The sequence below is a fragment of the Streptomyces rishiriensis genome (assembly GCF_003112535.1).
Taxonomy (GTDB): Bacteria; Actinomycetota; Actinomycetes; order Streptomycetales; family Streptomycetaceae; genus Streptomyces; species Streptomyces rishiriensis.
Genome location: NZ_BEWA01000007.1, coordinates 112,207 through 222,826 on the forward strand (window position 1 = coordinate 112,207; position 110,620 = coordinate 222,826).

105 protein-coding genes, 1 tRNA gene, 1 other RNA gene, 3 pseudogenes and 1 riboswitch (2 of these 111 running past the window's edge) are annotated in these 110,620 nt (G+C 72.2%); of the genes and pseudogenes, 58 read left to right on the top strand and 52 right to left on the bottom strand.

All coding sequences use genetic code 11. The features are described from left to right. The 4 genes and pseudogenes from Sri02f_RS13155 to Sri02f_RS13170 form a co-directional block, all read right to left on the bottom strand. Positions 1–7 carry the 5' portion of a DUF2075 domain-containing protein gene (locus Sri02f_RS13155; RefSeq protein ID WP_109001342.1) on the bottom strand. Its footprint begins 1,904 nt before the window's first position, so the window shows 7 of its 1,911 coding nt (coding positions 1–7); its start codon is at positions 5–7; its stop codon lies beyond the left edge, outside the window. Between the two features lie 447 nt (positions 8–454). After that, positions 455–857, bottom strand: an RNA gene (gene rnpB, locus Sri02f_RS13160) — RNase P RNA component class A. Positions 858–972: 115 nt separating this feature from the next. Next, positions 973–1,761, bottom strand: a pseudogene (locus Sri02f_RS44065) (DMT family transporter); the annotation flags it as partial. Between the two features lie 24 nt (positions 1,762–1,785). Continuing rightward, positions 1,786–2,607: a helix-turn-helix transcriptional regulator gene (locus Sri02f_RS13170; protein WP_109001343.1), complete on the bottom strand. Its 822-nt coding sequence runs from the start codon at positions 2,605–2,607 to the stop codon at positions 1,786–1,788. Positions 2,608–2,842: 235 nt separating this feature from the next. On the opposite strand from Sri02f_RS13170, the gene yaaA reads away from it, so the two are divergent. Together yaaA and eda are read left to right on the top strand one after the other, a co-directional pair. Continuing rightward, entirely contained in the window at positions 2,843–3,625 is a 783-nt protein-coding gene (yaaA, locus tag Sri02f_RS13175) for a peroxide stress protein YaaA (RefSeq protein ID WP_109001344.1), read from the top strand. 189 nt (positions 3,626–3,814) lie between these two features. After that, positions 3,815–4,480, top strand: a complete 666-nt coding sequence (gene eda, locus Sri02f_RS13180) for a bifunctional 4-hydroxy-2-oxoglutarate aldolase/2-dehydro-3-deoxy-phosphogluconate aldolase (RefSeq protein ID WP_109001345.1) — start codon at positions 3,815–3,817, stop codon at positions 4,478–4,480. Here the strand turns inward: eda and Sri02f_RS13185 are convergent. The 3 genes and pseudogenes from Sri02f_RS13185 to Sri02f_RS13195 form a co-directional block, all read right to left on the bottom strand. Next, positions 4,455–5,822, bottom strand: a complete 1,368-nt coding sequence (locus Sri02f_RS13185) for a bifunctional RNase H/acid phosphatase (protein WP_109001346.1) — start codon at positions 5,820–5,822, stop codon at positions 4,455–4,457. The genes eda and Sri02f_RS13185 overlap by 26 nt on opposite strands. A 24-nt stretch (positions 5,823–5,846) precedes the next feature. After that, a pseudogene (locus tag Sri02f_RS13190) lies at positions 5,847–6,499 on the bottom strand (zinc ribbon domain-containing protein). Positions 6,500–6,585: 86 nt separating this feature from the next. Continuing rightward, positions 6,586–7,452 carry a Nif3-like dinuclear metal center hexameric protein gene (locus Sri02f_RS13195; protein ID WP_109001530.1) on the bottom strand — a complete coding sequence of 289 codons (867 nt, stop codon included), beginning with the start codon at positions 7,450–7,452 and terminating at the stop codon, positions 6,586–6,588. A gap of 355 nt (positions 7,453–7,807) precedes the next feature. On the opposite strand from Sri02f_RS13195, the gene Sri02f_RS13205 reads away from it, so the two are divergent. Together Sri02f_RS13205 and Sri02f_RS41700 are read left to right on the top strand one after the other, a co-directional pair. Beyond that, complete coding sequence (locus Sri02f_RS13205) at positions 7,808–8,974, top strand: hypothetical protein (protein ID WP_109001531.1); 1,167 nt, start codon at positions 7,808–7,810, stop codon at positions 8,972–8,974. Between the two features lie 97 nt (positions 8,975–9,071). Beyond that, the gene (locus tag Sri02f_RS41700; RefSeq protein WP_167467541.1) at positions 9,072–9,242 is read left to right on the top strand and encodes a hypothetical protein; all 171 of its coding nucleotides are present in this window, start codon (positions 9,072–9,074) and stop codon (positions 9,240–9,242) included. Between the two features lie 187 nt (positions 9,243–9,429). Here Sri02f_RS41700 and Sri02f_RS13210 read toward each other — a convergent pair whose 3' ends face one another. Both Sri02f_RS13210 and Sri02f_RS13215 read right to left on the bottom strand, forming a co-directional pair. After that, a complete protein-coding gene (locus Sri02f_RS13210; protein ID WP_109001532.1) occupies positions 9,430–10,377 on the bottom strand; it encodes a 3-oxoacyl-ACP reductase in 948 nt (315 codons plus the stop codon). 45 nt (positions 10,378–10,422) lie between these two features. Beyond that, positions 10,423–11,499 carry a Zn-dependent alcohol dehydrogenase gene (locus Sri02f_RS13215; protein ID WP_109001347.1) on the bottom strand — a complete coding sequence of 359 codons (1,077 nt, stop codon included), beginning with the start codon at positions 11,497–11,499 and terminating at the stop codon, positions 10,423–10,425. Positions 11,500–11,533: 34 nt separating this feature from the next. Here Sri02f_RS13215 and Sri02f_RS41200 point away from each other — a divergent pair, with 34 nt between their 5' ends. After that, a complete protein-coding gene (locus Sri02f_RS41200; protein ID WP_159106704.1) occupies positions 11,534–11,671 on the top strand; it encodes a hypothetical protein in 138 nt (45 codons plus the stop codon). Between the two features lie 69 nt (positions 11,672–11,740). Here Sri02f_RS41200 and chsH3 read toward each other — a convergent pair whose 3' ends face one another. Next, on the bottom strand, positions 11,741–12,598 hold the full coding sequence (chsH3, locus tag Sri02f_RS13225; protein ID WP_109001349.1) for an enoyl-CoA hydratase ChsH3: 858 nt from the start codon (positions 12,596–12,598) through the stop codon (positions 11,741–11,743). Positions 12,599–12,979: 381 nt separating this feature from the next. Here chsH3 and Sri02f_RS13230 point away from each other — a divergent pair, with 381 nt between their 5' ends. Beyond that, on the top strand, positions 12,980–14,569 hold the full coding sequence (locus Sri02f_RS13230) for a sensor histidine kinase (protein WP_109001350.1): 1,590 nt from the start codon (positions 12,980–12,982) through the stop codon (positions 14,567–14,569). Positions 14,570–14,598: 29 nt separating this feature from the next. Beyond that, a complete protein-coding gene (locus tag Sri02f_RS13235) occupies positions 14,599–15,231 on the top strand; it encodes a response regulator transcription factor (RefSeq protein ID WP_109001533.1) in 633 nt (210 codons plus the stop codon). Between the two features lie 80 nt (positions 15,232–15,311). Here the strand turns inward: Sri02f_RS13235 and Sri02f_RS13240 are convergent, their stop codons facing one another. After that, the gene (locus tag Sri02f_RS13240) at positions 15,312–15,986 is read right to left on the bottom strand and encodes a class I SAM-dependent methyltransferase (RefSeq protein ID WP_109001351.1); all 675 of its coding nucleotides are present in this window, start codon (positions 15,984–15,986) and stop codon (positions 15,312–15,314) included. Between the two features lie 230 nt (positions 15,987–16,216). Continuing rightward, entirely contained in the window at positions 16,217–17,959 is a 1,743-nt protein-coding gene (locus Sri02f_RS13245; protein ID WP_109001352.1) for an MFS transporter, read from the bottom strand. Positions 17,960–18,066: 107 nt separating this feature from the next. Between Sri02f_RS13245 and Sri02f_RS13250 the strand changes: the two genes are divergently transcribed. From Sri02f_RS13250 to Sri02f_RS13270, 5 genes are all read left to right on the top strand, one after another. Next, on the top strand, positions 18,067–18,915 hold the full coding sequence (locus tag Sri02f_RS13250) for an SDR family oxidoreductase (protein WP_109001353.1): 849 nt from the start codon (positions 18,067–18,069) through the stop codon (positions 18,913–18,915). A gap of 308 nt (positions 18,916–19,223) precedes the next feature. Continuing rightward, on the top strand, positions 19,224–20,120 hold the full coding sequence (locus Sri02f_RS13255) for an N-acetylmuramoyl-L-alanine amidase (RefSeq protein ID WP_245970632.1): 897 nt from the start codon (positions 19,224–19,226) through the stop codon (positions 20,118–20,120). Positions 20,121–20,294: 174 nt separating this feature from the next. Then, complete coding sequence (locus Sri02f_RS13260; RefSeq protein WP_109001355.1) at positions 20,295–21,122, top strand: DUF5336 domain-containing protein; 828 nt, start codon at positions 20,295–20,297, stop codon at positions 21,120–21,122. Between the two features lie 148 nt (positions 21,123–21,270). Beyond that, complete coding sequence (locus tag Sri02f_RS13265; protein ID WP_109001356.1) at positions 21,271–22,281, top strand: LLM class F420-dependent oxidoreductase; 1,011 nt, start codon at positions 21,271–21,273, stop codon at positions 22,279–22,281. Between the two features lie 85 nt (positions 22,282–22,366). After that, positions 22,367–22,657, top strand: coding sequence for a hypothetical protein (locus Sri02f_RS13270; protein ID WP_109001357.1), 291 nt, complete (start codon positions 22,367–22,369; stop codon positions 22,655–22,657). 114 nt (positions 22,658–22,771) lie between these two features. Here the strand turns inward: Sri02f_RS13270 and Sri02f_RS13275 are convergent, their stop codons facing one another. The 3 genes from Sri02f_RS13275 to Sri02f_RS13285 are packed head-to-tail and all read right to left on the bottom strand — an operon-like array spanning position 22,772 to position 26,111. After that, positions 22,772–23,842, bottom strand: a complete 1,071-nt coding sequence (locus Sri02f_RS13275) for a prenyltransferase/squalene oxidase repeat-containing protein (RefSeq protein ID WP_109001358.1) — start codon at positions 23,840–23,842, stop codon at positions 22,772–22,774. Then, positions 23,839–24,582 (bottom strand): class I SAM-dependent methyltransferase, encoded by a 744-nt coding sequence (locus Sri02f_RS13280; protein ID WP_109001359.1) that lies wholly within the window; start codon positions 24,580–24,582, stop codon positions 23,839–23,841. Before Sri02f_RS13280 ends, Sri02f_RS13275 begins: the two co-directional genes overlap by 4 nt. Next, positions 24,576–26,111, bottom strand: a complete 1,536-nt coding sequence (locus Sri02f_RS13285) for a glycosyltransferase family 4 protein (protein WP_109001360.1) — start codon at positions 26,109–26,111, stop codon at positions 24,576–24,578. Before Sri02f_RS13285 ends, Sri02f_RS13280 begins: the two co-directional genes overlap by 7 nt. A 230-nt stretch (positions 26,112–26,341) precedes the next feature. Between Sri02f_RS13285 and Sri02f_RS13290 the strand changes: the two genes are divergently transcribed. Further along, entirely contained in the window at positions 26,342–26,980 is a 639-nt protein-coding gene (locus Sri02f_RS13290) for a TetR family transcriptional regulator (protein WP_109001361.1), read from the top strand. Positions 26,981–27,114: 134 nt separating this feature from the next. On the opposite strand, the gene Sri02f_RS13295 is transcribed toward Sri02f_RS13290, so the two are convergent. Both Sri02f_RS13295 and Sri02f_RS13300 read right to left on the bottom strand, forming a co-directional pair. Further along, a complete protein-coding gene (locus Sri02f_RS13295) occupies positions 27,115–27,387 on the bottom strand; it encodes a ferredoxin (protein WP_109001534.1) in 273 nt (90 codons plus the stop codon). A 5-nt stretch (positions 27,388–27,392) separates the two neighbouring features. Further along, positions 27,393–28,850: an aldehyde dehydrogenase gene (locus Sri02f_RS13300; RefSeq protein ID WP_109001362.1), complete on the bottom strand. Its 1,458-nt coding sequence runs from the start codon at positions 28,848–28,850 to the stop codon at positions 27,393–27,395. A gap of 86 nt (positions 28,851–28,936) precedes the next feature. Here Sri02f_RS13300 and Sri02f_RS13305 point away from each other — a divergent pair, with 86 nt between their 5' ends. From Sri02f_RS13305 to Sri02f_RS13345, 9 genes are all read left to right on the top strand, one after another. After that, entirely contained in the window at positions 28,937–29,962 is a 1,026-nt protein-coding gene (locus tag Sri02f_RS13305) for a Strvi_7410 family MBL fold metallo-hydrolase (RefSeq protein WP_109001363.1), read from the top strand. A gap of 217 nt (positions 29,963–30,179) precedes the next feature. Continuing rightward, complete coding sequence (locus Sri02f_RS13310; protein ID WP_109001535.1) at positions 30,180–30,623, top strand: nuclear transport factor 2 family protein; 444 nt, start codon at positions 30,180–30,182, stop codon at positions 30,621–30,623. 201 nt (positions 30,624–30,824) lie between these two features. Beyond that, a riboswitch (cobalamin riboswitch) is annotated at positions 30,825–30,944 on the top strand. A 114-nt stretch (positions 30,945–31,058) separates the two neighbouring features. Beyond that, on the top strand, positions 31,059–32,330 hold the full coding sequence (locus Sri02f_RS13315; RefSeq protein ID WP_109001364.1) for an SCO2321 family membrane protein: 1,272 nt from the start codon (positions 31,059–31,061) through the stop codon (positions 32,328–32,330). Beyond that, positions 32,327–33,127, top strand: coding sequence for an SCO2322 family protein (locus Sri02f_RS13320; protein ID WP_109001365.1), 801 nt, complete (start codon positions 32,327–32,329; stop codon positions 33,125–33,127). Before Sri02f_RS13315 ends, Sri02f_RS13320 begins: the two co-directional genes overlap by 4 nt. After that, positions 33,120–34,193 (top strand): CbiQ family ECF transporter T component, encoded by a 1,074-nt coding sequence (locus Sri02f_RS13325; RefSeq protein WP_109001366.1) that lies wholly within the window; start codon positions 33,120–33,122, stop codon positions 34,191–34,193. The genes Sri02f_RS13320 and Sri02f_RS13325 overlap by 8 nt, the downstream gene beginning before the upstream one ends. Next, positions 34,190–36,010, top strand: coding sequence for an ABC transporter ATP-binding protein (locus tag Sri02f_RS13330; protein ID WP_109001367.1), 1,821 nt, complete (start codon positions 34,190–34,192; stop codon positions 36,008–36,010). Before Sri02f_RS13325 ends, Sri02f_RS13330 begins: the two co-directional genes overlap by 4 nt. Continuing rightward, positions 36,007–36,867, top strand: a complete 861-nt coding sequence (locus tag Sri02f_RS13335) for an ECF transporter S component (RefSeq protein WP_109001368.1) — start codon at positions 36,007–36,009, stop codon at positions 36,865–36,867. Before Sri02f_RS13330 ends, Sri02f_RS13335 begins: the two co-directional genes overlap by 4 nt. Positions 36,868–37,196: 329 nt before the next feature. Then, complete coding sequence (locus Sri02f_RS13340) at positions 37,197–37,613, top strand: aggregation-promoting factor C-terminal-like domain-containing protein (RefSeq protein WP_109001369.1); 417 nt, start codon at positions 37,197–37,199, stop codon at positions 37,611–37,613. A 191-nt stretch (positions 37,614–37,804) separates the two neighbouring features. Beyond that, positions 37,805–38,533, top strand: coding sequence for a YoaK family protein (locus tag Sri02f_RS13345; protein ID WP_109001370.1), 729 nt, complete (start codon positions 37,805–37,807; stop codon positions 38,531–38,533). Positions 38,534–38,569: 36 nt separating this feature from the next. Here the strand turns inward: Sri02f_RS13345 and Sri02f_RS13350 are convergent, their stop codons facing one another. Continuing rightward, positions 38,570–39,808, bottom strand: a complete 1,239-nt coding sequence (locus Sri02f_RS13350) for a cytochrome P450 (protein ID WP_109001371.1) — start codon at positions 39,806–39,808, stop codon at positions 38,570–38,572. A 172-nt stretch (positions 39,809–39,980) separates the two neighbouring features. Between Sri02f_RS13350 and Sri02f_RS13355 the strand changes: the two genes are divergently transcribed. Together Sri02f_RS13355 and Sri02f_RS13360 are read left to right on the top strand one after the other, a co-directional pair. Next, a complete protein-coding gene (locus Sri02f_RS13355; RefSeq protein WP_109001372.1) occupies positions 39,981–41,150 on the top strand; it encodes a steroid 3-ketoacyl-CoA thiolase in 1,170 nt (389 codons plus the stop codon). A gap of 185 nt (positions 41,151–41,335) precedes the next feature. Then, a complete protein-coding gene (locus Sri02f_RS13360) occupies positions 41,336–42,463 on the top strand; it encodes an acyltransferase family protein (protein ID WP_109001373.1) in 1,128 nt (375 codons plus the stop codon). A 106-nt stretch (positions 42,464–42,569) separates the two neighbouring features. Here Sri02f_RS13360 and Sri02f_RS13365 read toward each other — a convergent pair whose 3' ends face one another. Then, positions 42,570–44,627, bottom strand: a complete 2,058-nt coding sequence (locus Sri02f_RS13365) for a bifunctional glycosyltransferase 87/phosphatase PAP2 family protein (protein WP_109001374.1) — start codon at positions 44,625–44,627, stop codon at positions 42,570–42,572. A gap of 396 nt (positions 44,628–45,023) precedes the next feature. Here Sri02f_RS13365 and Sri02f_RS13370 point away from each other — a divergent pair, with 396 nt between their 5' ends. Together Sri02f_RS13370 and Sri02f_RS13375 are read left to right on the top strand one after the other, a co-directional pair. Next, the gene (locus Sri02f_RS13370; RefSeq protein WP_245970633.1) at positions 45,024–46,202 is read left to right on the top strand and encodes a DUF2330 domain-containing protein; all 1,179 of its coding nucleotides are present in this window, start codon (positions 45,024–45,026) and stop codon (positions 46,200–46,202) included. 171 nt (positions 46,203–46,373) lie between these two features. Continuing rightward, positions 46,374–47,045, top strand: coding sequence for an O-methyltransferase (locus Sri02f_RS13375; RefSeq protein ID WP_109001376.1), 672 nt, complete (start codon positions 46,374–46,376; stop codon positions 47,043–47,045). Positions 47,046–47,234: 189 nt separating this feature from the next. Here Sri02f_RS13375 and Sri02f_RS13380 read toward each other — a convergent pair whose 3' ends face one another. Continuing rightward, positions 47,235–47,621 carry a hypothetical protein gene (locus tag Sri02f_RS13380; RefSeq protein WP_109001377.1) on the bottom strand — a complete coding sequence of 129 codons (387 nt, stop codon included), beginning with the start codon at positions 47,619–47,621 and terminating at the stop codon, positions 47,235–47,237. A 117-nt stretch (positions 47,622–47,738) separates the two neighbouring features. Here Sri02f_RS13380 and Sri02f_RS13385 point away from each other — a divergent pair, with 117 nt between their 5' ends. Beyond that, the gene (locus Sri02f_RS13385; RefSeq protein WP_109001378.1) at positions 47,739–48,188 is read left to right on the top strand and encodes a DnaJ family domain-containing protein; all 450 of its coding nucleotides are present in this window, start codon (positions 47,739–47,741) and stop codon (positions 48,186–48,188) included. Positions 48,189–48,239: 51 nt separating this feature from the next. Here the strand turns inward: Sri02f_RS13385 and Sri02f_RS43850 are convergent, their stop codons facing one another. After that, positions 48,240–49,100 (bottom strand): hypothetical protein, encoded by an 861-nt coding sequence (locus Sri02f_RS43850; RefSeq protein ID WP_307721035.1) that lies wholly within the window; start codon positions 49,098–49,100, stop codon positions 48,240–48,242. A gap of 5 nt (positions 49,101–49,105) precedes the next feature. Then, a complete protein-coding gene (locus tag Sri02f_RS13395; protein ID WP_109001379.1) occupies positions 49,106–49,831 on the bottom strand; it encodes a hypothetical protein in 726 nt (241 codons plus the stop codon). Positions 49,832–50,093: 262 nt separating this feature from the next. Here Sri02f_RS13395 and Sri02f_RS13400 point away from each other — a divergent pair, with 262 nt between their 5' ends. After that, the gene (locus Sri02f_RS13400; protein WP_109001380.1) at positions 50,094–50,585 is read left to right on the top strand and encodes a GNAT family N-acetyltransferase; all 492 of its coding nucleotides are present in this window, start codon (positions 50,094–50,096) and stop codon (positions 50,583–50,585) included. Positions 50,586–50,593: 8 nt separating this feature from the next. On the opposite strand, the gene Sri02f_RS13405 is transcribed toward Sri02f_RS13400, so the two are convergent. After that, complete coding sequence (locus Sri02f_RS13405; RefSeq protein ID WP_109001381.1) at positions 50,594–52,639, bottom strand: MDR family MFS transporter; 2,046 nt, start codon at positions 52,637–52,639, stop codon at positions 50,594–50,596. 172 nt (positions 52,640–52,811) lie between these two features. Between Sri02f_RS13405 and Sri02f_RS13410 the strand changes: the two genes are divergently transcribed. Continuing rightward, positions 52,812–54,029, top strand: coding sequence for a peptidoglycan-binding domain-containing protein (locus Sri02f_RS13410; RefSeq protein WP_245970620.1), 1,218 nt, complete (start codon positions 52,812–52,814; stop codon positions 54,027–54,029). 185 nt (positions 54,030–54,214) lie between these two features. On the opposite strand, the gene Sri02f_RS13415 is transcribed toward Sri02f_RS13410, so the two are convergent. After that, entirely contained in the window at positions 54,215–54,868 is a 654-nt protein-coding gene (locus tag Sri02f_RS13415) for an HAD-IA family hydrolase (protein ID WP_109001383.1), read from the bottom strand. 163 nt (positions 54,869–55,031) lie between these two features. Continuing rightward, entirely contained in the window at positions 55,032–55,613 is a 582-nt protein-coding gene (locus Sri02f_RS13420) for a TMEM165/GDT1 family protein (RefSeq protein WP_109001384.1), read from the bottom strand. A 400-nt stretch (positions 55,614–56,013) separates the two neighbouring features. Between Sri02f_RS13420 and Sri02f_RS13425 the strand changes: the two genes are divergently transcribed. The 4 genes from Sri02f_RS13425 to Sri02f_RS13440 all read left to right on the top strand — a co-directional run bounded on the left by Sri02f_RS13425 (position 56,014) and on the right by Sri02f_RS13440 (position 60,149). Then, positions 56,014–56,658 (top strand): HNH endonuclease family protein, encoded by a 645-nt coding sequence (locus Sri02f_RS13425; RefSeq protein WP_109001385.1) that lies wholly within the window; start codon positions 56,014–56,016, stop codon positions 56,656–56,658. A gap of 140 nt (positions 56,659–56,798) precedes the next feature. Further along, positions 56,799–58,430, top strand: a complete 1,632-nt coding sequence (locus tag Sri02f_RS13430) for an alkaline phosphatase D family protein (RefSeq protein WP_109001386.1) — start codon at positions 56,799–56,801, stop codon at positions 58,428–58,430. Positions 58,431–58,788: 358 nt separating this feature from the next. Beyond that, entirely contained in the window at positions 58,789–59,241 is a 453-nt protein-coding gene (locus Sri02f_RS13435; protein ID WP_109001387.1) for a DoxX family protein, read from the top strand. Positions 59,242–59,537: 296 nt separating this feature from the next. Next, on the top strand, positions 59,538–60,149 hold the full coding sequence (locus Sri02f_RS13440; RefSeq protein ID WP_109001388.1) for a DedA family protein: 612 nt from the start codon (positions 59,538–59,540) through the stop codon (positions 60,147–60,149). 188 nt (positions 60,150–60,337) lie between these two features. On the opposite strand, the gene Sri02f_RS13445 is transcribed toward Sri02f_RS13440, so the two are convergent. Then, positions 60,338–60,568, bottom strand: a complete 231-nt coding sequence (locus Sri02f_RS13445) for a DUF2277 domain-containing protein (RefSeq protein WP_069769011.1) — start codon at positions 60,566–60,568, stop codon at positions 60,338–60,340. A gap of 124 nt (positions 60,569–60,692) precedes the next feature. Then, the gene (locus Sri02f_RS13450) at positions 60,693–61,238 is read right to left on the bottom strand and encodes a GNAT family N-acetyltransferase (RefSeq protein WP_109001389.1); all 546 of its coding nucleotides are present in this window, start codon (positions 61,236–61,238) and stop codon (positions 60,693–60,695) included. 140 nt (positions 61,239–61,378) lie between these two features. Between Sri02f_RS13450 and Sri02f_RS13455 the strand changes: the two genes are divergently transcribed. The 3 genes from Sri02f_RS13455 to Sri02f_RS13465 all read left to right on the top strand — a co-directional run bounded on the left by Sri02f_RS13455 (position 61,379) and on the right by Sri02f_RS13465 (position 62,844). Beyond that, positions 61,379–61,798 (top strand): thiol-disulfide oxidoreductase DCC family protein, encoded by a 420-nt coding sequence (locus tag Sri02f_RS13455; protein ID WP_109001390.1) that lies wholly within the window; start codon positions 61,379–61,381, stop codon positions 61,796–61,798. 70 nt (positions 61,799–61,868) lie between these two features. Continuing rightward, on the top strand, positions 61,869–62,213 hold the full coding sequence (locus Sri02f_RS13460) for a DUF8825 domain-containing protein (RefSeq protein ID WP_109001391.1): 345 nt from the start codon (positions 61,869–61,871) through the stop codon (positions 62,211–62,213). Between the two features lie 100 nt (positions 62,214–62,313). Continuing rightward, positions 62,314–62,844, top strand: a complete 531-nt coding sequence (locus Sri02f_RS13465; RefSeq protein ID WP_109001392.1) for a hypothetical protein — start codon at positions 62,314–62,316, stop codon at positions 62,842–62,844. An 86-nt stretch (positions 62,845–62,930) separates the two neighbouring features. Here the strand turns inward: Sri02f_RS13465 and Sri02f_RS13470 are convergent. Further along, positions 62,931–63,002, bottom strand: a tRNA-Val gene (locus Sri02f_RS13470). Positions 63,003–63,160: 158 nt separating this feature from the next. On the opposite strand from Sri02f_RS13470, the gene Sri02f_RS13475 reads away from it, so the two are divergent. From Sri02f_RS13475 to Sri02f_RS13485, 3 genes are all read left to right on the top strand, one after another. After that, positions 63,161–63,934 (top strand): DUF4097 family beta strand repeat-containing protein, encoded by a 774-nt coding sequence (locus Sri02f_RS13475; RefSeq protein WP_109001393.1) that lies wholly within the window; start codon positions 63,161–63,163, stop codon positions 63,932–63,934. A 71-nt stretch (positions 63,935–64,005) separates the two neighbouring features. Next, complete coding sequence (locus tag Sri02f_RS13480) at positions 64,006–65,379, top strand: hypothetical protein (protein WP_109001394.1); 1,374 nt, start codon at positions 64,006–64,008, stop codon at positions 65,377–65,379. Positions 65,380–65,491: 112 nt separating this feature from the next. After that, on the top strand, positions 65,492–66,073 hold the full coding sequence (locus Sri02f_RS13485) for a DUF4383 domain-containing protein (protein ID WP_109001395.1): 582 nt from the start codon (positions 65,492–65,494) through the stop codon (positions 66,071–66,073). Here the strand turns inward: Sri02f_RS13485 and Sri02f_RS13490 are convergent. From Sri02f_RS13490 to Sri02f_RS13500, 3 genes are all read right to left on the bottom strand, one after another. Continuing rightward, complete coding sequence (locus Sri02f_RS13490; RefSeq protein ID WP_167467543.1) at positions 66,061–67,230, bottom strand: amidase domain-containing protein; 1,170 nt, start codon at positions 67,228–67,230, stop codon at positions 66,061–66,063. The genes Sri02f_RS13485 and Sri02f_RS13490 overlap by 13 nt on opposite strands. 122 nt (positions 67,231–67,352) lie before the next feature. Then, positions 67,353–68,636 carry a polysaccharide deacetylase family protein gene (locus Sri02f_RS13495; RefSeq protein WP_109001397.1) on the bottom strand — a complete coding sequence of 428 codons (1,284 nt, stop codon included), beginning with the start codon at positions 68,634–68,636 and terminating at the stop codon, positions 67,353–67,355. A 49-nt stretch (positions 68,637–68,685) separates the two neighbouring features. Then, on the bottom strand, positions 68,686–70,890 hold the full coding sequence (locus tag Sri02f_RS13500; protein WP_174855646.1) for a transglycosylase domain-containing protein: 2,205 nt from the start codon (positions 70,888–70,890) through the stop codon (positions 68,686–68,688). 285 nt (positions 70,891–71,175) lie between these two features. Between Sri02f_RS13500 and Sri02f_RS13505 the strand changes: the two genes are divergently transcribed. After that, positions 71,176–71,403, top strand: coding sequence for an FmdB family zinc ribbon protein (locus Sri02f_RS13505; protein WP_109001398.1), 228 nt, complete (start codon positions 71,176–71,178; stop codon positions 71,401–71,403). A gap of 67 nt (positions 71,404–71,470) precedes the next feature. Here the strand turns inward: Sri02f_RS13505 and Sri02f_RS13510 are convergent, their stop codons facing one another. Genes Sri02f_RS13510 through Sri02f_RS13520 form a run of 3 tightly spaced genes read right to left on the bottom strand, consistent with a single transcriptional unit; the run spans position 71,471 to position 76,088 of the window. Continuing rightward, positions 71,471–72,280: an HAD family hydrolase gene (locus tag Sri02f_RS13510; protein WP_109001399.1), complete on the bottom strand. Its 810-nt coding sequence runs from the start codon at positions 72,278–72,280 to the stop codon at positions 71,471–71,473. Continuing rightward, entirely contained in the window at positions 72,280–74,898 is a 2,619-nt protein-coding gene (locus tag Sri02f_RS13515; RefSeq protein WP_109001400.1) for a phosphoribosyltransferase, read from the bottom strand. The genes Sri02f_RS13510 and Sri02f_RS13515 overlap by 1 nt, the downstream gene beginning before the upstream one ends. 26 nt (positions 74,899–74,924) lie before the next feature. Beyond that, complete coding sequence (locus Sri02f_RS13520) at positions 74,925–76,088, bottom strand: HpcH/HpaI aldolase/citrate lyase family protein (RefSeq protein ID WP_109001401.1); 1,164 nt, start codon at positions 76,086–76,088, stop codon at positions 74,925–74,927. 209 nt (positions 76,089–76,297) lie between these two features. Here Sri02f_RS13520 and Sri02f_RS13525 point away from each other — a divergent pair, with 209 nt between their 5' ends. After that, positions 76,298–77,053 carry a TerD family protein gene (locus Sri02f_RS13525; RefSeq protein WP_109001402.1) on the top strand — a complete coding sequence of 252 codons (756 nt, stop codon included), beginning with the start codon at positions 76,298–76,300 and terminating at the stop codon, positions 77,051–77,053. A 46-nt stretch (positions 77,054–77,099) separates the two neighbouring features. On the opposite strand, the gene Sri02f_RS13530 is transcribed toward Sri02f_RS13525, so the two are convergent. The 6 genes from Sri02f_RS13530 to Sri02f_RS13555 all read right to left on the bottom strand — a co-directional run bounded on the left by Sri02f_RS13530 (position 77,100) and on the right by Sri02f_RS13555 (position 81,767). Then, positions 77,100–77,837: a TerD family protein gene (locus Sri02f_RS13530; protein ID WP_109001403.1), complete on the bottom strand. Its 738-nt coding sequence runs from the start codon at positions 77,835–77,837 to the stop codon at positions 77,100–77,102. A 117-nt stretch (positions 77,838–77,954) separates the two neighbouring features. Further along, positions 77,955–79,103, bottom strand: coding sequence for a DUF475 domain-containing protein (locus tag Sri02f_RS13535; protein WP_109001404.1), 1,149 nt, complete (start codon positions 79,101–79,103; stop codon positions 77,955–77,957). Between the two features lie 183 nt (positions 79,104–79,286). Further along, positions 79,287–79,862 (bottom strand): TerD family protein, encoded by a 576-nt coding sequence (locus Sri02f_RS13540; protein WP_109001405.1) that lies wholly within the window; start codon positions 79,860–79,862, stop codon positions 79,287–79,289. A gap of 123 nt (positions 79,863–79,985) precedes the next feature. Further along, the gene (locus tag Sri02f_RS13545; protein WP_109001406.1) at positions 79,986–80,561 is read right to left on the bottom strand and encodes a TerD family protein; all 576 of its coding nucleotides are present in this window, start codon (positions 80,559–80,561) and stop codon (positions 79,986–79,988) included. A gap of 174 nt (positions 80,562–80,735) precedes the next feature. Further along, positions 80,736–81,194 carry a peroxiredoxin gene (locus Sri02f_RS13550; RefSeq protein WP_069769030.1) on the bottom strand — a complete coding sequence of 153 codons (459 nt, stop codon included), beginning with the start codon at positions 81,192–81,194 and terminating at the stop codon, positions 80,736–80,738. Between the two features lie 135 nt (positions 81,195–81,329). Next, on the bottom strand, positions 81,330–81,767 hold the full coding sequence (locus Sri02f_RS13555; RefSeq protein ID WP_167467544.1) for a DUF3052 domain-containing protein: 438 nt from the start codon (positions 81,765–81,767) through the stop codon (positions 81,330–81,332). Positions 81,768–82,160: 393 nt separating this feature from the next. On the opposite strand from Sri02f_RS13555, the gene aceE reads away from it, so the two are divergent. Both aceE and Sri02f_RS13565 read left to right on the top strand, forming a co-directional pair. After that, positions 82,161–84,908, top strand: a complete 2,748-nt coding sequence (aceE, locus tag Sri02f_RS13560) for a pyruvate dehydrogenase (acetyl-transferring), homodimeric type (protein WP_109001408.1) — start codon at positions 82,161–82,163, stop codon at positions 84,906–84,908. Positions 84,909–84,981: 73 nt separating this feature from the next. Next, positions 84,982–85,758: a potassium channel family protein gene (locus Sri02f_RS13565; protein ID WP_109001409.1), complete on the top strand. Its 777-nt coding sequence runs from the start codon at positions 84,982–84,984 to the stop codon at positions 85,756–85,758. 16 nt (positions 85,759–85,774) lie between these two features. Here the strand turns inward: Sri02f_RS13565 and Sri02f_RS13570 are convergent, their stop codons facing one another. Together Sri02f_RS13570 and Sri02f_RS13575 are read right to left on the bottom strand one after the other, a co-directional pair. Next, complete coding sequence (locus Sri02f_RS13570; RefSeq protein WP_109001410.1) at positions 85,775–86,080, bottom strand: small hydrophobic protein; 306 nt, start codon at positions 86,078–86,080, stop codon at positions 85,775–85,777. 257 nt (positions 86,081–86,337) lie between these two features. Next, positions 86,338–87,957 carry an MFS transporter gene (locus Sri02f_RS13575; protein ID WP_109001411.1) on the bottom strand — a complete coding sequence of 540 codons (1,620 nt, stop codon included), beginning with the start codon at positions 87,955–87,957 and terminating at the stop codon, positions 86,338–86,340. 65 nt (positions 87,958–88,022) lie between these two features. On the opposite strand from Sri02f_RS13575, the gene Sri02f_RS13580 reads away from it, so the two are divergent. The 3 genes from Sri02f_RS13580 (at position 88,023) to Sri02f_RS13590 (ending at position 90,909) form a co-directional block, all read left to right on the top strand. Beyond that, complete coding sequence (locus Sri02f_RS13580; RefSeq protein ID WP_109001412.1) at positions 88,023–88,667, top strand: TetR family transcriptional regulator; 645 nt, start codon at positions 88,023–88,025, stop codon at positions 88,665–88,667. Between the two features lie 110 nt (positions 88,668–88,777). Further along, positions 88,778–89,995, top strand: coding sequence for an alpha/beta hydrolase (locus Sri02f_RS13585; RefSeq protein ID WP_109001413.1), 1,218 nt, complete (start codon positions 88,778–88,780; stop codon positions 89,993–89,995). Between the two features lie 59 nt (positions 89,996–90,054). Next, the gene (locus tag Sri02f_RS13590) at positions 90,055–90,909 is read left to right on the top strand and encodes a DUF4429 domain-containing protein (RefSeq protein WP_109001414.1); all 855 of its coding nucleotides are present in this window, start codon (positions 90,055–90,057) and stop codon (positions 90,907–90,909) included. Between the two features lie 73 nt (positions 90,910–90,982). Here the strand turns inward: Sri02f_RS13590 and Sri02f_RS13595 are convergent, their stop codons facing one another. Then, positions 90,983–91,999, bottom strand: a complete 1,017-nt coding sequence (locus Sri02f_RS13595; protein ID WP_109001415.1) for an aldo/keto reductase — start codon at positions 91,997–91,999, stop codon at positions 90,983–90,985. Continuing rightward, on the bottom strand, positions 91,996–92,535 hold the full coding sequence (locus Sri02f_RS13600; protein WP_245970621.1) for a MerR family transcriptional regulator: 540 nt from the start codon (positions 92,533–92,535) through the stop codon (positions 91,996–91,998). The genes Sri02f_RS13595 and Sri02f_RS13600 overlap by 4 nt, the downstream gene beginning before the upstream one ends. A 96-nt stretch (positions 92,536–92,631) precedes the next feature. Here Sri02f_RS13600 and Sri02f_RS13605 point away from each other — a divergent pair, with 96 nt between their 5' ends. Next, the gene (locus Sri02f_RS13605; protein ID WP_109001416.1) at positions 92,632–93,114 is read left to right on the top strand and encodes a GNAT family N-acetyltransferase; all 483 of its coding nucleotides are present in this window, start codon (positions 92,632–92,634) and stop codon (positions 93,112–93,114) included. A gap of 19 nt (positions 93,115–93,133) precedes the next feature. Next, positions 93,134–93,952 carry a serine hydrolase domain-containing protein gene (locus Sri02f_RS13610; RefSeq protein ID WP_109001417.1) on the top strand — a complete coding sequence of 273 codons (819 nt, stop codon included), beginning with the start codon at positions 93,134–93,136 and terminating at the stop codon, positions 93,950–93,952. On the opposite strand, the gene Sri02f_RS13615 is transcribed toward Sri02f_RS13610, so the two are convergent. Continuing rightward, positions 93,949–94,617, bottom strand: coding sequence for a pirin family protein (locus Sri02f_RS13615; RefSeq protein WP_109001418.1), 669 nt, complete (start codon positions 94,615–94,617; stop codon positions 93,949–93,951). The two genes, Sri02f_RS13610 and Sri02f_RS13615, sit on opposite strands and share 4 nt — an antisense overlap. An 83-nt stretch (positions 94,618–94,700) precedes the next feature. Between Sri02f_RS13615 and fasR the strand changes: the two genes are divergently transcribed. The 5 genes from fasR to Sri02f_RS13640 all read left to right on the top strand — a co-directional run bounded on the left by fasR (position 94,701) and on the right by Sri02f_RS13640 (position 99,609). After that, positions 94,701–95,903 carry a fatty acid biosynthesis transcriptional regulator FasR gene (gene fasR, locus Sri02f_RS13620; protein WP_109001419.1) on the top strand — a complete coding sequence of 401 codons (1,203 nt, stop codon included), beginning with the start codon at positions 94,701–94,703 and terminating at the stop codon, positions 95,901–95,903. Between the two features lie 89 nt (positions 95,904–95,992). Further along, positions 95,993–96,910, top strand: a complete 918-nt coding sequence (locus Sri02f_RS13625; RefSeq protein ID WP_109001420.1) for an ACP S-malonyltransferase — start codon at positions 95,993–95,995, stop codon at positions 96,908–96,910. Between the two features lie 9 nt (positions 96,911–96,919). Beyond that, positions 96,920–97,915: a ketoacyl-ACP synthase III gene (locus tag Sri02f_RS13630; RefSeq protein ID WP_109001421.1), complete on the top strand. Its 996-nt coding sequence runs from the start codon at positions 96,920–96,922 to the stop codon at positions 97,913–97,915. Between the two features lie 82 nt (positions 97,916–97,997). After that, the gene (locus tag Sri02f_RS13635) at positions 97,998–98,246 is read left to right on the top strand and encodes an acyl carrier protein (RefSeq protein WP_109001422.1); all 249 of its coding nucleotides are present in this window, start codon (positions 97,998–98,000) and stop codon (positions 98,244–98,246) included. A gap of 82 nt (positions 98,247–98,328) precedes the next feature. Further along, positions 98,329–99,609, top strand: a complete 1,281-nt coding sequence (locus Sri02f_RS13640; protein WP_109001423.1) for a beta-ketoacyl-[acyl-carrier-protein] synthase family protein — start codon at positions 98,329–98,331, stop codon at positions 99,607–99,609. A gap of 122 nt (positions 99,610–99,731) precedes the next feature. On the opposite strand, the gene Sri02f_RS13645 is transcribed toward Sri02f_RS13640, so the two are convergent. Next, on the bottom strand, positions 99,732–100,226 hold the full coding sequence (locus Sri02f_RS13645; RefSeq protein ID WP_109001424.1) for a DUF3145 domain-containing protein: 495 nt from the start codon (positions 100,224–100,226) through the stop codon (positions 99,732–99,734). A 265-nt stretch (positions 100,227–100,491) separates the two neighbouring features. Between Sri02f_RS13645 and Sri02f_RS13650 the strand changes: the two genes are divergently transcribed. Both Sri02f_RS13650 and Sri02f_RS13655 read left to right on the top strand, forming a co-directional pair. Beyond that, on the top strand, positions 100,492–101,394 hold the full coding sequence (locus Sri02f_RS13650; RefSeq protein WP_109001425.1) for an SGNH/GDSL hydrolase family protein: 903 nt from the start codon (positions 100,492–100,494) through the stop codon (positions 101,392–101,394). Positions 101,395–101,409: 15 nt separating this feature from the next. Further along, positions 101,410–102,387 (top strand): aldose epimerase family protein, encoded by a 978-nt coding sequence (locus tag Sri02f_RS13655; protein ID WP_109001426.1) that lies wholly within the window; start codon positions 101,410–101,412, stop codon positions 102,385–102,387. Between the two features lie 117 nt (positions 102,388–102,504). On the opposite strand, the gene Sri02f_RS13660 is transcribed toward Sri02f_RS13655, so the two are convergent. Continuing rightward, entirely contained in the window at positions 102,505–104,949 is a 2,445-nt protein-coding gene (locus Sri02f_RS13660) for a beta-glucosidase H (protein WP_109001427.1), read from the bottom strand. 107 nt (positions 104,950–105,056) lie between these two features. Between Sri02f_RS13660 and Sri02f_RS13665 the strand changes: the two genes are divergently transcribed. After that, complete coding sequence (locus Sri02f_RS13665; RefSeq protein ID WP_109001428.1) at positions 105,057–105,638, top strand: TetR/AcrR family transcriptional regulator; 582 nt, start codon at positions 105,057–105,059, stop codon at positions 105,636–105,638. A 157-nt stretch (positions 105,639–105,795) separates the two neighbouring features. On the opposite strand, the pseudogene Sri02f_RS42745 reads toward Sri02f_RS13665, so the two are convergent. After that, a pseudogene (locus tag Sri02f_RS42745) lies at positions 105,796–105,972 on the bottom strand (hypothetical protein); the annotation flags it as partial. Further along, entirely contained in the window at positions 105,899–106,696 is a 798-nt protein-coding gene (locus Sri02f_RS13675) for an EI24 domain-containing protein (RefSeq protein WP_109001429.1), read from the bottom strand. The pseudogene Sri02f_RS42745 and the gene Sri02f_RS13675, both read right to left, overlap by 74 nt. Before the next feature lie 406 nt (positions 106,697–107,102). Here Sri02f_RS13675 and Sri02f_RS13680 point away from each other — a divergent pair, with 406 nt between their 5' ends. Then, positions 107,103–108,278, top strand: a complete 1,176-nt coding sequence (locus Sri02f_RS13680; RefSeq protein WP_109001430.1) for a serine hydrolase domain-containing protein — start codon at positions 107,103–107,105, stop codon at positions 108,276–108,278. A 97-nt stretch (positions 108,279–108,375) separates the two neighbouring features. Here the strand turns inward: Sri02f_RS13680 and Sri02f_RS13685 are convergent, their stop codons facing one another. Continuing rightward, entirely contained in the window at positions 108,376–109,395 is a 1,020-nt protein-coding gene (locus Sri02f_RS13685; protein WP_109001431.1) for an NADP-dependent oxidoreductase, read from the bottom strand. 117 nt (positions 109,396–109,512) lie between these two features. Between Sri02f_RS13685 and Sri02f_RS13690 the strand changes: the two genes are divergently transcribed. Next, a complete protein-coding gene (locus tag Sri02f_RS13690; RefSeq protein WP_245970622.1) occupies positions 109,513–110,007 on the top strand; it encodes a MarR family winged helix-turn-helix transcriptional regulator in 495 nt (164 codons plus the stop codon). Positions 110,008–110,032: 25 nt separating this feature from the next. On the opposite strand, the gene Sri02f_RS13695 is transcribed toward Sri02f_RS13690, so the two are convergent. Together Sri02f_RS13695 and Sri02f_RS13700 are read right to left on the bottom strand one after the other, a co-directional pair. Next, the gene (locus tag Sri02f_RS13695) at positions 110,033–110,218 is read right to left on the bottom strand and encodes a hypothetical protein (RefSeq protein ID WP_109001432.1); all 186 of its coding nucleotides are present in this window, start codon (positions 110,216–110,218) and stop codon (positions 110,033–110,035) included. Beyond that, on the bottom strand, positions 110,215–110,620 hold the 3' portion of the coding sequence (locus Sri02f_RS13700; RefSeq protein WP_109001433.1) for a GntR family transcriptional regulator. 389 nt of this gene lie beyond the right edge of the window; only the last 406 of its 795 coding nucleotides appear in the window; its start codon lies off the right edge, out of view; its stop codon occupies positions 110,215–110,217. The genes Sri02f_RS13695 and Sri02f_RS13700 overlap by 4 nt, the downstream gene beginning before the upstream one ends.

Here is a 110,620-nt window from a genome sequence, read left to right on the forward strand (position 1 = left end):
ACAGCAAGGACTTCCCCCAGGCAGCACGAAAAGACTCGTGCGGGTGGGGGCGTGTCCTTCGAGACTCCACCGGAGTGGAGCGGAAGCCCGTCGGGCCGCATTGACGATATGCCTGAGAGTACCTGGCGGTGCTCGCCGAAGCAGGGCTGGTGGGAGCGGTGGCGGCGAGCTCTGCCCGGTCTCCCCTGTGCGGCTAGGAGAGCCCACCCCGACGGATCAAGAATCTGCCGTGACAGTTGCGGTGCGCGCGGCTCCTCCACGAGAGCCTGGCCCGGCTCGTGGCCACTGCGTTGCGGCTGGTGTCGCCGCTGTGGAGCGCCATGGCATACGAGTCGAGTCCGACCGACTTCAGCCGGTCGAGGACGACGTCGAGCGCCGCTGCCTTCTCACTGACGAAAGAAAGGGCCTCCGACGCAGGTCGGAGGCCCTTTACAGGAAAAGCCGCAGGTGGCGGCAGACGAGTCGGGCTGTACGCCGGGTTCTGTGCCGAGGTCTCTCGCGAGGGCCTCGGTGACGGCCATCCATCTAGGGCCGGCGTTGCCGCCGGCCTCGTGCGGTCTACCCGCGGACTCGGGCGGGCAGCCCTCGAACGTCCGCGCAGAGCACGTTTTACCGTGCTCCTTTTGACCTTGCTCCGGGTGGGGTTTACCTAGCTGCCCAGGTCGCCCTGGGCACTGGTGGTCTCTTACACCACCGTTTCACCCTTACCGGGGGCCGAAGCCCCCGGCGGTCTGTTTTCTGTGGCACTGTCCCGCGGGTCACCCCGGGTGGCCGTTAGCCATCACCCTGCCCTGTGGAGCCCGGACGTTCCTCGGGAAGTCCCGTGAGGGACTCCACGCGGCCGCCCGCCCGGCTCGTCTGCCGTGTCGACCATGTTACCGGGCGGGAGTCGCGCTTCGGTCCCGCAGCCGTCGCCAGGACCGAGCCCGCGAGGATCAGGGTGAAGGCGGCCACGATCGTCGCCGTCAGGGGCTCGTCCAGGAACAGGGCGCCCGCCGCGACCGCCACGGCCGGGTTGACGTACGTGATGACCGTGGCGCGGGTCGGGCCCGCCTCCTTGATCAGCTCCATGAAGGCGACGAAGGCAACGCCGGTGCAGACGACGCCCAGGGCCGCGAGGGCCAGCACGACGGTGGTGGAGGGGATCTCCGCGGGGCGGGTGGCGACGGCGGCCGGGGCGTAGACCAGGGCCGCCAGAGCCAGGCACGGGGCCGTGAGGTGGAGGGAGGAGACGTCCTTGAGGTGGCGGGCGGCTATCAGGGGCGCCGTCGCGTAGCCGACGACGGTCAGCAGGACCTCGGCCAGGGAGCGGGCGTCGCCGCCGGTCAGATGCGGGACGGTGAGGACGCCGACCCCGGTCAGGCCCAGGGCGAGGCCGGCGACGCGGCGTGCGCCCAGCTGCTCCGTGTCACCGAAGAAGCGGGCCAGGGCCACCCCCACGATGGGGACGCCCGCGATCAGCAGTCCGGCGGTGGAGCTCGACAGGTGCCGTTCCGCGTCGGTGAGGGTGAACCAGGGGCCGATGATCTCGATGACCGCGAAGGCCAGCATGGGCTTCCAGTGTGTCCGCACGGTGCCGGTCAGACCGCGTTGGCGCAGGGCGAAGGGGAGCAGGAGGGCCGCGCCGACGGCGCAGCGGGTGAACACGACCACGGACGGGGAGAGGCCGTCCTGGCCGTCCACCGCCACTTTGATCAGGAGGTAGGGGATCCCCCACACCACTCCCATCAGGGAGAACAGGAACCAGCCGCGAGCAGTCATGGGAGGAGTCTGGGCCGGTTCCGGTCAGGTGTCTTGAACGCTGTTGCGGTAGGCCGCCGGGGTCACGCCCAGGACGCGGCGGAACCAGCGGGTGAGGTGGGCCTGGTCCGCGAAGCCGACCAGGGCGGCGACCTCGGCCGGGCGCAGGCCTGATTCCAGCAGGGCTCTCGCCCGGGTCACCCGGTACTGGGCGAGCCAGGCGTACGGCGGGATCCCGGTCGTCGTGCGGAAGGCGCGCAGGAGCTGGTAGCGGGACAGGCCCAGCTCGGCGGCGAGGTCGGCCAGCGAGGGCGGGGCGAGCAGCTCGTCGGCCAGGCGGGTGCGGACGGCATGGGTGATGTGCTCGGCGCCGGGGATCGTGTCGCACACCGGGCGGGCCGTGGAGTGGCGTCGGGCCAGCGCCGTCAGCAGCCACGGGAGCCGCGACTCGGCCTCCAGCGGGTCGGGGCGGACGGTCAGCTCCGTGTGGGCGAGGCGCAGCGCGGCGGCGAGTTCGGGATCGTCCAGGAGGGGCTCACGGAAGTGCGGTGTGCCGCCGAGGACGCCCTCGGTGAGGAGGCCGGGGACCGCGTAGAGGGCGCGGTAGGCGTAGCCGCCGGTGGTGTCGCCCGGGCCGCCGGTGTGGGTCTCGCCGGGGTCGAGGACGACGATGGAGCCGGGGCCGGTGCGGATGTGGCCGCCGCGGTAGGCGATGATCTCCGTCCCCTCCACGCACACCCCGACGGTGAACTCCTCGTGTGCGTGCGGTGCGTAGACGTGCCGCTGGAAGCGGGCGGTGAGCAGGTCGAGGGGCGGCCCGCAGCGGCCCAGCCTGGCTCTGGTCCACCACGCCTGTTCACGGTTCATGCGCCACCCCCGGTCGTCCCCACGTGCGCTCAGGGGGTGCAACGCGTTCGGGGGCGGTTCCATGCCGGGCCGGGGGCGGGGCGGCGGCACGAGGACTGCACGAGCCCCGGCGGCGGAGGTGCGACGGCAGGCGGCAGGCGGCAGGCGGCAGGCGGCAGGCGGCAGGCGGCGGAACCGGGGCCTCCGGTGGCACGCCGTACGCTGTGCTGCTGAGTTCGATGTGAGGAGATGTCCCGTGCTGGTCCTGCTGCCGCCCTCCGAAGGCAAGGCGTCCTCCGGACGCGGCGCCCCGCTCAAGCCCGAGGCGCTGTCCCTGCCCGGGCTCGGCGCCGCCCGCGAGGCGGTTCTCGAAGAGCTGGTCGAGCTGTGCGCGGCCGACGAGGACAAGGCCCGCGAGGTGCTGGGGCTGAGCGAGGGACTGCGCGGCGAGATCGCGAAGAACACACAGTTGCGCACGGCGGGCGCGCGGCCGGCCGGGGAGATCTACACGGGCGTGCTGTACGACGCCCTCGGCCTGGCCTCCCTGGAACCCGCGGCGAAGCGGCGCGCGGCCCGGTCGCTGCTCGTGTTCTCGGGACTGTGGGGCGCCGTCCGGGTGACGGACCGGATCCCGTCGTACCGGTGCTCCATGGGCGTGAAGCTGCCGGGCCTCGGCGCGCTGGGCGCGCACTGGCGTGCGCCGATGGCGTCCGTGCTGCCCGAGGCCGCCGGGGAGGGGCTGGTGCTGGATCTGCGGTCGGCGGCGTATGCGGCGGCGTGGAAGCCGAAGGGCGAGGTCGCGGCGCGGACGGCCGGGGTGCGGGTGCTGCACGCGCCGACCCGCAAGGTCGTCAGCCACTTCAACAAGGCGACGAAGGGGCGGATCGTGCGCAGCCTGCTGACGGCGGGAATCGCGCCCAGGAGCCCCGCGGAACTGGTGGAGGCGTTGCGGGATCTCGGCTACACGGTGGAGGAGCACGCGCCGACGCGGAACGGCACCGCGTGGGCGCTGGACGTCCTGGTGGACGAGGTCCACTGAAGGAGGCCAACTGAGGGATGTCCGCCGAGGGAGGTCCTCCAGTCCTCCAGGTCTGGAGGGCCTCCAGTTCCTCCAGGTCTGGAGGGCCTCCAGTTCCTCCAGGTCTGGAGGGCCTCCAGTTCCTCCAGGTCATTGCAGCATGTGCAACGACCTTTGCACGGAGTGCGCGCCGATTGCAGGATGAGGCGCATGACCTCACCCCCGTCCTCGCCGTCGGCTGCCTCGCTCTTGGATCTCGCCTCGACGCCCGTGGTGCCCGTGGTGGTCGTCGAGGACGCCGCCGACGCCGTGCCGCTGGCGCGGGCGCTGGTGGCGGGCGGGCTGCCCGCGATCGAGGTGACGCTGCGGACGCCGGCCGCGCTCGACGCGATCCGGGAGATCTCCGGGGCGGTGCCGGAGGCCGTCGTGGGGGCCGGGACGGTGATCTCGCCGGAGCAGGTGACGGCGTGCGCGGCGGCGGGGGCGCGGTTCCTGGTCAGCCCCGGCTGGACGGACGTCCTGCTGACCGCGATGCGCGCCTGCGGGCTCCCCTTCCTGCCCGGGGTGTCGACGACGTCGGAGGTCGTCGCCCTGCTGGAGCGGGGTGTGCGGGACATGAAGTTCTTCCCCGCGCAGGCGGCGGGCGGTACCGCCTATCTGCGCTCGCTCGCCGGACCGCTCCCGCAGGCCCGGTTCTGCCCGACGGGCGGGATCGGTCCCGACAACGCACCGGAGTATCTCGCCCTGCCCAACGTCCGCTGTGTGGGCGGGAGTTGGATGGTCCCGCCGGAAGCGGTCGCGGCGCGGGACTGGTCCCGGATCGAGGAGCTCGCCCGCACCGCCTCCCGCCTCACCGCAGGTGGGACGTGTCGTTGAACAGGCGGACGCTGGCGTTGCCGTCCGCGAAGTAGGCCACGGCCGACAGCGACGCCGCCGACAGCTCCATGCGGAACAGGGACTCGGGCGGGGCGCCGAGGGCGAGCTGCACGAACGTCTTGATCGGGGTCACGTGGGTGACCAGCAGGACCGTACGGCCCGCGTAGGCCGCGGCCAGTCTGTCGCGGGCGGCCGCGATGCGGACGGCGGTCGCCGCGAAGCTCTCGCCGCCGCCGGTCGGCTCGGCCTCCGGATCGGCCAGCCAGGCGTTCAGGTCGTCGGGGTAGCGTTCGCGGACCTCGCCGAAGGTCAGCCCCTCCCACGCGCCGAAGTCCGTCTCGATCAGCCCGTCGTCGACGGTGACGTCCAGCCCGAGACGGGCCGCGACCGCGCCGGCGGTCTCCCGCGTACGGGCCAGCGGGGAGGCGAGGATGTGCTGCACGGTGCCGCGCCGGGCGAGCGCGGCGGCGACCCGCTCGGCCTGTTCCCTGCCGACGTCCGAGAGGGACGGATCCGTGCCGCCGCTGCCGGAGAACCGCTTCTGCGGAGTGAGCGGCGTCTCGCCGTGCCGCAGGAGGACGAAGGTCGCGGGCGCCCCGAGGTCGGGGGCCGCACCCCAGCCGACGGTGGGGGCGGCGACGGCGGGAACGCGGGGCGCGGCGACGGTACGGGCGGCGCGCACGTCAGCGGCGCCGGACCGCGTCGCGGCCTGCGGCTGTTCCTGTGCCTGCGGCTGTTCCTGTGCCTGCGGCTGTTGCCGTGGCTGTGGCTGCGGGGCTGACGACGGGCGGGTCCGGGTCAGCGCCTCGCGGGCCTTCGCCGCGCCCGCGACGGCGTCGCCGGGCGGTCCGGACGGCTCGGGAGCGCGCGAGGCAGCGGCGGCGGCCCTGGCGTCGAGCTCCGCCCTCGACGCCCCGGCGTCCCACTGCTCGCCCCGCTTGCCCGCGTCCATCGCCTCGTTGGCCAGCCGGTCGGCGTGCTTGTTCTGCTCGCGCGGGATCCACTCGTAGGCGACCTGCCCGCCCGGCAGCACCCGGGCGGCCTCCGCGGCGAGCGGCTTCATGTCGGGGTGCTTGATCTTCCAGCGGCCCGACATCTGCTCGACGACCAGCTTGGAGTCCATGCGCACGCGCACCTTCGCCGAGGGATCGAGCTCACGGGCGGCCCGCAGCCCTGCCAGCAGCCCCCGGTACTCGGCCACGTTGTTGGTGGCGACGCCGATGTACTCGGCGCGCTCGACGAGCGTCTCCCCCGTCACCGCGTCGATCACCACGCTGCCGTAGCCCGCGGGCCCCGGGTTGCCCCGTGACCCGCCGTCCGCCTCGACGATGAACTCCCGCACGGATCAAGCCTCTCGGTGGCGCGGCTACAGACCGGACTCGGACGTGCGCACCAGGATGCGGCGGCAGTTCTCGCACCGGACGACCGTGGTGGGCGCGGCCGAGCGGATCTCGTTGATGTCGGTGATCGCCAGCTCCTGGCGGCAGCCCTGGCAGGTGCGCTGGTAGAGCCTGGCCGCGCCGATGCCGCCCTGCTGCCCGCGCAGCTTGTCGTAGAGCTTGAGCAGCTCGGCGGGGACGGACCCTGCGATGACCTCGCGCTCCTTCGTCACCGTGGCCGCCTCGCCGTCGAGTTCCTCGAGGGCCGCGTCCGGCGCGCGGTGGCGTCGTCGATCTTCCCCTGCACGGAGCCGACCCGCTCGGTCAGCTCGGCGACCCGCTCCTGAGCGCTCTCGCGGCGCTCCATGACCTCCAGGACGACGTCTTCCAGGTCTCCCTGCCGCTTGGCGAGCGAGACGATCTCCTTCTGGAGGTTCTCCAGGTCCTTGGGGGAGGTGACGGCCCCGGAGTCGAGCCGCTGCTGGTCGCGGACGGCGCGCTGACGCACCTGGTCGACGTCCTGCTCGGCCTTGGTCTGCTCGCGGGCGGTGTCGCCCTCCTCGGTCTGCGCGGCGACGAGGAGGTCGCGCAGCTGTGTGAGGTCCTTGCTCAGCGACTCGATCTCGGCGTGCTCGGGCAGGGACCTGCGCTTGTGCGCGAGCTGCTGCAGACGGACGTCGAGGGCCTGGACGTCGAGGAGTCGGATCTGGTCGGCGGGCTCGGCGTTCAGTTGGGGGCTCCTGTTGAGCTAGAGGTGGTGTCGGACGCCGCGTGGGCGGTCCAGGGGTCGGTGACCGTGCGGGAGACATGGACCCTGAGGTCCCATCCCCGACGGTCGGAGATCTCGTCGAGCTGGGATGCCGCCAGCTCGCACCAGGGCCACTCGGTGGCCCAGTGCGCCGCGTCGAGCAGCGCGAGAGGACGGGGGGCGCCGGCCGCGATGAACTCCGACGCCGGGTGGTGGCGCAGGTCCGCGGTGAGGAAGGCGTCGACGCCTGCTGCGCGGACCTGCTCGAAGAGGCTGTCCCCGGAGCCGCCGCTGACGGCCACCCTCCGTACGAGCGCCTCCGGGTCCCCGGCCACCCGGATTCCCTGCGCGGTGGCGGGCAGCCGCTCGGCGGCGCGGGCGGCGAGTTCGCGGACGGTGACCGGGTGGTCGAGTTCGCAGACGCGCCCGAGGCCGCGCCGCCCCCCGCCGTCGCTCGGGTCCGGCACCAGGGGGCCGACGACCCGCAGGTCGAGGGCGCCGGCGAGGGCGTCGCTCACTCCGGGGTCGGCGGTGTCGGCGTTGGTGTGGGCGACGTGCAGGGCGACGTCGTTCTTGATGAGGGTGTGCACGACACGGCCCTTGAAGGTGGAGGCCGCGACGGTCGTCGTCCCGCGCAGATACAGCGGGTGGTGGGTGACGAGCAGGTCGGCGCCGAGCTTCACGGCCTCGTCGACGATCTCCTGGACGGGGTCGACCGCGAACAGGACCCGGGAGACCTGCTGCCCGGGATCGCCCACGACCGTACCGACCGCGTCCCAGGACTCGGCCCGTTCGGCGGGCCACAGGTTCTCCAGCGCGGCGATGACTTCAGACAGACGGGGCACGAACAAAAGGCTACCTGCCCCCTCTGCGCGCCCGCACCGCCCGTACCGCCCCTCTCAGGAGAACGGGCCCGTCACGCGCGGTCGGCGCGCCGAACCCGGCCGCGGCGGGGGCCGCGGGCGGCCCTTCGGACGGCCGGGCGAAGCACACGCGTTCCTCCGACCTCAGGCGAATCGCTTCTGCGCCACTCCTTCGAGGGAAGAAGGCAGCTCGTGGGACCCACGCCCGCGCGTGCGAAAACTAGCGTTCGTCGCCGGAGGTGACACAACGATGCCGACGCCGATTCCGATGCCGACGACGACACCGCCGACGCCGATTCCGACGCCGACGCCGACGCCGACGCATATGCCGATGCCGATGCCGGCCTGTGCGATCGAGCCCACCGCGGCGGACGGCGAGATCCTCGAGCCCGCACCGCACGGGGACTGCGTGATCACGGCGAACGGCGCCTACGCCGCACGCCTCGCCCGCGACGGCGACTCCTGGTTCCCGGAGCGCTGGACCCTGGACGGCCCCGAGCCCTACGCCGTGCCGCTGCCCGGCAACCAGCCGGAGGAGCCCGGCACCGAGGTGCACCCGATGGCCGACGGCCGGGTCCTCATCCGGCGGTTCGCCGACGGACGGCACGCCTTCTCCCTGCTGTACCCCACCGGCCCCGGCACGGGCGAACTGCCGCTGGGCGCCGTCGAGTGCCCCGACGAGGGCGCCCGGCTGCGCCTGCTCCCGCCGGCCCCCTGCGGCGAACGCGCCTACGCCCTGGCCGTCGGCCGCTTCACGACGACCGTGTGGCTGGTCGCGGGCGGGTCCTTCGGCCCCGAGCACCTCGCGGAGATCGCGGGGCGCTGCTCCGGCGGCGTCTGGCTGGACCGCACGGGCCGCATGCTCGCGCTGGACCAGGAGGTCGCCGGCCGGACCAAGACCGTCGTGGTGGACCTGGAGCGCGGGGGCGAAGTATCCCCCCTGCTGCAGCTCGCCGCCGACAGCGACGACCGTCTGCTGCTCTCCGACCCCGACAGCGGCCTGCTGCTCATCGCCTCGGACGCCCCCTCGCCGGGAGAGACCCGCCTGGGCTGGGGAGTCCTCGGCAGCACGCTGCCGGTCCGCTTCCCGGAGTGCCTGCGACTGCCCGACCTCGTGCTCACCCCCTTCGCGATCCAGCCGGGCCAGATGCTCGTGCCGGAGGCCTGCGCGGTGGCGCTCCGGATCGACGGCCCCTTCGGCGCCTGGGTCGGCGTCTGGCGCCCCGCCGAACGCAGGCTGCACCAACTCGTCCCCCCGCAGGGGTGGTTGGCGGGCAGCGGGCTGTGGACGCCGGACGGTGTGCTGCGTCTGCCGTACGCCACCGAGGCCGAACCGTGTGGCGTGGCGCCGCTGACCGCGCCGGCCGCGCCCCCGCCCGAAGCCGCCTTCGACGGCGAGCCCGCCCCCTCGGGGGAAGCGTCGGAACCGGCGGCTCCGGCGCCCTGCGCACCCCGTCCGATCCCCCTCCAACAGGCCCCTCTGGGCGGCCTTGTAACGAAGTAGCTGCGGTTGGCGTGGCCGCCTGGATTCGCCCCTCGGTGTGCTGGATAAAATCGCCCGGCTGTAAAGAAAGATCATGTTGACGGGGTGAACTTTTCCGATGAGCGACACAAGCACGATGCGGCCGCTGACCACCGACTCCCAGGACACGGCCGGTCACGGCCGGCACCGGGGCCCGGTCTCGTCTCACGACGGCGACTCGGCACCGCACGGCCGGCACCGCAAGCCGGCTGAGAACCGGGCCGACGACAGGGCCGAGGCGACTGTCTGACAGCGCCGGGAACACAGCGAAGGGGCTCCGGCCGTCCATGGACGGCCGGAGCCCCTTCCGCATACCCCACCCGTCCCCGCGCCGCATGTCTCGCCTTCCGCCGCGCCACATGCGTCACACGTCGCCGCGCCGCATGCCCTCACCCGTCGCCGCGCCGCGCGCCCTGCCCGTCGCCGCGCCGCGTCCCTTACCCCTCGCCGCGCTTCAGTCCCAGCACCTCCGCCGCCGCGAACGTCTCCCCGGCCGGCCGCTGGGCGAAGTGCGCGCCGAGGACGGCGTCCAGTTCCTCATAGCCGAACGTGTCCTCCTTGCTGTCGAACTTCGCGCGCACACGCGGCCGTTCGACGACGGCGACCATGCCTCCGTGCACCACCAGCAGCTGTCCGTTGATCCGCGCGGCGGCCGGCGAGGCCAGATAGCCGACCAACGGGGCGACATGCTCGGGAGCGAGCGGGTCGAGCCCGCCGCCCTCCGGCCCGGACAGCCCGGCGAAGACGTCCTCCGTCATCCGGGTGCGGGCGCGGGGGCAGATGACGTTGGCCGTCACCCCGTACTTGGCGAGCGCGAGCGCCGTGGACGTCGTCAGCCCGACGATCCCGCCCTTCGCCGCCGCGTAGTTGGGCTGCCCGGCCGATCCCGCGAGGAACGCCTCCGACGAGGTGTTCACGATCCGCCCGTACACCGGCGACCCCGACCGCTTGGAGCGCTCACGCCAGTGCGCGGCGGCGAACCGGGTCGTGTTGAAGTGGCCCTTGAGGTGGACCCGGACGACCGCGTCCCACTCCTCCTCGGCCATCGAGAAGACCATGCGGTCGCGCAGGATGCCCGCGTTGTTGACCAGTACGTCCAGCTTGCCGAACTCGGCGATCGCCGACTCGACGAGCAGCCGGGCCTGTTCGAAGTCGGCGACGTCCCCGGTGTGGGCGAACGCCGTGCCGCCCGCCGACCGGATCTCGCGGGCCACCTCCTCGGCGGGAGCGGCCGACGCCTCGCCCGAACCGTCGCGGCCTGGCTGGCCGAAGTCGTTGACGACGACGGCCGCGCCCAGCCGGGCCAGTTCCAGCGCCTCGGCCCGGCCGAGCCCGCGCCCGGCGCCGGTGACGATCGCCGAGAGTCCCTCCAGCGGCCGGGACACATGGCGGGAGACACGGTCGGGAGTGTGCTGAGACATGCGGCGGCCTCAGATCTCGATGCACGTGCGGAGCGCGGCCCCGGTACGCATCTGGTCGAGGGCCTCGTTGATCTCGGCGAGTGCCACACGGTGCGTGATCAGGCCCGACAGGTCGATCCGGCCGGCCCGCCACAGGGCGATCGTCCGCTCGTAGGAGCGCAGGACGTCGCCGCCGCCGTACATCGACGGCAGGATCCGCTTCTCGTCGAAGAACAGCTCGAACATGTTGAGCTGGAGGTAGTCGTCCAGGGCGCCCGCCCCGACGACGACGAGGGTGCCGCCGCGCCGGGTGTTCTCGTACGCGGTGCGCGCGGTCGAGGAACGGCCGACGACCTCGAAGACGTAGTCGAACCCCTCGCCCCCGGTGACGAGTTGCTTCGCGCCGGGCAGCTCCTCCGGCGAGACGGCCTTCGTGGCCCCGAAGTCCAGTGCGGCGTCCCGGCGCGAGGCGACCGGGTCGACGGCGACGATCTCGGCGGCGCCCTTGAGCCGCGCGCCCTGGATCGCGGAGATGCCGACGCCCCCGCAGCCGATGACGGCGACCGACGAACCGGCCTCCACGTCCGCCGTGTTGAGCGCGGCGCCCAGTCCGGTGGTCACGCCGCATCCGATGAGCGCGGCGATGTCGAAGGGGACGTCGTCGGGGATCGGGACCGCACAGCCCGCGTCGACGACGACCTCCTCGGCGAACGTCCCGGTGCCCGCGAAGCCGAAGACGTCCCCGCCGGGGCGGCGGAAGTTGGGCGTGCCCGCGTTCATGAACCCGGCCAGGCACAGTTCGGTCTGACCGCGCTTGCAGGCGGGACACGCCCCACAGGCCGGCAGCCAGCAGACGACCACCCGGTCGCCGGGCTTCACCCGGGTGACGCCCTCCCCCACCTCCAGGATCTCGCCCGCGCCCTCGTGTCCGGGCACGAACGGCGCGGGCTGCGGCAGCACCCCGCCCATCGCGGAGAGGTCCGAGTGGCACAGCCCCGTGGCCCGCACCCGGATCCTGACCCGGCCCGGGCCGAAGCCCACCGCCTCGACGTCGTCGAGGACCTCCAGCTTGTCCTGACCGATCTCGTGCAGTACGGCTGCGCGCATGGTGCGGCTCCCCTCGGGTCCCCTCGGATGCTGGGTGGTTCTGGAGGTGGTGCAGAAGATGGTTCTGGAGGTGGTGCAGAACGTGCTTCAGGCGGTGGTGCAGAACGTGCTTCAGGCGGTGGTGCAGAAAGCGCTTCAGGCGGTGGCGCGGTATTTCGTGCGGGGGTGGTGACGGCGGTGCACGGGATGAAGGCGATGGCGCACGGGGTGGTGACGGCGGTGCACGCGGTGATGACGGCGGTCAGGCGTGTTCGACGATCGTGTCGGCGAGGACCGGTGCGTCGTCCCGCTGGACGGCGCTGACGGCCACCCGGACCGTCCCCTCGCCGCGCCACATGCGGATGCGCAGGGTCTCCCCCGGGAACACCACTCCGGCGAACCGCGTCGCGTAGCCGCGCACCCGCGTGACGTCACCGTCGAGCAGCGTGTCGACGACCGCCTTGAGCGTGATGCCGTAGGTGCACAGGCCGTGCAGGATGGGCCGGTCGAACCCGGCGGACTTCGCGAACTCCGGGTCGGCGTGCAGCGGGTTGTAGTCGCCGGAGAGGCGGTAGAGGAGGGCCTGGTCCTCGCGGACGGCCCGCTCGACCTCCTTGTCGGGATCGCCGGAGGGCGGGTCCAGCCGGGCGGAGGGGCCCCGGTCGCCGCCCCAGCCGCCCTCTCCGCGCACGAAGATCTGGGCGTCGTTGGTCCACAGGGGCCCCTCCGCGTCGGCGACCTCGGTGCGCATGACGAGGACGGCCGCCTTGCCCTTGTCGTACACGCCCGCGATGCGCCCGGTCGCCGTGGCCCGGCCCGCGACCGGGAGGGGGCGGTGGATCTCCAGGCGCTGGCCGCCGTGCAGGACGCGGGCCAGGTCGACCTCGACGCCGGGCATGGACAGTCCGCTGATCACGCCGGGTGAGCCGGAGCCCGCGACGGTGGCGAAACTCGGCAGGACGTGCAGCCGGGACTCCAGTGTGTACCGCAGTTCGTCGGGGTCGGTGGCCGGTACGCCCGCGCCGATGCCGAGGTGGTACAGCTGGACGTCCCGGCGGTCCCAGGCGATCTCGCCGGTCCGGGGTTCGGCGGCGAGCGCCTTGGCTGCGTCGATGGGCATGGGGCTCCTGATCGCTCGGATCGCTCGGATCGTGTCGAGACCTCGGCACGGCCGTCCGCACCGATCGGCCGCACCGAGGTCGCCACGGGGCCGCGGAACGCGTCCTCCACGGAACAGAAACAGGAACAGAAAACAGAAAACAACAACAGATCTAGAACGCGTTCCCATGCGGCGACCCCCTGTATAGCCCAGGCCCCGGTACTTGTGAAGAGACCTGACGGCCGACACCTGACGGTATGTCAGAAACCGTCGACGGTGACATTTGTACCGGCCGGGTCCGTACATCTCGGCACTGCCGCGGACGGGCCCGAGACCGTAGCGTCGGAGTCGGCCGCACCGCCTGGAGCGGTGGGCACGGGAGACGGAAACGGGGACGGGACCATGGCAAGGTCGTTCGAGGACCTGCGGCGCGCACAGGCGTACCGCCGGGCCGCCTGGCGCGCGGCGTTCCGGGAGGCACGGGAGCAGCAGCGGCACTGGAAGGCGGACAAGGAGCGCCTCAAGGCCCAGTACCGGGCCGTCCACGAAGCGGGGCGCCGGAGCGGGGACCCGTCGCAGCGGGTCCCGGACGACGCGGGCCCGCCCGCCAGCGGCTTCACACTGATGCCCTGGCTGCTGATGGGGATGGGCGCCATCTCCAACCTCTTCCACGGCGAGACCCCGAACCCCTGGATCGGCGGCCTCGGGTTGCTGACGTTCAACTCCCTCTACATCTACGTCTCCTTCCGCTCCTTCGTGAAGGAGACCCGCCAGGCGACCTCCACGCGGGTGGCGCTGGCCCTGCTCGGGCTGGTGACCTGCGGGCTCGCCCTCGCCTACGGCGACAGCTGGCTGCTGTTCTTCCCCTTGCTGGGCCTCGCGACGGGCGCGGTCCTGCGCGGTCCCCACCTGCGCGCCGTCGGCACCGCGCTGGCCGCGCTGGCGGGGACGGTCTCCGCCGTCCACGAGGGCTGGGACGGCCTCACGATCGCCTACGCGACCTGGCTCTCCACGATGGTGACCGCCGCGATCCTGTCCCTCTCCGAGGCCGTGCGGGAACTGCGCGCCGCCCGCGAGGAGCTGGCCCGCCGAGCCGTGGAGGAGGAGCGGCTGCGCTTCTCGCGCGACCTGCACGACCTGCTCGGCCACACCCTTTCGGTGATCGTGGTGAAGTCGGAGGCGGCCAGGCGCCTGGCCCTGCGTGACATGGACGCGGCCTTGGCCCAGGTCACGGACATCGAGGCGGTCGGCCGGCAGGCGCTGACCGAGATCCGGGAGGCGGTCACCGGTTACCGCGAGGGAAGTCTGGCCGGCGAGCTGGAACGGGCCCGCTCCGCGCTCACGGCGGCGGGCGTCGAGTCGTCGGTGACCCGGTCCGGGCCGCCGCCGGACCCGCAGAGCGCGGCCCTGCTGGGCTGGGTGGTGCGCGAGGCGGTCACCAACGTCGTCCGGCACAGCGGCGCGACGCAGTGCCTGATCACGGTGACGGCGGCCCCGGAGCGGATCCGGCTGACGGTGACGGACGACGGCCAAGGCCCCCAGGGCGCCGACGGCGACGACAGCGGCGCGCCGGGCGGCGGCACCGGCCTGAAGGGCCTGCGCGAACGCCTCGCGATCGCGGGCGGCTCCCTGACGGCGGGTCCGGGCCCGCGCGGCGGCTTCACGGTCACCGCGGAACTGCCGACCGACTCGCAGGCCGAGTCACCGGCCGACTCTCAGGCCGAGTCACCGGCCGGGCCGCGAGTCGAGCCGCCGGTCCGGCCGACGCCGGACCTCCGGGCGCGCACGGGCGCGATGGCGAAGGGGGATGCTGCCGGCAACTGCGGCAGGGGCGCGGGACGGGCCGGCGACGAGGGCCGGGGTCGAGGCCGGGGCCGGGGTCAGGACGGCGACGGGAACGGGAACGGGAAGGCGACGACCACCTCGTCCGCGGCCGCGGAATCCGTCGGCACGGTGCCGTCCGTCGTCGTCGGGCCTAATCTTGGGCCGTGACCGAGACCCCGGGCGGACCCGTGAACGAGATGCCCCGCTCCCAGCGCCCCACCAAGTCGATCAGGGTGCTCCTCGCGGAGGACCAGGGGATGATGCGCGGCGCGCTGGCCCTGCTGCTGGGTCTCGAACCCGACATCGAGGTGGTCGCCCAGGTGGGCGCAGGGGACGCGATCGTGGACGCGGCCCTCCTCCACCGTCCGGACATCGCGCTCCTCGACATCGAACTGCCCGGCATGAGCGGCCTGGACGCCGCCGCCGAGCTGCGTGAGCAGGCCCCCGACTGCCGGGTGCTGATCCTGACCACGTTCGGCCGGCCCGGCTATCTGCGCCGGGCGATGGAGGCCGGTGCGGCGGGCTTCCTGGTCAAGGACGGTCCCGTGGAGGAGCTCGCGGCGGCGATCCGCCGGGTGCTGACCGGCGAGACGGTCGTCGACCCGGCGCTGGCCGCGGCCGCGCTGAGCGCCGGGCCGAATCCGCTGACGGCCCGCGAGCGGGACGTCCTGGAGGCCTCCGTCGACGGCGCGACGGTCGCCGACATCGCCGCCAGGCTGCATCTGTCGGAGTCCACGGTCCGCAACTACCTCTCCTCCGCGATCGGCAAGACGGCCACGCGCAACCGCATGGAGGCGATGCGCGCGGCCCGCCAGCAGGGCTGGCTGTAGGCAGCGGCCCCGGCCGGCGCAGCAGCGGGCGCCTGCACACGGTGGCGCCGCGCCCGCGGACGTCGCCGCCGTAGCGCCTCCTACCGTTCGCCGAGCGCCGCGCGCGTGCGCCGCAGCACTCGCAGCGAGCCGGTGTCCGAGACCTCCGTGAACGCGCCGGACTCCAGGGCGCGCAGGTAGACGCGGTAGGGGGCCTGCCCGGTGAACTCGTCGACCGGGTCGGGGAACACGTCGTGGATGACGAGGAGACCGCCCTCGGCGACATGCGGCGCCCAGCCCTCGTAGTCGGCGCTCGCGTGCTCGTCCGTGTGGCCGCCGTCCACGAACACGAGCCCGAGGGGCGAGTTCCAGAACGCGGCGATCTGCGGCGACCGTCCGACGAGCGCGACCACGTGCTCCTCCAGGCCCGCCCGGTGCAGGGTCCGGCGGAACGCGGGCAGCGTGTCCATCAGGCCGATCTCCGGGTCGACCGTCTCCGGGTCGTGGTACTCCCAGCCCGGCTGCTGCTCCTCGCTCCCGCGGTGATGGTCGAGCGTGAGGACGCTCACCCCGGCCCGGCGGGCGGCGTCCGCGAGCAGGATCGTGGAACGTCCGCAGTAGGTGCCGACCTCCAGCAGCGGCAGCCCGAGCGCTCCCGCCTCGACGGCGGCCGCGTACAGCGCGAGCCCCTCGTCCACGGGCATGAATCCCTTCGCCGCCTCGAACGCGGCCAGGATCTCGGGCTCGGGCGCCGCGGTCGTGGGGGTCGCGGTCATGGGGGTCCTTCCGGTGGTACGCGGGTGTGGGCGCCCATGCTGCCGCACCCCCCGGCGCGGTCGCGACGGGGGGTGCGGCAAGGCGGGACCCTCAGGGAACTCAGGGCGCTCGGGGCACACAGGGCACCCAGACGACCGGGCCGTCGGGCCAACGGCCGTCGGGCGATCAGACGGTCAGACGGTCAGACGGTCAGACGGTCAGGCGGTCAGGCCGTCGACTGGTCGGACGGTCAGGCGTTGACCGTCTCGCCCGGCAGGGCCAGGTCCAGGTCGACCGGCCGCTCGTCGCCCGCATGGGTCGCGGAGCTCGCGAGCGGGCCGTGACCGGAGGCCTTGGCGGCGAGGACGTAGGCGCCCTGGGCCGGGACGGCGAGGGCGTAGCTGCCGTCCTCCTGCGACAGGGTGGCGCCCGCCTGGCGGCCGCGGCGGTCGATGAGGGTGACCTTGGCGCGGGCGACCGGGGCGCCGCCGGCGTCCAGGACCCGGCCGCGGAAGCCCCGCAGGGCCTCTTCGGCGCGCTCCAGGTTGGCGTCCTCCTCGCTGCTGGCGCGCAGCTGCGGCACGGCCGACGGGCGCTGCTGCCTGGGCAGGAAGAGAGCGAGGATCAGGCCCACCGCGACGGCGCCCGTGGCGATCAGGAAGGAGACGCGGAAGCCGTGCATGGTCGGGACGGCGACGCCGCCGACGTCGTTCGCGGTGTTGGCCAGCACCATGCCGATGACGGCGCTGGACACCGACGTGCCGATGGACCGCATCAGGGTGTTGAGGCCGTTGGCCGCGCCGGTCTCGGAGGCCGGGACCGCGCCCACGATCAGTGCGGGCAGCGAGGAGTAGGCGAGGCCGATGCCCGCGCCCAGGACGACCGCGATGACGAGGCTCTGCCAGGCGGCGCTCATCAGGCCGAGGCCCGCGCCGTAGCCGATCGCGATGATCAGCATGCCCAGGATCAGGGTGAATTTGGGGCCGTACTTGGCGGACAGCCTGGCGTAGACGGGCGCGGTGATCATCATCGTCAGGCCGAGCGGCGCGACGAGCAGTCCGGCGACGACCATCGACTGGCCGAGGCCATAGCCGGTGGCCTTCGGGAGCTGGAGCAGCTGCGGCAGGACCAGGGAGACGACGTAGAAGGAGACGCCGACCATGATCGAGGCCAGGTTGGTGAAGAGGACGGCCGGACGGGCCGTGGTGCGCAGGTCGACCAGCGGGGCCTTCACCCGCAGCTCCATCACGCCCCACAGGACGAGGACGACGGCGGCGGCGGTGAAGAGGCCGAGGGTGGTGCCGGAGGTCCAGCCCCAGTCGCTGCCCTTGGTGATCGGCAGCAGGAAGAGGACGAGGCCGATGGAGAGGCCGATCGCGCCCAGGACGTCGAAGGTGCCCTCGGCGCGCGCCGGCGACTCGGGGACGACGAGGAGGGTGAGGACGATGGCGAGCACGCCGAGGCCGGCCGCGCCGTAGAAGAGGGCGTGCCAGTCGGCGTGCTGGGCGATCAGGGCCGCGAGGGGCAGGGCGAGACCGCCGCCGACGCCGATCGAGGAGCTCATCAGTGCCATCGCCGAGCCGAGCTTCTCGCGGGGCAGCATGTCCCGCATCAGGCCGATGCCGAGCGGGATCGCGCCCATGGCGAAACCCTGGAGGGTACGGCCGGCGATCATGGTGAGCAGGTCGCTGGTGAGCGCGCTGACCAGGGCGCCGACGACCATCACGGCGAGGCTGGCTATCAGCATGCGGCGCTTGCCGAACAGGTCGCCGAGGCGGCCCATGATCGGGGTGGCCACGGCGCCCGAGAGCAGGGTCGAGGTCAGGACCCAGGTGGCGTTGCTGGGTGCGGTGCCCAGGAGCTGCGGCAGGTCCTTGATGACCGGGACCAGCAGGGTCTGCATCACCGCGACCACGATGCCCGCGAAGGCGAGGACCGGGACCACGGCTCCGCTCGCCTCGCGGGTGGGCCGGTCGGTCGTCGTGTGCGTCATGAGGGGGTGCCTCCGGGCGGTGGTTCGGTGATTACATGGGACCTGAACCTGTATGCACGGGCAACTATTCCGGTGCTTCAGCACACTAACGATTTCTTTATCTTCTCTTGACGTTGGCGCGAGCGACGGCAGGGCGGGGCGGCGAGCGCCGACCGGAGCCCGGCCGCCCCTACGGCCTGCCCCTGCGGGTCGGATCCGCCAGACCCGCCGACCTCGCCCCGCCGCCCGGCGTCCAGACGGTCGCCCTCGACCTCACCGATCCCTCGACCTTTCCGGCCGCGCTGGCCGGCGTCACCGCCGTCTTCCTCTATGCGAGCGCCGACCGCGTCACCGACTTCGTCGAGCAGGCCCGGCGGGCCGGAGTCGACCATGTCGTGGTGCTGTCCAGCTCCGGCGTCCTGGGGCTGCTCGGCCCCGAGCCGAAGCACGACGCCCTGGCCGCCTCCCACCTGGCCGTGGAGCGCGCGCTGCTCGCCTCGCCGATCGAGACCACCCTCCTGCGGCCGGGCTCCTTCGCCGCCAACGCCAGGGCCTGGGCATGGCCGGTCAAGGCCGGAAGGCCCATCAGCCTGCCCTTCCCCGGCGCTCACACCGACCCCGTCCACGAGAAGGACGTGGCCGAGGCCGCCCACGCCGTGCTCACCGACCCCCGGCGCCGCGGCGGCCGGTTCACCCTCACCGGACCCGAGTCGCTGACGTTCGCCGAGCAGATCGACCGTCTCGCCGCCGTCACCGGTCTGACCGTCGCGTACGAGCACGTCACCCCGGAGCAGTGGAAGAAGGAGACGGCCGAGCACATCCCGGCCGCCTACGCCGACGCCCTCCTCGCGTGGTGGCGCTCCACGGACGGCAGGCCCGTCGACCTCACCCGCACCGTCGAGGAACTCACCGGCCATCCCGCCTACTCCTTCACCGTCTGGGCCGCCGACCACATCGCCGGCTTCACCACGCCCTGACCGCGCGCATCCGGGACCGGCCGCGGTTCGCGGGGTGCGGTGGCCGCGGAGAGTCTCCGCCCGGCTGGTGATCGGAAAGGTGGCGAAGGCCGCCCGGCTCCCCCGTACGACCGGTTCTTCTGCCTGGCTCCCGCCGGCAACGAGTACCGGTCGGCGGAGGTGACGCTTCAGGGGCGCCCGTTAGGGTGGCAGGCGTGTCGTACCCAGGCCCGCACTCCCACCCCTTCGGCCCCACCGACCCCAACCGCTCGTCCGACTCCTTCGGCTCGTCGGACTCCTTCGGCTCCGACCGGCCCCGGCGGTCCCGGCTGCGCCGTCCGCTGACGGTGGCGCTGGCCGCGCTCGTGCCCGGCGCGCTGCTGGGCTGGCTGGCGTACGAGGCGCTGGGCGGGACCGGGAGCGGCGGGGACGGCGGACCGGGCGGGGCGCGGGCGGGGGCGGGCGCCTCCTCGAACGCCCCGGGGACCGCCCCGGCCGGCGGCGACGACCGGCCGGGCACCCTCTCCGCGCCACCGAGCGGGGCCACCGCCCCCCTCAAGGGCAAGGTCGTCGTCATCGATCCGGGGCACAACCCCGCCAACGTCCGGCACACCGCCGAGCTCGGCCGCCAGGTGGACATCGGCACCAACCGCAAGGAGTGCGACACCACGGGGACGTCCACGAACTCCGGTTACAGCGAGGCGGAGTTCACGCTGGACGTGGCCCACCGGCTGCGCACGCTGCTGCAGCGGCAGGGCGCCACGGTGAAGCTGACGCAGGACGGGGACCGGCCGTTCGGACCGTGCGTCGACGAGCGCGCCCGCATCGGGAACACGGCGCACGCCGACGCGGTCGTCTCGATCCACGCCGACGGCTCGGCGGCCGGCAACCGCGGCTTCCATGTGATCCTGCCGGCCGCGGTGCACGCGGGCGCCGCGGACAACCGGGCCGTCGTCGGCCCGTCGAAGGATCTCGGCAAGCTGATCGCGAGCGACTTCGCCCGCTCCACGGGCACTTCGCCGTCCAACTACGTCGGAGACGGAACCGGTCTCGTCACGCGAAGGGACCTCGGCGGTCTCAATCTGTCAACGGTTCCCAAGGTGTTCATCGAGTGCGGCAACATGCGCGATAGCAAGGACGCGGCGCTGCTGACCAGTGGCGTCTGGCGGGAGAAGGCGGCGCAAGGGATGTCCGAGGGAATCGTGAGCTTCCTGCACGGGTCGTGATCAGCGCGCAGATCCCGGCGGACAGCGCGATCGTGCGGACGATAGTGTCGTTCCTACGATGAGGGGCCACCCCCGCGCTCACACCTGGGCCTGACGGTGACCTGGTGACAGCGACGCCTCCAGCGATATGTGCATGCGTGTGCCGATGACGAGACGACTGACGAAGGACCTGAAGTGAATATCCGCTCCCTCACTCGAGGCGACGGCGTGGTGATCGGAGCAGCGGTATTGCTGTTCGTCGCGTCGTTCTTCGACAACTACTCGATCAACGGGATCCCTGACAGCTACGACCTGCCGAACCTCTGGAACAGCGGGCCTGTGCTGTTCAGCGTCGTGCTCGCGGGGATCATCGGCGCCGCTCTCGTGGTCGTCAGCCGGGGGCTGCCGCAGGCGCCCAAGGTCGCCGGACTCGAGCTCCGCCAGTTCGGCGTGGCCTTCACGGTCTTCGCCGCGTGGAGCGCGCTCGGCAACATCTTCGACCCGTCCGGCGGCTACGACAACGTCGGCGACAGCTCGAACGCCCCCGACGCCGGCGCGGGTCTGATCCTGGCCCTCATCGCCACGCTGGTGCTGGCCGGCGCCGCCGTCGCCACTCCTCTCGTCCCCGCTCTCCAGGCCGGTCTCGTCCCGGCGCCGAAGCCGCAGGCTCCGCAGCCCTACGGCGCGCAGCCGCCCGCCGGTTACGGCTACCCGGGCGCACCGCAGCCGTCGTCGTTCGGCGGTCAGCCGCAGCCGGGCCAGCCCGGTCAGCCGGGCGGGCAGCCGTTCGGCGGTCAGCCGGGTCCGGCGCAGCCGGCGTCCGCGGACTTCTCCCCGTTCTGGTTCGCCGTGCCCGTGCCGCGTCCGCTGTACGCGGAGGACGGCGCACCGACGCCGATCGCCGAACTGGCTCCGGGCACCTGGTACCTGGCGGTCGAGCAGGGCGCCCAGGGCCTGGTCGCGCAGACCCAGGACGGCCGACGCGGCGTCCTGCGGGACGCCTCCGGCATCCAGCGCGGCTGAGCGTTCGCCCGTACCGGCATCCAGGGCGGCTGAGCGTCCGCCCGTACCGCGCCGCACCACGGCAAGCAGGCCCCTCGCCCTTCCGGGCGGGGGGCCGTTGTCGTACAGTCGCAGCCCCCTGCAACTGACGGACCGTCAGGAGGCTGTCATGCGGCTCGGTCTCGCGCTCGGCTACTGGGGCCGTGACCCCTCCCCGGACCAGGTGGAGCTGGCCCGGGAGGCGGAGCGGCTCGGATACGACTCGGTGTGGACGGCGGAGTCCTGGGGATCGGACGCCTTCACCCCGCTCACCTGGATCGCCGCGCGGACGTCGAGGATCGGGCTGGGCACGGCGGTCGCGCAGATGGCGGCCCGCTCCCCCACCACGACCGCGATGCACGCCCTCACCCTGGACCATCTGTCCGGGGGACGGATGATGCTCGGCCTCGGCCTGTCCGGCCCGCAGGTCGTCGAGGGCTGGTACGGCCGTCCCTTCCCCAAGTCGCCGCTGACCGCGACCCGGGAGTACGTGGACGTCGTCCGGCAGGTGCTGCGGCGGGAGGGTCCGGTCGCGACGGACGGCCGGTTCCACGCGCTCCCCTACCGGGGCCCCGACGCGACCGGTCTGGGCAGGGCGCTGAAGTCCATCACCCATCCGCTGCGGCCGGATCTGCCGGTGCTGCTCGGAGCCGAGGGTCCGCGGAACGTGGCGCAGACCGTGCGGATCGCCGACGGCTGGCTGCCGTTGTACTGGTCGCCGAGCAGGCCCGACGCGTACGGCCCGGGGATCGAGGAGCTGCCGGAGGGCTTCCGGGTGGCCCCGATGGCGCGGGTCAAGGTGTGCGACGACGTCCGCGAGGGACTGCTGGCGGTGAAGGCCATGCTCGGCTTCTACATCGGCGGCATGGGCCACGCCACCCGCAACTTCCACGCAGACCTGATGGCGCGCATGGGCTACGAGGAGGAGGCCCGGCACATCCAGGACCTGTTCCTGGCGGGCCGTCGTGAGGAGGCCGTGCTCGCCGTGCCGGACGCCTTCGCCGACGAGATCTCCCTCGTCGGATCCCGCGAACGCATCGCGGAGCGGCTGGAGTCGTGGCGCAAGGGCCCGGTGACGGACCTGCTGGCGGTGGCCCCGGACCTGACCTCGCTACGGGTGCTGGCGGAACTCAACTCCTGACGGGGACCGGGGCCCGGGGCCCGCGTGCCCAACAAGCCCGACACGCCCGAGGTTTCATCCGGAATCGAACGGCAATCCGGATGGCATGTCTCGATATCGCAGTGGTTCCAACTCGGCAGGAACGGTCATCGCGGTCGTCGCTGACGTCATGGCCGTCATCCTCGGGCTCTGGATCCTCATGTATCTGCTGGACGCCAACCGGGGCAACGACCTCGTCCAGTTCGTCCAACACGCGGCCAACTGGCTGGCGGGCTGGTCCCGTGACCTCTTCACGTTCGACGAGGCATGGGCCCGGGTCGTGGCCGGCTACGGCCTGGCAGCGGTGGTGTACCTGTTCGTCGGCCACGCCATCGCGAACCGCGTCCACCGCCACTGAGTCCCGCTCAGTCCCCCGAGGCCGCTCGGTCCCCGCAGTCCCGGAGGCCGCTCTGTCCCCCGAGTCCCGGAGGCCGTTCAGTCCCCGGAGTCGACCGAGCGCCCTGAGGTGTTCTCAGGCGCAGCAGTCGGCCTCCAGCCCGGAGGGCAGTTGCTCCCCGCCGAAGACGGCACAGGTGGCCTCGTGGCCGCCGAGGGCCGCGACGGCGAGCAGCAGCGAGCCCGCCGTCCAGGTGGTCAGCTCCCGGGGCCAGATCGCCTCGTCCTCGAACACGAACCCGGTCCAGTACAGCCCCGACTCCGCGTCCCGGAGGTGCTGGATCGCCTGCAGGATCTCCAGCGCCCGGTCGGACTCGCCCATCGCCCACAGAGCGAGGGCCAGTTCGGCCGACTCGCCGCCCGTCACCCACGGGTTGGGCGCCACGCAGCGGACGCCCAGCCCCGGGACGACGAACCGGTCCCAGTCGGACTCGATGCGGGACTTGGCCTCCGCGCCGGTCAGCGCGCCGCCCAGGACGGGGTAGTACCAGTCCATGGAGTAGCGGTCCTTGTCGAGGAACCGTTCCGGGTGCCGTCGTATGGCGTGTCCCAGAGCGCCCGCCGCCAACTCCCAGTCGGGCTGCGGCTCTTCGCGCTGTTCGGCGACAGCCAGCGCGCAGCGCAGCGCCTGGTGGATCGAGGAGGAGCCGGTGAGCAGCGCGTCGGCGGTCGGCGTGCCGTCGTCGTCGCGCCGCCAGCCGATCTGCCCGCCGGGCTGCTGCAGCCGCAGCACGTACTCGATCGCCGCGTGGACGGTCGGCCACAGGCGGTCGAGGAAGGTGTCGTCGCCGGTGGACAGGTAGTGGTGCCAGACGCCGACGGCTATGTACGCGACGAAGTTCGTCTCGCGGCCCCGGTCGGTGACGGCGTCGAAGTCGCCGTCCTGGTAGGCCGCGAACCACGAGCCGTCGTCGTTCTGGTGCCGGGCCAGCCAGTCGTAGGCGCGCTCGGCGGCCTCGTGCTCGCCGGCCGCGTCCAGCGCCATGGCGGCCTCGGTGTGGTCCCACGGGTCGAGGTGGTGGCCGCGGAACCACGGGATCGCGCCGTCCTCCCGCTGCACGGCGAGGATGCCTGCGACGGTCGCGGCGGCCTGCTCGGCGGTCAGGACCCCGGTCAGGACGAGGTGTTCGGTCCTGGGGGTCGTCACTTGGCGGCCGCCTCGGACAGCGGGGGCAGATGGGGCTTGGTCGCGTAGGCCACGAAGCTCTTGCCGATGAGCGGGTTCAGCGCCTGCTCGGCGACCCGGGTGGCCAGCGGCTTCTTCATGATGTCCCAGACCAGCAGCTTGTGGTAGGCGCGCACCGGCAGGGCCTTGTCGTTGTCGACGCCGAACGCGCACTTCAGCCACCAGTACGGCGAGTGCAGCGCATGGGCGTGGTGGGTGCCGTACGGCTTGAGGCCCGCCTCACGGATCTTCCCGAGCAGTTCGTCCGCCCGGTAGATGCGGATGTGCCCGCCCTCGACCTCGTGGTAGGCGTCGGAGAGGGTCCAGCAGACCTTCTCGGGGCCGTAGCGCGGGACGGTGATCGCGATGCGGCCGCCCGGCTTCAGCACGCGCACCATCTCCGCGAGGACGCCCTTGTCGTCCGGTATGTGCTCCATGACCTCGGAGATGATGACGACGTCGAAGGACTCGTCGGGGAAGGGCAGGGCCAGGGCGTCGCCCTCCATGGCGGTGGCGGTCGCGCCCTCGGGGGCCTCCCCGGCCTCCTTCATCGCCGCGAACCACTTGGCGACCTCGCGGATCTCCTCGGCGTTCTGGTCGAGGGCCACGACCTGCGCGCCGCGCCGGTAGCACTCGAAGGCGTGCCGGCCGGCCCCGCAGCCGAGGTCGAGGACCCGGTCGCCCGGGGCGAGCGGGAACCGGGAGAAGTCGACGGTCAGCACGTGGCCCTGCTTTCGCGATCGGATGCTTCGGATACGTCGGCGGCGGGAGCGTCGCCGGTGGCCCGGGCGTCGACGGCCTCGGGAGCGGAGGGAGCGGCGACAGCCGCGGGGACTGCGGAGGCCACCGGGGCCGCGGGGACCGCCGTCGTCTCGGCGGCAGCGGCAGCGGCAGCGGCGACGGCGACGGAACGGGCCGACGAGGCCCCGGGAGTCCGGGTGCTGCGGCCGTCGTCGGCCATCGCCTCGCGGTAGCGGGCCACGGTCCCCTCGGCGGCCCGCGCCCAGGTGAACCGCTCCAGCACCCGCTGCCGTCCGGCCGCGCCGAGCCGGGCCCGCAGATCGGGGTCGCCGAGCAGCCGGCCCAGGCCCGCGGCGAGCGCGCCCGCGTCGCCGGGCGGCACGGCCAGACAGGTCTCCCCGTCGCGCCCGGCGACCTCGGGGATCGCCCCGCCGGTCGTGGCGAGCAGCGGGGTGCCCGTGGCCATGGCCTCGGCGGCCGGCAGGGAGAAGCCCTCGTACAGCGACGGCACGCAGGCCACCTCCGCCGAGCGCACCAGGTCGACCAGTTCGGCGTCGGAGATGCCCTTGACGAACTCGACGGCCCCTTCGAGGCCGTACCGCTCGATCGACTGGGCGACCGGCCCCTCCTGCGGGCGCTTGCCGACGACGACCAGGTGGGCGTGCGGATGCTCGGTGCGCACCTTCGCCAGGGCGTCGACGAGGTGGACCAGGCCCTTGAGCGGAACGTCCGCGCTGGACGTCGTCACGATCCGGCCGGGTATCTGCGCCACGGCGGGATTCGGCGAGAACAGGTCGGTGTCGGCCCCGATGTGGACGACGTGGATGCGGTCGTCGCGGACGCCGAGGTGGTCGGCTATCTCCTGGCGGGAGGTGCCGGAGACGGTGAGCACGGACGGCAGCCGGCGGGCGACGCGCCTCTGCATGGCGGTGAAGCCGTACCAGCGCCGCACCGAATACCGCCGCCGCCATCCCTCGGCCGCGTCCAGCTCCAACTGCCGGTCGACGGTGATGGGGTGATGGATGGTCGTGACCAGGGGCGCGCCGACGTCCCCCAACAGGCCGTATCCCAGCGTCTGGTTGTCGTGCACGACGTCGAACTCACCGCGGCGGGCGCGCAGATGGCGGCGGGCGCGCAGCGAGAAGGTCAGCGGCTCGGGGAACCCGCCGGTCCACATCGTCGCCACTTCGAGGACGTCGATCCAGTCGCGGTACTCGCCCCGCCCGGGGGTGCGGAAAGGATCCGGCTGACGGTAGAGGTCGAGGCTGGGCAGCTCGGTGAGGGAGAGCCTGTCCTCGTGCCCCGGGTCGAGGACCGGGTAGGGCTGCGAGCCGATGACCTCGACGCGGTGGCCGAGACGGGCGAGTTCGCGTGAGAGATGCCGTACGTAGACGCCCTGGCCCCCGCAGAACGGGTTTCCCTTATAGGTGAGGAGCGCGATCTTGAGCGGTCGCCCGCCGTCAGCGGCAACGTCATGCCGAGACCCTGCCTGACTGGCCTCAGCGGTCACTCCGGGCCCCCTTCTGCCTGCATTGTCCCGCGACACTACGTCGGGACGCTAACCTAGAACAAGTTTCAGACTTGATCGTTCGGGAGGCTCTGAATCTACCGGCAGGTACGAGCGCTGTGAGCAGTGGATCAGGTGATTCACGCCACCACCGATCACCCGTCGAGCCGTATGATCACCGCCCCTCACCGACTGTCACCACGACTGTCACGGAACGGACCGGAACGGGACCCATGTCTGCGGAAGCCAGCCCTCAGCGCCCCGCGCACTCCTCCCTCACCGAGCGGCAGGAGGCGCGCCGCCGCCGCATCCTGCACGCGAGCGCGCAGTTGGCCAGCCGGGGCGGTTTCGACGCGGTGCAGATGCGGGAGGTCGCGGAGTCCTCGCAGGTCGCCCTCGGCACGCTGTACCGCTACTTCCCCTCCAAGGTGCATCTGCTGGTGGCCACCATGCAGGACCAGTTGGAGCACATGCACGGCACGCTGCGGAAGAAGCCGCCGACGGGCGAACGGGCGGCGGAGCGCGTCGCCGAGACCCTGATGCGCGCGTTCCGCGCGCTGCAGCGCGAGCCGCACCTGGCGGACGCGATGGTCCGCGCGCTGACCTTCGCCGACCGCAGCGTCTCGCCGGAGGTCGACCAGGTGTCCCGTCAGACGACGGCGATCATCCTGGACTCGATGGGCCTGACCGACCCCACCCCCGAGCAGCTCTCCGCGGTCCGCGTCATCGAGCACACCTGGCACTCGGCGCTCATCACCTGGCTGTCGGGCCGCGCGTCCATCGCACAGGTGCGGATCGACATCGAGACGGTATGCAGGCTGATCGACGTGACCGACCCCGAGGCCCCCAACGAGCCCCCGGCCCACGCCTAGCCCTGGGCGACGGCACGGATCGACCGCCGTCCCCTGCTGTGGAGGTGGATGCGGATGTCAACGGCCACGTCCACGTGCACATCCACACCCACTTGCCCATCCATGTCGCCCCCGGACCCGACGGTGTCCCTACCTCACTCCTCGGGAGGGAACACCGGCTCGCCGTTCCCCGCCAGCGTGATCATGATCGCCTCCACCGGGCAGCTCTCCGCCGCCGCCAGCACCCGCTCGTTGGCGTCCGTGTCCGGGTCGGCCGGATGGGACTGGCGTGCGGTGTCGAGCCGGAAGCCGTCCGGCGCGTGATGGACGCACTGGGCGGAACCGATGCACAGGGACCGGTCCACCTCGACGTGCCACCGGTCCCCCGCCCCCGCACCCGAACGCTCCGGCGCGGGAGGGGCCCCCACCTCACTCACCCCTCCCAGCCCGCCGGGAGATGGATCATCTTGTGCTCCAGGTACTCGCCGAAGCCCTCCGGCCCGAACTCCCGCCCCAGCCCGGAGTTCTTGTAGCCGCCGAACGGTCCGAGCATGTCCAGGCTGAAGGTGTTCACGGAGTAGGTCCCGGTGCGGACCTGGCGCGCGATCTCGACGCCGTGCCCGACGTCGGCCGTCCACACGCTGCCGCTGAGCCCGTAGTCCGAGTCGTTCGCGATCTTCACCGCCTCGGCCTCGTCGCCGTAGGGCAGCAGGCAGATCACCGGGCCGAATATCTCCTCGCGGGCGATCCGCATGGAGTTGTCGACGTCGCCGAAGAGGGTCGGCTCCACGTACCAGCCGCGGTCCAGGCCCGCCGGACGCCCTCCGCCCGTGAGGATCTTCGCGCCCTCCTCCTGCCCGATGCGGATGTAGTCGAGGTTGCGGCGCTGCTGCCGCTCGGCCACGAGCGGGCCGAGCTGGGTCGCCGGGTCCAGCGGGTCGCCGACCACCAGCGCGTCCGCCGCCGCGGCGAAGGCGTCCGCGAACTCGTCGTAGCGCGAGCGCGGGAGCAGGATCCGGGTCTGGGCGACACAGGCCTGACCGTTGTTCATCCAGGCGGCCGAGGCGATCCCGGGGACGGCGGTGGCGAGGTCCGCGTCCGGCAGGACGACCGCCGCCGACTTCCCGCCCAACTCCAGGGTCACCCGGGTGAGGTTGCGCGACGCCACCTCCATGACCCGCTTGCCGGCGGCGACCGAGCCCGTGAACGAGACCTTGTCCACGCCCGGGTGGCCGACCAGGTACTCACTCACCTCCCGGTCCGCCGGGAGGATCGACAGCACGCCCTCCGGCAGGCCGGCCTCCCGCACGATGTCCGCGAGGACGTAGGCGTCCAGCGGCGACTCCGGGGACGGCTTGAGGATCACCGTGCAGCCGGTGAGCAGCGCGGGGGCGAGCTTGGCGGCGGCGACGAACTGCGGGACGTTCCAGGGGACGACCGCCGCGACCACCCCGACCGGCTCGCGGCGCACGAGTATTCTGCCGAGCGCGCCGTCGCGCCGCTCCTCGTAGGTGAAGCCCCGGGCGACGGTGATCGCCGCGTCCCACACCATCATCGCGCCGAGGGCCTGCGCGAGGACGCTCCAGGAGTACGGGGAGCCGTTCTCGGAGGAGATCACCCGGGCGAGCTCCTCGTGACGCGCCAGGATCCCGTCCTTGATCCGGCCGACGACCTCGATCCGCTCGTCGAGCGAAAGACGCGGCCAGGGCCCCTCGTCGAAGGCCTGCCGGGCGACGGCGACAGCCCGGTCCACATCGGCCGGCGAGGCGTGGGGCACCCGTCCGATGACCTCCTCGGTGTGCGGCGAGATCACCTCGATGACGGCATCGCCCAGCGGGTCGGTCAACTCCCCGCCGATGAAAAGCTTTCCGTGCTCCACGAGCTCAGCCATGGCCACTGCCTTCATTTTCTGACGGTGTTTCAGAAACTGATACCAGTTCTAGTTATAGTGGGCAATGGCCGTGGGACGGAGGGCAGATGGCGAAGGTGTTCGATCATGGCGGGGGGGTGCGGTCGCTGCGGGTGCCGATCCCGGACAACCCGCTCGGCCACACGCTCGTCTATGTCGTCGACACCGACCGGGGGCCGGTCCTCGTCGACACCGGCTGGGACGATCCCGCCTCCTGGGACGCCCTCGTGGCGGGGCTCACGGCCTGCGGCACGTCCGTGGCCGCCCTCCACGGCGTCGTCATCACCCACCACCACCCCGACCACCACGGTCTGTCCGCCCGGGTGCGGGAGGCGTCCGGGGCGTGGGTGGCGATGCACGCGGCGGACGCGTCGATCGTGCGGCGGACCCGGGAGACCCGGCCCGAGCGCTGGTACACCTACATGGCCGAGAAACTGGCCGCCGCGGGCGCCCCCGACGCGCACCTCGCCCCGCTGCGCACGGCGCGCCGCCGAACGCTGCCCGGCCTCTCCCCGGCCCTCCCCGACCGTGAGATCGTCCCCGGCGAGCTTCTCGGCCTGCCCGGCCGCCGACTGCGCGCGATCTGGACCCCGGGACACACACCCGGCCATGTCTGCCTGCATCTGGAGGAGGACCACCCGGCCGGGCTCCCGGGCCGCGGCCGGCTGTTCTCCGGCGACCATGTGCTTCCCGGCATCACCCCGCACATCGGCCTCTACGAGGACCCCGACGACGCGACGGTGACCGACCCGCTGGGCGACTACCTCGACTCCCTGGAACGCGTCGGCCGGCTCGCGCCCGCCGAGATCCTCCCCGCGCACCAGCACGCCTTCACCGACGCGCCGTCCCGGGTGAGGGAGTTGCTCGCCCACCACGAGGACCGCCTCACGGGACTCCTCGCGCTCCTCGCCTCCCCCCTCACCCCCTGGCAGCTCGCCGAACGCATGGATTGGAACCGGCCCTGGGACCAGATCCCCTACGGGTCGAGGAACATCGCGGTCTCCGAGGCCGAGGCGCATCTGCGGCGGCTGGTGAAGCTGGGCCGGGCGGAAGCCGTGACGGGCAGCGATCCGGTGACGTACGCGGCCGTGTGATCGCGATCCCTGACCCCGGAGCCCTGATGCCTGTGGGCCTCGCGTGATCCGGTCAAATTCGATCGCGCCGCGGCAGGCGCACCTGTTAGACAGCCGTATGGACCCTCTGGACCCTCTGGACCCTCTGGACCCTCTGGACCCTCTGGACCCCCGGCAACCCCCGGACCCGCTGGACGCCCTGGCCCCCACGGACCAGGCCATGGGCCTCGCGGCTGCCATGGGCCCCGTCGAGCGGCTGCTCGCCGAACGCGCCTGTGAGCGGCTCGTCGTCGACTTCGTCCACCGTCTCGACCTCGGCGAACCGCCGACCGTGGCCGAGCTGTTCACCGAGGACGGCAGCTGGGCGTGGCCGGCCGGCGAACGACTCGTCCAGGGGCGGCCCGCGCTGCGGGAGTACTTCGGCGCGCGCCCCGCAGACCGGCTCTCCCGCCGTCTGATGACGAACATCCTGGTCACGGTGACCGCGCCGGACGCGGCCTCGGCCACGTCGTACTTCTCGACGCACCGGGTCGACGGGTACGGGGGCGGCACCGTCCCCGCGGGCCCCCCGGTCCAGGTCGGCCACTACGAGGACGCGTTCCGCCGGGTCGGCGGCGCGTGGCTGCTGGAGCGGCGGGTGCTGTTCCTGCCCTTCGGCGGCCCGACGCCGCGCGCGGCCTAGCCGGCAGCGACCTGATCGACTCCGGCGCGGGGGCGGGGAGTTGCTTTCTCCGGCGGGCTCGCCGTCGCGTCGGAGACCCGTCGGAGACCCGTCGGAGGCCCCTCGGAGGCCCCTCGGCACAGCGCCTCCGTCCGGTCACCGGCATGGGGACGGACACGGGCAGGGGCCTGCCGTCGTCCGCGGGCTCCCCTCGGGCGCCTGCTTACCTGCCGGTAGAGTGGCCGGGTCGTATCACGCCCGTACAGGGGGAAGCCGGTGCAATTCCGGCGCTGACCCGCAACCGTTGACAGCCGGATCACCTGGCACGGGGCCGTGACCGGCTCATGTGCGTCGGCAGCTCGGCCGTCGCACGGCACCGTCGAGGCATACGGAGCCGAGCCGCCGGGGTCGCCCCGCGCTGCCCGGCTCCCTCACAGGGAGAGGCACCCGCCGATCATGAACGTCCGCCGTAGCGCCGCGGCTCTGGCCGCCGCCACCGTCGTGCTGGGCGCCGCCGTCCCCGCCGTGGCCGCCACCGCGCCCCCCACCGCGTCCCCCACCCCGTCGACGGCGATACCCGCCGGGCTGTACGGGACCGCCGACCCGACCTACGACGGCGTCTGGCGCCAGTCGCTGGCCCTGCTCGCGCAGCACACCACGGGCGTCGCCCCGGCCGACGCGGCCGTGACCTGGCTGGCCGGACAGCAGTGCGCGAACGGCTCCTTCGCCGCTTTCCGCGCCGACACCGCCAAGCCGTGCGACGCGAAGCTGACGGTGGACACCAACAGCACGGCGGCGGCCGTCCAGACGCTCGCCGCGCTCGGCGGACACGGCGGCGCGACGCAGAAGGCGGTCGGCTGGCTGAAGTCCGTCCAGAACGCCGACGGCGGCTGGGGCTACTTCCCCGGCGGGGCCAGCGACGCGAACTCGACGTCCGTCGTGGCCGGGGCGCTCGCGGCGGCCGGGCAGCGGCCGGCCGGAGTGAAGAAGGCCGGAAAGTCGCCGTACGACGCCCTCCTGAAGCTCTCTCTCCCCTGCGACCGGGCCGGCGGCGGCGCGTTCGCTTACCAGCCGGACAAGAAGGGCGGCCTCGCGGCCAACGCGGACGCGACGGCGGCGGGCGTCCTCGGCGTTCTCGGCAAGGGATTCGTGACGACGGCCGGCAACGCGTCGCAGGGTGAACGCGCCTGCGGCGGCTCCTCCGCCCCGCTCACCCCGGACGAGGTCGCCCACAACGGCGCGGCCTATCTCGCCGGGGCGGTCGCCCACGACGGCTACCTGAAGTCGGTCCTGCCCGGCGCCGCGAACCAGCCCGACTACGGCAACACCGCCGACGCGGTGGTCGCCCTCGCCGCCCTCGGGTGGACCGAGCAGGCCAGGAAGCCGCTGGCCTGGCTGGAGCAGAACGCCGCGGGCTGGGCGAAGCAGAGCGGGCCGGCCGCCTATGCCCAGTTGGTCTTCGCGGCTCATGCCATGGGCGCCGATCCGCACGCCTTCGGCGGCACGGACCTGGTCGCACAGCTCAACGCGACGGGTCCGGCCCCTCAGAGCGGCGCGGAGGCGGCCGGCGCGACCGCCTCGGCGGACCCGAAGAAGGCGGACGACTCCGACGACTCCGACGGCTCCGGCCCGGCGTACAGCCTCTGGCTGATCGTCGGCGTCTTCCTCGTGGTGGGCATCGGCATCGGCTTCCTGATGAGCGGCCGTGGCAGGAAGCGTCAGCCGTGACGCCCCGGCCCGCCGTACGCACCCCCGCGCCCGCCCGCGCCCAGGCCGCCCCTGCCAAGGCCACCCGTACGCACGGGCACGTCCGCGCCCGCGTCCAGGTACTGGCCGCCGTACTGGCCGCGTCGGCGCTGGTGTCGTTCGGCGCGGCGGGCTCGGCCCACGCCGCCGGCTACCGCTACTGGTCCTTCTGGGACCGTGCCGGCGATCACTGGACCTACGCCACCCAGGGCCCGTCCACCGCCCGCCCCGCCGACGGCGACGTGGAGGGCTTCCGGTTCGCGGTGAGCGAGGACTCGCAGGACGCGACGCAGCCGCGCGGCGCCGCCTCCTTCGCGGCGATCTGCGCGAAGACGCCCGAGCAGGACGGCACGAAACGGGTGGCCCTGGTCATCGACTTCGGCACGGCGGCGGACGCCCCGGGCGGCGAGGCGCCGCCGTCGCCCTCGCCCCGCACGGCGTGCGCCCGGGTCTCCTCCGGGGCGACGACGGCCGAGGCGCTCGCCGCGGTCGCCAAGCCGCTGCGCTACGACGCCAACGCCCTGCTGTGCGCGATCGCCGGGTATCCGGGGACGGGGTGCGGCGAGCAGGTGTCGACGGACGGGAGGCGCACCCGGCAGCCGACGACGGCCGAGGGGGCCGGGAAGGGGACCGGCAGCCGGAACGCCGACGGGAACGACGGCGGTAACGGCGGCGGGAAGGACGGGGGACCGTCGTTGGGCCTGTTCGGGGGCGTGGCGGCGGTGGCGGTGCTGGGCGCGGCCGCTGTGTGGCAGGCGCGGCGGCGCCGCGATGGCTGACCGCCGCTCCCGGCCCCCACTGCACCCCGGCGCCTGGTGGTTGTGGGCCCTCGGCCTCGGCTCCGCCGCCACCCGCACCACCAACCCGCTCCTGCTCGGCCTGCTGCTCACCGCCTCCGCGTACGTCGTCACCGTGTGCCGCCCGGACACCCCCTGGTCCCGTTCCTACTCCGCCTTCCTCAAGCTGGCGCTCGCCGTCCTCGTCGTCCGTCTCGTCTTCGTGGTCGTGCTCGGCTCGCCCATCCCCGGCACGCATGTGCTGCTCACGCTGCCCGAAGTCCCGCTGCCGCACTGGGCGCAGGGCATCCGGCTGGGCGGCGCGGTGACGGCCGAGGGCCTGCTCTTCGCCTGGTACGACGGCCTGAGGCTGGCCACCCTCCTCGTGTGCGTCGGCGCCGCGAACGCCCTGGCCTCCCCGTCGCGCCTGCTGAAGACGCTCCCGGGCGCCCTGTACGAGACGGGGGTGGCGGTGGTCGTGGCGCTCACCTTCGCCCCGAACCTCATCGCGGACGTCCACCGGCTGCGCGCCGCCCGCCGCCTGCGGGGCCGTCCGGACCGGGGGCTGCGCGGGCTGCTCCAGGTGGGTCTGCCGGTGCTGGAGGGCGCTCTGGAGCGCTCGGTCGCGCTGGCCGCCGCGATGGACGCGCGCGGCTACGGCCGTACCGCCGACGTCCCCGCTCCCGTCCGCCGCACCACCGCCGCCCTCACGCTGGGCGGCCTGCTCGGCGTCTGCGCGGGAACGTACGGCCTGCTCACCGCCGCCGGCGGCACGTACGGCGTTCCGGTGCTGCTCGCCGGAGTGGTCGCGGCCGTCGCCGGGCTGCGGCTGGGCGGCCGCCGCTCCGCGCGCACCCGTTACCGGCCGGACCGCTGGACCCCGCGGGCCTGTCTGACCGCCGCCTCCGGCGTCGCCGTCGCGGCCCTGCTCGTCCTGGCCGCGTCCGCCGACCCGGCGGACCTGAACCCGGGGGTGGTCCCGCTGACCGCGCCCGCCCTCCCGCTGTGGCCCGCGGCGGCCGTACTCCTCGCCCTGCTGCCCGCGTTCGTGCACAAGGAGCCGTCGTGATCCGCTTCGAGAACGTCTCCGTGACGTACGACGGCGTCGCCGAACCCACCGTCAGGGACGTCGACTTCATGGTCCCCGAAGGTGAACTCGTGCTGCTGGCGGGCCCGTCGGGGGTGGGCAAGTCGACGCTGCTCGGCGCGGTGAGCGGTCTCGTCCCGCACTTCACCGGCGGCGTCCTGCGCGGCCGCGTCACGGTCGCCGGCCGCGACACCCGCACCCACAAGCCGCGTGAACTCGCCGACGTCGTGGGGACGGTGGGCCAGGACCCGCTGTCGCACTTCGTGACGGACACGGTGGAGGACGAACTCGCCTACGGCATGGAGTCGTTGGGTCTGCCGTCGGCGGTGATGCGCCGTCGCGTCGAGGAGACCCTCGACCTGCTCGGACTGGCCGGCCTGCGCGACCGCCCGCTCGCCACCCTCTCGGGCGGCCAGCAGCAGCGGGTGGCGATCGGCTCGGTCCTCACCCCGCACCCCCGGGTGCTCGTCCTGGACGAGCCGACATCGGCGCTCGACCCTGCGGCCGCGGAGGAGGTCCTCGCCGTTCTCCTGCGGCTGGTCCACGACCTCGGCACGACGGTGCTGCTGGCCGAGCACCGCCTGGAACGCGTCCTGCAGTACGCCGACCAGGTCGCCTTGCTGCCCGCCGCCGGGGCGGCCCCGCTCCTCGGCGCGCCGGCGGACGTCATGGCCGTGTCCCCGGTGTTCCCGCCGGTGGTGGACCTGGGCCGGCTGGCAGGCTGGTCCCCGCTGCCGCTGACGGTCCGCGACGCCCGGCGAAGGGCGGCCGACCTGCGGGAACGCCTCGCCGCCCTGGAGACCCGGGACGTACCCGCGGCCCGGGAGACACCGGTACCGGTGGCCGAGTCACCCGCGACCCCGGAGACACCGGTACCGGTGGCCGAGTCACCCGCCCCGGCCGCCGTCCCTCGGGCCCGCCGCCCCTTCCGCCGCCTTCGCCCGGCCCCGGCCCCGGCCCCGGCCGCACTGTCCGCCCCGGCCGGCCCCTCCCCTGCGTCCCCCTCCCCCATCCGCCCCGCCTCCCCCTCCATCCCCTTCCTCTCCGGGCCGCCCGCCGAGGCCCGGTCGCTCGGCGTTCGCCGGGGCGGCGTCCAGGCCCTGCGGGACGTCGACCTCACCGTCGGGCCCGGCGAGACCGTCGCCCTCATGGGCCGCAACGGCGCCGGGAAGTCGACACTGCTCAACGCGTTCGTCGGCCTGGTCGCGCCGTCCGCCGGCACGGTGCGCGTCGGCGGCTCGGTCCCGCACCGCACCTCCCCGCGAGACCTGGTGCGCCGCGTCGGTCTGGTCCCGCAGGAGCCGCGCGACCTGCTCTACGCCGACACCGTCGCCGCCGAGTGCGCGGCCGCCGACCGGGACGCGCGGGCCGCGCCCGGCGCCTGCCGCGCCCTGGTCTCGGAACTCCTCCCCGGCATCGCGGACGACATCCACCCCCGGGACCTGTCCGAGGGCCAGCGGCTCACCCTCGCGCTGGCGGTCGTCCTCGCCGCCCGGCCGCCGCTCCTGCTGCTCGACGAGCCCACCCGCGGCCTGGACTACGCGGCGAAGGCCCGCCTGGTCGCCGTCCTGCGCGGGCTGGCCGCGGCCGGTCACGCGATCGTGCTGGCCACGCACGACGTGGAACTGGCCGCGGAGCTGGCCCACCGGGTGGTGCTGCTCGCCGAGGGCGAGGTGATCGCAGACGGTCCCACGGCGGAGGTGGTGGTCTCGTCGCCGTCCTTCGCCCCGCAGGTGACGAAGATCCTCGCGCCGCAGGAGTGGCTCACGGTCGCGCAGGTGAGGCGGGCGCTGGGATGACGGCGCCCCGCAGACGCCCCCGTCCCGTGCGGCTGGGCCCTCGCTCCCTGGCGGCGTTGACGCTGGTCGGCGCGGTGGGCGTGATCGCGTTCGGCTGGCCCTTCCTGGCCCCGCCGGGCTCCGCCCTGAACGCGCACGCGCAGGACGCGCCCTGGCTGTTCGCGGGCCTGCTCGTGCTGCTGGTCGCGGTCGTGACGGCGACGATCTCGGAGTCCGGGCTGGGCGCGAAGGCGGTGGCGATGCTCGGCGTGCTGGCGGCGACGGGCGCCGCGCTGCGCCCGATCGGTGCGGGGACGGCGGGCATCGAGCCCATGTTCTTCCTGATGGTGCTGAGCGGCCGGGTGCTGGGGCCGGGTTTCGGCTTCGTCCTCGGTTCGGTCACGATGTTCGCGTCCGCCCTGCTCACCGGCGGGGTGGGCCCGTGGATGCCGTTCCAGATGCTGGCGATGGGCTGGTTCACGATGGGGGCGGGGCTGCTGCCGGGCCCGGAGCGGCTGCGCGGCCGGGCCGAGCTGGCACTGCTCGGGGGGTACGGCTTCCTCGCCGCCTTCGCCTACGGCACGGCGATGAACATGGCCGGCTGGCCGTTCATGGGCGCGCTGGCCTCGGGAGTGGCCTTCGACCCGGACGGGACGGTCCCGGCGAACCTGGCCCGTTTCGTCGCGTACTGCGTGGCGACGTCGCTGGGCTGGGACCTGGGGCGGGCCCTGGTGACGGTGCTGCTGACGCTCACTCTCGGCCCGGCGGTGCTCAGGGCGCTACGCAGAGCCACCCGCAGGGCGGCCTTCGAGACCGCGGTCACATTCGAGGGCCCCGAAGAGCCTCCGAGAGCCGCCCGGAAGTCCGTTGACCGGTGAACCACCCCACATGACTCACATCACCTACTATCTGGCTCAGTAGGGCAAATAGGGCGCCATGGCCATGCCATTAGGGCCTCTGACCTGCGCATTGAGAGCCAGATCACACAGCCGACCTGCCCCCCAAGTACGGCCACAACTAGCAAAAGGGGTCTTTGCGGACAGCGCCGGATCCTGTTTCTCTGGATGACGTCGCAGGGCGCCGACGAGCCTCACGGCCTCGACGCCACGGCATGCAGCCACCCACCGCACCTCACGCGGAGCGGCCCACGCACCGCGTGACTCCGGCATGCAGGCGACCACAACGTCCCCGAAGGAAAAGGTTCTCCGTGTCCGTCTCCGTCATCCGTCGCATCGCTTCCCCGAAGAAGGCCCTCACCGGCATCGCCGTGGCCGCCGCCGCCGCGGGCATGGCGCTGTCCGCAGCCCCCGCCCACGCCGCGACGACCTCCTCCGCCTCCCAGGCCCAGGCGATCGCGCACAAGATGATCCCGAACGCGGCTCAGTACAAGGCCTTCTCCAACATCGTGAAGCACGAGAGCGGCTGGAACGTCAGCGCCACCAACGCCTCCTCCGGCGCCTACGGCCTCGTCCAGGCGCTGCCCGGCTCCAAGATGGCCTCGGCCGGTTCCGACTGGAAGAGCAACGCCAAGACCCAGATCAAGTGGGGTCTGGACTACATGAACTCCCGCTACGGCAGCCCGGTCGCCGCCTGGAACTTCTGGCAGGCGAACGGCTGGTACTGAGCCGGCCCGGAGCCCAGCGAGTTCCTCCCCCAAGGACGCGCGTTCAGCGCGCCGAAGGCGGCGGCCCCCGATCCCCGGGGCCGCCGCCTTCGGGGTTTTCCCCGCCCCGCCCTGCCGCACGGTCGGCGTTTTCCCGCGCCGCCCTGCCACACTGTCGGCGCTTCCCCGGCTCTTCGTGCTGCACTGAGCGGATGACCGGCACCGAGCACCCGACCGAGCCGACCGAGCCGCCGCGGGAGCCGCGGGCAGGGGGCCCGCACGACGCACGGGGCCTGCGTCTGGTCCCCGCCCTCCTCGCCCTGACCGCCCTCAGCGGCCTGATCGACGCGGTGACCTATCTCGGCCTGGGTCATGTGTTCACCGCCAACATGACCGGCAACGTCGTCGTCCTCGGCTTCGCCGCCGCCGGCGCCCCGGGCTTCTCGGTCCCGCACACGGTGGCCTCGATCGCCTGCTTCCTGGCGGGCGCCACGGCCGGCGGCCGGGTGACGCGGCACAGGGGCGCGCGCTCACGCCGCAGCCTGGCCCGGATGACACTGGGCGTCGAGGCTCTCCTGCTGGCCGGTGCCGCGGCCATGGCGGCCGCCACCGCGGACGACGCGCCGGCCACCGTCTACACGATCATCGCCCTGACCGCCTTCGCGATGGGACTGCGCAACGCGACGGTCCGCAAGCTGGCGGTCCGCGGCCTCACCACGACCACCGTCGTGACGATGACCCTGACCGGCCTGGCCGCCGACTCCTGGGCGGGCGACGGCACCCGCCCGCGATCCCCGCGCCGCACGGCGGCCGTGACCGCGATGTTCGCGGGCGCGGTCCTGGGCGCGTTCCTGGTGCTCCACCACGACCTGGCGCTTCCGCTGCTGCTGGCCGCCGCGACGTCGGCGGTCCTGGCGTTCACCGTGTCCGGCAGGGACTGACGCCGGACACCGGCTTCCTCTTCAACGTCACGCCCGTCACCCCGCGTCGACCCGCAGCTCCTTCACCCCGTTGATCCAGGCGGACCGCAGCCGGCGCGGATCCTCGACCAGGCGCAGGTCGGGCATGGCGTCGGCGAGGGCGTTGAAGATGAGGTTGATCTCCAGCACCGCCAGGGACTTGCCGAGACAGAAGTGCGGCCCGCCCCCGCCGAACCCGAGATGCGGATTGGGATCCCGGGTGACGTCGAACGCGTCGGGCCGGTCGAACACCTCGGGATCGCGGTTGGCGGAGGCGTAGAAGATCCCGACCCGGTCCCCCTTCCTGATCCGTTTGCCGCCGAGCTCGGTGTCCTGGGTGGCGGTCCGCTGGAAGGCGACGACGGGCGTGGCCCACCGCACGATCTCCTCGGCGGTCGTGGCGGGCCGCTCGCGCTTGTACAGCTCCCACTGCTCGGGGTGGGTGAGGAAGGCGTGCATGCCGTGCGTGGTGGCGTTGCGGGTCGTCTCGTTCCCGGCGACGGCGAGCATCAGCACGAAGAACCCGAACTCGTCGGAGTTGAGGTTGCCCTCGTTCTCGGCGGCCACGAGCGTGGAGACGATGTCCTGAGCGGGGCACTTCTTCCGCTCGGCGGCCATGTCCATGGCGTACGCGAGGATCTCGGCGGCGGACTGCTGGCCGACCTCGGCGGTGATGGCGTACTCGGGGTCGTCGTACGCGATCATCTTGTTGGACCAGTCGAAGATCTTGGCGCGGTCGTCCTGCGGCACGCCGATCAGCTCCGCGATGGCCTGCAGGGGCAGTTCCGAGGCGACGGACGTCACGAAGTCGAAGGAGCCGCCGCCCTGCTCGCGCGCCCGCGCGACGATCGCGGTGGCCCGCGCCCGCAACCGCTCCTCGAGCCCCCGGATCGCCCTCGGCGTGAACCCCCGCTGCACGATCTGCCGCACACGGGTGTGCTCGGGCGGATCCATGTTCAGCAGGATGAAGCGCTGGGCGTCGATCGAAGCGCGCTCGATGTGCTCGTTGAACCGGATGATCGCGGTGTTGAGGTAGGAGGAGAAGATCTCGGGGTGCGTGGACACGTATCTCACGTCCGCGTGCCGGGTCACGGCCCAGTAGCCCTCGTCCTGGAAGCCGGCGACATTGCCCGACTGGGGGATCCAGCGGACCGGTTCGGCCTGTCGCAACGCGGCGAACTCCGGCAGGGGCACATGGTGTTGCAGCAGGTCGGGGTCGGTGAAGTCGAACCCGTCGGGAAGCGCTGGACAGGGCATCGGCGGCTCCAGCCATCTGGCTACGCGATCTGACGGTTCATCAGAAACAGATTGCCGTGAAGGTAGTTCAGGACCCTCGAGGCTGCAAGACCCTTGCGGTGACGCACATCACGTCCGCAGACTGCATGCAGCAGAACTAGAACACGTACTAGTTCCGAAGGGATCCGCACCCATGGCCGCCGAACCCGTGATCGTGGAAGCAGTCCGCACCCCCGTCGGCAAGCGCGGCGGCGCGCTCGCCAACCTGCACCCCGCCTACCTCCTGGGCGAGACCTACCGCGAGCTCCTCGGCCGCACCGGCATCCCCGCCGACGCGGTCGAACAGATCGTCGGCGGCACGGTGACCCATGCCGGCGAACAGTCCATGAACCCCGCGAGGACGGCCTGGCTGACCGTGGGCCTCCCCTACGAGACGGCGGCGACGACGGTCGACTGCCAGTGCGGCTCGTCGCAGCAGGCCTCGCACATGACGGCCAACATGATCGCGGCGGGCGTGATCGACGTCGGCATCAGCTGCGGCGTCGAGGCGATGAGCCGTGTCCCGCTCGGCTCGGGCTCCAAGCACGGCCCGGGCAAGCCGTTCCCGGACGAGTGGAACGTGGACCTCCCCAACCAGTTCGAGGCGGCGGAACGGATCGCCCGCAAAAGGGAGTTGAGCCGGCAGGACGTCGACGCCCTCGGCCTCCTCTCCCAGACCCGGGCGGCGACGGCCTGGTCGGAGGAGCGCTTCAAGCGCGAGACGTTCGCGGTCCAGGTCCCCACGACGGAGGACGAGCAGGCGGCGGGCCAGGGCATGTGGCGGCTGGTCGACCGCGACGAGGGCCTGCGCGACACGTCCCCGGAAGCCCTGGCGGGCCTCAAGCCCGTGATGCCGACGGCGATCCACACGGCCGGCAACTCCTCGCAGATCAGCGACGGCGCGGCCGCGATCATGTGGGCGTCGAAGCGGATGGCCAAGGCCCTGAAGCTGAAGCCGAGGGCGAGGATCGTGGCCCAGGCCCTGGTGGGAGCCGACCCGCACTTCCACCTGGACGGTCCGGTCGACGCGACGAAGGCCGTCCTGGGCAAGGCGGGCATGACCCTCAAGGACATCGACCTCGTCGAGATCAACGAGGCGTTCGCGTCGGTGGTGCTGAGCTGGGCGAAGGTCTTCGAGACGGACCTCTCCAAGGTCAACGTCAACGGCGGCGCGATCGCCCTCGGCCACCCGGTCGGCGCGACGGGAGCCCGCCTGATCACGACGGCCCTGCACGAACTGGAGCGCACCGACAGGGAGTTCGCCCTGATCACCATGTGCGCGGGCGGCGCACTGGCGACGGGGACGATCATCCAACGGCTGTAGCCCAGCAAAGGAAGGCCGAGGAACGCGGCGGGCCCGACGGTGAGGGCCGGGCCCGCCGGGGGCTTGGGGTCGCGGACGGCGGTGGACGCGGTGAAAGCGATCGCTGAGGGCGCCGGTCGCGGGCGGGATCCGGGGCCGTCGCCCGCGGTGCTAGTCTCGCGCCTTTCGACCATGAAGGATCGGCCTTGCCCTCCGTACCCGCCTCCGGCCGTGACCGGTTGCCCTCGCTCACCGGCCTTCGGTTCTGGGCGGCCCTGCTCGTCGTGCTGTATCACCTCTCGCGGCAGGTGGGGACCGTGCCGGGGGTCAGTGACGCCGTGTGGTACGGGCGCAGTGGCGTCACGTTCTTCTTCGTGTTGTCGGGGGTCGTGCTGGCCTGGACCTATGACGGCGCGGGCGTCGCCGTCCGGGTGTTCCTCTGGCGGCGCTTCGCGCGGATCTGGCCCCTGCTCGCCGTCAGCGTCGGGGCGTCCGTCGCGGTGTGGTGGGTCCTCATGGACCAGGCTGTCTCCCTGAGGGCCGTCGCCGCGACTCTGCTGCTGGTGCACGCGTGGTTCCCGCAGCCCGTCATCTTCAAGGGAGGGAACCCGGCCGCCTGGTCGCTCAGCGACGAAGGCTGGTTCTATCTGGTCTTTCCCGTGCTGCTGGCGATGCTCGCGGGGCGGCGGCCCAGGACGTGGGCGTGGACGGCGGTCGGAGTCGGCTGCGGCGCGCTGCTGCTGTGGGTCGGGCTGTCCGGGCTGCCGTCCGCCACCCGCACCTGGGCGCTCGACTACCTGCCGCTGACCCGTTCGCTCCAGTTCGTGCTGGGCGTGGTGACCGGGCTGGGGCTCAAACGCGGTTGGCGGCCTCCCATGTCGCTGCCGCTGTCCGTCGGACTCGTCGTCGCCTGGCATCTGGCGCTGATTCCGTGGTCGAACGCGGTGCCGGACTCTGTCTGGTACAGCCCCTATTCCGCCTCGCAGTTGCTCTCCGCGCCGCTCTTCGCGGCTCTGATCGCCGCCGCCGCCCGCGCCGACCTCGACGGCCGGCGGACCGCACTGGGCGGAACCTGGATGATCAGGCTGGGGCACTGGTCGTTCGCCTGGTACCTGCTGCACGAGATCGTGATCCGGGTGGCGGTGTTCGAGTGGGGCAAGCCCGCGCCCGGGGGTGAGACGCTCGTGTTCTGGGCGGGGGTGCTGGTCGTCAGCCAGGCCTTCGCCGGCCTCGCGTACCACTGCGTCGAGCATCCGGCCGAGCGGCGGCTGCGAGGCCTGGTGGTCGCCCCCTCGAAGGACGCCTCAGCGCGGCGAAGCCGGACGCCCGCCTGAGCGGGCGCGGTGACGGGCGACCGTTCACAGGAGAGCGACGTCCAGCTTCATTCGCTTCGTTCACTTCGTTCGCTTCGTTCAGTGCCGAACTGCACGCCGGGAAAGGTCAGTTCGCTGCCAAGTTCTTCTCCCGTGCCTCGGACGGTTCCGTCGTCTTCAGCGTCACCGTCCGGGTGGCGGCCCGTGCCCTCGGGCCCATCAGGACGTACGACAGCCCGAAGCCCGCGCACACCACCGCCGCGCCGCCGGCCGCGTCCAGGACCCAGTGGTTGCCGGTGGCCACGATGGCCGAGACCGTGAAGAGGGGGTGCAGCAGGCCCAGGCACTTCGTCCACCGGCTGCGCGCGACGATCGCGATGACCAGGCCGCACCACAGTGCCCAGCCGAAGTGCAGGGACGGCATCGCCGCGTACTGGTTGGTCAGCGAGGTGAGGGTGCCGTAGTCCGGCTTGGAGAAGTCCTGGACTCCGTGGACGGTGTCGATGACGCCCAGGTCCGGCATCAGTCGCGGCGGGGCCAGCGGGTAGAGCCAGAAGCCGACCAGGGCGAGCAGGGTGGCGAAGCCCAGGGACGAGCGGGCCCAGCGGTAGTCGACCGGGCGGCGCCAGTACAGGACGCCGAGGATGGTCAGCGGGACCACGAAGTGGAGGGAGCCGTAGTAGAAGTCGAAGAAGTTCCGCAGCCAGGTGACCCCGACCACCCAGTGGTTGACGGTGCGTTCGACGTCGATGTGCAGGAGGCGTTCGAGGCCGAGGACGTCACGGCCGTGGGCCTCCGCCCGGAGCCGTCCACCGGAGTTGGTGCCGCCCGTCGCCGCCAGCCGCACCTGCTGGTACGCCGCGTACGTCACGCGCAGCAGCAGCAGCTCCAGCAGCAGGTTCGGGCGGGTCAGGACGCGCTTGAGGAACGGCAGGAGCGGCACGTGCTTCCAGCGCGCCGGGACCGGTGCGGCGCACTCGGCCGGGATCGGCGTCCGGTAGTGGGGGGAGGTCCGCGGGAGGAACGGGACGACGGTCGCCGCGGCGATCGCGAGGAACAGCACCGCGTTGTCGCGCAGCGGGTAGAGGAACTCCATGTGCGGCAGCATCATCGTGGCCGGGAGGGCCGTCACCAGGATGACGGCCACCGGCCACACGTAGCGGTCGGACGCGCGCCTGCCGACCCGGCCGACGACGGTCGGCAGGACCCACAGCAGCTGGTGCTGCCAGGTCGTGGGCGAGACGACGATCGCCGCGCAGCCGGTCAGGGCGACCGCGAGCAGCAGCTGGCCGTCCCGGGCGTAACAGGCCGCCCGGCGGACGCCGATGACGGCGACGGCCGCGCCCAGCGACAGGAACAGGCCGATCTCCAGCGGGCCGGACAGCCCCAGGCGCAGGAGAGCGCCGTGCAGGGACTGGTTGGCGAGGGCGTCGGCCTCGCCGCCGAGCCCGGCGCCCGCCAGGTGGTGCACCCAGTAGGTGTACGAGTCGTGCGGCATCGCCGCCCAGGCGAGCGCCGTGCCGCCGGCGAAGGTGGCGCCGGCCGCCACCGCGGTCCGGCGGCGGCCGGTCATCCACAGCAGGACGGCGAAGAGGAGCGCCGTCGGCTGGAGGGCTGCGGCCACCCCGATCAGGGCGCCGGCGGCCCGTCGGCCCCGTACGGCGAAGCAGCCGAGGAGGACGAGGAGGACGGGGACGATGCTGGTCTGGCCGAGCCAGAAGGTGTTGCGCACCGGCAGCGAGAGCATCAGCAGGCTGCTCGCGACGGGCGCGGCCAGCAGAGACGTCCGTCTGCTGACCGGCTGCGGCAGGGCACGGGCCAGGACCACGGCGAGCGCGGCCACCAGCAGCAGGGTGCCGAAGGTCCAGCCCCAGCCGAGGGCCTGTTCGGCTGCCCGGGTGAAGGGCTTGAGGACCAGCCCGGCGAAGGGCGTGCCGGTGAACCGGGTCGATGCGTAGAGCGAACCGTTGACGTGCAGCACGCCGTCGGGTCCGACCCAGGTCTCCAGGTCCGTCAGCCGTTCCGCGCGCGGGGTGCCGAGGACGCCGGCCACCTGGCGCACGGCGAGGAGCGCCGCCATGAGCCAGAGGCCGAGGCGGGTCGCTCGCAGGCGCGCTCTCGTCGTGTCGACGGCCGTCTCCCCCAAGGTTCCCGCCGCCCGCCCGCTGTGCTCCGCATTCGCCACGCCTCGTCGGCCTCCGCCCCGTTCGTGCCACGCGTTTCCCGCGCCGGGTCTTGTGAACGCACCCGTCGATGCGGTCCGGCGCCGTCCCCTGACACAGACGCAGGTCATTCGTGCATTACCTGACGTCTGCCCTGCTATGCCCGGAAGACAATAGTCCGCACGGGGACGGCCCGCTTCCACGAAGGGGCGGGATCTGGATAGCGGCGCGAACGGAATCCGCCCCTGCGCCGTACCGTCTTTCGCACCATGTGTGCAGTGGGGCGTACGGAGAGTGCGCGAGACCGACTGGAGGGGACACCGGGCATGGTCTGTTTCCCACGGGAGCGGCGAGCGCGCCGGGAGCGGCTGCGCGCCCGGTTCACGGCCGTGCTGCTGACCCTGCTGACGCTGCTGGCGATGCAGCTCGGCTCGCTCGTCTCCCCTGCCTACGCCTGCGGGTGCTGCGCGCTGCTTCCGGGCGATCAGCGGCAGATCGCGGTCGGCCGGCAGGTCTCCGTCGTGCGCTGGGACGGCGTGCGGGAGCAGGTCGTGACGAGCCTGACGGTCGACGGGGACGCCGAGCGGGCCGCCTGGATCATGCCCGTGCCGCATCGGGCGACGGTACGGCTCGGCGACCCGGAGCTGTTCGGCCAACTCGCCGCGGTGACGGCCCCCGTGCACCGCACCCGGCACCACTTCTGGCCGCAGGACGGCGACTGGCCGCTGACCACCGGCGGCGACGCGAACGCCCCGACGCCGCCCGGAATGTGGCCCGGCCGGGTGGGCGTGGTGGGCCGCGAGCGGCTGGGCCCGTTCGACGTGGCCCGGCTCGCCACCACCGATCCGGCGGACCTGGACCGCTGGCTGCGCGCCAACGGCTTCCCCCCGCCGGCAGGCCTGGCGAGCGCCCTGCGCCCCTACGCCGACCTGCGTTGGGAGTATGTGGCGGTCCGGCTCGCCCCCGAGAGAGCAGGCGCCGCGCTGCGTGGCCGGCTCGACCCGCTGTCGGTCTCCTTCGCCGCCGACAGGGTCGTCTATCCGATGCGGTTGTCCCGGTCGGCGGCCGCGCCGCAGTCGCTGGGCCTGTACGTCCTCGCCGCCCACCGTATGGAACCGGCCTCCCGGATCGGCGGCGAGCGTCCCCGGGTGACGTTCGCCGGGCGGCTCGGCACGACGACGGGGCCGTTGGGCGAGTTGTCGAAGGGCACGCCGTTCCTGACGGCGGTGGCCCAGGAGTTCCCGCACCCCTCGGAGATCACCGGGGACCACGAGCTGCGCCGTGCGGCCGCGGACACCGCGTTCCGGCAGGTCGTCTACGAGGACCGGCTGCTCGTGACGGCCGGGATCCCGATGTGGCTGCTGATGCTCTTCGGCGCGCTGGTCGTCGTGAACACGGTGGCGGTCGTCCTGGGCGTGCGTTGGGGGCGGGCCCGCCGGGCGGACCTGCCGACCGCGAACGCTCCGGGGGCCGGAGCCGTGACCGCGGGGGCTCCCCCTCGGCCCGCGACGCCTCCGAAACCGCCCTTCGCGCCGAAGCCGGCCCCACCGTCGGCGCACTTTTCCGAATCCGTCGCACCCTCTGGGCCGAACGGCTGAATTCCGCCCCCGGAGACGGTCCGGTACGGCCGGGAGGAACTCGTGTGCCGCACATGCCGTTGACGTGACTAGTTAGCATTCCTAACTAGAGACTCCGACAGGGATGCCGGGAACGACCGGAACGAGCACATCGACCACGGCAAGCACGACAGGACACGAGAGGCAGAACGCATGAGCGAGTCGCAGGCGTGGGACGCCGTCGACGCCTACTTCACCGACCGCCTGGCCCCGGACGACGAGATCACGGCCGCCGCTCTGCGCGAGAGCGACGCCGCCGGCCTGCCGCCGATCAGCGTCACCGCGAACCAGGGCAAGCTGCTGCAACTGCTCGCCGAGATCCAGGGGGCCCGGTCGATCCTGGAGATCGGCACGCTCGGCGGATACAGCACGATCTGGCTGGCCCGCGCGCTGCCGGCCGACGGCCGGCTGGTCTCGCTGGAGTACGACCCCCTGCACGCGGAGGTCGCCACCCGCAACATCGCCCGCGCGGGTCTCGACAAACTGGTCGAGGTACGGGTCGGCGCGGCCCTGGAGTCGCTGCCGCTGCTGGCCGACGAGAACCCGCCCCCGTTCGACCTCGTCTTCATCGACGCCGACAAGGCCAACAACGCCTCCTACGTGGAGTGGGCGCTGAGGCTCACGAGCGCGGGCAGTCTGATCGTCCTCGACAACGTCGTACGCGGCGGCCGGGTGGTGGACGCGGACAACGACGCGCAGGACGTGCTCGGCACCCGCGCCGCGATCGAGCTGATCGGCACGCACCCGAGACTGAGCGGCACCGCGATCCAGACGGTGGGGACCAAGGGCTACGACGGTTTCGCGCTGGCGCGCGTCCTGGCGTAGCCCCGCGTCCTGGCGTAGCCCCGCGAGTAGGACAGACCGGTCTGACCGGTCAGACCGGTCTGTCCTACTCGCGGGCCTCATGGGCGCTCAAGCCGGGCGCACGCTCAGGCTCGCCGCGCGCTCAAGCCGGGTGCGCGCTCAGGCCGGGTGCGCGCTCAGGCCGGGTGCGCGCTCAGGCCGGGTGCGCGCTCAGGCCTCGTGATAGAAGCCCACGTTGACGCTGCGCGGCCCGGTGCGGTCGTACACGATGATCTCGCCGGAGCCCGCCAGCGGCAGGGTCCCGCCGTACACGAGGGACTGGGTGTACTGCCCGATGACCAGCCGCACCTCGGAGGACGGCTCGTCCTGCGAGCCGCGCAGCCACGAGACCTGCCAGGCGCCGTCGGGCCCGCACAGGAACTCCAGGTGCACGCGCGAGACGAACAGCCAGTCCTCGGGGGTGGCGAGGCGGCACACGGACTTGTCCCTGCCCACCCGCAGCACGGCGCCCGGGTCGCTGGGCGAGTCGGCCATGAGCATGCCGGCCGTGGCGCCCTCTTCCGTCCCGGAGACGGTGGCCATGGTCAGTTCGAGCACGTGCGCTCCCCTTGAGAATTCTTTGACATGCCTGTCGGCGTCCTGGGTCCCGAATGTGTTGGTGCAGCCGCCGCATGATAAATCGCCCGGGCACATCGCGTCCGGCACAATGGACGCATGACCGAGCGAAAGCCACCGGGCGTTCCGTTCGAATCCTGGGTCGACAAGCAGATCCGGGACGCGGAGCGGCGCGGTGAGTTCGATCAACTGTCCGGCGTGGGCAAGCCGTTGCCCGCGGACATCGAAGCGCCTTACGACGAACTGTGGTGGATCAGGCGCAAGATGGCCCGTGAGGGTCTGTCCGTCCTGCCGCCGACCCTCGCCCTGCGCAAAGAGGCGGAGGACGCGCTCGCGGCTGCGTACGCGGCGCCTTCGGAACGCATCGTCCGGAAGATCATCACGGACGTCAACGTCAAGCTGCGCGACATGATGTTCAAGCCGCCGCCCGGGCCCCCGCTGGGCATGAAACCGTACGACGTGGAAGCGGTCGTACAGGAGTGGCGGGAGCGCCGGGCGGCGGCTGGGGGGAGGGCGGCCGGCGAGGGGACCGGGCGGGCCGACCCGTGAGGGGTGCGTCCGGCCGGGGAACCGGCCTGCCGGAAGGCTTCAGAGGTGCATTCAGAGGTGCAGGAGCCGCTCCGTCAGTTCGCGGTAGTCCCGCAGGGCCAGGCGGAGTTGCTCGGTGTCGACGGCGGTCGCGGCCGACGCGGCCCGGTCCTTCCCGCCCTCCGGCTGGTGCCAGGACCCTCGCAGGGTGCGGCGACGCCGGTCCACTGCGTCGGTGAGGCGTGCGGCGAGTTCCTCCAGCACCTCGTCCGCCTCCGCAACGGCGTCCCGGGGCCCGTCGACGAACCCGACGACCGCGTGCCGCATACGAGCGGAGATCCGGTCGCACTCGTCCTCCGGGAAGAGGGACGCGCCGCCGTGCTCGCCGGACGCCGATGGCGGCGTCGAGGCGTGGGCTTCGCGTTCGACGGGGGCGCTGGAAGGCGCGGAAGCGGTGGCGGACGACGGGCCGGCGGTGGGGGCGGTGATCGGGGGGACCGGAGCCCCGGAGGCTGAAGTGCCTCCCGTCCCACGGCCCTTGGCACCCACCGCACCCGTGCCCGCGTCCGCACCCGTGCCCGTGCCCGCATTCGTGCCCGTGCCCGCATTCGTGCCCGTGCCCGCGTTCGTGACCGTCTCGGGGGTGAGCGGCGTGGGCTTCACGCCCGTCGGGCCCGCGGCGCCCACCGTGCCTGCGGTGCCTGCGGTGCCTGCGGTGCCTGCGGTGCCTGCGGTGGTGTCCCTGCGCGTCGCCGCGCCGGGCTCGGCGGCCGTGCCGTCGCCGCGGTGATCGGTCGACGACCGGTCCTTGCCGATCGGCAGGACGACCTCTCCGGGCAGGATGGCCCGGCCCGGCCGCGCGGCCTTGGCGCGGTCGTCGGTCGGGCGGCGGTCGTCCCCGCTCGTGCCCCTGTCAGGTGTCAGGTCCGACATGACGGTCAGCCCTCCTTCGTCTGGTGACGGTGGAAGCCCAGCTGCGGGCGGTGGCCGGAACGGTCCCGGGTCGCCGGCTCCTGGGCGCGATGGCGGTCGGAGCCGCGGCCGGACGGAGCGGTCAGCTCGTCGAAGAGGGCGCGCGCCTCCACCAGGGCGGACCGCATGTCCTCCGTGTCGGGGGCGCCGCCGTCCAGCCCGGCGGCACGGCCCTCGTCCGTTCCGTGCGGGTCGGAAGCGCCCGCGTGCCGCGTGCCGAAGCCGCCGGCCGCGGTCTGGGCGACGCGGTGGACGCGCCGGTAGCCGTGAACGTGGTTCGCGTGGTGGACGGAGAGCGCGGCGACCTGCTCCTCGTACTGGTCGCCGGCCGGGAAGCCGCGGGCGCCGGCCACCTCGGCGAGCAGTCGGTCCGCCTCGGCGACCGCCTCGCGGGGCGAGTCGACGAACCGCTCCTGCGCGGCCGTCCAGCGGGCCTCGAACCGCTCGCGCTCGGCGGGCTCCAGCGGCCGCTCGCGCAGTCCGCCGTGCCGCTCGACGAGAGCGTCGAGTTCGCGCTCGGCGGCCTTGACGTCTCCGTCATGGCGGGCCACGGCACGGTCGTACTCGGGCCCGAAGCGGCGCTTCAGACCGTGGCCGCCCTGCGAGCCGCGGGCCCTCACGGCCAGGACGGCCGCGACGGCGACGATGGCCGCCACGACCACGACCAGAGCGATGATCACTCCTGTGGACATGCCTTGCCTTCCGGTGTGTCGGCCCCACGGGCCGGTTCCTCTGTCGGGTTGCCCGGACCGCATCGCATAAACGGCGGGCGCGACGGCCCGTCAGAAGGCCCGCGGCCGGGAGACCGGGTGGCGAGCCGGCCGGACGGCTGGGGCTGCCCGGTCATCCGGTTGCTCGGTTATTCCGGTTGCCCGGTCATACGGTTGCTCGGTTATTCCGGTTGCCCGGTCATCCGGTTGCGAGCCGGGCGGGCCGTCGCCGCAGAATCAGCGGATGACCTGGAACATCGCCCCGGAGCCCTTCGACTCCCCTGTCGCCGCAGCGCTCTGGCGGGCCTACTACACCGAAGTCAGCGACCGCTGGTATCTGCTCCACGAAGGGCGCCGGACCGACCCGGATGAGCTGGAGCGGGAGATCGCGGCCCAGCGCTGGGACGAACTCGCGCCGCCCCGGGGGCAGTTGCTCGTGGGACGGTACGACGGTGAGCCGGGCGGCTGCGCGGGCGTACGGCTGCTGTCCGCCGGGACCGCCGAACTGAAGCGGGTGTTCGTGCGGGAGGAGCTGCGCGGCAAGGGCGGCGCGGCCCTCCTGGTACGGGCCGCCGAGGACGCCGCCCGTGCGCTCGGCGCCACGCGGCTGGTCCTGGACACCCGCGGCGACCTGGTCGAGGCCCGTGCCCTGTACGCCCGGCTCGGCTATGCGGAGACCGACGCGCACAACGACGAACCGTACGCCGACCACTGGTTCCGCAAGGACCTCGGCTGACGGCAGGCTCAGGGAAGCCGGTGGTCGGGCAGCACCCGCCCGCCGTACGGCTGCTCCCGCTCCGAGCCGCACAGCTCGGCGTTGAGCTCCTTGACCAGATGGACCAGGTCGGTGGGCCGGTCCGGGCCCCACCAGTCGCCGAGCAGCTCGGTGAGCGACTCCTCGCGGGCCTCGCCGAGCCGCTCGGCGACCTCACGGCCCTCGTCGGTCAGCACCATGCCGAGTCCCTCGCGCACGGCGAGCCGGCGCTCCTCGACCTGCCGCGCCGCATCGGTGATCGCCGGCAGCGGGACGGTGCTGCGCTCGGCCAGCATCGACGGCTCGACGCTGCCGTACCGCTTGATGCGCAGCAGCAGCCAGCTCGCGGCCGGCAGGAGGTCGTAGCCGGCCCTCGTGGTGATCTTCCGGTAGATCTCGCGGCGGCCCTCGTGGGTGCCGAGCACCGACAGCGCCCGGCACACCTCGTCGTACGAGGAGCGCTCCACGGGATTGCTGGCGAGGGTCTCGGTCACGTCGGGCGCGGTGACCGAGCCGCGCAGCGGATCCTCCCGCAGGAACCACGCCAGGACGAAGCCCAGGAGCGCGACCGGCGCCGCGTACAGGAAGACGTCGGTGATGGACGAGGCGTACGCGTGCAGGGCGCGCGGGCGCAGGTCGGACGGCAGAGAGCCGATGCCCCGCGGGTCGGACTCCAGCGCGCCGGCCGAGACTCCGGGCGGGAGCCGGACGCCACGGAAGGCGTCCGTGAGCTTGTCGCCGAGACGGCTCGCGAAGACGGCGCCGAAGATGGCGACGCCGAAGGAGGCCCCGATGGAGCGGAAGAACGTCGCGCCCGAGGTGGCGACGCCGAGGTCCTCGTACGCGACGGCGTTCTGCACGATCAGCACCAGCACCTGCATGACCAGGCCGAGGCCGAGGCCGAAGACGAAGAAGCAGAGGCTCATCTCGGCGGTGGAGCTGTGCTCGTCGAGCCGGTGCAGGAGGAGCAGGCCGACGGTGGTGACGGCGGTGCCGGTGATGGGGAACACCTTCCAGCGGCCGGTGCGGCTGACGATCTGCCCGGAGGCCGTGGACGACAGCAGCATGCCCGCCACCATGGGCAGCATGTGCACGCCGGACATGGTCGGCGAGACGCCCTGCACCACCTGGAGGAAGGTCGGCAGGTAGGTCATCGCGCCGAACATCGCGAAGCCGACGATGAAGCTGATGACGGCGGAGAGCGTGAAGGTGCGGATGCCGAACAGCTCGAGCGGGAGGACCGGTTCGGCCGCCCGCCGTTCGACGGCGACGAACGCCACGGCGAGCAGCACCCCAAGGGCCGCCAGGCCGACGATCTGCGGCGAGCCCCAGTCCCAGGTGGTGCCGCCGAGGGAGGCGACCAGCACGAGACAGGTGGCGACGGAGGCGATGAGGAAGGTGCCGAGATAGTCGATGACGTGCCTGGTCGACCTGCGCGGGATGTGGAGCACCGCCGCGATGACGACGAGCGCGACGACGCCGACGGGCAGGTTGACGTAGAACACCCAGCGCCAGCTGAGGTGTTCGGTGAACAGGCCGCCCAGCAGCGGGCCGAGGACGCTGGTGGCGCCGAAGACCGCGCCGAACAGGCCCTGGTAGCGGCCGCGGTCGCGCGGCGGGACGATGTCGCCGACGATCGCCATCGACAGCACCATCAAGCCACCGCCGCCCATACCCTGGACGGCCCGGAAGGCGATCAACTGGGGCATGTTCTGCGCCATTCCGCACAGCGCCGAACCGACGAGGAAGATGACGATCGCGATCTGGAACAGCCTCTTGCGCCCGTACTGGTCACCCAGTTTGCCCCACAGCGGGGTCGCGGCCGTCGACGCCAGCAGGTAGGCGGTGACCACCCACGACAGATGCTCCAGCCCACCGAGGTCGCTGACGATCGTCGGCAGCGCGGTCGACACGATCGTCTGGTCGAGGGCGGCGAGGAGCATGCCGAGCAGCAGGGCGCCGATCGAGACGAGGACGTTTCCGGACACGTGTTCCTGACGTGGATCCGCCGTCCTGCTGTGCGCGTCCAAGGCCATGGATGCCTCCTGGGGCTCTGGTGACCCTTTCCATCGTGATCGGTGTGACCCGTTATGGCCTCTTGTGGTGCCCCCAGATCTTGACGGAATACGACATTCCGGGGGCCGCAGGTGATCGCCTGTGGAAAGGATCTGCATAATCTCTGGAGTTTGGATGGGGAGGAACGAACACGTGATCGATCCGACGGGGCAGCAGGGACGGGCGGGGCGGCAGGGACTGCCGTGCCCGGAGTGCGGAGCGCTCCGGGCGGCCGACAACACCCCGTCCTGCGCCTGCGCCCAGCGCGTCTCCGAGGCCCTGCGCGACACGCGCACGGCGGAGGCGGCAGCGGCGGAGGACTTCGATCCGTTGCGGATACGGCCGTACGTGGAACTGGAGGGCTCGGGCACCGGCGCAGGCCCTGACGCCGACGCCGGCTCGGACACCGGCTTCGCCAGCGGCACCGGCTTCGGCACCGGCTCCGGCCCGGCGGGCGCGGGAAGCGCGGCACGCGACGACACCGGCAGCCGAGGGGACAGCCGAGGGGGCAGCGGGCGAGGGCCCGGGGCGGCCTCCGCCGCCGACGTGACCATGCCGCTGAGGGCGGTCCCCGGTGACGCGACCGTGCCGCTGCACACCGTGGCCCACGGCGGTCCCGCACCGGACCCGACGACGGCGTCGCCCCCACCGCCGGCTGCACCCGCGTCCGAGCCCGACGCCGACGCGGGCGGGCTGAGCCTGTTCGGGACGGTGGACGTCGGCGCCGCGCACCCCGACGGCGAGGAACCGCGCGGCTCGCGCCGTGGCCGCACCCTGCTGATCGCGACGGCCGCCGCCGTGGTGGGCGTGGTGGTGGCGGCCGGGTTCGCGACCGGACTGTTCTCCTACGAGAAGCCGACGCGTGAACGTGCCGCCCCGCAGGACGTGCGGGCCGCCGTGCCCGACCCCTCCACCGACGCGGCCTCCGGCTCCCCGTCGGCGAGCCGCTCCGCGTCCCCGTCGGCCACCGAGGCCTCGCCGTCCCCCTCCGGGAGCGCGAGCCCGTCGCCCTCCCCGTCGGCGTCGAGCGCCTCACCCTCGGCCTCTCCGTCGGCCGAGGCGCCCCGCCCCACGCCGACCGCCCGTGCGAGCTCCTCCCCGGCGCCCGGCAACGCAGCCGGGGGCGGCCAGGCGGCCCCGGTCGACGCGGCCGTCCTGCGGCGCGGCGACAAGGGTGCCGAGGTGACCGAACTCCAGCTGCGGCTGCGGCAGTTGTACCTGTACAACGGCCAGGCCGACGGCACGTTCAGCAGTGACGTCGAGGACGCCGTGCGCAACTACCAGTGGTCGAGGGCCACGACGTCGGACGGCCTGGGCGTCTACGGCCCGGCAACCCGCACGGCCCTGGAGTCGGAGACGAAGGAGCCATGACCCGCCCCTTCCTGTAGCCGCCGACGGTCCGCCCGCAGAACCGGACCCGACCCGGACCGCGACCCGTCCCTGACCCGGACCCGACCCGGACCGCGACCCGTCCCTGACCCGGATCCGAACCGGTCCCGGTCCCCGAACCCGTAAGGCCGGCGGAGGCCGGTTCTCCCCGGGCCGCAGCCCCCGGGTCAGGTCGCGCGGATGTGGATGCGGACGCCGGCCGGCAGGGTTTCCACCCGCACCTGGCGCAGGTCGTCCACATGGGCGTCCGGGGCGTGCGCGGCCGCGCGGGGGCCGACTCCCACGACGCGCATTCCGGCGGCGCGGCCGGCCGCGATGCCCGCCCCGGAGTCCTCGAACACCACGCACTCCGCCGGGGCGATCCCCAGCTCGGCGGCGCCTTTGAGGAAGCCCTCGGGGTCCGGCTTGCTCGCGCCGACCGACTCCGCGGTGACCCGCACGTCGGGCAGGTCCAGCCCGGCCGCGGCCATCCGCGCCGTGGACAGCGGGACGTCCGCCGAGGTGACCAGGGCGTGCGGGACGCCCCGCAGCGAGGCGAGGAACTCCGGCGCGCCGGGCACCGGCACGACGCCGTCCATGTCGGCGGTCTCCTCCGCCAGCATCCGCGCGTTGTCCTCGTGGTTGAGATGCATGGGCCGGCCGGGCAGCAGCACGGCCATCGAGGCGTGGCCCTGTCGGCCGTGGACGACGTGCATGACCTCGTCCCCGTCCAGCCCGTGCGCGTCGGCCCAGCGCCGCCAGATCCGTTCGACGACGGCGTCGGAGTTCACGAGCGTGCCGTCCATGTCGAGCAGGAGGGCGCGGGCGGTCAGGGCCGGCATCAGCAGCTCCAGGTGCGTAGAGACAAGGCGGCCCCGCCCGCCGGTCAGGGAAAACGGGCGGGAGCCACTTTGTTTTCCAACGGTACAAAACAATGCGGTCCCACCGCCACCCCGGCCGGGCCGGTGCGGGAAAGGTCCGGAAAGCGTTCACCGGCCGTTCAGCTCAGCCGGCGATCGCCTCCCACAGGCTCCACACGCCGAGCGCCAGCATCAGCAGCGCCGCGATCTGCGTGATCAGCTTCAGCGGCACCCGCTTCATCAGGGCCTTTCCGCCGACGATGCCGAGTCCGGCCACCGCCCACAGCGCCAGCACGGCGCCGAGGCCGACGGAGAGCGGGTCGTCGTAGCGGGCGGCGAGGTTGGCCGTCATGATCTGGGTGAGATCGCCGAACTCGGCGACCAGGATCAGCATGAAACCCGCGCCCGCGACCTTCCAGAACGACTGGTCCTCGGGCCGCCGGATCTCCTCCTCGCCGTCGTCCTTCTTCAGCAGCAGCACGGCCGCGCCGCCCAGGAACAGGACGCCCGTCAGCGCGTGCACGAGTTGCTGCGGCAGCAGCGTGAGCACGCTGCCGGCCGCGACGGCGAGCGCGACGTGCAGCGCGAAGGCCGCGGCGACTCCGGCGAAGACGTACGAGGCGCGGTAGCGGGTGCCCAGGACGAGGCCGGCCAGGGCGGTCTTGTCCGGCAGCTCGGCCAGGAAGACGACGCCGAAGACGACCGCCGTCACGGTGATGCTGATCAAGGTTCCTCAATCGGTCGGGGGCCGCCCCACCGAGAGTCCGCGCACTGTGAACCAGACACCTCGGCACGGCAGCGCACACGTCACCCGTGCCGTGCGGCACGGGTGTGCACTGCTTGCCGAAGGTCTCGCTGGCCGGCCCGTACGACGGGTCTGCCTCCGGGCGCCGGCTCAGACGAGCTGAGCAGTATGTCGACGGTCCGGCGAAGAGCTACTCCCCTTCTGCGCTCCCCAGTGTACGAGACGGCCCGCGCAACCGTTCGTGGAGATCGTTCCGCCGCACATCTTGTCGTGTCATGTGCGCGTCATTAGCTTCTTACCGGGCGCACATCTCCCCGCAATGCGCGAGCGCGAGCATTCCCCCGCTCGCACTCCCACACCCCGCCTCCCCAACGGAGTTCGCATGTTGAAGTTCTACGCGCGTGGACGGCTGAGCGCAGTCGCCGCCCTCACCGGCCTCATAGCCTCGGTCGGGCTCTTCACCTCCCCGACCGCCTCCGCCGCCCTGCCGACCCCGGTCAGCGGCGCGACCGCCCGGACCTACCTGGCCTCCCTCAGCGTGAAGACCGAGAACCGCACCGGCTACAGCCGCGATCTCTTCCCCACCTGGATCACCATCAGCGGCACCTGCAACACGCGGGAGTACATCCTCAAGCGGGACGGCACGAACGTCGTCACCAACTCCGCCTGCACCGCCACCAGCGGCAGCTGGTACTCCCCCTACGACGGCGCCACCTGGACCGCCGCCTCCGACCTCGACATCGACCACCTGGTCCCGCTCGCCGAGGCCTGGGACTCCGGGGCGAGCGCGTGGACCACCGCCCAGCGGCAGGCCTTCGCCAACGACGTGACCCGCCCGCAGCTCCTCGCCGTCACGGACAACGTGAACCAGTCCAAGAGCGACCAGGACCCGGCCGAGTGGATGCCGTCCCTCACCTCGTACCGCTGCACCTACGTCCGCGCCTGGGTGCAGGTGAAGTACTACTACAACCTCTCGGTCGACTCCGCCGAGAAGAGCGCGCTGACGAGCTACCTCGCCGGCTGCTGACCGCCTCTGCCCGGATCCGACGGGATCCCGACCTGTATCCCGACGGGATCCGACGGGATCCGACGGGATCCGACCGCCGGGATCTCGCCGCGGACCTCCGTCGTTCCGTACCGTACGGGGCGACGGAGGAGGGTGATGGCATGGCCGAACTGCGGCTGGGACCACTGCTGAGATACGCCGACGGCTCGACGGCGACCGTCTGGGTCGAGGCGAGCCGCCCGTGCACCGCCGAGGTGCGCTGCGCCGACGGCGCCGGCGGCAGAGCCCCGACCTTCCAGGTGGCGGGCCACCACTACGCCCTGATCGAGGTCGGCGGCCTGACCCCGGGCACCGAGACGGCGTACGAGGTGTTCCTCGACGACGCCCCCGTGTGGCCGCCGCCCGGCTCCCGCTTCCCGCCCTCGCGGATCCGCACCCTCGCCGACGACGGCGACGAGGTGCGCGTCGCGTTCGGCTCCTGCCGCTGGGCGGCGCCCCCGGCCGGCGGGAAGGACCCCGTCGGCCCCGACGCCCTGGACAGCCTGGCCACCCGGCTCGCCGCCGACCCGACGGGCGAACGGCCCGACGTCCTGCTGCTGCTGGGCGACCAGGTGTACGCCGACGAGGTCTCCGACGCGACCAAGGAGAAGATCGCCGCCCGCCGGGGGCTCGACGACGCCCCCGGAGCCGAGGTGGCCGACTTCGAGGAGTACACCTGGCTCTACTACGAGTCCTGGCTCGACCCCGAGGTGCGCTGGCTGCTGTCCACCGTGCCCACCTGCATGGTCTTCGACGACCACGACATCATCGACGACTGGAACACCTCCGCCTCCTGGCTGGCCGACATGCGAGCCACGCCCTGGTGGCGCGAGCGGCTGCTGAGCGGCCTGATGTCGTACTGGGTGCACCAGCACCTCGGCAACCTCACCCCGGCCGAGCTGGCCGCCGACCCGCTCTACGCGGCCGTGCGCGAGGCCGCCGACGGCACCGATCTCCTGCGTGACTTCGCCGGCCGCGCAGACACCGACCCCGAGTCCGTCCGGTGGAGTTACCGGCGCGACTTCGGGCGGGTGCGGCTGCTGATGGTCGACAGCAGGGCCGCCCGGGTGCTGGACGAGGACGAGCGCTCGATGCTCGACCCGGGCGAGCGGACCTGGCTGCGCGAACAGGCCCTCGACGGCCTCGGTTCCTACGACCACCTTCTGATCGGCACCTCCCTGCCGTGGCTGCTGCCGCACCTGGTGCACGACGCCGAGGAGTGGGACGCGGCCCTGTGCCGGGGCGAGCGCGGGGCACGCTGGGCCCGGTTCGGGGAGAAGCTGCGACGCGGGGCGGACCTGGAGCACTGGGCGGCCTTTCCGCAGTCGTTCGCGGCGCTCGCGGACCTGATCGCCGAGGTCGGCACCGGGACGCGGGCCCCGGCGAGTGTGCTGGTGCTGTCGGGAGACGTCCATCACGCCTATGCGGCCGAGCCCCACTGGCCCGACGGGACGGGCCCGGACGCGCGGGTGCTCCAGCTCACCTGCTCCCCGGTGCACAACTCCGTCCCGCCGTCGATCCGGGTGGGCTTCCGTTTCGGGTGGAGCGGGGTGGCCCGCGCGCTCGGCCGCCGGCTCCGCCGGCACGGCCGCTGCCCCCAGCCGCCCGTCAGCTGGCGCAGGACGGGCGGACCCTGGTTCGGCAACCAGCTCATGTCCCTGACGCTGCGCCGCCGTTCGGCCCGGCTGCTGCTGGAGCGGGCGCGCGCGGACGGGCGTCTGGCGACCGTGACGGAAACCGACCTCACCCCGTGACGCGGGGCTTCGACGGCGTCCGCACCTGATCAATCGTCAGAAACCTTGGCGGGCAAGGATGTTGGTACCGCAAGGGCCAGGGGAGGGCGCGCACCGGACGACCATGGTGCGCGCCCTCCCAGGCGTGGATTCGGTCACACTTTCGGACGCGGGTGCGATGAGCGGGAGGCGCGCGACGTGCGGCGACCAGGGAAACCGGGCCTCCGGCCGAAGCCAGGTCCTGGCCAAAAGTTGAACTTGCAAGCATCAATGGGATCCGCCTACCGTGAGTCGCTGATTCGGTACCGCCGCCCCCACCGACCGGTCCTCTCCCCGTTCCGGACCGGCTTGATCCGAGACCGAAGGAGCACCCCCCACCATGTCCGCTCGCCTCAACACCGCGCAGCCCTACGCGGTCGGCCTCTTTCGCATCGTCGTAGGCCTGCTCTTCGCCTGCCACGGCGCCGCTTCCCTGTTCGGCGTCCTCGGCGGCGCCGCCGGCAACGGCGGCACCATCGACGCCGGCACCTGGCCCGGCTGGTACGCGGCCGTGATCCAGCTCGTCTGCGGCACCCTGGTCATGCTGGGCCTGGGCACCCGGGCCGCCGCGTTCCTGGCCTCGGGCTCGATGGCCTACGCCTACTTCCACGTGCACCAGCCCCACGCCCTGTGGCCGATGCAGAACGGCGGCGAGCCCTCCGCGATGTTCTGCTGGGCCTTCCTGCTGCTGGTCTTCACCGGTTCCGGCGCCCTCGGCCTCGACCGCCTCTTCGCGGGCCGCACGAGCCCGGAGCGGGAACCGGCGGTCCGCAAGGCCACCGTCTCCGCCTGATCCGCGCAGGACGCACTCCGCTGTCCGGCCTCCCCAGCCGTGACACGCGCATCCGCGACACGCGCGACCCGACCACCCGGGCCCCTCGACGCCCGGGTGGTCGTCGGTCGGCGACGCCCGGGTGGTCGTCGGTCGGCGCCCGCGCGTGAATGTGCTGTGCCGAACACACGCGCCCCCCGTGAATCCGCTGTCACACCCCCGGCGTACGCTGTATGGCTGTCATTGGCCGCATCTGCCGCTCCCCCGCGACACAGCGGCAAGTCGGGCCGTCACGGGGGAGACACGGGGAGTACGCGGTGTTGGAGAGTGTGGGGGCGCTGCTCGGCAGCCCATGGATCTACGCGCTGGTGGGCCTGTCGGTCCTCCTCGACGTGTTCCTGCCGGTGCTGCCCAGCGGGGTGCTCGTCATCACGGCGGCGACGGCCGCGGCGGCGGGCTCGGGCGCGGCGACCGGTCAGGTCCCGCACGAGGTCCCGGACATCATGGTGCTGATCCTCTCCGCGACGACCGCCTCGGTGCTGGGCGACCTGGTCGCCTACCGGCTGGCCTGGCGCGGCGGCGAGCGCCTGGACCGGGCGATCTCCCGCTCCCGCCGGCTGACCACCGCGCAGGAACGTCTCGGCGGCGCATTGGCCCGGGGCGGGGGCGCGCTGGTGGTCCTGGCCCGGTTCGCCCCGGCCGGCCGTTCCGTCGTCTCCCTGATCGCGGGCGCCGCCCATCGCCGCCCCCGCGACTTCCTCCCCTGGTCCGCCCTCGCCGGTCTCTCCTGGGCGGGCTACAGCGTCGCCCTCGGCTACTTCGGCGCCCACTGGCTGGGCACCACGTGGATCGCCACCGGGGTGTCGGTGCTCGCCCTGTTCGGCGCGGGCGCGGGCGCGGCCTTCGTGATGCGCCGCCAGCCCACGTGACAGACCGCCGGCCCGCATGACGGACCGCCGGCCCGCGTGACCAGCCGCCGACCGGCGTGACGGACCGTCCCCGGCGACCGTCGCGACGCGGCGACGATCCAGCGACGACGCGCCGCACCGCTTCCGGCGCGCACCGCCGCGCCCACGTCGGCACCGGCCTGCCCCCTGCCCGCGTCGGCAGGGGGCCGTCACGCGGCCGTCGGGCGGTGGGATCCGCGTACCTCCAGCCCGTCCAGCAGTTCCGCCGTGGCCGCGGCCACGGCCTCGACCGCTCTGTCGAACACCTCCCGGTTGTGCTCGGCCGGCGCCCGGAACCCGGACACCTTGCGGACGTACTGCAGGGCTGCGGCGCGGATCTCGTCCTCGGTCGCCTCCTCGGGCAACGCGGGCGGACGCAGCGTCTTGATACTCCGGCACATACTCCGAGTCTCCCTCCTTCACGCCTCGACCGCGTTCCCCGTCACCGCGCGGGCGGTGCGGGGCCGACCGAGGCTCGTTCCTGGAACCGGCCGTCCTGACCGGCCGCCCTGGCCGGTCTCCTGATCAGCCGTCCCAGCCGGCCTCCTGACCGGTCTCGGAACCGGTGCGCAGATCGACGAACCAGTCGTTGGATCTGATCCGGTTCCCCTTCGGGTACTCGAAGTCCGCGGGTCCGAGCAGGGTGAACCCCGCTGTGCGGCACACCCCGTTGGATGCGTGATGCTCCACGCCGGGGAAGGCGTGCAGGGCCCGGTGGCCGCCTGCCCGCCGGACGACCTCCACGAGCGCCCGCGCCGCCGACGCGGCGAGGCCTCTGCCCTGGAACTCGGGCAGGATCCCCCATCCCGTCTCCCACACCGTCCCGCCACGCCACTCGCGCTCCCAGTACCCGATCGAGCCCACGCTCTCCCCGCTGTCCGCGAGGGTGATCCGGTACATGCGGCCGGCGAACGGCTCGACGTACCGCCGTTGCCGGTCGGCCAGCTTCTCCTCGCTCTCCGGCCCGCCCAGGTGCTCGGTCATCTCGGGGCTGTTGGCCCGCCGCAGCAGCCAGAAGTCGCCCTCCGACCAGGGGATCAACCGCACCCGCTCCACGCCAGATCCGTCCATGTCCCCACCCTAGGGCCAGGGTCTGACAGCGGCGTTCGAGCGCAGTACGATCGCCGCCGAACGCACCGAGGCCGTCGCCGGGGGCCGTCGCCCCGGCGTCGTCCGCGGACCGCGCGAGGAACGACGGCGGAGGGTGAACCGTGGAGAGACGACGAACGACCGGACCGGTCCCGGGCTCCGCGCCTCCCGTGCTCGCCTACGACGGCGACTGCGCCTTCTGCCAGTCCTGCGTCGACCGCATCCGGTCCCTGGCCGCACCGACGCTGGAAGCGGTCCCGTGGCAGTTCCTGCCCGAGGAGTCGACCGCGCCGCATCGCGCGCGACTGGAGCGTGAGGTTCTGCTGCTGCGCGGAGCCGTGGTCCTCGCGGGCGGCTCGGACGCGGTGGCCCGCTGGCTGGGCTCCTCGCCGTCCGCCGGGTACCGCGCGGCGGCGGCCGTCCCGCGGCTGCCCGGCGTCCGAGGCTGTGCCCGCGTGGTCTACCGCTGGGTGTCCCGCAACCGTCACCGTCTGCCCGGCGGGACCCCTGCCTGCGCCGTGCCCCCCGCCGCCCACAGGTAACCGAACAGGCGTTCACACGAACCCCCTGAGGAGCTCGCTACTCAAATTCGAACAGGCGTACCATTGCCGTGTGGCTACGACCTATGACTTTCCCAGCGACCTGCGCGCCGGTCAGGAGGAGCTGCATCAGGTCCGGGCCGAGCTGTCGGCCCTGCTGAAGCGGCTTCCCTGGTCGGTCGAGCCCCTGGACGGCTTCAGCGACGCCGGGGGCTGGCGCAAGACGGAGCGCCCCGCCTCCCCCGGCTGGACGGCCGACGAACAGGCCGAGGTGGAGAAGCTCCGCCGCCGGGAGCACGAGCTGGCGGTGTTCGTGACGTGCCACCGCTTCTGGTCGGAGGTCGCCGCCGCCGACCGGGTCGACGCCCGCATGACCCTCAAGCACGCCCACGAGGCCCCGCTCCCGGAGGACGGCTGACGCCGGGCGCCCCGATCGGGTGAATGCCGCCCGGAGCGGCAACCGCGCGGCTCCTTCCCCCTGTCACTCAGCTGCGAGTCACGTCCACCTCAGGGGCCCCATGAGTCAGCAGTACCCGCCGCAGCACCCTCAGCCGCAGCCGCAGCCGCCCAGGAAACGGGGCGTCGGCAAGATCGCCGGTCTCGGGTGCGCCGGCGTCGTCGTCCTCCTCGTCGTCATCGCCGTCGCGACGAGCGGCGGTGGCGGCGATCCGACCGACAGCGGCAAGAAGGACAAGGCCGTCGCCTCCGCCGGGAAGGACGCGACGAAAGAGCGCTCCGCGAAGGAGAAGTCTCCGGCCGAGAGCTCCGGGACCCAGGCCGAGGAGTTCCGGGCCTGCGTCGCCGAGAGCGGCACGCCCACCGAGAAGGCCGCGGTCGAGCACGTCACCAAGGTCACCGGCGCGGACAAGCGGAACGACATCCTCGACGCTCCGGAGGTGTTCACGGACTTCTCCGGCGGTCTGGCGGGCCCGCACCAGGGCCAGGGCAAACTGATCGCCTCCGCGTTCACCTCGTGCTACGAGTCCGACAACGGCCTGGTGACCGTCTACGACAAGAACGGCGAGGTCCTCGCCAACGCGAACTACTGACCGCCGCGCCCGGGCATGAGCGCGGCCCTCCGGAAGGTTCCGGAGGGCCGCGGTCGGCGACGCCTCGCGTCGGGCGTCGTCCTCGGTGGGCGCGGACGGTTTCGAACCGCCGACATCCTGCTTGTAAGGCAGGCGCTCTACCCCTGAGCTACGCACCCGAGACGAGTCGACAGCCTACATCGCCCGGGGCCGTGCCCCGCAAACTCCTGTCGGGGGTTAACCCCACCCCCTGTACGGGAGTGTGCCGGATCGTCCGGCGTACCCGGTCTCCCTAGGGTCGTGAACGCATCGTCAAGCTGCCCAGGGGGAGACCATCATGGCCCGTACGACCCTTTCCGCCCGCGCCGTCCTCGTCACCGCGGTCGTCGTGGCCCTCGCCGCCGGCGCCACCGGCTGCGGCGCCTCCGCCGCCGACGACAAGCACCCCGACCACCGTTCCTTCGCCCTGCAGGGCGGCACGCTCACGATCGACTCCGACGACTCGGCGCTGGAGATCGTCGCGTCGGACTCGGCGAAGACGGGCACGGTCGCCGTCACCCGGTGGTTCGAGGGGTCCGTGACGTTCGGCGAGGGCCCGAAGGTGACCTGGTCGATGAAGGACGACCGGCTGACGCTGCGGCTGCACTGTTCCGGCGTGATGGCCGACTGCTCCGCCAAGCACCGCGTCGAGGTGCCCCGGGGCGTCGCCGTCAAGGTCGAGGACGACGACGGCAGCGTGCGCGCGCAGGGATTCCGGGAGGCGCTGAGCGTGCACGCCCGGGACGGCTCCGTGCACGTCACCGACTCCAGCGGGCCGCTGGACCTGCGCACCGAGGACGGTTCCGTGGACGCCCGGGTCTCCTCGCGCTCGGTGCTCACGCGCACCGGGGACGGCTCGGTCCGCCTCGACCTGAGCGCCGTGCCGGACCGGGTGGACTCCGTCAGCAAGGACGGGTCGGTGACGATCGCGCTGCCCGCGGCCGGGTACCGGGTGACCACGAAGACCGACGACGGCGGAGTGGACGTGTCCGTGCCGCGCGAGGACTCCAGCGCGCACGTGGTGAACGCACGCACCGCCGACGGCAAAGTCACCGTGCGGAACGCGAACTAACGGGCCCGTGTGTTCGTCCTTAACCGGTGGGAGAATGACACCGGGCAGGGATGACAGCACGGGAGAGGGATGTGACGGCGACACCAGCGCAGCCGTATTCGCCGTCGAAGCCGCGCGCACGGGCCCGCGCCCTGGGGGACTCCCTCACCCTCGTCGCCCTTCCCCTCGTGCTCGCTCTCGCGCTGCCCGCCGCGTTCGCCGGCGGCGGCACCCGGCGCTGGTTCGGCGGGCGGGCGGAGGGGCAGCGGGCCGAGGCCCAGGCCGCGAAGGACGCGGCCGCGACCGCGTTCTACGAGCTGGACAGCGCCCAGCGCGACCTGCGGATCTCCATCGAGACGATCAGGGCGGTGGACGACACCCCGGCCGCCCGCCGCGCGGTGTCCGGCTTCGAGGACGTCGGCAGGCGCATCGACGAGGCCAGCAGCCAGTACATCGACGCCGTCGACGCCCACGATCTCGACCGGGACGACCTGGAGGCCGCCGCGGCCTCGCAGGCGCGCGCGCAGCTGACCCGCGCCAAGGACGAGCTGGTGCGCGTCAAGCGGGAGCTGGACCGGTTCGCCGAGGGACTGGGCCCCCTGCTCGGCAAGGCGGAGACCCAGCTGGCGCGTCTCGCGCCCGCCGTGGAGCGGGCCCGGCAGGCGCTGCTGGCGGCCTCGAACGCGCTGGACGCCGTACGGGAGAGCGGGCTGCGGGCGGACGATCTCGCGGCGCGGCTGGCGGCGCTGGCGCCCGAGCTCACGAAGCTGAACGAGGGCGCGGGCCGGCACGGGGTGCCGCACACCCTGGAGCGGGCGGAGCGGGTCTCCCGGGAGGCCGAGGCGGTCCGGGCGGAGGCCGAGAGGCTGCCGGAGCGGGCCGCCGAGACCGACCACCGGCTGGTCTCGCTGCGCACCCGCGCGCAGGCGCTGACGACCCGCTCGGAACAGGTGGAGCCGATCCTGAGCGAGCTGCGGCGGCGTTTCTCGGCCGCGTGCTGGCAGGACCTCCAGCATGTCCCCGACCAGGCCGGGGAGCACGTCCGGCAGGCCGAGGAGAAGCTGAAGCAGGCGCAGGCGGCCCGCGACGCGCAGCGGTGGCCGGACGCCACCTCGCTGTTGTCGACGGCGCGGGCCCTGTTGAACACCACGGACGAGGCGGTCTCGGCCGCCGGTGACAGGCTGGCGAGGCTGAACGCGGTCCAGAAGGATCCGCAGGCGGAGATCGACCGGACCAGATTCGCCGTCCGGGACGCCCAGCGGCTGGCCATGACGGGCCGCAGCACGCCCGACCCGCGGCACGCGCGCCCGTTGGACGACGCGGTGGCCCGGCTGGAGCGGGCGATCGTGACGCTGGAGGGCCGGCACCCCGACTACTGGCACTTCCTGACCGAGACGGAGGCCGTCCGGCGGGCGGTCGCCGACGTGGTGGCCCGCATCCGCGAGGAGCGCGGCGCCGGGCACTGACGCCCGAGCGGGGCGCTGCGTTGCCCACCGCGCCCGACGGGCGGATATTGAGATGGGTACGGCCTCGTCGGCATGTGGCACGCCGGCATGACTCACCCTCCGGGAGGCGGAGATGGCGACACACGCGATGCGCTCCGGGTCGAGGCGGCCTATCAGGTTCAACGACCATCTGCCGCTCGACCACCGGCTGAACCTGGTCTACCGGATCGGCGCCGGGCTCATGGGCCTGGGCCTGCTCGTCTTCGGGATCTTCGGCATCATCGACAAGATCGGCTTCTTCGACACCGGCGGGGACCAGGTGTGGAGCCTCAACACCAACGGCGCGCTCAGCTGGCTGTCGGTGGCCGTGGGGCTGCTGCTCTTCGTGGGCATGGTGATCGGCGGGAACTTCGCGTCCACGCTGAACATGACGCTCGGCGTCCTGTTCATCGTCAGCGGGTTCCTGAACATGGCCCTGCTGCAGACGGACTACAACTTCCTGGCCTTCGAGATCCAGAACTGCATGCTGAGCTTCGTGATCGGGATCCTGCTGATGGTCTTCGGGATGTACGGCAGGGTGGGGTCCGCCCTGCCGCACGACAACCCCTACTGGCGGTCCCGCCATCCCGACCTCGCGGAGGAGCAGGACCGCCGCCGGGAGCTCGGGGAGAACCGGCCTCCCTCGTCGCCCCCGTCGTCCGATCAGGTGCGGTAGGCGTAGAAGTAGGAGGTCGGGTACGACGCGACGAGGCTCGCCACCGACCGGCGGAACGTGTTGTTCGAGTGGTACGTGACGTACGGGATGCCGTTGCTCTTCGCCGTGACGATCATCGTGTGGTCCTTGGACCCGTCACGGTCGAAGTCCATCTGGAGGACGTCGCCGACCTCCAGCTGGTAGACGTTGGCGAGCGGGGTGGTGCGCTTGGAGTTCTGCGCGAACCAGGACCACTCGTTGACGCCGACGAACGAGTCCGACTGGATGTCGGCGTTGCCGAACCACTTGGTGTAGTCGTACACGTAGCCGGGGACGTGCTTCCAGCCGCCGGCCTTCAGCGACTGGCTGACGAAGTTGGTGCAGTCGCCGCCCGCGGTGTGGTTGTTGTAGTCCGGGTAGTCCTTGTTGTAGACGTTCCAGTACTTCTCGGCGTAGGCCGCCATGGCCTTGTAGTCGTACGTGGTGCCGGTCTTCGGGACCGCGGGCGGGTTCCAGCTGGTCGCCGCGCGCGGCGCGTTCGGCATCGTGTCGTCGGCCTTGGCCGTCTTCACGGCGACCGGCTTGGACAGCGTGTTGATCGCGAGACCGCCCTGGTCGGTGTCGCGGACGTCGGTCAGCTGCCAGGTGCCCTGCTGGTCCGCCTTGAACGTCAGCTCGTGCTGGGCCTGGAACCCGGTGGTCTTCGGCGCGTTGCCGCGGGCCCGCGCGTAGGTCAGGGTCGTGGTCTCGGTGACGTCCGCCTTGGCCGTGCGGCCGGTCACGCGGGTGGCGTTCAGGGTGACCGTCGTGGTGGCCTTGCTGTACTTCTCGCCGGCCTTCGCCAGCTTGTCCTTGCGCTGCCCGAGGGAGGACAGGGTGGCGTCCTCGGTGCGGGCCGTGCCGGAGGACAGCTTGACGTCGCCGGAGAAGCCGTTGGTCAGCGGCTTGTCCCGGTCGCCCTGCGCGCCGGTGACCAGCGCGTCCGTACGGTCGGTGAAGACCGCGTCGGCGAGCCGCTGGAAGGTGGCCTTGGTCCGCGCGTCGACCGTGGGGTCGTCGACGACCGCGGCGCCCGCGGACCAGTTGGGCAGCAGTGCGACTCCGGCGACGACCGAGGTCGCGGCTGCCCCGAGTATCGTGACGCGGCGGCGCGTGCCGCTCAATTTCCTTGACTTCACTGGTGTTTCCCCTCTTGCCCCGGCGGAGGGATGCCGGGAGGGCATCTTTGCACGGGGTGTGTGGCTCTTGTGAAGGGGGGCGCGGTTGAGGTTTGGTTACGTCAACGCCGTCCCCGGGTGGGTCACTTCACGACTGTGGACCAGTCGGGATTCTGGGCCGGATCCAGGCTGCGCAGCCGCTCCAGCGTGGCGGGTGACTGGACGTCCATCCAGTCGGACAGCTCCTTGAAGGACACGCACTTGACGCCCTTCTTGGTGCACACGTTCTTGATGACCTCGTCGACGGCCTTCATGTAGATGCCGCCGTTCCACTCCTCGAAGTGGTTGCCGATGAACAGCGGGGCCCGGCTGCCGTAGTAGACCCGGTTGAAGCCCGCCATGTAGGCGTCGAGCGTCTCCTGCTCCCACTGCGGGTACTTGGCGGGGTCGCCCTCGGGCTCGCCGTCGGACTGGTTGGCCAGGAAGTTGAAGTCCATGGACAGGCCCTGGTACTTGCCGCCGTCGTACGGGAGCGCCTGGAGCGGGAAGTCCCACAGGCCGCTCTTCTTCGTGGGCCAGATCTGGAAGTCGCCCGACGAGCTGGCGTCATAGCGCCAGCCGTAGGTCTTGGCGGCCTTCAGGAGGTTCGCCTGGCCCTCCAGGCAGGGCGCCCGGCCGCCGGTGACCTCCTTCTTGAAGTCGAAGGGCAGCGGGGGCATGTCCTTGTAGCCGGTGTTGGTCTTCCAGTTCTCCACGAACTTGTAGAACTGGTCGATCTCGCTCTTCCACTCGTCGACGCTCCAGAAGCCGCCGCCCTTGGCTCCGCAGAAGTGGCCGTTGAAGTGGGTGCCGATCTCGTTGCCCTCTTTCCACGCCTCGCCGAGCTGCTCCAGCGTGGTGCGGATGTGTTCGTCGGTGGGGAAGCTGATCGCGGACGACCCCACGGGGTGCTGCGGCGGGGAGTACAAATCCTTCTTGCTCTTGGGCAGCAGGTAGATGCCCGTGAGGAAGAAGGTCATGTTGGCGTTGTACTGCTCGCCGAGCTTGCGGTAGTGCTCGAAGAGCCCGTCGTCACCCTGCAGCGCGCCGTCCCAGGAGAACACCACGAACTGCGGCGGCTTCTCGCCGGGCTTGAGCGGGACCGGCTTCAGCTGTCCCGTCTGCGGCCCCGTGTACGAGGTGGACCCGTCCCCCAGGACATGCGTCCTGCCGTCCCACTTCGGCTCCTTGGTGGCCTCCGCCGACGCCTTCTTGCTGTCCCCCGCGGACGCGGTCGGCTGGGTGTTGGAGGTGCGGTTGAGCACCAGGTAGCCGGCCATCAGGGACGCGACGACGAGGAGCGCGGCCAGCGTCAGGAACCCCGGGTGCGTGGCTGCGGGGCGGCGCGTTGCCACGGCCTTGCGGCGGCGGCCCGACGGTGACTTCATGTGCGGATCATTCTCCGGGGTTCGGGGGCGCGGGTGCCCGGTTCGGTGGTCAGCCGAGCGGGCTCATGGCACCTGACCAGATGCGGTACGGAACGCTGTCGTCGGTCGGGCCGGCGATGCCCTTCAGGGGAAGCGGTTCGAGGCTCTTGCCCAGGTCGATGCGGTAGACGACGACCGCTGTGGACACGGTCTTGGCCGAGCCGACGTACCAGGCGGCGGTGTCGTTCTGGGTGGTGCCCGCCTTCCCGGTCACCTGGCCGAGCGAGCCGGTCCGGCCGGACTGCCTCTGCGAGGCGGGCACGTCCTCCGGGTGGGCGGTGCGGAAGGAGTCCGCGAGCGCGGAGTTGACCTCCTCGGCCACCTCCGCGCCGAACGCCCGGCTCGCGGTCGGCGTCTCCAGGGCGACCTTGGTGCCGTTCTTGGTGACCAGGCGCACGGAGTAGGGCTCGGTGTGCTTGCCGCCGGCGGCGAAGGTGGAGTAGCCGCTCGCCATGCGGATCGCGCTGGGCGTGGCGCTGCCCGTGGACAGCGCGGGCACCTGGGCCCCGAAGCTGGAGGGCAGCAGCCCGGAGCGCTCGGCGGTGGAGCGCACCACGTCCAGTCCGGTGTCCATGCCGAGCTGCATGAACGGCGTGTTCACCGACAGTGCCAGCGCGCGGTGCAGGGAGATCCGCCCGTAGGACCTGCCGCCGTCGTTCTTGGCGGCCGCCTTCTTGCCGCTGCGGTCCCAGTACGGGCCCTCCGGCGTCGTCACGGGCACCGCGTCGTCGCCGTTGTAGAGCGTCTGGCCGGTGACCGTCTCGGTGGCGCCGTCGCGGGTCTTGTGGATGCCGTGCTCCAGGCCGGCCGCGTACACGAACGGCTGGAAGGCCGATCCGGCGGGGACGGTCCCGGCGTTGGACTCGTTGTAGCCCTGCGTACGGTGGTCGGGGCCGCCGTAGACGGCCAGTATGCGTCCGTCGGAGGCCACGGAGGAGGCGCCGAAGTGGGCGTCCTTGGCGTTCTTCGCGTCGTCCTTCAGGGCGTTCTTGCGGGCCTTGGTGACGGCGTCGGTGAGCTGGGTCTCGCGGTTCTTGTCGAACGTCGTGTAGATCTGGTAGCCGCCGAGGTCGTAGTCCTTGTCGGAGATGTTCCCGGCCTTCTTGGCGTACTGGGAGGCCAGCTCCACCAGGTAGTCGCTCTGCTCACCGGTGTCGTAGAGCGGGTTGGACTTGAGCGGCTCGGGGAACTTGGTGTACTTGGCGCGCTCGGCCTTCGACAGCTTGCCGATGTCGACCATCCGGTCCAGGGTCCAGGACCAGCGCTCGACGGCCCGGGCGCGGTTGGCCGGGGCGAGGGTGGGGTCGTAGAGGCCCGCGCCCTTGAGCAGGGAGGCGAGGAAGGCGGCCTCGCTGGCGTTGAGCTCGCTGACGTCCTTGCCGTAGTAGGCCTGGGCGGCGCGCTGGATGCCGTAGGTGCCGCGACCGAACCAGCTGGTGTTGAGGTAGCCCTCGAGGATGTCGTCCTTGCTCATCTGGTTGTCGAGCTTGAGGGCGATCATCGCCTCGGTGAACTTGCGGCTGACCGTCTGGTTCTGGTTCAGGTAGACGTTCTTGACGTACTGCTGGGTGATCGTCGAGCCGCCCTGGGTGTCGCCCTGGCCGATGGTGCGGAACAGGGCGCGGCTGAGGCCCTTGAAGGAGATGCCGGGGTCGCTGTAGAAGCTGGCGTTCTCGGCGGCGAGCACCGCCCAGCGGACGTCCTCGGGGATGTCCTTCAGCGGCATCGCCTGGCGCTGGACCCATCCGGTGCGGGCCATCGGCGTGCCGTCGGCCCAGAAGTACACGTTGTCCTGCTGGGTGGCGTACGAGTTGAGGTTGTCCGGTATGTCCGTGGCCGCGTAGGCCACGACCAGGAGCACGCTGCTCAGTCCTATGGACGCGAGGACGCCGCCGAGCCACTGCCGCCAGGAGGGTATCCAGCGCCGCCAGTCGGTGCGGCCGGGGCGCGGATACAGCGGGCGGAGCTTGCGGGCGTACGGCGTGACACGAGCCACATACGGCGTCAGAGCGGCGACGAGCGGAGCAAGCCGGGGGCCCAGAACGGCACACACGCGGGCAAAAAGGGAGAGACGGGGAGCTTTTCTTCTGTTCTTCGAAGAACGCGCTTTCCCGTCGGCGCCCTCCTCGGACGTGTCCGGAAGCGCCGGAATATCCGATACCCGCAGCTGCATGGTCTCGTCCGCCTTGAAAGAGGCAGGAACCTTCAACTGCATGGTGGCATCCGGCTCTTGGGGCTCCTCCCCCTGCCCCGCCTGGGTCACTACGCGTCTCCCTCCGCATTCCGTGTTGCTCGCGGGCAGACGTACAGACTTACGAGGGCCTGACATGGTTGCCGTTGACGCGGCCGCAATCCTCGAACCCTCTCGACCTCGGGGTTCAACACGGCGCTCTCAAATTACCAGCGCCCTTCGCAAATTCTCCACATAAGGAATCGACAGAAGTGAACAGAGGTCAAACTGCTGACGCCACCACCGAGCATAGGGCCTTAGTCTGACGGCATGCCTCGCTATGAGTACCGCTGCCGGACCTGCGGCGACACCTTCGAACTGAGCCGTCCCATGGCGCAGTCCGCCGACCCCGCCGACTGCCCCGCGGGCCACGACGACACAGTGAAGCTTCTCTCAACGGTCGCGGTGGGCGGCACGAAGTCCGCCCCCGCGCCCGGCGCGGGCGGCGGAGGCGGAGGGGGAGGCGGGGGCTGCTGCGGCGGCGGCTGCTGCGGCTGACCGCGCCGACGGCCCTCCGGCCGGCCGGGCGGAGTGGCCGGCCGGGCGGAGTGGCCGGCAGGCGGCCCTAGCCGAGCCGTGAGTTCTTCAGGAACTCCCGCAGGATGCGCTCGCCGGCCAGCACGCCCCGCTCGGGCAGGGCGGTGATCTCCGGGGCCGTCCAGGCGGCGTCGGCCAGCTCGCCGTGTCCCGGACGCCAGCCCCGGTCGGCGGCCAGCAGCAGGTCGGCGTCGAGCAGCGAGTCGCCCGCCGCCAGCGTCAGTTCGGCTCCGGTGCGGCGGGCCACCTCGCGCACGGCCGCGCTCTTGGTCAGCGGCCTGGGCACCGCGTAGATCTTGCGGCCCTGCAACGACACCGTCCAGCCGCGGTTCTCCGCCCAGACCGCGAGCTCCTTCACCCACTCCTCGGGCAGCAGCTCGCGCTCCACGACCAGGTAGGCGAAGAGGTCCTCGGCGATGCGCTGCTTGCGCAGCCAGAGCGGGTCGGCCGTCCTCGTCAGGTGGTCCTGCACCTCCGCGAGCGGCGCGCACTGAGCCTCCAGCCGCGCGAGCACCCCCGCGTGCCAGTCCTGGTCGGTCGCCCCGTCGACGAGGAGGTGACCGCCGTTGGCGCAGATCGCGTACGTCGACGGCGGGCCCGGCAGGTTGATGCGCTGGTACTGCTTGCGCGTGCGGGTGGTCGTCGGCACGAAGACGGCCTGGTCGCCGAGTTCGGTCAGCAGCTGGGCGGACGTCTCCGTCATGAACGACAGCGGCCTCGCCTCGTGCACCTCCACGCACAGCAGCCGCGGCGCCCGGGCGTCCGGCATGGTCAGCGCCAGGGCGGCCGCCGAGTAGATGAGCGTCCGGTCGAGGTCGCTCGCCACCAGAACCGGCATCAGACCGTCACCGCCGTGCCGTCGGCGCCGGTCGCGCCGCGGGTGTACTGCGGATGGATGAGCCCCACGCAGGTGTACGGCAGGTCGCCGACCTCCTCGACGGGCACTCCGCGCTGCTCCGCGAGCAGGCGCACGTGGTCCAGGTCGGCGCCCGCCCCGGCCCGCGCCAGGATCTTCCACGGCACCCGGCGCAGCAGCACCCGGGTGGTCTCGCCGACGCCCGGCTTGACCAGGTTCACGTCGTGGATGCCGTACTCCTCGCTGATCCGCTCGACCGCCGCCCAGCCCTCCCAGCTCGGGGTGCGGTCGCCGGCCAGCAGCTCCTTCACCGCGCCGTCGACGGCGTCGGCGACCTCCGGGAAGCGGGCGGCGATCGCGTCCAGGAAGGCCACCGAGACGTCCGTGCCGGCGAGCTCGCGATAGAACTTCGCGCCGTGGAAGTCGTCCGGCCCGACCAGGTCGGCCCGCAGCACGGTCCGCGAGACGAGCCCCGACACGGTCGAGTTGAGACAGGCGGACGGGATGAGGAAGTCGTCGCGGGTGCCATAGGTGCGCACGCACGAGCCGGGGTCGGCCAGCACCGCGATCTCCGGGTCGAAGCCGGCCGCGCCGCCGCGCTCCTCGAACTCCCGGATCGCCGCGGCCAGTTCCCGGGTGATCGCGCCCTTGCCGGTCCAGCCGTCCACGAAGACGACGTCCCGCGGGTCGTGGTGGGCGGCCAGCCAGCGCAGCGCGTTGGCGTCGATGCCCCGGCCGCGCACGATCGACACCGCGTAGTGCGGCAGGTCGAGGCCGTGCCGGAACTGCGCCCAGCGGCGCATCAGCACGCCGACGGGGGTGCCGGCCCGGGCCAGCGAGACCAGGACGGGCCGGGGCGACCGCTCCGCGATCACGCTGTCCGTGACGACGCCCACGGCCTGCGCGATCCGCGCCGCCGAGGTCTCCAGGGCGGCGTGGAACAGCTGCTGGTACTGCTCGCTGGGCTGGTACTCGACGGGCAGCGACTCGGCGTAGTGCGCGCCGCCGCTCTGGATGGCCTCCTCCCGCTCCTCGGTCGGCGCCTCCAGCGTCACGTCCGAGAGGTCCTGGAGCAGCCAGCCGACCTCCTCGGGCGCGTACGAGGAGAAGTCGGGGCCGCGGAGGGGCTCGGGCAGCATGGCGGGTCTCTCTTCAGACAGGGCGGCTACGTACAGCGGCTCGGGGACGTACGAGGGGACGACCACGAGGACCACGTGCGGCGTGTGCGCGGCGAGCTGGGACAGGAGGCCGTCCGGGGCGTGCAGCTCCCGGGTGTCGGCCACGGAGTCCACGACGGCGACGACGGCGTCGAAGCCTGTGCCCGCGACGTTATAGGCATAGCGCTCGCCGGGGCCGTCGGCCGGGTCGTCGTGGGCCGGGAACACGATGCGGCTGCGTATCGCGTAGCCCGGGTCGTCGACCGCGAGGACGGGCGAGCGGGTGGTGGTCGAGTAGCGGACCTCGGCGGCGACGCGCCGCTCCAGCTCGCAGGCCAGCCGGAGGGGCGCGTACATCAGCTCTTCGAAGCCCAGGACGAGGACGCGCCGGGCGTCCTCGGGTATCGCCTCGCCGAGGCGGGCCGTCATGGCGGGGAGGGCGGCCTCCAGCCGGGCCCGGTGGCCGGGCGTGAAGCCGTGCCGGCCGCCGTCGGGAAGGCCGCGGGGCCAGGGCAGGTCGACGCGGGTGATGCGGCCGGGCAGCGTCCGCCGGGTGCGGTCGCCTTCCGGGTGCGGGTCCGCCGTGGCCGGTCCGGCCCCGCGGCGGTGCCGCACGTCGTCGTCGGAGCCCCGCGCCCCCGAGGGGCCGGACCCGAGGCCGGCTTCGGCGCCCTGTTCGCCCGCGGACGCGCGGTCACCGCTCGCGGCGTCCTCGGCCTCGTACCGGGCGACCAGCTCCTGGCCCTTCTCCAGCACTCCGTCGGGGAGCCGCACCGTGCCGGAGGCGGTGGCGATCAGATCCACCCGGGCACCGATCTCACGGGCGAACTCCGCCAGCCGGCCCGCGTCGGCCGCCGAGCGCATGTCGACGAGGGCGACGACGACGTAGCGCCGGCGCGGATACCGCTCGTGCAGGACCCGGATCGTGTTCAGGACCGTGTTGCCGGTGGAGAACTCGTCGTCGACCAGGACCAGCGGACCGTCCCCGACCAGCAGCGACGGGTCCTCCGGGAGCAGCAGGTGGGAGGTGGCGTGGGAGTGGGACTCCTCGAAGCCGCCCGCGGTGACGACGCCCGCCACGGGGCGGCGGGTGGAGTGCAGGTAGGGAGCCGCGCCGAGGCCGTCGGCGACACAGTGGCCGAGGCCGGTGGCCGTCTCCGCGTAGCCCAGGACGACGGCCCGGGCGGCCTCCTGGGCGCCGAGGAGCTCGCGCACCCGGCGGCCCAGCGCGAAGCCGTGCCCGTGCACGACGGACGGGGACTGCGGGATGTGCTTGCCCAGCACGTGGGAGACCAGCAGATGGGCCCGCTTGGGGTTGCGGCGCAGCGCCAGCCCCAGCAGGTCCGTCAGCGTGTCGTCGCCGACGAGCTCGACGCCGAGCCGGTCCGCGACCCAGGTCCCGGACCAGACCGCGTCGTGCCCGTTGTTCACTGCGTTGTTCATGCGTCCCTTGTGGATGAGGTGGGTGTTCAGCCGGGTATGGCGGCGGCGAGCAGGTCGACGAAGCTGACGTCCTCGTGCGCGACGCCGAAGACCTCCGCGCGGAGCATGGTGCGCTCGGCCCAGGCGCGGTGCGGTTTCACCTCGTTCATCTTGTTCGTGTACTGCGACCGCAGTACACCCCCACCGCCGCGTTCCGGCCGCAGGATGTCCGCCGCGTCGCTGTACTCCTCGTGGCTGACCACGGACAGCGCGTGCACGGCCGGCACGTGCGAGGGATGGATGCAGGTCTTGCCGAGCAGACCGTTGGCGTGGTCGAGGGAGATCTCGCGCAGCAGCCCGTCCATCGCGTGCTCGATCAGTCTCTCGCGCAGCTCCACGGCCTGCCCCTCCAGGAAGGGGCTGTGCCGCAGCATCGGCTTGAACATGCGCTCGGGCACCCGGAAGTACTCCCAGACCGGCCCGGTCACCGTGAACCCGGTCCCGTCGGCCCGGCCCAGCATGTTCACGACGTCGGCGATCACCGAGGCGACGATCTGGACGTCGTAGGCGGTCATGTCGGGCGCTCTGCGCAGCCCGTACGAGGAGCAGAAGTCGGTCACGCCCAGGCGCAGCGCGAGGACCCGGCTGCGGTACTTCTCGACGGCGCGGGCGATGCCCTCCAGGGCGTCGACCCGCGACTCGCGGTACATCAGCTCGGGCGTCTCCAGCACGGGCATGCCGAACAGCCGGCGGCCGCTCGCCGCCTCGGCGCCCGACAGGGCCTCCAGGAAGGGGATGCCCCGCTCCTCGGTGAACTTGGGGAACACGAACCCGCTGAGCAGCTCGGCGGTGGCTCCCAGGCGTCGGACCAGGTCCGGGATCTGCTCGGGGGTGCGCACCCGGATGAACAGCAGCGGCAGCTCCACGGGCCGGGCCGCGAGGTCGGCGAACTGCCGGACGAGGTTCTCCTCGCCGGCCGCCACGTCCTCGTCGCCGATGGAGTCCTCCAGGCACAGCACCATCGACACGACGCCGCGCTCGGTCTGCTTGACGATGTCGTCCGCCAGCCGGGGCCGCGTGGCCGGGCTGTAGAGCGTGGCGCCCAGGGCCGCGGAGAGCAGCTTGGCCGGGGAGCCGGCGCCGAAGACGCACGGCTCCCGGTAGAAGAGGCGATGCCGCACCTCAGGGGCGAGGTGCCCGAAATGACGCATAAATCTCCCCCGTGATGCAAGGTAAGGCGATGGATTCGGCAAGAGGTGGCCGGTAATAGTACGTAGGGATTCATGTCCGGAGTTCCCACCGGCCATGAATTTCGGGTAACTCCAACACGCACAGTCGCGCACAGACCCGCACAGTCGGGTGCGGGGCACCCGGGTACCCCGCATTGTCGTGAGCAGGCCCGAGAAGGCAGGATGACCGCATGACGCACGCGATGCTGAAGGGGTCGAACGTCCCGCTGAAAGCCACCACGGTGCGCGCCGTGCTGCGCTGGACCCCCGGGCAGGGGGTCCCGGACGTCGACGTCTCGGCGCTGCTCCTCGGTCTCGACGGTCGTGTGCGCTCCGACGAGGACTTCGTCTTCTACAACCAGCCCCGGCATCCTTCGGGGAAGGTGTGGCGGCTCGGCAAGAAGCGCGTCGCCGAGGGCCTCACCGACACCATCCAGACGGATCTCTCCGGTGTCGAGTCGGGTGTCGGCCAGATCCTGCTGGTCGCTTCGGCGGACGGCGTCGCTTTCGACCGCGTACGTTCCCTCAGCATCCTGCTGTACGACGCGGCGGCCGACGGGGAGCCCATGGCCACCTTCGACATCCGCCCCGAGACGGGCCAGGAGACCGCTCTGATCTGCGGCGAGCTGTACCGGCGCGGCGAGGGCTGGAAGTTCCGCGCCCTGGGCGAGGGCTACTCCAACGGCCTCAAGGGCCTGGCCACCGACTTCGGCATCTCGGTGGACGAGTCGGAGGAGGCCGCCGCGGACCCGGCGCCGGCCCAGGCGCAGCAGAGCCCGCAGACGCCGGGCCCTTCCCAGCCGCTGCCGCCGGAGCAGCCCGCGTCGGCCGCCCCCCAGCACCAGCCGTCCTACGGCTACCCGGCGAGCCTGCCGACGTACGGCTACGGGTACCCGGACGGCGCCTTCCGCCTGCCGCCGCAGGGGCCGCAGTTCATCGGACGGTGAGGCGCGGGCAGGCCGGTGCGGGCGGCCGGGTGAGCGCCCTGCGGCGCTACTTCTCGGCCTTCGCCTTGTAGCCCCGCCCCCACTGCAGCCCCCACCCGTAGAGCCGGTCCAGCTCGGCCTGGAAGCCGTAGACGAAGCGCACCTCGCGCCGCACGATCAGCTCCCCCTTGACGTTCTCGATCATCACCACCGCGCACGAGCGGGCCTGTGGATGCCGCTCGTCGAGGCCTATCTCGATCCGCGGCCCGTTGCTCGGGTACAGCGTGACGATCGCGTGCGTGCGGTCGAAGGCCGGCGTCTGGTCGTAGATGTAGACGAAGACGAGGAGCCGCTTGATCTGCTCGCGGTGGTCGAGGTTGACGTACATCGTCTCGCCGGACGCCGACCCGAACCGGTCGTCCCCGCTCAGCTTCACGAACGGCGGCGCGTTCACGTCGCCCAGCAGCCCGCCCAGCGGCTGGACGACGCCCTTCGTCCCGTCGGCCAGCTCGTACAGGCAGCCGAGGTCGAGGTCGACGTTGACCATGCTCTGGCTGTGCCCGATGACCTCGGGGGGCCGCAGCGCCTTGAAGGGATGGCGCAGCAGGCTCTCCCGCTGCAGCCCGCCGATGTCGGACGTGCGCATCCGCCAGGCCAGGTTCACCCGCAGGTTGCCGGTCGCGGCACCCTGTTTGGTGAGGGACACCGTGTGATGCCGTTTGGTCAGCTCGATCGCGTTGGTGGCCGCGCTGCCCGAGTCGAAGTCGGCCGCCCTGCTGCCCAGGATTCCGTCGAAGAAGCCCATTCCCGCCCCCACCTCCACGTCCACGGCGTTCGCCGGGACAGACCGGCGGGGCGGCCGGGTCCAGGACAGTGTCCTCACCGGCCGCCCCGTTCAGAGCGTTCCGCACTCAGCGAGTGGTCACACCCCGGACGAGACCTCAGTCTTCTCGTCCGTGCCCTGCGCTTTTCCCTCTGCCGCTGCCAGCGCCTTGTTGCGGCGCACGGAGGACCAGAAGGACCAGGCGATCAGGACGACGCCGACGAGGCCGGTGATGACCTCGTTGATCTGGTACTGGATGGTGACCATGAGGATGACGGCGAGGGCACCGATCGCGTAGTGGGCGCCGTGCTCCAGGTAGACGTAGTCGTCGAGGGTGCCCTGGCGGACGAGGTACACGGTGAGCGACCGGACGTACATGGCGCCGACGCCGAGGCCGAGGGCCATCAGGACGATGTCGTTGGTGATGGCGAAGGCGCCGATCACGCCGTCGAAGGAGAAGGACGCGTCGAGGACCTCGAGGTAGAGGAACATGAAGAACGCGGCCTGGCCGGCGAGGACGACCGGCGAACGCTTCTTCCCGGTGCGCGCGGCCTCTTCCTCCTCCTCGTGCTCCCGCTCCTCCTCTTCCTCGAGCTTGTCCTCGAAGTAGCCGGAGAGCCCGCCGACGACCATGTAGGTGATCAGGCCGGCGATGCCGGAGATCAGGACCGTCTGCGCCTTGTCGACGTGCGCCCCGCCGTGCTGGTGGGCGTGGGTGGCGAAGGTGAAGGACGTGATCAGCAGGACGATCAGCGCGATGCAGACCGACAGCATGTCGACCTTGCCCAGCTTGGCGAGCGGGCGCTCGATCCAGCGGAGCCACTGGATGTCCCGGTCCTCGAAGATGAAGTCCAGGAAGATCATCAGCAGGAACATGCCACCGAAGGCGGCGATCGACGGGTGCGCGTCGGTGACGAGCTGCTGGTACTTGTCCTTGTCGTTGAGCGCCAGGTCCACCGCGTCGATCGGACCGATCTTGGCGCTGATGGCGACGATGACGACGGGAAAGATCAGCCGCATGCCGAAGACGGCGATCAGCACGCCCACCGTGAGGAAGATCTTCTGCCAGAAGGCGCTCATCTTCTTCAGGATTCCGGCGTTGACCACCGCGTTGTCGAAGGACAGCGAGATTTCGAGGACGCAGAGGATCGCCACGATGCCGAGAGCCTCCCACCCCCCGTAGAAGCCCGCCGCCACGAGGCCGAGCGCGGTGATCGCGAACGACCAGCCGAAGGTTTTCAGAAGCACTGGCTACCCAATCGTGTATTGGGGGTCCTCCCGGACGGTGTCCGGGGGGAGGGCCTCCCCGCGCCGTACTCGGCTTTACGAAACGTTGACTTTCAGCTGCTGAGTCTAAGGGTCGGCCGTTACGTGCGGTACAGGCGGTCCCGTACCGGCCGGTAGCCGGGCTGCCGAGGAGGCCGGGGGCCGCTAGGAGACGTTCACCCCGAAGTCCAGGGCGATGCCCCGCAGTCCGGACGCGTACCCCTGTCCCACGGCCCTGAACTTCCACTCGCCCTGGTACCGGTAGAGCTCGCCGAAGATCATGGCGGTCTCCGTGCTCGCGTCCTCGCTGAGGTCGTAGCGGGCGAGTTCCTGGCCGTCGGCCTGGTTGACGACGCGGATGAAGGCGTTGGCGACCTGCCCGAAGGTCTGGCCCCGCTCGTCGGCCATGTGGATGGAGACCGGGAAGACGATCTTGTCGCAGTGCGGCGGCACCTTGGGAAGGTTGACCAGGAGCGACTCGTCGTCGCCCTCGCCCTCACCGGTGAGGTTGTCGCCGGTGTGCTCGACCGAGCCGTCCGGACTCGTGAGCTGGTTGTAGAAGACGAACCACTCGTCCCCCATCACCCGCCCGTTGGTGCACAGCAGGGCGCTGGCGTCCAGGTCGAAGGGGGCTCCGGTGGTGGAGCGCGCGTCCCAGCCGAGTCCGACCATCACCTGAGTGAGGTTCGGCGCGGCCTTGGACAGGGAGACGTTGCCTCCCTTGGCGAGCGTGACGCCCATGTTGCTGGTCCTCCCCTAGGTGGTGCTCGGTGCTGCCTCTTGGTTGTCCTGCGCGTCCGGCGCCGACCGTAAACGGTGCGGCGCCGGACGGAGGGGACGTTCGGGTGGCTGGGGCCCTGCGGCTCAGACGTTGACGCCGAAGTCCTGCGCGATGCCGCGCAGGCCCGACGCGTAGCCCTGGCCGATGGCACGGAACTTCCACTCCGCGCCGTGCCGGTAGAGCTCGCCGAAGACCATGGCGGTCTCGGTCGACGCGTCCTCGCTCAGGTCGTAGCGGGCGATCTCGGTGCCGCCGGCCTGGTTCACGACGCGGATGAACGCGTTGCGCACCTGACCGAAGGACTGCTGGCGGTTCTCGGCGTCGTAGATCGAGACCGGGAAGACGATCTTCTCGACGTCGGCCGGGACCGCGGCGAGGTTCACCTTGATCGCCTCGTCGTCGCCCTCGCCCTCACCGGTGGTGTTGTCGCCGGTGTGCTCGACCGAGCCGTCGGGGCTCTTGAGGTTGTTGAAGAAGACGAAGTTGGCATCGCTGCCGACCTTGCCCGAGTTGTTCAGCAGCAGCGCGCTGGCGTCCAGGTCGAAGTCGGTGCCGGTCGTGGTGCGCACGTCCCACCCCAGACCGACGATGACCGCGGTCAGGCCCGGGGCCTCCTTGGTCAGCGAAACGTTGCCGCCCTTGCTGAGGCTGACTCCCACGAGTCCTCCATTGGTGTCCTGGGGCGGGAGCCCCGTCATGCGTTGGATATCGGATCAACGAGTCGATCCTAGTGACGGGTTCCCGCAGGACGCAGGCCCCGCACCCGAAGAATCACAGGGTGTCGGGATCCGGGCGCCGGGATCCGGCAGTCCGAGAGCCCCGGGCCGGCGCGATCAGAGGGTGTCGAGCGCCTTGACGTACGCGCCGAGGTCACGGGCGTCCGGCAGCGCGTTGACGACCGTCCAGCGCACGACGCCCTCCTTGTCGATGACGAAGGTGCCGCGCACCGCGCAGCCCTTGTCCTCGGCGAAGACGCCGTAGGCGCGGGAGACCTCGCCGTGCGGCCAGAAGTCGCTGAGCAGCGGGTACTCCAGCCCCTCCTGCTCGGCGAAGACGCGCAGGGTGTGGATGGAGTCGTTGGAGACGGCGAGCACCTCGGTCTCGCGGTCGGCGAACTTCGGGAGGTTGTCGCGCACCTCGCACAGCTCGCCCGTGCACACGCCGGTGAAGGCGAAGGGGTAGAAGAGCAGGATCACGTTCTTGCTGCCCCGGAAATCGGAGAGCTTCACGTCCCGGCCGTGGTTGTCCTTGAGCTCGAAGTCGGGGGCCTTGTCGCCGACCTGGATCGCCATCGCCTGGATGTCCCTTCGTGGGCTGTCTGGGTGAGACCAGCCTACGCAGCGATCACCGGGAGCGACGGACGGGCCGGGTCGCAGAGACCCGGCCCGTCCGGAATCGATCACTTCTGGGACGTCACTCCTCGGACGTCACTTCCTGGACTTGGCGGCCTTGGGCGTCACCAGCCGGCTGCCGCTCCAGTCCTTGCCCACGCTGACGCTCTTGCTGGCCGACAGACCCGCAGTCGTCGCGGCTTCGGAGATGTCGCTCGGCTCCACGTATCCCGTACGGCCGGTCTTCGGCGTCAGGAGGAGGATCGACCCGCCTTCTTCGATGTACGTGGTGGCGTCCACCAGCGCATCCGTCAGGTCTCCGTCATCGTCGCGGAACCAGAGCACTACGGCGTCGGCGACGTCGTCGTAGTCCTCGTCCACCAGATCGCTGCCGATGACTTCCTCGATGGACTCGCGGAGCTCCTGGTCGACGTCGTCGTCGTAGCCGATCTCCTGGACCACCTGCTCGGGCTGGAAACCCAGCCTGACGGCAGGGCTGGTCCGCTCCTCCGCGTGGTCCGCGGTCGCGCTCACGGGTTGCCTCCTGATCATGGTTTGGGAATATCTCAGCCACGCGCGTGCGCGAAGCATTGGCCGTAGTCCACACGGGCGGGACGGATCGCGCAAGTACCCGGCGGTTCGGACCGCCGAAACGGTGACGATCCTGGCCGTGTCGACGCAACTCCAGGCACTCGATGCGGACGCATGGTGACGCACACCACACCTATCTGCCCTGTTTGCGTATTTGAGAACCATCCAAGGGTACGAGATTCGAACGGGTGCCGGTTACCTAGGGGTAGAGATGACGTTTACGGCCCCTAGGTACACGATGGGGGCGGTGCAGCTACTGGAGAAGCAGCTCGGTACCGGTGAGATCCCCAGCGAGAGAAAATGCCCCACACAGCCCTCTGACAGGTAAGGAACAGCGTGGCTTCCGGATCCGATCGCAACCCGATCATCATTGGCGGCCTTCCGAGTCAGGTTCCTGACTTCGATCCCGAGGAAACCCAGGAGTGGCTCGACTCCCTCGACGCCGCGATCGACGAGCGCGGCCGGGAGCGGGCCCGCTATCTGATGCTGCGCCTGATCGAGCGGGCCCGCGAGAAGCGCGTGGCCGTGCCCGAGATGCGCAGCACGGACTACGTCAACACCATCCCCACCAGGGCCGAGCCGTTCTTCCCGGGCAACGAGGAGATCGAGCGCAAGATCCTCAACGCGACCCGCTGGAACGCGGCCGTGATGGTGTCCAGGGCCCAGCGCCCGGGCATCGGCGTGGGCGGTCACATCGCCACCTTCGCCTCCTCCGCGTCCCTCTACGACGTCGGCTTCAACCACTTCTTCCGCGGCAAGGACGAGGGCGACGGCGGCGACCAGGTCTTCTTCCAGGGGCACGCCTCGCCGGGCATCTACGCGCGCGCGTTCCTGCTCGACCGGCTCAGCGAGGACAACCTCGACGCGTTCCGCCAGGAGAAGTCGAAGGCGCCGCACGGGCTGTCCTCGTACCCCCATCCGCGGCTGATGCCGGACTTCTGGGAGTTCCCGACGGTATCGATGGGCCTCGGCCCGATCGGCGCGATCTACCAGGCGCGGATGAACCGCTACATGCACGCGCGCGGGATCGCCGACACGTCGAAGTCGCATGTGTGGGCGTTCCTCGGCGACGGCGAGATGGACGAGCCGGAGTCGCTCGGCCAGCTGACCATCGCCGCCCGCGAGGGCCTGGACAACCTGACCTTCGTCGTCAACTGCAACCTGCAGCGGCTCGACGGCCCGGTGCGCGGCAACGGCAAGGTGATCCAGGAGCTGGAGTCGGTCTTCCGCGGCGCCGGCTGGAACGTGATCAAGCTGATCTGGGACCGGTCCTGGGACCCGCTGCTCGCGCAGGACCGCGACGGCATCCTGGTCAACCGGATGAACACCACACCCGACGGCCAGTTCCAGACCTACGCCACCGAGTCCGGCTCCTACATCCGCGACCACTTCTTCGGCGACGACCAGCGGCTGCGCGCGATGGTCGAGGGCATGACCGACGACCAGATCCTGCACCTGGGCCGCGGCGGTCACGACCACAAGAAGATCTACGCGGCCTTCAAGGCGGCCGTGGAGCACACCGGCCAGCCGACGGTCATCCTCGCCAAGACGGTCAAGGGCTGGACGCTGGGCCCGAACTTCGAGGGCCGCAACGCCACGCACCAGATGAAGAAGCTGACGGTCGCCGACCTCAAGGGCTTCCGCGACCGGCTGCACCTGCCGATCTCCGACAAGGAGCTGGACGGCGGCCTCCCGCCGTACTTCCACCCCGGCCGGAACTCGGAAGAGATCCAGTACATGCACGACCGGCGCAAGGGCCTCGGCGGTTATGTGCCGACCCGTGTCGTGCGCTCGAAGCCGCTCGCACTGCCGGACGACAAGACGTACGCAACCGTGAAGAAGGGTTCGGGTCAGCAGTCGATCGCCACGACCATGGCGTTCGTACGACTACTCAAGGACCTCATGCGGGACAAGGAGCTCGGCAGGCGGTTCGTGCTGATCGCGCCGGACGAGTACCGCACCTTCGGCATGGACTCCTTCTTCCCGAGTGCGAAGATCTACAACCCGCTCGGCCAGCAGTACGAGTCGGTCGATCGTGAGCTGCTGCTCGCGTACAAGGAGTCGCCGACGGGCCAGATGCTGCACGACGGCATCTCGGAAGCCGGCTGCACGGCGTCCCTGATCGCGGCCGGCTCGGCGTACGCCACGCACGGCGAGCCGCTGATCCCGGTCTACGTCTTCTACTCGATGTTCGGTTTCCAGCGCACCGGTGACCAGTTCTGGCAGATGGCGGACCAGCTGGCGCGCGGTTTCGTCCTGGGCGCGACCGCCGGCCGTACGACGCTGACCGGTGAGGGCCTCCAGCACGCGGACGGCCACTCGCAGCTGCTCGCCTCGACGAACCCGGGCTGCGTCGCCTACGACCCGGCGTACGGCTTCGAGATCGCGCACATCGTGCAGGACGGGCTCCGCAGGATGTACGGCAGCTCCCCCGAGCACCCGCACGGCGAGGACGTCTTCTACTACCTCACCGTCTACAACGAGCCCATCCAGCACCCGGCCGAGCCGGCGAACGTGGACGCCGAGGGCATCGTCAAGGGCATCCACCGCTTCAGCGAGGGCACGGCGGGATCGATCCCGGCGCAGATCCTCGCCTCGGGCGTGGCCGTCCCGTGGGCGGTCGAGGCGCAGAGGATCCTCGCCGAGGAGTGGGACGTCCGGGCGGACGTCTGGTCGGCCACCTCCTGGAACGAGCTGCGGCGCGAGGCCGTCGAGGTCGAGCGGCACAACCTGCTGCACCCGGAGGAGGAGCAGCGGGTGCCGTACGTGACGCGCAAGCTGGCCGGGGCCCAGGGGCCGTTCGTGGCCGTCTCGGACTGGATGCGGTCGGTGCCGGACCAGATCGCCCGCTGGGTGCCGGGCACGTACCAGTCGCTGGGGGCGGACGGCTTCGGCTTCGCCGACACCCGCGGCGCGGCTCGCCGGTTCTTCCACATCGACGCCCAGTCGGTGGTCGTCGGCGTGCTCACCGAGCTGGCCAAGGAGGGCAAGATCGACCGGTCGCTGCTGAAGCAGGCCATCGACCGCTACCAGCTGCTGGACGCGTCGGCGGCGGACCCGGGGGCCGCCGGGGGCGACGCGTAGCGGTGACCCGCGAGCAAGGGGCGGTGGGGCTTCCGGCTCCCCCCGCCCCTTACTCGTTCTTTACTATGCGGACATGCAACGACGAACGGCGCAGGACCGGCAGGACCGGTGGGAGCAGTGGACCCAGCGGCCGTTGCTGGCCCTCACCGTGGTGTTCGCCCTCGCCTACGCGGTGCCGATCGTGGACACCTCCGCCGGACGGCCGCTGACGGTCGCCTGCACCTCGGTGGAGTGGGCGGTGTGGGGGACGTTCGCCGCGGACTACGTGGTCCGGCTGGCGCTGACGCCCGAGCGGCGCCGGTTCGTGCGCACGCACTGGCTGGACCTCTGCGCGGTGGTGCTGCCCCTGCTGCAGCCGCTGCGGCTGCTGCGGCTCGTCGCGACGCTGATGCTGGTGGGGCGGCGGGCCCGGATGGCCTCGCAGATCCGGATGACCACCTACGTCGTGGGGGCGGTCGTCGGGCTGCTGATGTTCGGCTCGCTCGCCGTGCTGTCGGTCGAGCGGGACTCGCCGGAGGGGAACATCCGCACACTGGGTGACGCCCTGTGGTGGTCGTTCACGACGATGACGACCGTGGGATACGGGGACCACTCGCCGACCACCGGGCTGGGGCGGATCATCGCCGTCGGGCTGATGCTCTCCGGGATCGCGCTGCTCGGCGTGGTGACCGCGAACATCGCGGCGTGGTTCATCGAGCGGTTCGAGAAGGACGACGTCGAGGAACGCGCCCAGACGGAGGCGATCCTGGCGCTGACGGAGGAGGTGCGGGCGCTGCGGCGGGAGGTCGCGGCGCTGCAGGGCGGCGTCCGCGAGACCTCGCCGCCGACCATCGGCCGGCCGTCCGGGTAGCCCCTGGCCGTGCCCGTCAGAGCAGGCCGTTGCCCGTTCCCGTCGCACCCGCCAGCCAGATGATCGCGAGCAGGGTGTCGATCGCGCCGAGGGCGACGGCGACCAGGGCCGGCACCGGGCGGGAGCCCGCCCAGCTACGGCCCATGGCCAGCCAGCCGCAGACGATCGCCGCGGGGCCGAGGATGATCCCCAGCGCGAAGAATCCGGCGACCGCGCAGACGAGGCCGATGATGCCGAGCGTCGCGCGATCCGGCCCGGACTGTGACCCCATGCGGCCACTCGAACGGGGGTACCTGCGGGCGCCGTTTCCGAAGTCGGCCATCGTCAACTCCCTGGATTCCGGGGCTGTTCGATGGTCGGGTACCCGCGACACACGGACTATGCCCCGCAGTTGCCGGGCAGTCGGCGCGCTGTCCCCCTCCGGCAGCGCGCCGCAGCCCTGGCCGCCCTGCCATCCGGAGGGCTTGACTAACTGTGACCTGCGGCGTGCGCCGGATGCGAGGAACCTTTAGCGTTGTCACCCTGATGGGGGAAATTCCTTGAAGTCCCGTCAGGATCCGACCCGCCGGCGGGAGCGCCTCAGATATGGGCCGCCCCGGCTCCCGCGTCCGCGTTCTCCCCGCGCCTGGTGAACAGCGCGACGACGACGGCGACGACCGCGACGCCGGACGCCACCAGGGACGCCAGGCTCATGCCGGAGATGAACGTGTCGTGGGCGACGCCGGCGATCTTCGCGGCGAGCGCCTCGGGGGTGCCCTTGGGTACCGGGGCCGCGCCGACCTGCACCGCCTCCGAGGCCTGGTCCAGCTGGGCGGGGGTGAGCGGGGGCAGGCCCGCGTCCTTCCAGTTGGCCGGCAGGTCGCTGTCGACCTTGGAGGCCATCACGGCGCCCAGCACGGCCGTGCCGAGGCTGCCGCCGATCTGCATGGCCGCCTGCTGGAGACCGCCCGCCACACCCGACAGCTCCATGGGCGCGTTGCCGACGATGACCTCGGTCGCGCCGACCATGACCGGCGCGAGGCCGAGACCCAGCAGGGCGAACCAGACCGACATGACACCGCTGCCGGTGTCCGTCTCCAGCGTGGACATGCCGTACATGGCGATCGCGGTGGCCGCCATGCCGCCGGCCAGCGGGATGCGGGGGCCGAGCTTGGTGATCAGCGCGCCCGCGAGCGGGGAGCCGACGATCATCATGCCGGTGAGCGGGAGCAGGTGCAGGCCCGCGTCGATGGGGCTCATGCCGTGCACGTTCTGGAGGTAGAACGTCACGAAGAACAGGCCGCCCAGGAAGGCGACGGCCATCAGGACCATGAGGATCACGCCCGCCGACAGCGGGACCGAGCGGAACAGCCCCAGCGGGATCAGCGGCTCCCGCACCTTCGTCTCCCAGTAGGCGAAGGCGGCGAAGAGCACCGCGGAGCCGAGCACGAACGCCCAGGTCGCTCCGTCGCCCCAGCCCCAGGCCGGCGCCTTGATGAGGGCCCAGACCAGGCAGAACATCGCGCCGGAGAGGAGCGCGATGCCGAGGAGGTCGAAGGAGCGCGGGGCGTTCTCGGCGCGGTGGTCGAGCAGGATCAGCACGCCCAGGACCAGGGCGAGGGCGCCGACCGGCACGTTGATGAAGAACACGGACTGCCAGTTGACGTGTTCGACGAGGACGCCGCCGAGGATCGGGCCGCCCGCGGTGGACGCGCCGATGACCATGCCCCACAGGCCGATGGCCATGTTGAGCTTCTCGGCCGGGAAGGTCGCGCGCAGCAGACCGAGCGCGGCCGGCATCAGCAGGGCGCCGAACAGGCCCTGGAAGACACGGAAGACGACGACGAGCGCGATGCTGTCGGACAGGCCGATCGCGCCGGAGGCGGCGGCGAAGCCGACCACGCCTATGAGGAACGTCTGGCGGTGGCCGAAGCGGTCGCCGAGCTTGCCCGCGGTGATCAGGGACACCGCGAGGGCCAGGAAGTAGGCGTTGGTGATCCACTGGACCTGGGCGAAGGTGGCGCCCAGGTCGCTGGCGATGGCCGGGTTGGCGATGGCCACGATGGTGCCGTCGAGGGCCACCATCATGACGCCGACGGCGACGGTGAGCAGGGTGAACCACGGGTGGCCGCGCAGCCCTGCGGCGGACGGTTCCTCCGACGGATCTGCCGGCGTCCTGTCCCCCGGCCCCGTCGAGTCGATGGCGGTCTGACTAGTCATGCTTCGAGGCTAGTGACAGCCACTGACAATTGACAAACGAGTTCACAAGTCGGTAACTGACACGTATGCACACACTGCGCGAACGCAAGAAACAGCGCACCCGGGACGCGCTGCTGCGAGCCGCCGTGGAGCTGTTCACGTCCCGGGGATACGACGGGACGACCGTCGACGAGATCGCCGAGGCCGTCGACGTCTCCCCGCGCACCTTCTTCCGCTACTTCGCCGGCAAGGACGAGGCCGCCCTCGGCCTGGTGGAGATGACGGTGGCCCGGTTCGCCGAGGCGGTCCGCGCCCGCCCGCCGCACGAGGCGCCGCTGCACGCGCTGCGCCGGGCGGTCGTCGACGACTGGCACTCGATCAACGAGGTCGTCGAGTCCGTCGTCCCGGTGGAGCTGTATCTGCGCATGTACCGGGTGATCGAGGAGACGCCGGTGCTGCTCGCCGCGCATCTGAGGCGCTCGGCGGAGGTCGAGGAGAGCATGGCGCGGGTGATCGCCGAGCGCGAGGGGCTCGACGTGGACGCCGATCCGCGGCCGCGTCTGGCGGTGGCCCTGTTCGGCGGCGCGATGCGGGCGGCCGAGCGACAGTGGTCCACCGGCGAGGACCTCGATCCGGAGGGGATCCGGCTGCTGACGGCCCGGTATCTCGACGCGCTGGGACCGGCTCTGCTGGGCGACTGGCGCGAGCCCGGAGCGGGGCACGGGGCCTGAGACCCCGTACAGGCCTGAAGGGGATCATGACCACTCACGCGCCGGTTGAAACGTGATCCCCGTCACTTGGGTCACCCGAGACCCTCTCGTTCTCCTAGTGTGTCCTTACAGTGACTTCCTTCGACACCTCCCCGCAGCTCACCGTCTGGCGTGCCCTGGCCGCCCTGACCGTGGTGTTCGTGATGCTGACGACCACCGGCTGGACCGCCCTGCACCAGCACCGGGGCGCCACCGCCCTCCAGAACTCGCGCACGGCGTGGGAACACGGCCGGATCGACGGCCGGCGGCTGCCGGACCCCGGCTCCGCCCCCGCCCGGCTCGCCCGCTTCTTCGCCGCGCTGACCGCGCCGCAGCGCACCGCGCTCGCGCACGACTACGCGCTCGCGGTGGGCAACATGAACGGCGCCCCCGTCGAGCTGCGCTACCGCGCCAACCGCGTCGCCCTGCACCAGCAGATCCGTCTGGAGCGCAGACGGATGCACGACAGCCGGCTCACCCCGGCCGGGCAGCGGCTGGCCGACCGGCGGATGCACCGCTACGAGGCGATGAGCGCCGCCGGCCGGCAGATCCTCGCCTTCGACCCGGAGGGCTCCGGCCGGGCCGCCGAGGTGTTCGGCCGGCTCGACGACGCCGAGCGGATCTCCGTGGTCGTCCCCGGCGTCGACACCGCCCTGCTCACCTTCCAGCGCACCAACCGCAAGTTCTCGGCGCCCGTCGGCATGGCCCAGGCCCTCTACACGGCCGAACACGAGGCGAGCCCTTCGACGCGCACGGCCGTGATCGCCTGGGCCGACTACACCTCGCCCGACGGCCTGGGCATCGACTCGGCCACCGCGATGCGCGCCAGGAACGGCGCCGTCCGGCTGAACGCCCTGCTCGGCGCCCTGCCGGGCCGCGCGCCGGTGTCGATGTTCTGCCACAGCTACGGTTCCGTGGTGTGCGGGGTCGCCGCGCGCTCCATGCCGCGCCGGGTGACCGACATCGCGGTGGCCGGCAGCCCCGGGATGCGCGTGGAAAAGGCGGCCCAGCTGGGTACCGGCGCCCGCGTGTGGGCGATGCGGGACGCCGACGACTGGATCCAGGACGTGCCGCACCTGGAGGTCGGCGGTCTCGGGCACGGCGAGGACCCGATGGCGCGCGGGTTCGGCGCGCGCGTGCTGTCGGCGCGGGAGGCCCAGGGCCACGGAGGCTACTTCGAACCGGGCACGGACAGCCTGCGCAACTTCGCCCGGATCGGCACCGGCGCGTTCCGTTCGGTGGAGTGCGCCCACGATGATGACGCCTGCACGGCGGGTTTGTCCGACACGACAGAGGCTGGACGCGCGTAGAGACGCAGGAATTGCGGGTGCGCGCGGGGAGGGGACGAAGAATGGGTGTCACGCCTACGATGAGCCGCATGGGTGACGTACTGGCCGGATTTCATGCCGCCTGGGAGTTCGAGTCCGACTCCGTCCTCATCCGCTACGAACGGGGACTTCGCACGCCCAAGCTGCTCTCGGTGCTCCGGGAGCGCCGGATACCGCTGTCGGCCGTCGCGGGGGTGACGCTGACGCCCGGCAAGCGGGGGACGGTCGTCCTGCGCATGGAGCCCCGACCGGGAGCCGATCCGTTGGTGGAGGCGGCCGCCGGCCAGCTCAAGGAGGGAAGCGACCCCTACCGGCTGGTGCTGCCCGCCGAGCGCGAGACGCTCGCCGAGTACTACGCCGACGAGCTGCGGTCGCGGCTGACCGGGTCCGGGCCGGCCGAACGGTTCCTGGTGGACGCGCCCGAGGCGCCGCTGTCGTTCAAGGCCTACGACGGCAAGGCCTCGTTCGACGGGCGGACGGTGCGCTTCCGCTGGTTCTGGACGGGGGCGTCGTCCGCGAAGTGGAAGGCCGGCGACCAGAGCTTCGCCGTCTCCGAGCTCAGCGGCATCGAGTGGCGCTCACCGGAGGTGTTCGAGGGACACCTCCGGCTGATCGACGGACAGGACGCGCCGGTCCAGCCCGACCAGGACCCGGCGACCGTCGTCTTCGGGCTCGGCTACGGGCCCGTGCACGAGTCGCTGCCCTTCGCGGCGGCGGTGCTGGCGGCGGTCCGCGGACGCGGGGCCTCGGCGGCCGTACCGGCCGTGACCGCGCCGCGCCGGGACCCGGCCGACATCGCCGACCGGATCCGGCACCTCGGGGAGCTGCACCAGGCAGGACTGGTGACCGACGAGGAGTTCACCGTCAAGAAGGCCGAACTGCTGGCCGAGCTCTAGGGGCGTCGGCGTCGCCGCGGCCCGGGCCCCGGCCGCCGTACCGGTGGCCGTACCGGATGCCGGGGTGGGCGGGTCACTCGCGTCCGGCCGAGGCGAACCGCATGTCCGCGTACCGGTCGCCGGCCACCTTCGCCGAGATCGGCTCCAGCAGGTCCAGCTCCTCGTCGCTCAGCACGATCCTGGTCGCCGCGGTGTTCTCCTCCACCCGGCCCGGCTTGCTGGTGCCCGGGATCGGGATCACCGGCAGGCCGTGCACCGCGCTCCGCTGCTGGACCCAGGCCAGGGCGATCTGGCCGAGCGAGGCGCCGTGGGCCTCGGCCACCGTGCGGACCGGCTCCAGCAGGGCCGCGTTGGCGGCCGCGTTCTCGCCGGTGTAGCGGGGCTGCTGACGGCGGAAGTCGTCGGCGGTGAGGTCCGTCGCGGCGTCGGCGAAGGAGCCGGTGAGGAAGCCCCGGCCGAGCGGGGAGTAGGGGACCAGGCTCACGCCGAGCTCACGGGCCGCCGGCACCACCTGCGCCTCGATGTCCCGGCTGAACAGGGACCACTCCGACTGCACGGCGGCGATGGGGTGGACGCCCTGCGCCGCGCGCAGCTCGGCGGCCGTCACCTCGCTCAGGCCCAGCCGCTTGACCTTGCCCTCGCGCACCAGCTCGGCCATCACGCCGACGGTGTCCTCGATCGGCACGTTCACATCACGCCGGTGCATGTAGTAGAGGTCGATGACATCGACGTCCAGTCGCCGCAGGCTCGCCTCGACGGCCTCGCGGATGTAGGGCGCGTCGTTGCGGATGATCCGCCGCGAGGGATCCTCCGGGGGTATCGCCAGCGCGAACTTGGTGGCGATCACGACCTCGTCGCGGTGTGCCCTGAAGAACGGGGAGAGGAACTTCTCGTTCTCGCCCGCGCCGTACGCGTCGGCCGTGTCGTAGAGCGTGACGCCCAGCTCCAGAGCGCGTTCCAGAGCGGCGCGGGAGGCGTCGGCGTCCGTAGGACCGTACGCGAAGCTCATGCCCATGCAGCCGAGGCCCTGGACGCCGACCTCGGGTCCGTGCTCTCCGAGTCGTGCCGTCGGGATCGTGCTGTGGGTCATCGGGCGGTCCTTTCCGCTTCGTGGAGCCGGGGTTCCTTCGGCTGTGGTTCGTGCAGGCGGGCTTCGTAGGCCTGGGCGCGGGTGGCGTCCCCGTAGAACGTGATCTTCCGGTCCAGCACGGCGAGCGTGTCCTGGAGTTCGGCGATCCGGGCCCGGACGTCGCGCCGGGTGTTCTCCAGCAGTTCGTGGCGCTCGCCGAACGTGTGGTCGCCCTCGCGGACCAGCTCGGCGTACCGCACCATGTCGGCGACCGGCATGCCGGTCAGCCGCAGCTTCCCGACGAGGTCGAGCCAGTCCAGGTCGCGGTTGCTGTAACGGCGCTGGCCGGTGTGCGAGCGGTCGATGTGGGACATCAGCCCGATGCGTTCGTACCAGCGCAGGGTGTGGGCCGTCAGGCCGGTGAAGGCGACGACCTCGCTGATCGTGTAACTGTCCTGCCCGTCGGGGCGAGGGTGCCGCCGCGGGGGCGCGGAGCAGACGTCTGCGGGGGTGGGGTTGTGCTCGATGGTCACGGGCGTGGTCTGCAACACCGTCATGACCACCACGCTATGGCCTTCGAGTGCGCTCCAAGCAAGCGGATTCAGTAAGAAACGGGGGGACACGGCTCGATCGCGCCGGTTAGCGTGCACGGCATGAGTGACGTGCGCCGCGCCCTGCCCGACGACGCCGCGGAAGTGCTGCGGCTGCGCCAGGTGATGATCGACTCGCTGTCCGCCCCCCGGGCGGCGGACGACGACCCGGCCGGCTGGCACGCCGAGTCGCTGCCCACGCTGCGACGGCGGCTGTCCGACCCGGACGGCGACTTCGCCGCCTTCGTCGTGGACCACCCCGAGCGGCCGGGCGCGCTGGCCGCGCTGGTCGTGGGGACGGTCGAGTACCGCATCGGGCGCGCCGGCAACCCGCGGGGGACCGTCGGCTACGTCTTCTCCGTCGCCACCGATCCCGGCGTGCGCCGCCGCGGGTACGCGCGCGCCTGCATGGACGCGCTGCTCGCGTGGTTCCGGGCGCGGGGCGCGGCTCAGGTGCACCTCACCGCGTCCGCGGACGCGGCGCCGCTGTACGCCTCCCTCGGCTTCCGGCCCAAGCCGGACCCCTTGATGGAGCTGCTGCTGTGAGCCGCATAGGGTCGTGGGCATGTCGTTGAAGAGTCTCGCGCTGATCGAGAACTGGCCGGTTCCTTCCGCCGCCGCGGGCGTCGTGCGGGCCGACGGCACGGTGCTGGGCGCCCACGGCCCCGTCGACCGGCGCTTTCCGCTGGCGTCGGTCACCAAGCCGCTCGCCGCGTACGCCGCCCTCGTCGCGTACGAGGAGGGCGCGGTGGAGCTGGACGAGCCCGCGGGGCCGCCCGGGTCCACGGTCCGCCATCTCCTCGCGCACACCTCCGGTCTCGCCTTCGACGAGCACCGCACGACCGCGGCGCCGGGTGAGCGCCGGCTGTACTCCAACGCCGGGTTCGAGCAGCTCGGCGACCACATCGCGAAGGCGACGGACATCCCGTTCGCGGAGTACCTGCGCCAGGCGGTCCTGGAGCCGCTGGGGATGACGGCGACGTCCCTCGACGGCTCCCCCGCCAAGGACGGCGTCTCGACGGTCGGGGACCTGCTGCGGTTCGCGGCCGAGGTGCAGTCGCCCAGGCTGCTGGACCCGCGGACGGTGGCCGCCGCGATGTCCGTGCAGTACCCCGGGACGAAGGGCGTCCTGCCCGGCTACGGGCACCAGAACCCCAACGACTGGGGACTGGGATTCGAGATCCGTGACTCCAAGTCGCCGCACTGGACGGGGAGTTCGTCGTCGCCGCGCACGTTCGGCCACTTCGGGCAGTCCGGCACGTTCCTGTGGGTCGACCCCGACGCGGGGGCGGCCGCGGTCGCGCTGACGGACCGGGCGTTCGGACCGTGGGCGGTCGAGGCCTGGCCGCCGTTCACGGACGCGGTGCTGGCGGAGATCCGCTAGCCGGCCGGCTCCTGGCCGGTCAGCTCCCACAGCAGCACCTCCGCCGCCGTCGCCCCCACCGCCTCCAGGTCCTTCGCGTCCGTGACGCGCGCCGCGTCCCCGGCCGCCAGCTGGTCGCCTTCCAGGCGGACTTCGCCACGGACGACGTGGACGTAGACGAGGGAGGCGTCCGGCACCGCCGTGCGCTCCCCCGCCTCCAGCCGCCGTACGTGCAGCATCGCGCCCGCCTGCGGGACGGCGTAGGGGGTGGAGTCGGCGATGCCGCGGACGATCTCGTACGACGGATCGCCGCCGGGGGCCAGCGGGGCCAGCCACATCTGGACGAAGGTCAGGGGCGTGCCGGCGTCGTTGCGTTCCACGTGCCGTACACCGCCGGCCGAGCTGAGCCGCTGCACGTCACCGGGGCGCACGCGGGTCTCGCGACCGGTCGAGTCGCGGTGGGTCAGCTCGCCCTCGACGACCCAGGTCACGATCTCGGTGTGGCTGTGGGGGTGCTCGTCGAACCCGGCGCCCGGGGCGAGGCGCTCCTCGTTGCAGGCGATCAGCGGGCCGAAGCGGAGGTTGCCGGGGTCGTAGTGGGGGCCGAAGGAGAACGCGTGCCATGACTCGATGCCTGCGGCCGGGTCTCCGCCTCGGTAGCGCTCGCCGGCGCGCCGTACGTCCATCACGGCACCCACGGTAGACCCGCCCCGCCGCGCGCGCGGGGCCCCGGCGCGAGCACGCGCGGCGATAAGGCAGTCTTGTCCACGTGCCCGAACCAGAAACGAGTCGCCCCCAGCCCGCGGTCGCCGTCCACTCCCACCCCGCCACGCTGAAGCGGCTGGAGAAGTCCTCCGGAAGTCTCGCCGCCCAGGCCATCGCGCGGATGGACGAGACACTGCCGTGGTACCGGGCGATGCCCCCGGAGAACCGTTCCTGGATCGGACTGGTCGCCCAGGCGGGCATCGCGGCCTTCACCGAGTGGTTCCGGCGCCCCGACGCCCCCCAGGCCATCTCCACCGACGTGTTCGGCACGGCGCCGCGCGAGCTGACGCGGGCCATCACGCTGCGGCAGACGGTCGAGATGGTGCGGACGACCATCGAGGTCATGGAGTCCGCGATCGACGAGGTCGCGGCGCCCGGCGACGAGAACGTGCTGCGCGAGGCGCTCCTGGTGTACGCCCGGGAGATCGCCTTCGCCACCGCCCAGGTCTACGCCCAGGCCGCCGAGGCACGCGGCGCCTGGGACGCCCGGCTGGAGTCGCTCGTCGTGAACGCCGTGCTGAGCGGCGAGGCCGACGAGGGCGCCGTGAGCCGGGCCGCCGCGCTCGGCTGGAACGCGCCGGAACATGTGTGCGTCGTCCTGGGCACCGCCCCGGACGGCGACTCGGAGCTGACCGTGGAGGCCATCCGGCGGGCCTCGCGGCACTCCAAGCTCCAGGTGCTGACCGGAGTGCTCGGCACCCGGCTGGTGGTGATCGCCGGCGGCAGCGACAACCCGCTCGCCGTCGCCAAGTCGCTGATCGGGCCGTTCGCCGCGGGGCCCGTCGTGGCCGGCCCCGTCGTGCCCGACCTGCTGGCCGCGACCCGGTCCGCACAGGCCGCCGCGGCCGGCCTCAAGGCCTGTTCCGCCTGGCAGGACGCACCCCGGCCGGTGCTGGCGGACGATCTGCTGCCGGAGCGCGCCATCGCCGGTGATCCCGGTGCGCGCGAGCAGTTGGTGGAGGAGATCTACAGACCGCTGGAGGAGGCCGGGTCCGCGCTGCTGGAGACGCTCTCCGTATACCTCGAACAGGCGTCCAGTCTCGAAGGGGCCGCCCGGATGCTCTTCGTCCACCCGAACACCGTGCGCTACCGGCTCCGACGTGTGACTGACGTCACCGGCTGGTCGCCTTCGGATGTACGCTCCGCGTTCACGCTCCGGATCGCGCTGATCCTGGGGCGTCTGGCCGACGGAGATCCTCAGACCTAGCCTTTTGTCGGGGCTCCACAAAACCCCCTGCCGTTCTTCGTCCCTGTCCCCACGGGCGGCTTCGGCCGTCCCCAAGAGAGAGTGTGAGAGTGCTCGTACTCGTCGCTCCCGGCCAGGGCGCCCAGACGCCCGGCTTCCTGACTCCCTGGCTCGAACTGCCCGGCGCCGCCGACCGCGTCGCCGCGTGGTCGGACGCCATCGGCCTGGACCTCGCCCACTACGGCACGCAGGCCGACGCGGACGAGATCCGCGACACCGCGGTGGCCCAGCCGCTGCTGGTCGCCGCCGGAATCCTGTCCGCCACGGCACTCGGCGACGCCTCTCCCGCCGCGGTGGCGGGCCACAGCGTCGGCGAGTTCACCGCCGCCGCGCTGGCCGGCGTCCTCGACGACACCGTCGCGCTGAGCCTCGTACGCAAGCGCGGCCTGGCCATGGCCGAGGCCGCCGCGGTCACCGAGACCGGCATGTCCGCGCTGCTCGGCGGGGACCCGGAGGTCTCCCTGGCGCATCTGCAGAAGCTGGGACTCACCCCGGCGAACATCAACGGCGCGGGCCAGATCGTCGCCGCGGGCACGCTGGAGCAGCTCGCCGCGCTGGCCGAGGACAAGCCCGAGGGCGTCCGCAAGGTCGTCCCGCTGAAGGTCGCCGGCGCCTTCCACACGCGGCACATGGCGCCCGCCGTCGAGAAGCTGGCCAAGGCGGCCGCGGAGCTCGTCCCGGCCGACCCCACGGTCCGCTACGTCTCCAACAAGGACGGACAGGCCGTCGCCTCCGGGGCCGAGATCCTGGACCGGCTGGTCGGCCAGGTCGCCAACCCGGTCCGCTGGGACCTGTGCATGGAGACCTTCAAGGAGCTCGGCGTGACCGCGCTCGTCGAGGTCTCCCCCGGCGGCACCCTGGTCGGCCTCGCCAAGCGCGCCCTGCCCGGCGTGAAGACGCTGGCGCTGAAGACCCCCGACGACCTCGACGCCGCTCGCGAGCTCATCGCCGAGCACGGCGTCGTCTGAGGAGCCCTGATGGCGAAGATCAAGCCCAGCAAGGGCTCCCCGTACGCACGCATCCTCGGGGTCGGCGGCTACCGGCCCACGCGGGTCGTGCCCAACGAGGTCATCCTGGAGACGATCGACTCCTCCGACGAGTGGATCCGCTCGCGCTCCGGCATCGAGACCCGTCACTGGGCGAACGACGAGGAGACCGTCGCCGCCATGTCGGTCGAGGCGTCCGGCAAGGCGATCGCCGACGCCGGGATCACCGCCGGGCAGATCGGCGCGGTGGTGGTGTCGACCGTCTCGCACTTCAAGCAGACCCCGGCCGTGGCCACCGAGATCGCCGACAAGCTCGGCACGAACAAGGCCGCCGCGTTCGACATCTCGGCCGGCTGCGCGGGCTTCGGCTACGGCCTGACCCTCGCCAAGGGCATGGTCGTGGAGGGTTCCGCCGAGTACGTGCTCGTCATCGGCGTCGAGCGGCTGTCCGACCTGACCGACCTGGAGGACCGCGCGACGGCCTTCCTGTTCGGCGACGGCGCGGGAGCGGTCGTGGTCGGCCCCTCCGCGGAGCCGGCGATCGGCCCGACGGTCTGGGGCTCCGAGGGCGACAAGTCGGAGACCATCAAGCAGACCGTGCCGTGGACGGAGTACGACTCCACGGGCAAGTTCCCGGCGATCACGCAGGAGGGCCAGGCGGTCTTCCGCTGGGCCGTCTTCGAGATGGCGAAGGTCGCCAAGGAGGCGCTGGACGCCGCCGGCATCACCGCCGACGAACTCGACGTCTTCATCCCGCACCAGGCCAACGAGCGCATCATCGACTCGATGGTGAAGACTCTCAAGCTGCCCCAGTCCGTCACGGTCGCCCGTGACGTGCGCACCACCGGCAACACCTCGGCCGCCTCGATCCCGCTCGCGATGGAGCGGCTCCTGGCGACCGGTGAGGCGAAGAGCGGCGACACCGCCCTCGTCATCGGATTCGGGGCGGGTCTCGTCTACGCCGCCACTGTCGTTACCCTCCCCTAGGCACTCCGTGCCGGATCACCCGGTCCGGGACGGGAAACACCCACTGCCACACCCTCTGGATATCTACGAAGGAGCGCCAAACATGGCCGCCACTCAGGAAGAGATCGTCGCCGGTCTCGCCGACATCGTGAACGAGATCGCCGGCATCCCGGTTGAGGACGTCCAGCTGGACAAGTCCTTCACCGACGACCTGGACGTCGACTCGCTGTCCATGGTCGAGGTCGTCGTCGCCGCCGAAGAGCGCTTCGACGTCAAGATCCCGGACGAGGACGTCAAGAACCTCAAGACGGTCGGCGACGCGACCGCCTACATCCTGAAGAACCAGGGCTGATCCCACCCGGTCCCCTGGACCGAACTGCCCCGCCACCCGGCGGTGGCGCCGCTGAATCCTCGTAACGTTGGAGAAAGAATCCGTGAGCCCGACCAATCGCACCGTGGTCGTCACCGGTATCGGCGCAACTACACCGCTGGGTGGCGACGCAGCCTCTACCTGGGAGGGTCTCGTCGCCGGCAAGTCCGGCGTCAGGGCCCTGGAGGAGGAGTGGGCGGCCGACCAGGCCGTCCGTATCGCGGCCCGTGTCGCCGTGGAGCCTCTTGAGGTCATCCCTCGGCCGCAGGCCCGCAAGCTGGACCGTTCGGCGCAGTTCGCGCTGATCGCGGCCCAGGAGGCCTGGAAGGACGCCGGCTTCTCCGGCAAGGCCGGCGAGGAGGGCAGCGAGGGCGACGTCGAGCCCGACCGGCTGGGCGCGGTCATCGCCTCCGGCATCGGCGGCGTGACCACCCTCCTCGACCAGTACGACGTCCTGAAGGACAAGGGCGTGCGCCGGGTCTCCCCGCACACCGTCCCCATGCTGATGCCCAACAGCCCCTCCGCCAACGTGGGTCTGCTGGTGGGCGCCCGCGCGGGCGTGCACACGCCGGTCTCGGCGTGCGCGTCGGGCGCGGAGGCCATCGGCTACGCCATCGAGATGATCCGCACCGGCCGCGCCGACGTGGTCGTCGCCGGCGGCACCGAGGCGGCGATCCACCCGCTGCCCATCGCCGCGTTCGGCAACATGATGGCGATGTCCAAGAACAACGACGACCCGCAGGGCGCGTCGCGTCCCTACGACACGGCCCGCGACGGCTTCGTCATGGGCGAGGGCGCCGGCGTGATCGTCCTGGAGTCCGCCGAGCACGCGGCCGCGCGCGGGGCCCGCGTGTACGCCGAGGCCGTCGGCCAGGGCATCTCCGCCGACAGCCACGACATCGTGCAGCCGGAGCCGGAGGGCCGCGGCATCTCGCACGCCCTGCAGAACCTGCTGGACAACACCGACCTGGACCCGGCCGAGATCGTGCACGTCAACGCGCACGCCACCTCGACGCCGGCCGGTGACGTCGCCGAACTGAAGGCGCTGCGCAAGGTTTTCGGCGACGACGCCGACCACATGGCGGTCTCGGCGACCAAGTCGATGACCGGTCATCTGCTGGGCGGCGCGGGCGGCGTCGAGTCCGTGGCGACGGTCCTCGCGCTGTACCACCGGGTCGCTCCGCCGACCATCAACGTGGAGAACATCGACCCCGAGGCCGAGGCGAACGCGGACGTCGTCCGCGGCGAGGCGCGCAAGCTGCCCGTCGAGGGCCGCATCGCCGCCCTGAACGACTCGTTCGGGTTCGGCGGGCACAACGTGGTCCTGGCGTTCCGCTCGGTCTGAGGCCCGCCCGTACGCCATCGCCATCGCGTACACGCGCGTAACACGACTGAAGGGGCCCCGCCCGAAAAGGCGGGGCCCCTTCGGGCTGTGGGTGCGAGTCCGCGACGGCGTACGAACAGGTCTCAGACCACCTGGTGCAGCCAGCGCACCGGGGCGCCCTCGCCCGCGTGGCGGAAGGGCTCCAGTTCGTCGTCCCACGGCTTGCCCAGGAGCTTGGAGAGTTCGCCCTCCAGTTCCGTCTCGCCGCGGCGGCTGCGCAGCAGGGCGGCACGCAGCCGGTCCTCGGGGATCAGGATGTCGCCGTGGATGCCGGTGACGGCGTGGAAGATGCCGAGGTCGGGGGTGCAGCTGTAGCGCTCGCCCTCGGCGGTGGCGCAGGGCTCGGCGGTGACCTCGAAGCGCAGCATCTGCCAGCCTCTCAGCGCCGACGCCAGCTTGGACGCGGTGCCGGCCTCGCCCTTCCAGGAGAATTCCGAGCGCCAGGTGCCGGGTGAGGCGGGCTGCCGGATCCAGTCGAGGCTGACGCGCGTGCCGAGCACCCCGGCGACGGCCCACTCGACGTGCGGGCACAGCGCGCGCGGCGCGGAGTGCACGTACAGAACTCCACGTGTCGTCACCGGGACCTCCGGGCAGAGCGGGACAGTCTTGCAGGCTGGCAATGGCGGCGGTGGCAGGCAGCCGCGTTGATGGCGAGGCTACCGTGCGGCGGCGCAAGGAGTGTGACGTACCGTCGGTCCTGGTGCCCTGAAACCTCCGCCATTCACCCGGCAGGACGCCTGTACGGGTGGGAAGCGTTCCATCTTGTGGGTGTGATTCGCCCGGGAACTCCCGTGCGTTGTCCTAGGGGGAGCGTTGTTCGAAGAGCGAGGGGAACACCAGCGGATGCGGAAGCGAAACCGGCACGCGCGGGCCGTGCTCGCGGGCACGACGGCGGCCGTCCTGGGCCTGACGGGCTGTGACGCCCTGGGCGGCGGTGACGGTTCGGGGCCGTCGGGCGCGCGGGCGCGTCATGCGAAGCCCTCCGCGTCGCCGGCCCCGCTGTGGGACTCCAGCCCGTCCTCGGTCGCGGCGGTGGGCGACTCCATCACGCGCGGCTTCGACGCCTGCACGGTGCTCGCGGACTGTCCGGAGGTGTCCTGGGCGACCGGCGCCAGCGCCGAGGTGAGGAGTCTCGCGGTACGGCTGCTGGGGCCGGCGAAGGCGGCCACGCACAGCTGGAACCACGCGGCGACCGGGGCGCGGATGGCGGACGTGCCGGCCCAGATGGCCCGGGCGGTCCTGGACAAGCCGCAGTTGGTGACGGTGATGGCGGGGGCGAACGACGCGTGCCGCGCGTCCACGGCGGCGATGACGCCGGTGGCCGACTTCCGCGCGCAGTTCGAGGACGCGCTGCGCACGCTGCGCCGGGCGCTGCCCAAGACCCAGGTGTACGTGTCGAGCGTGCCGAACCTGAAGCGGCTGTGGTCCGAGGGGCGGACGAACGCGCTGGGCAAGCAGATCTGGAAGCTGGGCATCTGCCCGTCGATGCTGGGCGACGCGGACGTGCTGGACATGGCGGCGACCCTGCGGCGGGACACCGTGCAGAAGCGGGTGGAGGACTACAACTCGGTGCTGAAGGAGGTCTGCGCGAAGGACGTGCGGTGCCGGTTCGACGGCGGCGCGGTGTACGACTTCCGGTTCGGCACCGACCAGCTGAGCCACTGGGACTGGTTCCATCCCAGCAAGGACGGTCAGGCGCGGCTCGCGGAGCTGGCCTATCGGGGCGTCACGGGCAAGACCCCGTGACTTAGGGTTCCGCCCATGAGCGAACACTTCGGAACACTTTCCGACGGCACCCCCGTGCACCTCTGGACCCTGGAGCGGGCCGGCACTCGGGTGCGCGTTCTGTCGTACGGCGGGATCGTGCAGTCCGTCGAGGTCCCGGACCGGGACGGGCGCACGGCGAACGTGGTGCTCGGGTTCGCGGATCTGGACGGCTATCTCGCCCATCCGGAGCCGTATCTCGGCGCGCTGGTCGGGCGGTACGCCAACCGGATCGGGCACGCCCGCTTCCCGCTGGACGGGGTGACCTACGCGCTGGAGCCCAACGCCGCGCCCAACTCGCTGCACGGCGGGCCGCGCGGGTTCGACAAGCGGGTGTGGGAGGTGGAGCCGGTCGAGCACGGGCTGCGGCTCAGCCGGATCGCCGCGCACGGCGAGGAGGGCTTCCCGGGGCGGCTGGAGGTCTCGGCCACGTACACGCTGGACGCGTCGGGGGCGCTGCGGTTCGCCTACCGGGCCGTCACCGACGCGCCGACGGTGGTGAACCTGACCAACCACAGCTACTTCACCCTCGGCGGGCCCGGCAGCGGCGGTGCGGGCGACCACGAGCTGCGGCTGACCGCCTCCCGGTACACGCCGGTGGACGCGGACCTGATCCCGACGGGCGAGCTCGCGCAGGTGGCCGGCAGCCGCTTCGACTTCCGCGCGGCCCGCAAGATCGGCGCCGGCTACGACCACAACTTCGTCCTCGACAAGGGCGTCACGGACACGCCGGCCGAGGTCGCCGAGCTGCACGACCCGGCGTCCGGGCGGGTGCTGACGGTCTCGACGACGGAACCGGGGCTGCAGCTGTACACCGCCGACCATCTGGGCGAGCCGTTCGTGCCCGGCGAGGGCGTGGCACTGGAGACCCAGCACTTCCCGGACTCCCCGAACCGGCCGGAGTTCCCGAGCACCGTGCTGCGACCGGGCGAGGTCTACCGCTCGGAGACGGCGTACGGCTTCTCGGTCCGCTAGCGGCCGGGCCGCGGTGCAGTGGGCCGCGGGAGGGGTGTTGCCCCGGCCCGGGGGTCAGGTCCCGGGCCGGGGCTGTTCAGGGGGCGACGGCGGCGCCGGGTCGGGCGGCCGTGCCGATCACACGGTAATCGTCGCGGTGATCCGGAGGTCGGCGATCGAGCGGCCCACCTGGATTTCGTACGAACCTTTCACAAAGGACCACCGGTGGTCCGCCTCGTCCCACACCTCGAAGGCACGGGTGGGGATCTCCACGGCGACCTCGGCGCTCTCCCCGGGAGCCGCCTCCACGACGGCGAACCCGGCCAGCCGGCGGGCGGGGCGCTCGGGAGCCGGCGCCGTGCCGGCCGGGGCCAGGTAGACCTGGACGACCTCCCGGCCGGTCCGCTCGCCGCTGTTGCGGATCCGCACCCTGACCGTGGATCCGGTGACGTCGGCGGACTCGTAACTCCAGTCGGTGTAGCCGAGGCCGTGTCCGAAGGGGTAGGCCGGGGTGCGGTGCTCCTTCTCCCAGGCGCGGTAGCCGATGAAGACGCCCTCGCGGTAGGAGAGGGCGCCGTCGGTGGGGACGACCTCGGTGACGGGGGCGTCGGCGAGGGAGCCCCAGGTGGTGGGGAGGCGGCCGCCGGGCTCGTGCGCGCCCGTGAGGACGTCGGCCAGCGCCGCGCCGCCCTCCTGGCCGGGGAACCAGCTGAGCAGGACGGCCGCGACCTCCTCCCGCCAGGGCATCTCCACCGGGGAGCCGGCGTTGACGACCACGACGGTGTTCGGGTTGGCGGCGGCGACGGCGCGCACGAGGTCGTCCTGCCGGCCGGGGAGGCGGAGGTCCGCGCGGTCGTAGCCCTCGGACTCCACGCGTTCGGTGGTGGCGACCACGACGACGGCCGTGTCGGCGGCCCGCGCCGCTTCGACGGCCTCGGCGATCAGCTCGTCGGGGTCGCGCACCGGCTCCTGGTGGACGAGCGCGAAGGCGACGGCCTTGAAGGGGGCGCCCTCGGGGAGTGCGAAGACATGGGTGAGGGAGATCTCGACCGGTTCGCCGGCGGTCAGCTCCACCTGGGCGCGGGGCTCGGGAGAACCGAAGAACCCTCCGAAGGGGTCGCCGTCGTCGGCGGGGAGCTGGACGTCGTCGTAGTACGTCGTCCCGGCGACGGTGAGGGTGAAGGCGCCCGTGCCCTTGGTGCCGAAGGTGTGCCGGCCGCTCTCGCGCGGAGTGAAGACGCCGGTCAGCTCGACCGTGTGGAGGGTGTCGTGAGCGACGCCCTCGGGGAGGTCCGAGCCCATCCACTGAATCTGGCCGTTCGGCGCGGAACGGGCGCCGATCACGGTTCCGGAGGCGTCGCGGCAGACCGCCCGGAGCGTGAAGCCCTTGTCGGCGAAGGCGAGTTCGGTGGCCGGGTCGGCTCCGACGGCGTAGCGCACAGCGCCCTCGGGGAGGGCGGCGGTGAGGCCGTCGAGCGGGGAGACCACATGGGCGGGGAAGACGGTCGCGGAGCCGCCGCCCAGGATGCGGGCGTCGCGGGCCGCCGCGCCGATGAGGGCGACGGCGCCCGGCCCGAGCGGCAGCGCGTCGCCCTCGTTGCGGAGCAGGACGAAGGAGCGGCGGGCCAGTTCGCGGGCCAGGGCCTCGCCGTCGATCGGGGCGGGCGGTTCGGTGACGGCCGGTTCGACGCCCGCGAGGACGCCGACGCGGGCGGCCAGGCGCAGGACGCGGCGGACCGCCTCGTCGACCTCGGACTCGGCGAGACGCCCTTCGCGCACGGCGGTGGCGAGGGCCTCGCCGTAGACGGTCTGCGGGCCGGGCATGGCCACGTCGAGGCCGCCCCGGAGGGCGCCGACGGTGTCACGGGCGGCCGTCCAGTCGGAGACGTTGAAGCCGTCGAAGCCCCACTCGCCGCGCAGGACCTCGTTCACGAGGTGGTGGTGCTCGGTCATCGTCGTGCCGTTGACCGTGTTGTAGGCGGTCATGACGCCCCAGGGGCGGGCCTCGGCGACGATGGCCTCGAAGGGGGCCAGGTACAGCTCGCGCAGGGCCCGTTCGCCGACCAGGTTGTCCACGGTGAAGCGGTCGGTCTCGGCGTCGTTGGCCACGAAGTGCTTGACGGTGGTGCCGACGCCGCCGGACTGGACCCCGTTCACATAGGCCGCGCCGATCACGCCCGTCAGATACGGGTCCTCGCTGTAGGCCTCGAAGTGGCGGCCGCCGAGGGGAGACCGGTGCAGGTTGACCGTGGGAGCGAGCAGCACGTGGACGCCCTTGCGCCGGGCCTCCTGGGCCAGGAGAGCGCCGGCGCGGCGGGCGAGGCCGGGGTCCCAGGCGGCGGCGAGCGCGGTCGGGGAGGGCAGGGCGACGGAGGGGTCGTCGGCCGTCCAGCGCACGCCGCGCACGCCGATCGGGCCGTCGGACATCACCAGGGACCGCAGGCCGATCTCCGGCAGCGCGGGCAGCGACCACGCGTCCTGACCGGCCAGGAGCCGGGCCTTGGCGTCCAGGCCGAGCTTGCCGAGAGCCTGCTCGACGGCCGTCTCCGTCGCCGTGTGCGTCGCCGCCCCGGTTCCCGCCATGCGGTGCCTCCTCGTCGCGTGTCCGCTACGTGCTGTGGCTCCATCGTGCGACGGTCACCTGTCGATCGGTAGGTTTCGTTATCTTGACGTTATCGACAAGAGGGCGTATGCCGTACGGTGACGGCATGACTGCCAGGGCCAGAAGCGAGGAGCGGCGGGCCGAGATCGTGCGGGCGGCCCTGGCGGTGATCGCCGAGCGCGGCTACCGCGGGGCGAGCATGGCGGCGGTGGCCGAGCGGGTGGGACTGACCCAGCAGGGGCTGCTGCACCACTTCCCGACGAAGGACGCGCTGCTGGTGGCGGTGTTGCGGGAACGCGACCGGTGGGACGCCGTGCCGGACTCCCGGTGGCGGGTCGACCTGCTCGCCTCGCTCGTCGAGTACAACGCGACGCGGCCCGGCGTCGTCCAGACCTTCTCGGCGCTGCTCGGCGAGAGCGTCACCGAGGGGCATCCCGCCCGGGAGTACTTCACCGAGCGGTACACACGGGTGCGGGCGGGCATGGCGGCCGCGCTGCGCACCGAGTACGGCGACCGGCTGCCCAACGGCCTCACTCCGGAACGCACGGCCCCGCTGCTGGTCGCGGTGATGGACGGGCTGCAGTACCAGTGGCTGCTCGATCCCGGGTCGGTGGACATGCCGGGGGCGTTCCGCGACTTCCTGCGGCTGCTGGGCGAACCGGTCGGCTGAGGGTCACTGGCCCGAGCGGAGCGCCAGCCCCTTGCCCACCGCGCACACGACGGCGAAGGCGAGCGCCCAGCCGTGCGCGCCCGCCGCGTACAGCGCGCCGAGGTCCCGCCCCGAACCAGAGCAGTTCGAAGCCGGCCCGGCCCGCGCCCCGCACCTTGAAGCGGGCGCGCGGCGAGCCGCACAGCGCCCAGGCCGCGATCAGCGCGGCCGGGGCGGCCGTCTCGTCGAGGCCTGTTCGGTCCTCCCGGCGCGGACCTCCCTCAGGAGGCGGCGTTCTCCTCCTGCGCCGCCTCGGCCGTGCCGCCCTCGGAGATCTCCTCGCCGAGCAGCTCACGGGCCAGCAGCGTGGCGCCCGCGACCGCGCCGGGCATCAGGAACACCGCGACGAAGGGCACCAGGAAGGCCAGGCCCAGCGGGGTGCCGAAGCCCCACACCAGCGTCCGGCGCCCGCGCAGCAGGGCGAGCCGGGCGCGCAGGTCGACGTCGCGGCGCTGGAGGGCGACGGCGACGAGTTCCTCGGTCAGGAAGAACCCGGTGACGAAGAAGCCGATCACCGGGACGACCGTCTGGCCGACGACCGGGATGAACCCGAGGGCGAACAGCAGCACCGCCCAGACCAGCGCGCGCAGGAGGACGCGCAGGCTGTCGCGGGCGGAGATCCACAGCTCGCGCCAGACCGGCAGCCCCGACTCGGGGGCCGTGCCGTCGGGCGAGACGTCCCGGTCGACCTTCTCGGAGAGGTTCTCGTAGAAGGGCTGGCCGATGAGCAGGGTGACGGCGGTGAAGGTGAGGACGGCGAGCAGGAGGCCGAGGGCGAACAGCACGGCGGTGAGGAAACCGCGGAAGAGACCGAGCCAGGGGTTCGACCAGTCGTCGGCGAACGGCGTCGCCCAGCCCACGAAGTCCTCGCCCCACACCGCGAGCGCCACCAGCGCCGCCACGTAGAGGACGAGCGTCAGCAGGCCGGGGACGAGCCCGAACCCGTAGTGCCTGCCGTGCCGGGCCACCCATCGCTGGCCCTTCAGGAGGTACCTGAACCCCGCCCCGAGATCGCGCATGGCCGAACTCTATCGGTCGTGCACATTTCACGGCCGTCGCCCCGTGCGCGCTCCGCCGGGCCGGGCGGGCGGAGCCCTGCGCCGGTCCGCCGCGGGGCCTCGTAGGCCATCCGGGGCATCGGTGACACCGAGGCCCTCTTCCCGCAGTTGAGTCGAACAGGCACACCTCGCCGTACCGATCTCCGAAAGCAACGATCCAGGCAAGTCCAGGAGGTAGACGTGCGCACATCGAGCGCCTGCCCGGCCCGACCTGTTCTGATCACCGCCCGCGTCGCCGCCGTCGTCCCCCCGCGCATGGCAGGCGCCGCGGATCGCGGTTTCGTCCACCCGCCGGCGACCCGGCGCAGATCGCACAGGCGTTGATCACCATGGCACACGCAAGCAGCGGGCTGGTTGAGGAGAGCGGATGACTCGTTTGGCTCGGACGACGCAGGAGATCCACGGCACCGTCGCCGATGGATTCGAGGCGGTACGGGAGGAGTTCGCCGCGTTCGTGGCGGACGAACAGCCCGACTACGAAGGCCAGTTGTGCGCCCATGTGCACGGCCGGCGGGTCGTCGACCTGTGGGCGCCCGGCGACGGCGCCGGCCCCGACTCCCTCTACGGCGTGTACTCCTCGACCAAGGGCGCCGCGCATCTGGTGGTCGCGCTCCTGGTCCAGGAGGGCACCCTGGAGCTGGACCGCAAGGTCACCTACTACTGGCCGGAGTTCGCCGCCGAGGGCAAGGGCGCGCTGACCCTGCGCGAGCTGCTGGCCCACCGGGCCGGCGTGGTCGGCACGGACGGCGGGTTCTCACCGCAGGAGCTGGCCGACGACCGCCAGCTCGCCGAACGCCTCGCCGACCAGCGGCCGTTCTGGCGGCCGGGCACCGCCTTCGGCTACCACGCGCTGGTCATCGGGGCGCTCACCGGGGAGGTCGTGCGGCGGGCGACGGGCCGTACCCTCCAGGAGGTGTACGAGGAGCGGGTGCGGCTCCCCTACGGGCTGGACTTCTTCCTGGGGCTGCCGGCGCCGCACGAGCCGCGGTTCCGCACCGCGCAGCGGATGGTCCCGACGGCCGAGCAACGGGCGCTGCTGGACTCCCTGCCCGGCGGGCCGCACACTCTGGCCGCGGTCGCCTTCAACCGCCACGCCGCCGAGCCGACCGATCTGGAACTCCTGCCGAACGACCCGCTGGTCCGGGCCAAGGGGCCGGCCTCCGTGGGCGGGGTCGCCTCGGCGCGCGGGCTGGCCGGGCTGTACGCGGCGGCGATCACCGAGCTCGACGGAAAGGCGCCACTGCTGAAGGAGGACACGGCGGCGGAGTTCGGGCAGCTGCACTCCGTGGGCTACGACGTGGTGGCGCGGTCGCACCGGTCGTACGGGCTGGGCTTCCAGGCCACGGCGGACACCTGGCACCCGTTCCTGGGCGTCGGGGCGTTCGGGCACAGCGGGGCGGGCGGCTGCCAGGCCTTCGCCGACCCGCGCAGCGGGCTGGCCTACGGCTACACGCGGCGCCGGTGCGCCTTCCCGGGCGGGGCGGCCCCGGAGAACGACCGGCTGGCGGGGGCCGTGCACCGCGCGGCGCTGGCCCGCCGCTGAAGGACCGGCGGCCGGGAGGCCCGCGGCTGACAGACGGCGAAGGCCGCACCCCACGCGGAACGTTCCAGGGGTGCGGCCTTCGGCGTACGTCCGGCGGTCAGAGCTTGACGATCATCTTTCCGGTGTTGTCGCCGCGCAGGACCCCGAGGAACGCCTCCAGGTTGTTCTCGATGCCCTCGACGACCGTCTCGCGGTACTTGAGCTCACCGGAGCGGACCCAGGCGCCGACCTCCTGGACGAACTGCGGCTGCAGGTCGTAGTGGTCGCCGACCAGGAGACCCTCGATGCGGCCGCGGGTCTGGATCAGGCGGGCGAGGTTCTTCGGGCCGGGGGCGGGCTCGGTGTTGTTGTAGACCGAGATCATGCCGCAGATCGCGATGCGGCCCTTCTCGTTGAGGGACCCGATGGCCGCCTCGAGGTGGTCGCCGCCGACGTTGTCGAAGTAGACGTCGATCCCGTCGGGGGCGGCCGCGCGCAGCTGGTCGGCCACGGGGCCGTTCTTGTAGTTGAAGGCCGCGTCGAAGCCGTACTCCTCGACGAGGAGCTTGACCTTGTCGTCGGAGCCGGCCGAGCCGATGACCCGGGAGGCGCCCTTGAGCCTGGCGATCTGGCCCACCTGGCTGCCGACGGCGCCGGCCGCGCCCGACACGAAGACGGCGTCGCCCTCCTTGAAGGCGGCGGTGCGCAGGAGGCCCGCGTAGGCGGTGAGGCCGGTCATACCGAGGACGCCGAGGTAGGTGGAGAGCGGGGCGGCCTCGGGGTCCACCTTGACGGCCTGCGCGGCGTCGATCGTGGCGTACTCGCGCCAGCCGCCGAAGTGCAGGACGTGGTCGCCGACCGAGACGCCCTCGGCCTCGGACGCGACGACCTCGCCGACCGCCCCGCCCTGCATGGCCTTGCCCAGCTCGAAGGGGGCCACGTAGGACTTGGCGCTGCTCATGCGGCCCCGCATGTACGGGTCGACGGAGACGTACGCGTTGCGCACCAGCACCTCACCGGGGCCGGGGCGGCGGATCTCCGCCTCGGCGAGCTCGAAGTCCTCGGGCTTCGGCCAGCCGACGGGGCGGCTGAGCAGGCGCCATTCGCGGCTGGTGGTGGGGAGGGCCGAGTCAGTCATGGGAGGGGCTGCCTTTCACACGCTCGAAAATGCTGCACTACGAAAAATGCTTCACTACCTGAAACAACCATGCGCCTGAATATTTCAGGATGTCAAGTAAACGGGTACCCTGGATCCATGTCCGCCTCACATCCGACCTCGCAAGCGACCGTAGGGCCGACCGGTCCCACCGGTCCGGCCACACTCCCCGACGCCCTGACCCTGGAGGTCGTCGAGCTGATCGGCGAGGTCGTGGCCCGCTTCTACGAGGACTACGAGGACGCCGCCGCCGACCACTCGCTCACCGGTGCGCAGGCCCGGCTGCTGAGCCTGCTGTCGCTGGAGCCGCTGCCGATGCGCAAGCTGGCGCAGAAGCTGAAGTGCGAGCCGTCGAACGTGACCGGCATCGTCGACCGGCTGGAGGCGCGCGGTCTGGTGGAGCGGCGGCCCGACCCGGCCGACCGCCGGGTCAAGCTGGCGGCGGCCACCGAGGAGGGCCGGCGGATCGCCCGGGGGCTGCGCGAGTCGCTGCGGTTCGCCCGCGAGCCGCTGGCGGGGCTGGCCGAGCAGGAGCGGCTGGTCCTGCGCGGCCTGCTGCACCGCATGCTCACGCCCGGGGGCGACCGCCCGTAGACCTCGGCGCCACGCGAGCGGCGTCTCAGTCGTCCGACTGCGAGGGCGAGCGGCCGTTGCGGTGCGAGCGGCGCACGAGTTCGCCCGCGGCGAGGGTCGCGGCCGCGGCCGCGCGCACCCAGCGAGGGGCGTCTCCCCGCGCCGCCCGCCAGACGCAGGCGCAGCCGCCGAGGACGAGGACCAGGACACCGGCCAGGAGGAGCACGATCACGCTCCGCCCCCTTCGCCCGCCGTGAACTCGTACTGCAGCTCGTAGAGATGACCGGCCTTCACCATCACCGTCACCTCGACGGGACGGCCGTCGTCGCCGGTGACGACGCGCAGCGTGCGCAGCACCGGCATGCTGCTGGTGAGGCGCAGGGCCCGGTACTGGTCCTGGGTGGGGACGCGCGCGGAGACGCGGTCCGTGCTGCGCCGGGGCGGGTGACCCAGCGCGCTCAGCAGGGCGGGGGCCCCGCCCCGGATCCTGCGCCCCTCGGCCAGGGGCGTGCCCCGCGCGATGTCCAGCGGGTAGTAGGCCTCGACGAGCTCGGCCGGTTCGTCGTCGACGAGGAGTGTCTGGCGGCGCAGCATGGCCGCGCCGTCCGGCGGGAGGCCGAGAGCGGCGCGGACG

What these genes read in the sequence shown, in the direction of transcription:
- Sri02f_RS13170 (WP_109001343.1), bottom strand. Translation starts at nt 2,607, where the DNA reads ATGAACCGTGAACAGGCGTGGTGGACCAGAGCCAGGCTGGGCCGCTGC.
- eda (WP_109001345.1), top strand. Translation starts at nt 3,815, where the DNA reads ATGACCTCACCCCCGTCCTCGCCGTCGGCTGCCTCGCTCTTGGATCTC.
- Sri02f_RS13205 (WP_109001531.1), top strand. Translation starts at nt 7,808, where the DNA reads ATGCCGGCCTGTGCGATCGAGCCCACCGCGGCGGACGGCGAGATCCTC.
- Sri02f_RS41700 (WP_167467541.1), top strand. Translation starts at nt 9,072, where the DNA reads ATGAGCGACACAAGCACGATGCGGCCGCTGACCACCGACTCCCAGGAC.
- Sri02f_RS13215 (WP_109001347.1), bottom strand. Translation starts at nt 11,499, where the DNA reads ATGCGCGCAGCCGTACTGCACGAGATCGGTCAGGACAAGCTGGAGGTC.
- chsH3 (WP_109001349.1), bottom strand. Translation starts at nt 12,598, where the DNA reads ATGCCCATCGACGCAGCCAAGGCGCTCGCCGCCGAACCCCGGACCGGC.
- Sri02f_RS13230 (WP_109001350.1), top strand. Translation starts at nt 12,980, where the DNA reads ATGGCAAGGTCGTTCGAGGACCTGCGGCGCGCACAGGCGTACCGCCGG.
- Sri02f_RS13235 (WP_109001533.1), top strand. Translation starts at nt 14,599, where the DNA reads ATGCCCCGCTCCCAGCGCCCCACCAAGTCGATCAGGGTGCTCCTCGCG.
- Sri02f_RS13240 (WP_109001351.1), bottom strand. Translation starts at nt 15,986, where the DNA reads ATGACCGCGACCCCCACGACCGCGGCGCCCGAGCCCGAGATCCTGGCC.
- Sri02f_RS13245 (WP_109001352.1), bottom strand. Translation starts at nt 17,959, where the DNA reads ATGACGCACACGACGACCGACCGGCCCACCCGCGAGGCGAGCGGAGCC.
- Sri02f_RS13265 (WP_109001356.1), top strand. Translation starts at nt 21,271, where the DNA reads ATGCGGCTCGGTCTCGCGCTCGGCTACTGGGGCCGTGACCCCTCCCCG.
- Sri02f_RS13270 (WP_109001357.1), top strand. Translation starts at nt 22,367, where the DNA reads ATGTCTCGATATCGCAGTGGTTCCAACTCGGCAGGAACGGTCATCGCG.
- Sri02f_RS13290 (WP_109001361.1), top strand. Translation starts at nt 26,342, where the DNA reads ATGTCTGCGGAAGCCAGCCCTCAGCGCCCCGCGCACTCCTCCCTCACC.
- Sri02f_RS13300 (WP_109001362.1), bottom strand. Translation starts at nt 28,850, where the DNA reads ATGGCTGAGCTCGTGGAGCACGGAAAGCTTTTCATCGGCGGGGAGTTG.
- Sri02f_RS13305 (WP_109001363.1), top strand. Translation starts at nt 28,937, where the DNA reads ATGGCGAAGGTGTTCGATCATGGCGGGGGGGTGCGGTCGCTGCGGGTG.
- Sri02f_RS13310 (WP_109001535.1), top strand. Translation starts at nt 30,180, where the DNA reads ATGGGCCCCGTCGAGCGGCTGCTCGCCGAACGCGCCTGTGAGCGGCTC.
- Sri02f_RS13315 (WP_109001364.1), top strand. Translation starts at nt 31,059, where the DNA reads ATGAACGTCCGCCGTAGCGCCGCGGCTCTGGCCGCCGCCACCGTCGTG.
- Sri02f_RS13325 (WP_109001366.1), top strand. Translation starts at nt 33,120, where the DNA reads ATGGCTGACCGCCGCTCCCGGCCCCCACTGCACCCCGGCGCCTGGTGG.
- Sri02f_RS13335 (WP_109001368.1), top strand. Translation starts at nt 36,007, where the DNA reads ATGACGGCGCCCCGCAGACGCCCCCGTCCCGTGCGGCTGGGCCCTCGC.
- Sri02f_RS13345 (WP_109001370.1), top strand. Translation starts at nt 37,805, where the DNA reads ATGACCGGCACCGAGCACCCGACCGAGCCGACCGAGCCGCCGCGGGAG.
- Sri02f_RS13350 (WP_109001371.1), bottom strand. Translation starts at nt 39,808, where the DNA reads ATGCCCTGTCCAGCGCTTCCCGACGGGTTCGACTTCACCGACCCCGAC.
- Sri02f_RS13355 (WP_109001372.1), top strand. Translation starts at nt 39,981, where the DNA reads ATGGCCGCCGAACCCGTGATCGTGGAAGCAGTCCGCACCCCCGTCGGC.
- Sri02f_RS13370 (WP_245970633.1), top strand. Translation starts at nt 45,024, where the DNA reads ATGCAGCTCGGCTCGCTCGTCTCCCCTGCCTACGCCTGCGGGTGCTGC.
- Sri02f_RS13375 (WP_109001376.1), top strand. Translation starts at nt 46,374, where the DNA reads ATGAGCGAGTCGCAGGCGTGGGACGCCGTCGACGCCTACTTCACCGAC.
- Sri02f_RS13385 (WP_109001378.1), top strand. Translation starts at nt 47,739, where the DNA reads ATGACCGAGCGAAAGCCACCGGGCGTTCCGTTCGAATCCTGGGTCGAC.
- Sri02f_RS43850 (WP_307721035.1), bottom strand. Translation starts at nt 49,100, where the DNA reads ATGTCGGACCTGACACCTGACAGGGGCACGAGCGGGGACGACCGCCGC.
- Sri02f_RS13395 (WP_109001379.1), bottom strand. Translation starts at nt 49,831, where the DNA reads ATGTCCACAGGAGTGATCATCGCTCTGGTCGTGGTCGTGGCGGCCATC.
- Sri02f_RS13400 (WP_109001380.1), top strand. Translation starts at nt 50,094, where the DNA reads ATGACCTGGAACATCGCCCCGGAGCCCTTCGACTCCCCTGTCGCCGCA.
- Sri02f_RS13405 (WP_109001381.1), bottom strand. Translation starts at nt 52,639, where the DNA reads ATGGCCTTGGACGCGCACAGCAGGACGGCGGATCCACGTCAGGAACAC.
- Sri02f_RS13415 (WP_109001383.1), bottom strand. Translation starts at nt 54,868, where the DNA reads ATGCCGGCCCTGACCGCCCGCGCCCTCCTGCTCGACATGGACGGCACG.
- Sri02f_RS13425 (WP_109001385.1), top strand. Translation starts at nt 56,014, where the DNA reads ATGTTGAAGTTCTACGCGCGTGGACGGCTGAGCGCAGTCGCCGCCCTC.
- Sri02f_RS13430 (WP_109001386.1), top strand. Translation starts at nt 56,799, where the DNA reads ATGGCCGAACTGCGGCTGGGACCACTGCTGAGATACGCCGACGGCTCG.
- Sri02f_RS13435 (WP_109001387.1), top strand. Translation starts at nt 58,789, where the DNA reads ATGTCCGCTCGCCTCAACACCGCGCAGCCCTACGCGGTCGGCCTCTTT.
- Sri02f_RS13445 (WP_069769011.1), bottom strand. Translation starts at nt 60,568, where the DNA reads ATGTGCCGGAGTATCAAGACGCTGCGTCCGCCCGCGTTGCCCGAGGAG.
- Sri02f_RS13450 (WP_109001389.1), bottom strand. Translation starts at nt 61,238, where the DNA reads ATGGACGGATCTGGCGTGGAGCGGGTGCGGTTGATCCCCTGGTCGGAG.
- Sri02f_RS13465 (WP_109001392.1), top strand. Translation starts at nt 62,314, where the DNA reads ATGAGTCAGCAGTACCCGCCGCAGCACCCTCAGCCGCAGCCGCAGCCG.
- Sri02f_RS13475 (WP_109001393.1), top strand. Translation starts at nt 63,161, where the DNA reads ATGGCCCGTACGACCCTTTCCGCCCGCGCCGTCCTCGTCACCGCGGTC.
- Sri02f_RS13485 (WP_109001395.1), top strand. Translation starts at nt 65,492, where the DNA reads ATGGCGACACACGCGATGCGCTCCGGGTCGAGGCGGCCTATCAGGTTC.
- Sri02f_RS13495 (WP_109001397.1), bottom strand. Translation starts at nt 68,636, where the DNA reads ATGAAGTCACCGTCGGGCCGCCGCCGCAAGGCCGTGGCAACGCGCCGC.
- Sri02f_RS13500 (WP_174855646.1), bottom strand. Translation starts at nt 70,890, where the DNA reads ATGCAGTTGAAGGTTCCTGCCTCTTTCAAGGCGGACGAGACCATGCAG.
- Sri02f_RS13505 (WP_109001398.1), top strand. Translation starts at nt 71,176, where the DNA reads ATGCCTCGCTATGAGTACCGCTGCCGGACCTGCGGCGACACCTTCGAA.
- Sri02f_RS13510 (WP_109001399.1), bottom strand. Translation starts at nt 72,280, where the DNA reads ATGCCGGTTCTGGTGGCGAGCGACCTCGACCGGACGCTCATCTACTCG.
- Sri02f_RS13515 (WP_109001400.1), bottom strand. Translation starts at nt 74,898, where the DNA reads ATGAACAACGCAGTGAACAACGGGCACGACGCGGTCTGGTCCGGGACC.
- Sri02f_RS13520 (WP_109001401.1), bottom strand. Translation starts at nt 76,088, where the DNA reads ATGCGTCATTTCGGGCACCTCGCCCCTGAGGTGCGGCATCGCCTCTTC.
- Sri02f_RS13525 (WP_109001402.1), top strand. Translation starts at nt 76,298, where the DNA reads ATGACGCACGCGATGCTGAAGGGGTCGAACGTCCCGCTGAAAGCCACC.
- Sri02f_RS13530 (WP_109001403.1), bottom strand. Translation starts at nt 77,837, where the DNA reads ATGGGCTTCTTCGACGGAATCCTGGGCAGCAGGGCGGCCGACTTCGAC.
- Sri02f_RS13540 (WP_109001405.1), bottom strand. Translation starts at nt 79,862, where the DNA reads ATGGGCGTCACGCTCGCCAAGGGAGGCAACGTCTCCCTGTCCAAGGCC.
- Sri02f_RS13550 (WP_069769030.1), bottom strand. Translation starts at nt 81,194, where the DNA reads ATGGCGATCCAGGTCGGCGACAAGGCCCCCGACTTCGAGCTCAAGGAC.
- Sri02f_RS13565 (WP_109001409.1), top strand. Translation starts at nt 84,982, where the DNA reads ATGCAACGACGAACGGCGCAGGACCGGCAGGACCGGTGGGAGCAGTGG.
- Sri02f_RS13570 (WP_109001410.1), bottom strand. Translation starts at nt 86,080, where the DNA reads ATGGCCGACTTCGGAAACGGCGCCCGCAGGTACCCCCGTTCGAGTGGC.
- Sri02f_RS13575 (WP_109001411.1), bottom strand. Translation starts at nt 87,957, where the DNA reads ATGACTAGTCAGACCGCCATCGACTCGACGGGGCCGGGGGACAGGACG.
- Sri02f_RS13580 (WP_109001412.1), top strand. Translation starts at nt 88,023, where the DNA reads ATGCACACACTGCGCGAACGCAAGAAACAGCGCACCCGGGACGCGCTG.
- Sri02f_RS13590 (WP_109001414.1), top strand. Translation starts at nt 90,055, where the DNA reads ATGAGCCGCATGGGTGACGTACTGGCCGGATTTCATGCCGCCTGGGAG.
- Sri02f_RS13595 (WP_109001415.1), bottom strand. Translation starts at nt 91,999, where the DNA reads ATGACCCACAGCACGATCCCGACGGCACGACTCGGAGAGCACGGACCC.
- Sri02f_RS13600 (WP_245970621.1), bottom strand. Translation starts at nt 92,535, where the DNA reads ATGACGGTGTTGCAGACCACGCCCGTGACCATCGAGCACAACCCCACC.
- Sri02f_RS13605 (WP_109001416.1), top strand. Translation starts at nt 92,632, where the DNA reads ATGAGTGACGTGCGCCGCGCCCTGCCCGACGACGCCGCGGAAGTGCTG.
- Sri02f_RS13610 (WP_109001417.1), top strand. Translation starts at nt 93,134, where the DNA reads ATGTCGTTGAAGAGTCTCGCGCTGATCGAGAACTGGCCGGTTCCTTCC.
- Sri02f_RS13615 (WP_109001418.1), bottom strand. Translation starts at nt 94,617, where the DNA reads ATGGACGTACGGCGCGCCGGCGAGCGCTACCGAGGCGGAGACCCGGCC.
- Sri02f_RS13630 (WP_109001421.1), top strand. Translation starts at nt 96,920, where the DNA reads ATGGCGAAGATCAAGCCCAGCAAGGGCTCCCCGTACGCACGCATCCTC.
- Sri02f_RS13635 (WP_109001422.1), top strand. Translation starts at nt 97,998, where the DNA reads ATGGCCGCCACTCAGGAAGAGATCGTCGCCGGTCTCGCCGACATCGTG.
- Sri02f_RS13650 (WP_109001425.1), top strand. Translation starts at nt 100,492, where the DNA reads ATGCGGAAGCGAAACCGGCACGCGCGGGCCGTGCTCGCGGGCACGACG.
- Sri02f_RS13655 (WP_109001426.1), top strand. Translation starts at nt 101,410, where the DNA reads ATGAGCGAACACTTCGGAACACTTTCCGACGGCACCCCCGTGCACCTC.
- Sri02f_RS13660 (WP_109001427.1), bottom strand. Translation starts at nt 104,949, where the DNA reads ATGGCGGGAACCGGGGCGGCGACGCACACGGCGACGGAGACGGCCGTC.
- Sri02f_RS13665 (WP_109001428.1), top strand. Translation starts at nt 105,057, where the DNA reads ATGCCGTACGGTGACGGCATGACTGCCAGGGCCAGAAGCGAGGAGCGG.
- Sri02f_RS13675 (WP_109001429.1), bottom strand. Translation starts at nt 106,696, where the DNA reads ATGCGCGATCTCGGGGCGGGGTTCAGGTACCTCCTGAAGGGCCAGCGA.
- Sri02f_RS13680 (WP_109001430.1), top strand. Translation starts at nt 107,103, where the DNA reads ATGACTCGTTTGGCTCGGACGACGCAGGAGATCCACGGCACCGTCGCC.
- Sri02f_RS13685 (WP_109001431.1), bottom strand. Translation starts at nt 109,395, where the DNA reads ATGACTGACTCGGCCCTCCCCACCACCAGCCGCGAATGGCGCCTGCTC.
- Sri02f_RS13690 (WP_245970622.1), top strand. Translation starts at nt 109,513, where the DNA reads ATGTCCGCCTCACATCCGACCTCGCAAGCGACCGTAGGGCCGACCGGT.